Source organism: Microcoleus sp. N9_A2, assembly GCF_036701775.1.
In the GTDB taxonomy this organism is placed as follows: domain Bacteria; phylum Cyanobacteriota; class Cyanobacteriia; order Cyanobacteriales; family Microcoleaceae; genus Microcoleus.
This window is the reverse complement of record NZ_JAUBRH010000017.1, coordinates 1-114,024: the sequence shown is the minus strand read 5'-3', so window position 1 is coordinate 114,024 and position 114,024 is coordinate 1. Positions and strand designations below refer to the sequence as shown.

The following is a 114,024-nucleotide window of genomic DNA, read 5'->3' as shown; positions in this document are numbered from 1 at the left end:
TTTTACGTGAGAGTAAGGGGTGTGAATCCCTTAGTGGAGTAGGCTCCACGTGCCGAACGACCTTTCAGGTCGCGCCCTTCAGAACCGGACGTGAGACTTTCACCTCATCCGGCTCCTTGATAATACCATCCTTGTTATGGATACGATTTAGGACACGCTATCGGTTTTGACACTTTCTTTAGAGTGTATTGACCCATCTGTTGCTGTCTTTGCGTCGTGGCAGTGTTTATGCAGAAGTTGCAGGTTATCGTAGGTATCTCTCCCACCTAATGATGTCGGTTTAATATGGTCAACTTCTACAACATCTGTACTGGTAAAGTACAAACCACAGTGAGAACAAATACCCTTTTGACGCTTGATTAATGATGCAACCCTGTTAGGGGTTCCTGGGTATTCACCTCTACGCTTGCTCCAATAAGTCCAGTTTCCATCAAACGGACTAGCAACACCCTTTACTTTGATATGCCTTAGGATTGGCGTATCTGAGTGCTGTGTTAGTTCTATTCCGTTCTCGGTACTAAAACACCAATTGCGGTCGCCTACTGTTCGCCAGTATTTGTCTTTATTGATGCTCCCTTTTCCCCTCGTTCTTGACCAAGTTCTTAACTTTTGCCATGTCAGCATATCGACCTTATTGAAGGTTTCCTTACTAACTACTGTCGAGTAATAGTTTGACCACCCCCTGACGATTGGGTTCAGCTTGTTAATTAAAGCAGCTTGAGGAGCGGTTTTATGGGTATCTATTACTTCGGCAATCTTGGCTAGATGAGTTTGGATTTTACCTTTGGAGGGTGTAATTAGTGTTTTAAAACCTAAGTTGAAGTGTCCATTTGATGCCGCACGGTAGTTTCCCACCTTATGCTGCTGTATGTGGAACCCTAAGAACTCAAACCCGACATTACCATCAATCTCAATGAGGGTGTGGGTTAGTTTTGTCTTACTTGGTTTTAATTCCAATCCCATGTCACACAACCATTCTGCAATTATCTCCTTACATCTTTTTACGACGTACAAATCCTCATGGATTATTACGAAGTCATCAGCATAACGGATTAAGCTAAGGGCTGTACGGTTAACCCGTTTTTGTCCTTTTAATGTATCCGCATACTGTTTTATTCTTTCTTCCATACCATGTAGGGCAATGTTCGCAAGTAAGGGAGAAATAACCCCTCCTTGTGGTGTACCCTCATTAGTAGGGAATAAATCACCCTGGACACAATATCCTGCTTTGAGCCATACCTTAAGTTGGCGGCTTAGAGTGGGGTATGTGTGTATTTTGGAGAGTAATGCTTTATGGTCTATGCGGTCAAAGCACTTAGCAATATCAGCATCAAGCACATATTTAGACTTGTACCTAATATTGACAAATATTGCCTCAATCGCATCGTGACATGAACGTCCTGGTCGAAAACCGTAGGAGTTTGGCTCGAATCTCGCCTCCCATTCTGGTTCTAACGCTAGTTTAACTAACGCTTGCAATGCGCGGTCGTTTATTGTAGGTATTCCTAATGGTCGAGTTTCGGTTGTTCCGGGTTTGGGGATATTAACTCTACGAGTGGGTTTTGCCTTGCCTTCCAACTTTAACTTACCAACCAGGTTAGTACGGTTTTTTGGGGTCGGCGATTTAACGCCATCCACACCAGCCGTGTTCTTGCCTTGGTTATCTTGTGTCACCCTACGAACCGCAATACATTTTGCAGACCAAGACCTAATCAGGGTCTTTTGAAGTTTGCGAACTGCTTTAACATCACCACGTTCACTCGCTTGGAATATTCGCTTTTGCAACTTAAAAGTCACCCTTTCTAGCTTGCGCCAGTTGATGTCTTTCCACTCCACCGTCTGATTGTTCAGCGTTTTAGATTTATTCATTGCTACTTGTTTTATTCCTTTGGAATTACCGTGTATCTGTCAGCATATCCACACCATTACAGTGAGGCATTGGCTTTTGATACAATCCCTCTCTCTTAAACCATTCGTTAGCTATTTACTGAATATCGACCTATCCAGAGATTTAAGAGAGTTACTTCGTTCCGATTACACATTGTTTGAATCTTTAGCGTGATGCTTTCCACCGGGGTTATGGGCGGTGCTTATAAGTCGGATTACCAACCGCTTATGCCCTATCCTTACCTTTTGGCTTGGTGTTAGTTAGTCTTTACCGTATCTTACAACGGTTTTATCCTTAACTCAGCCATTACACCATTGTGGTTAACGATGGTTCAAACACATCTTTGCTTGCGCTACGCATGGATTCTTGCTCGACAGATACCGAATTTGGCTTTCAGTAGTTCTGCCTTTTAACCCCGCTTTAGCCTATTGTTTGCTATCCAATAAACTAGGGGTTATGCTTTCACCTCTGCACTTGAGGGGTAGGACTTACCGCACGGCGGTTCACCTACAAATGTAACCAGTTGTCACCAGCCTCATCAACTGGGCTAACCGTCCCGCAAGCTTTTCAGCTTGCTTTAGGCTAAACGAATCGCACAGTAATTGACCACCCATCGGAATCAAGTCACCTTTGTAAAGGAAGATATACTCCTGGACGTACGGTTTCCAGAAACCGGGTTTGATGGGCAAACAAACTGCATAATTAGCCTTTAATAATAGTAAAAACCCCGGTTATAAAGGTATTAATGCGTCCAGGGCTAAAGATAAATAATTGTGCCACTAATTTATATTTAAAAAATGTGCCTTGCGGACATTTTTTAACAATTTAGAAAGAGAAGCTTGTTTGCTAAATTCCCACCAATGTTGTACCGTTGTCCTAGTTGCGATCGGTATTTCTAATCATCCAGCATATTCCATCTATATGTGGTACACGGTATTCAGTAGCTCAGATCAAAAAATGCGATATTACTTCTAAGCCGCCTGGTACGATCGAGTGGGAGTAATACCATTGTCGATTATTGATTTTCGATTGGGATAGATGCCGTCTGTAAGTCCTGTGTTAATTACAGGACTTACACAGAAAAATTATAGTCTAAGAGTCAACTGTCAACTGTCAACTGTGTTGAATAGTGTTGCAAAAATGCTTCCAGTTCTGTCCGTCCTTGTTGGGTAATTGAGTTGTAGAAGACTTCTTTTTGTCCATTGGGAGTGTAGAAACGATAGAAGCGTCGATCGAGATCGATTTGTCGCAGGTATACTAAGGGAACGCCAACAGATGCAAGGAGTCGGGCTTTTTTGCGATCGCGCACCTGCACCTCTGGGCGATCGTGCCAATGAGATTGACATTCTATCACCAGTTTGGCTTTGCGACTAGCACAATAACCGCGTTCCATCAAGGCGATATCGACTCTGGAACTCACCCAAAATTTCCAAAGTTCAATGGGAAGACGGGTAAAAGTTTCTCGACGAGAACAGATCATTTCTAGGGGAACTTGGGGACAGTAACGGAAGCAATCGCCTAAAATCATCTCTAGAATATCGATAGCGATCGTTTCTAACTCGTTGATAATTTCCCCGCTTTGGAATTGGGGAAATGAAGACAAAGAATTGTCACAGTCAAAGGCGTATAGCATTAGTTTTATCTCCAATTAGGGTGAGTGGGAATTAAAGGGGTTGTAGACGACTGTCCAAGCGTTTGCACCAAGAGCGGTAGCAGTCCAAGCGCCCTTCTGGTAAGGTTTGCCTTCTTTCCGAGCGCGGTAGAGAGTTGTGGTGGATACCTCCAACAGTTGTGCGGCTCTATGGGTTGTGCAGGATTGCTCTATTACAGTTGGTTGGGATTGGAGTTTTACCCTTCTCTTTTTGTTAAGGGAGTCGATGGGAGTAGGTGGCTCGTCTGGGAAAAGGCTGAGTTGAAAGGCTGTCATAAGCTGAACCTTTGAGTGCTAATGATTCAAGCCTATTGGAGTCAACTGGATTTCTCCAGAGCAAAACGGTTCAGAAAAAAGTGAACTGATCTGAACTGGTCAAGAAACTTGATGCTGACTATGCTAGGGATAGTTTTGATTGAGATTTTGCGCCTGTGCTGTTGTCCCGCCGTGGACTCAAGTCCACGGCTCATAGCGAAAGTCCACTCAAGTGGACTGAAGAGCGCTTTTTTGGGTCAGCATTTAGTCCTCTTTTAGAGGACTTTCGCTATGAGCCAGGGGTTTAAACCCCTGGCGGGCTATGCAACTGATGCAAAATTCCCAATTTCATCCACTCTAGTTGTTAGGAATGAGTCAAACTATGGCATCTCGCAGTGTTCGGATTGATGGCGCAGGTTTGGATAAAGTTCGTCAACAGATGGCTGAATTGGAAAAGCCACTAAATCCAGACAAACGAGGTTGGTCTAAAGAAAACCTTGTAAATCAGGCTTATGTGAGTATCAGTACCGTACAACGCTTTCTGGATGGCAAGCCGTGCGATCGCGGTACTGTCATCTCAATTCTTAAAGCATTAGAATTTGAACCCATAAACTTTATTGCCGAACATGACTCAAGCTTGCAAAATTCCGATCGAGAGCCACAGCCAAAAATTACCATTGATTGGCAGCGAGTTTGCCAATCAATGTTAAATGAACAGCAAGAGGAGCAACGCTTTAGACGAAGAGCGACAGAAATGGGATTTGAAATCAATGTTTTTGTACCGCTAGGTTTAATCAAACGGAAACAGCAGCAGCGTCGCAGTGGCAATGTGCCTATGGAACTGTTACATCAATTAGAACCGGAAGTTGTTACCCGAATTTACGAGCATGATGAATTCATGACTGACGTTATTGGACAAAACCCTACTGGAAAAAATAAACATATTGCTATTGTCGGCGAACCAGGAGCAGGAAAGACAACGCTGTTAGATAAAATCGCCACTCACATTCAGGAAAATAATCAAGATTTGCCGATTTGCATTGCGCTGGCAAGTTTGCAAGGAAAGACACTGAAAGACTATATCCTTCAGGAATGGTTGCCGGAAGCTATGGCTCTGGTTTATCCTGATATTGATGTAGAGAAGTCTCACAAAACATCTCTACAGAAACGGTTGCGTCATGGTGGGGTGTGGCTGTTACTCGATGGTGTTGATGAAATGGCTGTAGGGCCGAATAGTTGTTTGTCCTTAGAGGAAATTAGAAACCAGCTTACTGATTGGTTGGGTAATGTGCGGGTTGTTTTGACCTGTCGAACCAATGTTTGGGATGCCCGTCTCAACAATCCCCTCACAGGTTTTGATACTTACAAAACTCAAGAATTTAAACCAGAGCAAGTAGATGATTTTATTCAGCAGTGGTTTGCTGAAGCAAAAAATATTCAACGGGGACAGGAGTTACAGGAAAAGCTGCAAGAACCGCAAAAAGAACGCATCCGCCAACTCGTAAAAAATCCGCTTCGCTTATCTCTACTGTGTCAAATATTCAGCCAGAATAAGCAAGCCGAATTACCCGAAACTAAAGCAGAACTATATCAACACTTTGTCCGTTATTTCTATGAGTGGAAACCATCCCAATCGGTTATTGATTGGGCAACTCAACCAGGTTTACGAGAAGAATTACATCAAGCCCTCGGTCGTTTGTCTATAGCAGGATTGGATAGCGATGCTAGATTTCGGTTGCCACTGAGTTTAATTCAGCAAGAAATGGGCGATAGGCTGTTTAAATTAGCCTGGGATCTCGGTTGGCTGAATTTGGTAGATCGAGAAGCTGCAACAGATGAATCTGTTTACGCATTCTTTCATCCTACATTCCAGGAATATTTTGCTGCCTTGGCGATCGATGATTGGCATTTTTTCCTAAATCACGTTCCTCATAATCCAGATGAAGGTATTTATCGCATTTTTGAACTGCAGTGGAAAGAAGTAATTATATTATGGTTTGGAAACAACAATAAAAACAGAGATAAGTTTATTGAGTTGTTAACAAGTTTTAATGATAGATGTGGTATTGAGAATTTTTATGGCTACAGAGCTTATTTTTTGGCTGCGTGTGCAATCTCTGAATTTACAATTTATGAACGAGCAGATGAAATTGTGGAGAGACTGTTTCAAATCGGATTTAGTAACATCGGTGAAGAATTGCATTATTGTGTAGAAGATGCCGCTAGAGAAGTATTTAAAAAAACCGATCGCCTGAAAGCAATTAATTTATTAACCAAATTAATTCGTGAAGAAAAAGAACATAAAATTACATTGGAAAACCAATCTTTTCGTCTTCGGGGAAATGCAGAGAATACCCATGAAGCTGCTAAGATATTAACCAAGCTTGACCCTGGAAACAAATTAGCAGAAGACCTTCTGGAAAATGTAATCAGTTTTTATACTGCAATGGATTGTTCCTGGGGTATGGATCGGGAAGATGCTCTTTCGTCTGCTCATTCATTAGTATATGGTTTACCATTTAAAGGTGAGCCTATAAAAGTTGAATTTAAAATCGAGAATGAGAGTATTAAGGTTATTAAGCTTTTAGATAAATTAACAAAAAGCGACTATAATGAATACACCTTTAAAGATATTTTAAAGTCCTCTAAAGATAAGAAGCTTAAATCAAGTAAAGAATTTATTGCAAAATCTCTAGTTAATTTATTGTGTAATAGTGAAGACGATATGGGCTGTTTCGCGGCAACTTTAAAATTTACAAAAATGATTCAGTATGAAATGTTCCCATTGGTAGTTGAAGGACTAAGAAATTGTCTATACAGGAAAACTGACAAAGATGATGTCGATCGATATTTCCATTGCTATGGAGTTATCTGGCACTGCGCCCAAAAAATGAGTTATCCAGAGTTTTATAGTGCATGGCACAGTCAACCATTTACTATAAATGCAAAAGTATCCGACAACATCCTAGTTAGCAAATCCAACACTAATCAAGTCCTAAACTTTGCCGAATTTCCAGAAGTCCTGCCTTCTGCAATTGTCAGCGACCCAATGCTCAATCAAGCAGTACAACTGATTTGTATTGATGGTAGCGAATTTAACCCTCTAGATAATCCTGCCACTGATATCTATATCCAAATGGTAGAGCAAGGTTGTCCAGAACGACAAGAAGGAACACCCACAACTATGCCACTGCTCAAAGCCTATTGGCGACTGAATTTGAGAAACCTAGAAAAACGAGTTGCGTTGGTGTTCTACAATTCTAAAATCGATCGCGAATTCAGCGAACCTTTTCTAACTGCACTGAGTGCTTTTGGAGGCACGATCGCAATTATCACCGATCGACCATGCGACAATGTAAAACGCATTTCTCCTAACCATCCGAATCTCATCGATGCAGTTTTGAAATGGCTGCGTCGATCGATTTTGGAGGCTTGAATTTTGATTTTGGCAGAAGGCGATCGCTTTTTCACCAACTCAGGCGCGATCGCACTCACACCCCCAAATCCAACTCGATCGAAACATTTCTTCATCTTTCTCTGAATTAAGAGAATCGTCTGCTAAAACAGAGTAGGAGAATTTCCGCTACCATCGAGAGTAGATAGGCTAGCACCAGATAAAATAAAGTAAAAATTCCATCCGCCCTACCCGTTGAGATGGCTGCGAGCTCTCGGTTCAAAAGTGGAGATTTTGCTACCTTGGCATTTGCGGGGGAAATGGCTACAGAAATTCAAAATACTTGGAATTTATACAAATAGAAAGACAGAAATCGACGACAGCCGATCGATCTATTGTGGAAAACTTGCCCTTTTCTGTGGAAAACCCCCCTTTTCCTGTGGAAAACTGCTACTAAATTAAGTGCGATCGCTCTAACCCGATTGATAGGATTTAAAAAATTGGAGGAATTGCGGTAAGTAAAAATACTTTCCCGATTCTTCAATTAATCCGTGTATCCGTCTCAAAATCGCTGGTTGTGCCTTCATTTTTCAGAATCGTAGCTAATTTGGTCGGACTCGTAAGCCGGAGGCTCGACGTGAATTAAGATGCGTACAGGGCTGAAACGTTCTTCCAAACGGGCTTCTACTTCTTCTGTAATCCGGTGAGCAGTTTCTACATCAGCCGCATTCACAATCATGTGCATATCAATAAACACTTGACGCCCGATCGCACCGCGAGAGGCGATCGAGTGACAGTTGACAACTCCGGGTACATCCATTGCGATCGCCTGGATAGTTTCCGGTGCGATCGCCATTTCATCCACCAACCAAGGCAGATTTTCCCTTAAAACTTTCCAACCGCTGCTAAACACCAAAACAGCCACAGGAAAAGACAAAAACACGTCTAGGGATTGCAATTGAGGTATATTCCAAACCTGACCTTGCCAAACACCGATCAACCCAGCAATTACCATAATTGTCACCCAAACATCGCTCATCGTGTGCTGAGCGTCAGCCACCAAAATCGCGCTACCCAGACGTTTGCCAACTCTGCGCTCGTAAAAAGTGACAAAAATATTAATCCCCAGTACAATCAGCAAAATCCACAGTTCATTTGGCGATATTTTGACAACTGTGCCACCTTTTAGCAACCTTTCAACAGCGCCGCTGAGAATTTCAAAACAGGCAATTCCCAGAAAAGCAGCAATTCCCAGAGCTCCGAGAGCGTCAAATTTTTGGTGTCCGTAGGGATGATCGCGATCGGGCTGCGGATTGGCATAATGATTAGTTACCAATCCTAAAATATTATTAGCGCTGTCTGTGACGCTGTGCAAAGCATCTGCCAGCAAACTGAGGGAACCAGTCAGCCATCCCACGGCTGCTTTAATTGCCATCACCAGCAAATTTAGCAATAAGGTAATGATTAAGACCTTGCGGATTTCGGAACGGTTATCGGCTACCATAAAATCTCCTCGATCTGCCGTCAAGTTTCTCACTTCTAGCTTAAAGCCGATCAAGTCATAACAGGTTAAAAGTATTGCAGAATCTAGCTTACGACTAGATTTATATTCATTAATTTAGCCACGCTTCTTGAGATTAATTTTAATTAATAGCATTCTCGCAGTCCAATTGAGCGGGAATGTACTTCTTTTGGGTTACTATATCTTTTATCATTAACAATTGTATGTTAAATTTCATTGCCCATGTCTCTTTCTCCGCTGACACTGAATTTAGTCGAAGGTTCTGTCTCCTTTAGCTTTTCCCCGCAAGCCGCGCGGGATTTGCAAAGCGAAATTGCAGCTTTGATGGAAAGCTTGAAAGCTGTAGCCGCCAAAACTGCTGGCGCTAAAGCTTCTCCCCAAAAACCGATGGAATATCGGTATGCAGGAGATGTATTTTTGGAAGTTTTCTGCAATCCGAATATCTGGCCAACTCCTTTTGCTGCAAAAGTGCTGATTACGGTTAGGGACGATCGCCTGCGCGTCACCACCGAAGCCGAACTCAGCCGCCTGCGCGACGATCTCGCACAGTATATCGAACAAGTCAGTTGAGATGCTTCAACCTGAAACCCGCCCGTTTGTCAAGGTTAAATGCCTGATAAATTAGCGGGTTTTATCACAGCGAAAATAGTTTTGGCTTCAGTAGGGTGCGTCAGCTAGGGTTCTTTTATCCGATAATTGAGAGACTTTCTTCTGACGCACCCTAGGACTAATTGGCTTAGTAAGGTACGTCAGCTAGGTTTCTTTTATCGGTAATTGATAGACTTTCTTCTGACGCACCCTAGGACTAATTGGCTTAGTAAGGTGCGTCAGCTAGGATTTTTTTATCGATAATTGAGAAACTCTCTTCTGACGCACCCTACGACTAATTGGCTTCAGTAGGGTGCGTCAGCTAGGGTTCTTTTATCGATAATTGATAGACTCTCTTCTGACGCACCCTAGGACTAATTGGCTAGGTTTCTTTTATCGATAATTGATAGACTCTCTTCTGACGCACCCTAGGACTAATTGGCTTAGTAAGGTGCGTCAGCTAGGGTTCTTTTATCGGTAATTGAAAGACTCTCTTCTGACGCACCCTACGACTAATTTCTAATTGCTAGTTTTAGTTTTTGGTCAGGGGATAGCTATCTGCCGGCGAAGCCGACCATTCCCACATTGAACCTGCATAATTCTTAGCATTAAATCCGAAACTTGTCAAGACACAAGTCAACCATGCAGACCTAACTCCCCCAGTACAATAACTCACAATTTCAGTTGACTGCGAAACTCCTTTCTGCTGCAACATAGCGACAATTTCCTCGCGTTCCAGCAGTTTTCCCTGTTTGTCCATTAACTGTTTGTAATAGAGATGCACCGCACCGGGAATGTGACCGCCCCTGGTTTCTCCGTAAGGCGTTTTACCTGAATATTCTCGCGGTTCCCTCGCATCAACAACTGCTAAATTATCATTACCTAAAATAGCTTTTAAATCATCCCGATTGATTTCCCAATTCGATCGGCGAGATACAATAAAATCTCCTGGCTGCGATGGATGATTTGTGCGCTTTGTGCGATCGATTCCAGCTTTAACAAAAGCTCGATATCCTCCATCGACAAACACAGCTTTTTCGTGTCCCAAAGTTCGCAGCATCCAAACAATCCGCCCGTCTTCGCCCCAGCCTTTCGCGGAATCCGCAATGACAATGACTGGTTGGTCTTGACAAATTCCCAATGCTTGCAATTTTTCTGTTAAAACTGCATCATCTTCGATAATTTTACCTTGGTGCGGAAAGTCGGAACAGGCAAATTGCTGCCAAGTTACGGGAATAGCTGGCGGCAGACGGCAAAACCACTTTAAAATAGGTTCGCGAGCATCAAGCAGAGTCGCTCCTCCTAACAGTAATTGCTTAGCCAAATCTGCGCTGACAATCCAATTATCTGCTAAATTACACATAAATTAAAGATAGTTTATTTAACAACTTTTGCTGTTTTAGCAGCACAGTTTAAAACCCCATTAGTATTAATGGGATTAGCTGGTTTAATCTTGCCGGGAGCTACATTTACACACAAAATTGTTTGCCTCTTGTTGCCTACTAAAAAAACTCCTCCCACAAAACTTTTGAGATTAGCTTGATTCGACACTGCATAATTAAATACAGCTTTGTTCCCGGTATTAATTGAATATTTGTAATGAGCTGTGTCAGCTTTAATGCGACCTAGACCTAGATTGGCAACAGAACTTGTAAAACCCGTATTGTTTGCATAGTAGGCTTGCTGAGCTTTATTCATCGCTGCCACATATTGTTTAGCTGCTGATTCCTGAGCTTTCAAGGTTGGCGACAATTGAGCCTGAGCGACTGTAGCAAAAACAACTGGCAAAGTTATAGCTGCGATCGCAACTTTCCTCTGCCGATTGCGACAGCTACGAATCCGGCTTGTAGCATTGCTGCAAATTTGAGTCGCTCTAGGAAAACAGAACTGCTTTGTCCTGACAGTTGTTTGGCGTTTCCCTAAAAATTCTCCCTCAATCTTTCCCTGAAATTTATCGGCAAACCTACTTGATAAAAGCGGGATTATTTGCAATAACTTTGCGTGAATAGAGCGGGTGAGTAACATACAATTAAACTAATTGTTTTGCTTGAAACTGTTTCAACTCTCCAGGAGCAACCGTGCCGTGTTCTGTAATAATTCCTGAAATTAATTCGGCCGGAGTTACGTCAAAAGCGGGATTGTAAAATTCTACACCCTCTGGACAAATTCGCGTAGTTCCAACTTGATACATTTCCACAGCATCGCGTTCTTCAATGGGGATTTGGCTGCCGTCTGAAAGTTCAAAATCAATTGTTGATAAAGGTGCGGCGACAAAGAAGGGGACGTTGTGAGCTTTGGCAACAATTGCTAAACTGTAAGTACCAATTTTATTGGCTGCGTCGCCGTTAGCAGCGATTCTGTCTGCACCGACAACTACTGCGTGAATCATGCCGAGTTTCATGCAGTGAGCGGCCATATTGTCGGCTATTAATGTGACGGCAATTCCTTCTTGCACGCATTCCCAAGTTGTGAGTTTTGCACCTTGGAGACGGGGGCGAGTTTCGTCTGCAAAAACTCTGCCAAGTCTGCCTTCTCGCCAAGCAGAACGAATTACACCTAATGCTGTTCCGTAGCCTGCTGTAGCTAAGGCACCGGCGTTGCAGTGAGTTAGTAAGTTCAATTTTTCGGGTGTTGCTGGCAGAACTTCTAAGCCTTTGTCGCCGATATCTTTGCAAGTTTGCAAGTCTTCGGCTTGAATGGTTTTAGCCATTTCTAACAAAGTTTTTTGGATTTGTTCGACGGAACCGCTAGTTTTTTCGGCTGTTTTGAGCATTCGGGATATCGCCCAAAACAAATTAACGGCTGTGGGACGAGTCGATCGCAATAATTCACCAACTTGTTCTAGTTTAGCGAGAAATTCGGTGCGATCGCCCGTTTCAATTTCCCTCGCGCCCAAATACATGCCGTAGGCTGCCGCTACGCCGATCGCCGGAGCACCTCGGACTATCATAGTTTTAATCGCCTCAGCCATATCTTGAGAGTGGCTAATTTCGACTACACCATATTCTTGCGGCAGTCGGTTTTGGTCAATTAGCACAACTCGGTCTTCTTTCCAAGTGATGGGGGAAACTGGGGAGTTTTGAGCGGTCATCAATTTCAGTTATGTGAGGGACAAGTTTCTATCATGCCATGAAGGCGACTATTTCTCTATATTATGGGTGACAGGCTGGATTTGCCAAAATCCCTGGCCTGCGGTTTGATATTTGAGATGGAAGAATTGCTGGATACTTACTACTTTTTTCTGGGTTTGGAACTTCCATATAGCTGGCTTCCTGTCACAAAATTGTACTGAGTCAAAAAAATAACATTAAATTTTGTAAATTATATTGACATTTTTAGAAATATTTCCGGAATGGGGAACAAGCTACCTGTACCAGCAGTCTGATTTTTTAAGTTGAAAATGAAAAAGTGCGATCGACCAACTTTCGCTCTCCAAAAACTTCAAAAAAAATCACAAAAATAGATAATTGTCAAGTTTTGCCTGTGCAACTTTTATTGAGTTGAAGGCTGATTTTGTGGTAGCGGTATTTGTGCTTGGAAGTTGGGCGACGATCGCACGGAAACAACAATTTGAAAACCTACTTAGGTGCATGAGAGAAAGGTAATTATGAAAAACCAACAAATAGTATTTGTAGATGCAGCCGTTGAAGATTGGCAGAGTCTGGCTGCGGGTGTGAAACCGGGTATAGAGGTTATTTTAGTCGAACGCACGCGGGACGGCATCGAACAAATTTCCGAAGCATTGCAAAGCCGCAAAGGTATAGAAAGCGTTCACATTATTTCTCACGGGGAATCGGGAAGTTTGCAGCTAGGGCAAACTAAGCTGAATTTCGACAATTTAGAAACATATCGCGACTGTTTGCAGCGGTGGTTTTCGTCATCTGTAAACTCAATTAAAAATCGATTTGAAATTCTGCTCTACGGATGTAACGTAGCAGCGGGTGAAAAAGGAGCAGCTTTTGTACAACAACTGAGCAAGTTAACAAAAGCTAATATTGCTGCTTCGGCCGATGCTACCGGGAGCGCGCAAAAAGGTGGAAACTGGTTGCTTGAATACGCTACTGGAGCGATTAAAGCTGGATTGGCGATCGAGCCAGAGGTAATGGCAAATTACGCGCATACCTTGGCGATATTCACTGTTAGGAATACCAACGATGCAGGGCCGGATTCGCTGCGACAAGCGATTACGGATGCGAATGCCACTGCCGCACCGCCGCCGCACAATATTAACTTTGCCATTCCCGGTGCAGGCGTTCAGACGATCGCACCCCTCTCAATCTTGCCCAATATTAACGTTCCCACAATCATCAACGGCACTACCCAACCGGGGTTCGCCGGCACCCCCCTCATCGAAATCAATGGAGCTGGTGCAGGTGGTGTCAGCGGTTTTCGGGTCTTGGCCGGTGGCGGTGGCAGCACCTTGCGGGGATTGATAATTAACCGCTTCGGCAACACCGGCATCTCCCTCGAAAGCAACGGCAACACCGTAGCGGGAAACTACATCGGTGTCGATGCAGCAGGTACCGCGGCCTCGCCCAACGCCTTATTTGGTGTCGCCGTTCAGAATGGCGGCAGCAATAATATTATCGGGGGGATTGCCGCGGGCGATCGCAACGTCATTTCTGGAAATACTGCCGATGGCGTCATCATCGTCGGCGGTACGGGGGGCAACCAAGTGCTGGGCAACTACGTCGGCACCAACGCCGCAGGCACCGCCGCCTTGCCCAACGCCAGCGGAGTTACCGTCAACGGCGTACCGAACAACACTATTAACGGGAATGTCATTTCCGGCAACAGCAATAGTGGTACGGTCATTCTCAATCCCGGTGCGACGGGCAACATTCTGACAGGCAACTTCATCGGCACTAATTTTGACGGTACCACTGCTGTCCCTAACACTAATGTCGGCGTAGTCATTGGGGGAGGTGCAACCAACAATACCGTTGGCGGAACGACCCCAGCCGCCCGAAACATTATTTCCGGCAACAGTGGCGGTAATGGTGTCGTCCTTATTGGGCCCACCACTGTCGGCAACTCGTTGTTTGGCAACTTCATCGGCGTTGCTGCCAACGGTACGACTCCGCTGCCCAATGTTACCGGGGTATTTATTCCTGATGGCGCAAGCAATAATGCGATCGGCGGTACAGTGGTAGGTCAAGGAAATACGATCGCCAGCAACCTCCTTTCGGCAGTAAACATCCTCGCCGGTACCGGCAACAGCATCCAAAACAACTCCATCTTCGCTAACGGCGGCCTAGGAATCGACCTCGGCAACAACGGCATCACCGCCAACGATGCGGGCGACGCCGACACAGGCGCTAACAACCTGCAAAACACCCCCGTACTAACTACCGCTACCGCCAGCGCAGGCAGCGCCACCGTCGCGGGAACCTTCAACAGCACGCCCAGTACCAATTTCACCCTCCAATTTTTCGCCAACAACCCCCCCGGTACCCAAGGTCAAACCTTGATTGCTTCTGTCCCGATAACGACAGACGCGGCCGGCAACGCCACCTTCAATCAAACCTTCCCAGCAGCAGTCACCGCAGGGCAATTAATCACCGCCACAGCAACAGATGCCGCCGGCAACACCTCCGAATTTTCCGCACAGCCGATTCCCGTTGTCGTACCGCTGAGTACCATCACCGGTATCAAATTTAACGACATTGACAGCAACGGCACTCAAGCCGCCGGAGAACCTGGTGTCCCCGGAGTGACTGTTTTCCTTGACACTAACAACAACACCATTCTCGATGCGGGAGAAACTTCGGCAACGACAGGTGCTGACGGCAGCTTCAATTTCCCCAACTTGCCCGCAGGCACTTACAACGTTCGGGAAGTTGTGCCAGCCGGCAGCCAATCAACTACTCTCAACCCGGTTTCGGTGACGCTGGCGGCGGGTCAAACGACTCCGGTGAGTTTCGGCAATCAATCAATACCTGCGGTACTGGGAAGCATTACTGGTATCAAATTTAACGACAAAGACGGCAACGGCACTCAAGCAGCCGGAGAACTCGGTGTCGCCGGAGTGACTGTTTTCCTTGACACTAACAACAACACCATTCTCGATGCGGGAGAAACTTCGGCAACGACAGGTGCTGACGGCAGCTTCAATTTCCCCAACTTGCTCGCAGGCACTTACAACGTTCGGGAAGTTGTGCCAGCCGGCAGCCAATCAACTACTCTCAACCCGGTTTCGGTGACGCTGGCGGCGGGTCAAACGACTCCGGTGAGTTTCGGCAATCAATCGATACCTGCGCTACTGGGAAGCATTACTGGTATAACATTTAACGACTCCGACGGCAACGGCATTCAAGGTGGGGGAGAAACTGGCTTAGCCGGAGCGATTGTTTTCCTCGACACGAACAATGACGGCATTCTGGGCGCTGGAGAAACTTCGGCAACAACTACCAGTCCTCTGGGCAGCTTCAATTTCCCCAACTTGCCCTCCGGTACTTACAGCGTCCGGGAATTCCTGCCACGTGAGAGCCAGCCGACTACTCCCAATCCAGTTTCGGTGACGCTGGCTGCTGGCCAAACTACTCCTGCTGTGGTGAATTTTGGCAATCTCCTACTCTCAGATCCCCCTCTTCCACCACTTGTTGGCAGCATTACTGGTATCAAATTTAACGACATTGACGGGAACGGCACTCAAGCAGCCGGAGAACTTGGTGTTGCCGGAGTGACTGTTTTCCTCGACACCAACAACGACGGCATTCTCGGTACAGGAGAAACTTCGGTAACTACGGATGCTAACGGCGGCTTTACTTTCCCCAGCTTGTCAGCAGGCACTTACAACGTTCGGGAAGTTGTACCGACTGGAACTCAACAAACTACTCCCAACCCGCCCCCAGTTACTTTGGCAGCAGGACAAACTACTCCTGCTACAGTTAATTTCGGCAACCAAGCGATACCGACTCCGACTCCGACTCCGACTCCGACTCCGACTCCGACTCCAACTCCGACTCCCGCTCCAACTCCGTCTCCAACTCCGATTTTGACTCCGACTCCCGTGCAGCAAGGCAGCATCAGCGGTCTTAAATTCAACGATGCCAACGGTAACGGTACTCAGGATGAGGGGGAAACGGGTCTTTCGGGATGGCAAATTTTCCTCGATGCTAACGCAAACAACTCTTTAGATTCGGGCGAAACTGCTCTTACCACTGAGGCTTCTGGCAATTACAGCTTCACCAACCTCAACTCCAATACTCCTTACAATGTGCGGGAAGTGCAGCAGACTGGCTGGACGCAAACTACTGCTAATCCGGCTACGGTTAATCTGGGTAGCGGTGACAGTCGCAGTGGAATTAACTTCGGCAATTTCCAAAATATTAGCATCTCCGGCAGCAAGTTTAATGACCTCAACAACAATGGGGTTTTGGATGCTCAAGAACCGCTGTTGCCGAACTGGCAAGTCTTCCTTGATGCTAACGGCGACGATTCTTTGAACGGTGGAGAAGTTAACACTGCGACTGATAGTTTAGGTGGCTACAGTTTTACTAATTTAGGCCCGGGAACTTATCGAGTTCGCGAAGTCAATCAACCGGGTTGGACGCGAACTACTGCTAATCCGGCTGATATTATTGCTGTCAGCGGCACGAATGTTAGCGATATTAACTTTGGCAATTTTTTCGCCCAACCACCAACACCGCCTCCGCAAGCAGGACAAGATGCTGACTGCATTTGTGCGGAAATTGTTTTGCCAAATATTGCCAGCGTTCGCGGCCCGAATTCTGTTAGCAATAGCTTCGATGGTACCAACGGTAACGATACTATTCTCGGCAGCAGTAACGGTGAGGAAATTAACGGTTTTGACGGATCTGATTTGTTGGCTGGATTGCGGGGAAATGACAATATTTATGGGGGACTTAACAGCGATTTCCCTGTCGGCCCAAATATAGACAGGGACTTGCTATTTGGCAACGAGGATAATGATTACATCAACGGTGTTGCTGGAGATGATTTAATCTTTGCGGGCGAAAACGACGATGTTGTTTACGGTGGCAAAGATGATGACATCATTTTCGGAGACAAGGGGAGTGATACTTTAATTGGCGATGAGGGCGATGATACTATCTACGGGGGAACTCTTAACCCTTTGGACTCGGATTTGACCGGCAACGATTTGCTGTTTGGTTTGGCGGGCAATGATTTCCTCAGCGGGGAAGAAAATCAAGATACGATCGCAGGTGGTGACGGTAATGATACCGTGCGGGCAGGTAAGGGCGATGACGTAGTTCTGGGCGAATCGGGTAACAACCTGCTGTTTGGCGATGAAGGGAACGATACTATCTGCTGTGGCGACGGGGAAGATACTGTGTACGGAGATATTGGCAGCCCTCTTCCCATTGGTTCTGCTGGCGGACAAGACCAAATCTGCGGCGGTTTGGGTAACGATTTGCTGTTTGGCAATGAAGGTCAGGATACCGTCAATGGCGATGCTGGGAATGATACTCTTTACGGCGGCAAGGATGAGGATAGTTTGCTCGGCGGTGCTGGGGATGATTTCTTGTTTGGAGATGAGGGGAATGATACTCTGATTGGAGGTACTGGGAACGATCGATTTATGTTGGGTATTGACCTCGGCAGCGAGACTATTTTAGACTTTCAATACGGCCTCGATTCGATCGGCTTAATGGGTGGTCTGAATTTCTCGCAACTGAGCGTTGTTGCGGAGAATAGTTCTACTCTGATCCGAGTTACCGGTTCGGGTCAACTCTTAGCGACTCTGAGCAATGTGCCCGCAAGCCTGATTACTGCTACGGATTTTACTCTCCTGTAGCGCGATTAGGTGAGAATATTGTAGGGACGATGGATTAAGAGACTGTTGGCAAATAAAAAAGGGTGAAACCAAACATTTTACAGCAGATTCCACCTTGTTTGTGAAGTACACCCCTGATCCCTGAATCCCCGTAGGGAAAAGGCATTGCCTTTTCCCTACTACTTTATGAACCTGGAATACGCTGTATAATCATGGCAAATAAACTCTGATGAGCCAGAAGTAATATCGTTTTCGGTTGCACAGCGCCGTGTCCTACCTGGGAAGTATCTCAATGAAAGCAACCAAGCTAGAAATTGGAGTTTTGAGGCAGGAGACAGGAGGCTCTCTGCCCCCCTAAGTCACCACAACCTGCTGTACCTCGTTTCAGACCCCAATCAGCCTAAACCCGTCTTCCTCGCGCACAGCCTGCTGCTTGATGAGCAAATTACCCGCTTTCTATTGGGAGAAAAAAGACAAAATAGCTTGCCCCATATACCCTACGGGTTGCCATGCACTACTTTGAGAAATCGCTTTTCTCTCTAAACTTTTGCGGCCGCCATCACCAAAGCATCACTGAGGCTTCGCCTGCAGCCAAGTTAGAGTATAAGCGGATTCTCAGCACATACCGCCGACCTTTATAAAGCCGAACATTGATTTGTGAATTCAAGTCTGTGCCACTGTCGTCGTCACCAGCAACATACTTCAAATCACCACTCTGATCCTCGAACAGAACCATGACTGTATCTGCTTGTCCGAAAGTCCCAATTGTATAGCTTCGGGTAGCAGAGGGGTTGATCGCAAAGTTTTTCTGTTCAGCAGGCGCGAGGGACAGAATCTCCGAATGGAACGGTTTAAGTTCTGTATAATTCGAGTCATCAAGCGGGGGATAAAATAATCGTACCTGCGACACATCGTGCTCAGAAAGTCCGCCAGCCGGCTTTAATCCTTTGTGGTAATCCACAGGTTTCTCAATCAGTCCCGCTGCAAAAGCGTAGTGCATGATTGAGTTGGGGTCCCACTGTGACCCCTCAACTTCTCCTACTTCAAGCTTTTGGAGCACATTATAAAAAGTTGTCTCTCGGTCCCAATTGTTAGGAGGAGCACCAAAATATTTATAAACGGCTTCTTCGTCCCATACCATACCAGCAAACGGGTTTTGGTGTTCGTGAGGGAAACCTAAGGCGTGGCCGATCTCGTGAACAGGGACATCTACCCCACGGGGATCTTGCCGAAGATCCCAGCCAAAGTTCATGGTTCGCTCGCCTTGCTTAGGAATATCGAGCGCATCGCGGCCAATATATGAGAAAGCTCCATCCCCTTGCACAAAGCCGATTCTTATCTCTGCCTCGCTGATGTTCCGAACCTCCTCAAACTTGATACCAATCCCTACCTTTTTCCACACCTCAAACCCTTGGCGGACAATCTCCTTCTGCTCATTCGGGCCTGAATTTGGGCCACTCTCAAAAAAGTAATAACGTAATTTTGTACCGTTAACCCACTTCTTCTGGATTAACTGTATTAGACGAACACGCTCCGGCGACACGCTCGGATCGAAGATGCGTGGAGGAACCTTTGGCATAGCACAAAAATGTTGTGCTTCCTTGCCATATTCTGCGCTACCTGAGCCAGCTTTGAGGCAGAGCTTAGCTTCAAGTTGTTCGATGCGTTTTAGTAATTGCTCAACTTGATCAGAGTCGATTTCCGAAAGTTTAGTCATGACAAATTCCTTCCAAGTGAATACCTAGGGAGTTTAATTCCCAACCTGTGCTGAATCGCGGCAAAAGTCCTTCCAAAGAACCAGCTATTTTGAGAATGTTTATTTTCATTTACCTGAATCAAGTGGGAACGCAGTAGCTTCAGCAAATAGAAACTACAAACCTGTAAACACTGACCTAGATAAATGCGATGTCCTGAGCTTGTGTAGACTGACTTAGATCCTTATGAAACCCTGATTTTTTGTTAGGCTGATAAGTGGCTTCGGATAGACTTCCTACCCTCAATATTGCATGATGAGAGGGCGATCGCACTTTACAGGGAACTCGTGATATCCCATTCTAGTTTCCCGCTTTACACTGTAAAGGATCAATAGTCCGGACAGTTTTTAAACAGGAGTCTGAAACCCTTGATTTTTCGTTCGGATCTCGATGGCGCAATCGCCCTGAAACCCTTATTTTAAGGTTGGCAATCAAACACTATCCAAAGTATTGATATCAATAATTGACAAGAGCCTGGGAGAGCTTACTGCATAGCCTTTATAGGCTATCATATCAAACTTGGCATAGTAGAGGTCGCCGATTCAAATCCCGCCGCTTCGATCGCAAAAACCCGCCGAATTAAGCGGGTTTTGTAGTTTTCCTAAACCTAAATCTTTTCACTCTTGAGCAATGATTAAACAATCACTGCCAACTTTCGACAAAAAATCTGGAAACGCTGATGTGGGGTTTCCATCTTTGTTTACAACTCTGCGGAGTGTATAGCCTTTTTCAGGAGCTCTGCCAAAAAACGAGTTTCTGCGATCCCAAATATCCCCATTCGGAGTGTTCGGATCTCGATCGATCAAAAAATCCATCAGCCACGGTGGTACAGACAATCCAAACACGATTGGTGTGATGTGCCCGTGCTGCAAAGCTGCATCCGAGAAGCGGAACAAGTAGCTGAAGCGAGAAAATTTGACGGCATAAAGTAACATCCGTCCCGCCATTGATGAATGAAATGTCCAGACAACTGGATTATAAATCCGCAGCAATAACGTTCGTTGGTTAGCATTCCATTCTGAATTGTACATCGTCAGACAATAGTCTGGCAAAATATTCCCGTCCATAAAGAAGATACCTTGGAGGGCTTCGGGGAATTCGGGGGGATGCTCTGGTTTCATCCAAGTTGCGATGTCTTTTAGTTTCTTTGTTTCGATTAACATGGTATTATTTAACTTCGAAAATAAGTGTGATTTCGTGTCCTGTTAGATACCCCCTTTATTTCTTAGTCCGCTGGGAGCGGACGAAAGTTTGTGTAGGATCGGTTGAAACCGCTGTCTGTCTTATGCGATCGCACTTTTGGATTAATTATCCCTGCAAATTAGGTTGCGACGATCGCCGAACTTTACCAACTGTACTCACCACATCCACCAGCATATTCATTGCAACGTCTTTAGCGGGGCAAATCCGTCCCGCGCTGCGATCGCCCACCGCATGAAAACCCATATGATAAGGGCACAAATTCTCGCGGTTAGCGTTGAATTCGTACACTGTAGATCCCCAGAAACTCCCGTCAAGCAGCCCTAGACTGAGCGGTATCAGTACCTTGGTGCCGGCAGGGAAAGTGCGTTCTTTGCCCCCTAGCGTGGCGGTAAATGGCTCTGTGGCGACTCGGTGCGTGGCGCTGACGGGAGCCCAGAGGCGCGCACATTCCAGGAGGAAAAGCTTGATCGACTGGCGATCGTCCAAATCGAGAGCGTCCCAAAACTCAGTCGGATTAATTTCGGCCGTATGTGTTCCTTTATACGCGGGAAGAGGGCGGTATCCCATAGCCGTGTAACCTAGGTGCAGGGGGCCTTGCAGTCCCGCTATCCCCATAATCGCTGTCATCAGCTTCGCCAATTCCCGCCGAGTCATCCCGTTGTTTTCCGAGATCTCCTCGAAGTCTGCTAAAGCGGGAGAATTTTCGTAAATCGTCGCCGCGCGCTCGATGAGAGCAGACAAATCCCCATGTCCAAACAGGTTCAGGCTTTGCAGCAGGCTGCCGGCGACGGCGAAGTAGTGCGTGGGGCTTTGGCGGATGTAGTGTAAATCGGTGAGAAGTTCGATCGCAGGCTTGTCATCTGGGTTAATCCCAAAAATTACGTAGTGCAAGTATGGGACTAAAAATCCCATCCAACCGCGCCTGACATCGGTAAAAAATGCTCCCCCCGCACCGTGCGGCATCTCGGTATAATCTGATGCTAGGCGATCGAGTAACCGTCTGCTGATTTCGTCTCCTTGGCGAGTGGTTGTCGCACTGTTGAAGAGATACTTCTGCATACAGCTTCGGAAGGCTGCGTGGTTGCTGCTACCGTCTGGTTCGCGATCGGACAAAGACAGCAAAAACAGGTTCCTACCGCCCACATCTTGGTTGGGGGAGAGATCCGGATCGAGCACAGAAGTACCCAGCCTCCATCCGCGCGCCTGGGGCGATGTGAGTGCTTGTTCGAGTGTTGCAAACTCTCCCATCACTACTTGTCCCGCACAGCAAAAATTAGCCCCGAAAGCCAGCCGTTTTATTTGCAAATAGGTGGGTTCGTTGGCAATTAAACCCTCAATTAGGGCGATCGCGGGCAGCATCGTTTTGCTGAGCCCCTCCTCTGGGTTTTGCAAAGCCCAAGCCTGAAACTCATTCAGGGCGGGGTTCATCAGCGGTGAGAAAATAGTATCTAAATTTAGGTTCATGATAATTCCTCCGAAATCCTCTGGCTATAACACGCTTCGCCTTTAGCAGCAAGAGGGTATTGAGTCCTTATTGAGTAGGATTCAATACCCCCAGAAATGCGAAAATCAGTAAGTATAACTATAGCCATGTTTATTGGTGAACGTCGTGGCAATATAGATTAATTCTACTGAATATGTTTGCGTCCAAGTCTAACCTGGTTCCGGAGATTGACTGTAATTTATCACGATTGCTGGTAAGTATATATACTCTCTAGTTTTTAAGTATTAGCGCCAATTTCTGAGAGTCGCAGATAACCGTGGTTATCTGCGACTACTTGCTATTAGATTGAGGCAAAATCGGCGACACCAATCAGACTCGAAGACACTCCAGTTAGAGAAGCAAAAACTTTTCCGGTTGAGGCCAAACTAATCTGAGTTATGCCATTACTTTCAGTAATTGCCAATTGCGAAAAAGTAACGCCACTGGCGAGTGTTAGCAAATCTTTGCCATCTTCAAAATCGGCAACAGTATCGATGCCCGCATCAATAGATAGTAAGAAGCGATCGCTCCCGATGCCTCCCAGTAAAGTATCATCTCCCATTTCACCGCTGAGGAAGTCGTCGCCATCACCGCCAATTAACAGATCGTTACCTTTCCCGCCACGTACAGTATCATTGCCAGTGCTACCCTCTAGGATATCATCACCTAGATTGCCAAAGATGATATCGCCACCGTCGCTACCGGTGATAGTATCAATTCCCTTGCCACCGTAAAGGGTATCGTCGCCAAAACCGCCATTGATTAAGTCATTGCCTTGATTGCCATTAATCCAGTCATTGCCGTTAAAACCAAATATCAAATCATTCCCTTTTTTGCCGCTGAAAACATCGTCGCTGCTGTCGCCGCCTAGAGTATCGTCGCCATCAGTACCGATTTTTTGATTCGGGGAATTGTTGACTAATTCTATGCCGCTGTCGGGTGAAGGTTGGGCCGGAGTGGAGTCACTGTTTACACTCTGGCGAATTGTTGGGTTATTGACGGTTGCTGATTGAATTTGTGCGTCTAAGGATGTGCCTGTATTTTCGGCGATCACCTCTTGAATTGTTTTGCTGCCGATCGCGACTTGCTGCAAGTCTTTGGCAACTTCACCTTGTTCTACTTGTTGTACCTTGGCAATTTTAGTTGCTGCGTCTGCTAATGGGAGGTTGCTGGAGGCGATCGCCCATACCCGCTGATTCCCTTCTGCGATAATTTTAGCAACTTCCGGTGCAAGATTAGATGCTGTCTGTGCTTGCAGTTGAGTGGCGGCTGACTGAATGACGGTTTGTAACTGGGCGGGATTGGTTAAATCGAGAGCGCCGGATTGAATTTGGTTAGCAATGGTAGAAATTAGGCGATCGGCAATTTCAGTTTTAGCAATATTGGAACCACCGCTAATCAGATTCGTTGTCAAAACAATTGCATTTTGTACCTGAATATGCACTGCATAAACAGCCAAACCGTTAGAGTCATTTTGGGTAATTGCTTGTAGCGGATCGTAGCTAGTCAAGTCAATTGCTGGCGATACTCCAAATGCTGCTTTAACTTTAGTCTCTGCTTCATTAAGATTAATACCTTGTGCAACCAACTTCTCCATCAAAGTGGTTAAAGGAGTAACCACCGTAGCATCTGGTGTTGCAGTTAGTGGCGTTTGCTGCGGTAAATAAGTCGCCGTATTGATGCCGTCAGTAACGACAAGTCTGCCTTCATCCGGTTCGAGTTCGCCGCTGTTATTTTTGTCAAATTCTGGGAGAGAGACATCTAAGTTAAAACTGCCATCGACGTTAGAAATTGTGAAAGGTTCTTTTTCATCTGGGATGCCGTTAAAGTTAGCATCAAAGAAAACTTTTGCTCCAGTCAGGTAACTGTTAACACCGCTACCGCTCTTTCTTGAACTTTCTCCAGTGCCAAATTTTGCTAACTCAAATGTGGCAAAATCTTTTTTCCAAACTGTTTGTTTTCCTTCCCAAAATTCCCAAGGAACTATAGTTTGAAACTCCAGCCCTAAAAAAGCATTAACTTGACCTGATATATCAAAAAGTTCCCAGGGTTTGCTAATGCGGGAGCCAATTTCAGAACCTCGGATTTTACCGTCGCTTGTGCCGTTGTTTTCTCCAATATCTACTAAATCAATGCCTATGCTTCCTTCTATTCCAGCCGTTCCATAAAGGCTGGCAACTACTGCATTTACTCCGACACCTGCTTTAATAGCAGCATTGATTTTAAGTTCATCAACATCCGCACCAGTACCGTCTGGATTTGCGCGGTCGCTCACGTAAAAACCATCTAAAACTTTGTAGGCTGATGACGCATCGAACTCATCGTCTTTCCATTCTTTTAATCCGTAAGTATCGTAGCCAAATGCGAGATGTGCTGACGCATTAAAGTTGGCTTCAAGTAACCCTGATATCGGCCCAAATATAGGAAACTCTTTCCTAAAATTGAAGTCTAATCCCAGTTCAGGCATATCGTAAGTGAAAAGGACAACATCTGGTTTTCCTAAAAGAAGTTGAATGGCTGTTTCTGGCTTGGTTAAAATTGGCAAGTCTATGCCCGGAACGCTCTTGAATTTATTGACAAAATCTTTTTTATTTCCGCCTGTTTTAGAATTAATTTGTTGAGAAATATCGGACACTGAGTTTTTCAGTATCGGTGTTTTGTTTTTGAGGCTAGAATTGGGTTTTGTAACATTAATATCCCCTAAACTGTAGGAACCTAAATCGATGGCAATATTTCCTGAAGAGTTTGACAGGCTATTTGCCAATTGCGAGATTTCGTCGATTTTGATAACTGCATTTAAGAAGTCAGTGGCAACATTACCATTCGAGAATTTAGTTGCCAGTTCCAAGATCGAAACTTGGCCATCTCGATTGTTATCAAAGGAATCAGCCACACCAAGTTCTGACAGTAACTTAGTGTCTGTATTTAGGAAATCGATAATGGGTCTAAAAGGGTCAATAATATCAGAAACAGTGGTGAGTATTGGTTTTGCCAAGTTAGTAATAAAGGTTCCCAAGTCGAGTTTGAGGTTGTTAAATTCGACTTTCGGGTTAGGCAATCCAGCAAAGGGATTGTCGGTGGTTGGGGAAGCTATATTTCCCTGATTATTTGATGGCAAGAATGAAGATAAATTTGAACTCGCGCCTGTGTTTGAGTTTGAGGAACCTAGCGATTGATTTAACCCTGAAAACGTTGAAAAGTTAGCAGTAGATGAAAGTGATGAATTGAAATTTGATAGACTCGATGAATTTGAAGACGACGGCGAATTCTTTAATTGACCGTTTCTATAATTAATCAGCGGCCAATTGACTGCTAAATCAAAGTCAAAAGATGGAAAAGCAGCATCACCGTCGATGCTAGTTTTGCCGTGCAAACCGAGATTGGCATTACTGGTTAAGCTAGATTGAAATAAGTCTTCTAACTGATAACTGCCGTCTAACTCAGGCAAAGTTAAACGATTGCCATCATCAGTCCCGCCCAGATTATCTAAGTCATTCAACTTGACTTCAAAGTTGGCATCGAGTTGAGTTGGATTTTCTGGATCGTCGGTAAATTCAGCTTGTAAAAAAGCGAGGTTAGCTTGAGCTTTGAATTTCTCAGGAAGTGCTAACTTAAAGTTAGCGTTTAATTTGGTATTGTCAGTATCGATGTAGCAGCCAAAATCTTTGTTGTAACCGACACCAATAGATAACTCATAGTCAAAGTTAGGTAATTGCTCAGGTAGATTTAAGAATTTAGAAGCAACTGGTGAAATCGCTGCTTGAGAAGGAACGCTCGAACTAAACCGAGATACATTACCACTATCTATAACAGGTGCTAATGTGTCTGAATCGCTGATAGTGGAATTGATATTTGATGCTTCTATCTCATTGGATAAATTGGCAAAACGAGATAGATTTCCAGTCGGTGCAGCGAAAATTTGACTCCCAGGCTTCGGAGTTTTTTTGACTTTTAAGCCTAGTGCTGGCAGCCCTAAATCTTCAGAAAAGTTAATATTATCTAGCTGATATTTTTTGCCGATTTTAATGACTAAGTTAGTGTCATTGGGATTTGAACTACTCTCGACTTTAACATCGAATGCCGAACCAACAACCTCCTGAATGCTATTTTCTAGCTGACTAGGTGTGAAATCAGTTGCATTTTTAACCGTATTGACTAGACTATTTTTGAAATCGCTAATAAAATTAGGAGAAATACCGCTGAGTCGCCCTAAAATTGGCAATTTGAACACATTGAGTTGTTCGTTAACAATGTTTTCCAGTTTGTCTAATCCTTTTTCCAAACCGCACCATAGGGTTTTGTTATCGGTAATGCCTACAGGTGTTGGCGTTGGGGTAACAGGTGTTGGCGTTGGGGTAACAGGTGTTGGCGTTGGGGTAACAGGTGTTGGCGTTGGGGTAACAGGCGTTGGCGTTGGGGTAACAGGTGTTGGCGTTGGGGTAACAGGTGTTGGCGTTGGCGTTGGGGTAACAGGCGTTGGCGTTGGGGTAACAGGCGTTGGCGTTGGGGTAACAGGCGTTGGCGTTGGGGTAACAGGTGTTGGCGTTGGGGTAACAGGTGTTGGCGTTGGCGCAGTGTCGTTATCGGTAATGGCGACATTGACACCCCCAATTGCGATCGCACTATACTTGCTATCAGCACTCGCAGCGCTATGAGAAATACTGCCCGCATGATTTCCTTCGACAACCGCATCATCTGTAGCCGTGACTGTGACTGACTTCGCCACATTCCAGTTAGTAGAGTCGAAGCTAACAGAGGCGATCGCACTTATTTGACTCTCCGCCTCAAAGCTGAGAGTAACCGGTGCCGTCGGTTGCGAATTTAGCTTGAGTGTATAACTGCCTGTGACACCGCCTTCTGTAGCAGTTGTACTCGCAGGTGAAACACTCACGCCTGCGGTATCGTTGTCAGCAATCGTGGCTGTCACGGGAGAAATTGTCCGATTGTTATACTTGGTATCTGTACTTACAGATGTGTGAGTAATCGTGCCGCTGTGCGTGTCTTCGTTTATGCTATTGTCGATCGCACTAACAGTCACATTTTGAGCAACATTCCAATTAGTCGGTGTAAAAGTGATAGGTGCGATCGTACTAATTTGAGTACCCGCGTCAAAATTAATCGTCACGTTTGCAGTAGGTGCGCTAGTCAAAAGCACGCCATAGGTAGCCGTTGCACCGCCTTCAGCAATATTTGTACTTCCTGCCGATTGCACGATAGAAACACCGGGGCTATCGTTATCAGTAATCGATGCCGTCACATCGGGAATCGCTTTGGCGTTATAATTGGCGTCGGTACTGGTAGCTGTGTGAGCGATCGTGCCGCTGTGGGTTCCTTGTGCTAGATTGTCATCGATCGCAGTCACAGTCACAGTTTTCGCAACATTCCAATTAGTGCTGTCAAAAGTAATCGGTGTGGCGATCGGGCTAATTTGACTGCCAGTATTAAAGCTAATAGTAACTGGTGCCGTCGGTTGGGCAGTGAGTTGGATTTTGTAACTGCCAGTTGCACCGCCTTCTGTAGCAGTGATGTTGGTAGGTGCAACGCTGAAACCCGCAGTATCGTTATCGGTAATGGCGACATTGACACCGCCAATTGTGACGCCATTATACTTAACATCGGTACTGGTAGCAGTATGGGCGATCGCCCCCGCATGATTTCCTTCAACTAAATTGTCGTCAACAGCAGCCACCGCCACAGTTTGAGCGACATTCCAATTAGTTGCAGTAAAATTCAGTGCAGCGATCGGTTGAATTTGACTGCCTGTAGCCACGTTAATCGTCACAGGTGCGATCGGTGGAGTATTTAATGTAACGCTATAACTGCCATTTGCACCGCCTTCTGTCGCAGTCGTAGTAGCAGGAGTAATAGTAACGCCTGCGGTGTCGTTATCAGTGATGTTAGCATTGACAGTATTTCCGGCAGTGCCGTTAACCGTAAAACTTGCAGTCGCCCCATTATAATTAGCATCGGTACTGATAGCAGTATGGGCGATCGGGCCAGTCTGTGGCGAAGTTTCTGCGACGGCATCATCAACTGCACTGACTGTAACCGTTTGCGGTAAAAACCAATTAGTTGGAGTGAAACTAATGCCAGCAATCGGCTTAATTTCTGTGCCGGTGTTGAGTGCGATCGCCACATTTGCAGTAGGCTGATTAGTCAGCACAACAGTATAAGTATCCGTCGTGCCGCTTTCAGCAACATTAGTGCTGCCGACAGACTCAATAATCTTTACCTGCGGCCCCCCAGGAATTAGTTTAGTAATAAAAGCATCAGAGTCACCTCCCCCATTCGCCACTTGCAAAGGATTTGCTGTTGGCAAATTAGTAGAATTAGTACCTCCCGCCACATAAACTGCACCAGAATTATCTACCGCAATACCATTACCGTAGTCGTCGCCGCTGCCGCCAAGATAAGTAGAATCAACTAAAGCAGAACCCGATGAATTGATTTTCGTGACAAAAGCATCTTTGCCACCGCCACTGACACTTTGAATAGCATTTTTAGTCGGAAAATTAGTTGAAGTCGTATCCCCGGTAACATAAACATTACCCGCACTGTCTAGAGTAATGCGATGCCCGTTGTCCTCTCCGCTGCCGCCCAAATAAGTTGAATAAATCGCAGTGTAACCTAGAGAGCCTAACTCGATTATAAAAGCATCATTAGCACTACCTGCATTAGCCGCTTGAATTGCATTTTTAGTTGGGAAATCAGTTGAAGTTGTAATTCCCACAACATAGGCATTTCCAGAACTATCTACAGCGATATCAGCACCTTTATCGTCGCCACTGCCACCTAAATAAGTGGAATAAGCGCGCGCACCATTCGCGTCAAATTTACCGACAAAACCATCATACTGACCGAGAAGTGCATTTTGAAAGCCTAGATCAACCCCCGGCAAGTCCGTCGAATAAGTAAGGCCGGTAATGTAGGCATTACCATTATTATCTATGGCAATAGCTTGAGCATCTTCGCGAGCGCTACCGCCCAAGTAGGTAGAATAAACTAAAGCACTGCCAGTTGGATTAACTTTAGTAATAAACGCATCAATGTCGCCCCCGGATGTAGGCTGTGATGCACCGGGAGTTGTGGGGAAACCGTCGCCTGTCAGCCCGGTAACATAAGCATTGCCGCTACTATCTACCGCAATGCCGTTGCCTAGGGCGCCGCTGCTGCTCGTGCCTAAAAAGGTAGAATAAACTAACGCATTGCCCGCTGCATTGAGTTTTGTTACCGCAGCAGTGTAATTAGGTGCTGTAGGTTGAAAAGAACCTGGTGTAGTCGGGAATCCCGGATCGACTTGTCCGGTTAAATAAGCATTACCTTGACTGTCTACCGCAATCCCCAAACCATATTCATTGCCAGCACCGCCAATATAAGTAGAGTAAACTAAGGCAGTTCCTTCGGGGTTAATTTTGGTAACTAAGAAATCAGCTTGACCCGCTGGTGTAGTTTGAAAAGCACCAGGAGTAGTAATAAAATTGTTATTAGTAGAGCCAATAATGTAAGCCGCACCAGTGCTATCTACCGCGAGGCGGTTGGCACCCTCACTTCCGCTGCCGCCTAAGTAAGTCGAGTAAGCTAAAACCGGGTCGATTACGAGGGGTTGAGTGCGGTCAAAATCTCCTAAAGTAAAGCCAACTTGACCGTTTCCTAATAAATTATAAGCAGCGGGAACATTCACCCGCGTGCCGTTGATGTCCTGATAAACTATCGGTGCATTATCAATTAATTCGCCCAGCGGTGTTTCTAATATCAGTGCTCCGTCGTCACGCAACCGGATATCGCTAACTCCATTATAGTTCATCCGAATTTGACTCGGATCTGCCAAAGGTGCAACCAAAAACTCGCTTTTAAGTTGTCCTTCTGTTCCTTTGAAAACGCGGTCAATTCCTTGATATACGTTTTGATAAACTACGCCGTTAAATGTGGGGACGTTAGTGTGCCATTGACTCGAATCTTCGCCTAAGAGAAAGTTGGCAACTCCCGGCAATTGTTGCAAGCCGGAAATTGTGGGATTGCGGTTGCTGTTTGCTAAGCTGCTGCGGACAGTCGCAGAAGTTGCTGTTGCTGGATTTCCCGGTTCAGTTGGTGTAGAGAAAGCAGTGAAGGAGATTTCGTTGGGACTGAAAAAGATGCTGTGACCTGCGCCTTTTACCTGGAATTTCACAGATGGATCGGTTTGTCCATTATTTGCAATAAAACTTAAGGGAATTTGACCGTAAGATGATTGTTGATTTTGAGCGTTCATAGCTGATATCCCTGCTTCATTTATAAGATATGTTACTAAACTTTAAAAAGTTTCCATTCAGGACTATACTTATTACCCAACTAACCAGCAAGGACTCGCATTCCTGATTACAAACAGATTATTTTTAGACTTGTGCACAGTCTAGAGAAACACACCTCTGCTGTATTGTAAATTCTTGCGGAAAACTGGCGCAAAATATGAATTTCTTGCGAAAATTATCCCATATTTATGAATATTTGTAACTTAGTTAGGACTTACGCACGAGTGGTCAGAAACCGGGTTTTTGACGATAATTCTTGGTTGCATCCCACCGATTCGGTAAAAAACCCGGTTTCTTGGGGCTTGATGCGTCAGGAGTGGTCAGAAACCGGGTTTTTGACGATAATTCTTGGTTGCATCCCACCGATTCGGTAAAAAACCCGGTTTCTTGGGGCTTGATGCGTCCAAGACTATTAGAATTGATCGCGATACTTCTTAGGAGTCAAACCGACGATTTTGCCGAAGGTTTTACTAAAGTGACTTTGGTCGTGAAACCCGACTTGCTGCGAGATATATGCTATAGAAAACTCTGGCTGTTTTAACAACAATTTGGCTTGATCAATCCGGCATTTTGTCACGTACTGATGCGGCGTAATTCCAGTAGATTGTTTGAACAAACGAGTGAAATAATAAGGACTCATCTGGACTAGATTAGCAAGTTCGCCTAAGTGCAAGTCTCGGTTGAGATAGTCATTGATGTAGTCAATAACTATCTGCAATTTGCTAGGATCGAGACCGCCTTCAAAATCTTGTAGCTTGGGTTTTTGTGCACAATAGTGGTGCAACACATGAAGTGAAAGGGCGTTTTTCAGTGCATCGACATAGAGAGTACCGTTTAATCCACCTGATTCGAGTTCGGTTTTGAGGGCCCAGCCAATGCCGAGAATCAACGGATCGCTGATTTTCCAGTGCGGTATAATTTCAATGAGGTTGGAATTGGTTGATTCGGCAACTGTATTGTCGAAGTCGGTAGGTTCAAAGGCGATCGCCATAAATTCCTGTTCTTCAACTGTGTATGACTGAAAATCAGTACCAGCAGCAGCGATGAACATCTCTCCACTTTGGCAGGGTTGGCTACCGTAGCGTTTCCCGTTCAGTGCTACTCCCCCGATAGCTGAAGAGAGTATCATGCCAATGCTGTGCTGTTGGAGAGAGTGTTCGGGAGATTCGTTTGGCGGCTGACGGTGATATTCGACATGAATCCCCTCCCAATTTGCGCCGTGACTAGATAGAATGGCCGGATGCGGTAGAATCGATTTCATCGCCTCTGTCTTGGCAAAATCAAGAATTAATGCTTTCTCTGAGGACATAGCTGGCACCTGCGGCAGTTGCTATTATTCTATATGTCTGAAGTTCCCGCAGTTATACAAAAAATACCCAGGACTTATGCCATATATTCTCGGTCTGTTGTCTAGCCTTCGCAATAAAATTTAATGGAAGTTGGTGAAACCTGCTCCTTGTATGGTGCGTCGCTGCTAGATGTTCGATGTGCACAGAAAGATTTATACCAAACGATGCACCCTAGGCTATCTCCTCCTCAATTTCCAGATCCACCGCTTCTAACTCAGCTTCCAACTGTTAAATACTAGGCAGACTCTCTTGCAACTTCTCCGGCAAAGCCTCCCGCAATTGATAAGTAGAAACTCCGATCGCCTTATTCATATCTCGCAAAGAATATTCGACAATTTTCTGCTTTTTATTCTTACATAAAATCATCCCAATAGTCTGCATATCGTCCCGGTGTTTCAGTAAATCATCCACAGCCGAAACGTAAAAACTCATCTTTCCCGAAAAATCGGGCTTAAACGCTTCCACCTTCAAGTCAATTATCACAAAACAACGCAAACGTAAATGATAAAACAATAAATCAAGATGAAAATCTTCCCCTTCAACCTCTAGATGATAGTGACTCCCCACAAAAGCAAACCCTACCCCCAATTCCAGCAAAAAATCGCGGATACGTTCGATCAAAGCCTTCTCTAAATCTCGCTCTTGGGCTGATTTCCCTAAACTGAGAAACTCAAAATTATAAGGGTCTTTAAATAACTGTTGAGCCAGTTCAGATTGCGGGCTTGGCAGAGTGCGAGAGAAATTAGTATCAGCTTTACCTTGCCGTCGATACCGCCCACTTTCTATCTGATGAACTAACACATTTCGACTCCATCCTTGCTCGATAGTTTGGCGAATGTACCACTCGCGCTCAACGCCATCTTTCACACTATCCAAAATGCGGAGATTATGGCCCCAAGGAATTTGTGCAACAACCTGTTGCACAAATTGCTCATCCGCGTAAGTTTCCGCAAAACTCCTCATATATTTAAGATTGCGAGATGAGAAACCCTTCATCTCTGGAAATGCTTTTTGCAAGTCAGCAGCCAAATTGTCTATAACTTTAGTTCCCCATCCTTGCTGCTGTTGTCGATTTAAAATGTCCTGTCCGATTTGCCAATAAAGCAACACTAATTCTCGGTTAACAGAAATTGCTGCCCGTACTTGAGCATTGCGGATGCGTTCTTTCAGTTCCCGCAGGAAAATATTATAATCTTCTGGAATTGATAAATTATCTACCATAGCCTAAACATCGTATATTTTCCCGAATCATCGGCTCTAATTTCGCACTTTAGTCCAAATCTCAAATTTCAAATTTAAAATCTAAAATAAAATGACGCCCGCTAAAGTTTCCCACCAGTACAAAAGCACTTTACAGGAAACCCGCGGGCGTCAAAATCAAGCAAGCTTAAATCTTAGAAAAGACCCAGCGTGAAAGATTTGTCGATCGGGAAAATAGCACCAATACCCAACCACAGAGTTACCGCAGTTCCCAACAGGAAAACAGTAGTAGCAACAGGGCGACGGAACGGATTTTGGAACTTGTTAACATTCTCGATGAACGGAATCAAAATCAAACCAAGGGGAACACCGGCCATGCAAGCAATACCCAACAATTTGTTAGGCAAAACGCGCAGGAGTTGGAACACAGGCCACAAATACCATTCCGGCAGAATTTCCAGCGGAGTAGCAAAAGGATTAGCAGGTTCGCCAACCAAAGCCGGGTCTAGTACGGCCAAACCGACGCACAGAGAAATCGTTCCCATGATGACTATAGGGAAAACGTAGAGCAAGTCATTGGGCCAAGCTGGTTCGCCGTAATAGTTGTGACCCATGCCCTTAGCGAGCTTAGCGCGGAGGTCTGGATCGCTCAAATCTGGTTTTTTGAGAATAGACATAGTAAGAGTGTTCTCCTTTTAGTTTTAGCCGGGCCTGGGATTCCGCTGTATTCGTTAGTCTGAATCAGCGGTGCGATCGCAGGAAGTATGGGCCGTAAATAAATATCTTGACATCCTCACCGACTATCAGGTGCGGTGATTCCTAAACCTCACAATTTAGGTTTCTGCTTCGAAAGCAACTGCCTCCACCCTCAAGGAGTATTGGTCTTACGTTCGCTCCACAGACTATCCCCGCAAGCCCTGCGGTTCTTATGTGTCGAAAACCCCAAAAGGAATTCTTATGTATTGTTTTGATTCTAGGGATGTTTGCCATTGCCCTATCCTCTTTTCCCGGTCTACCGATTTGTCTGCGCCGCCAGTCAAACTGGACTTCGCCCGCCCGAGCTGTCTGAATCCATCGACGGACAGTGGGTCAGTGACCATCTAGATGCTAATACAAAGCCGTCCTAGAAGGACGGGGTTTCGTGCCCAATTTTTTGATGAGTGATGAATTCTGAATTTTCAACTCACAATTCAGCGGGGGGGGCAAAAAAAGTACCGCCCCCACAACTCAAAACTTACAACGGGCCAGAGATACCTTGCTTGCGAATCATCAAGAAGTGAGCCAGCATGAACACTACAATCAGCCAAGGCAACACAAAAGTGTGCAAGCTGTAGTAGCGAGTCAAAGTGCCTTGACCGACGCTGACACCGCCGCGCAGCAGTTCAACCATCAAAGAGCCGACAAACGGGATGGCTTCGGGGACACCGGAAACGATTTTAACTGCCCAGTAACCGATTTGATCCCAAGGCAGCGAATAGCCGGTCACGCCGAAAGAAACAGTGATGACTGCCAAGATTACTCCTGTCACCCAGGTTAACTCGCGGGGCTTTTTGAAGCCGCCGGTCAGGTAAACCCGGAAGGTGTGCAAAATCATCATCAGTACCATCATGCTGGCAGACCAGCGGTGGATGGAGCGGATCAGCCAGCCGAAGTTGACTTCATTCATCAGGTATTGCACTGAAGAAAAAGCTTCTGCTACCGTGGGACGGTAATAGAAAGTCATGGCGAAGCCGGTGGCAAACTGGATCAGAAAGCAAACTAAAGTAATTCCGCCCAAGCAGTAGAAAATATTGACGTGCGGGGGTACATACTTTGTAGTGATGTCATCGGCGAGCGCCTGAATTTCCAGGCGTTCCTCAAACCACTGGTAGGTTTTTGAGTCGGTGATTTGTTTAGAAAACATGGAGCCAGAATTCCTAAAAGAATATTGCTGTGGTTGAGGTTCAGGGCAGCAGCCACAAGGTTTTTTGTCGCCCCGCGCCGAGCAGCTTGCTTTTACTAGCAAATGCCTGAGGCTATTTTTTAAATTTGGAGCTGACGAAAGGAACTCTATTGTGCGATCGCCTGCAAGCCCTGGGAAACTAAGCGGTGGCTTGTCCCTACTCGCTGGCGTTGCCCGATCGAATTCCAGACTGTGATAAAAAATGTAACATAATTGCTGTGCAAATTTCACGCGAGCGAAGCTTTTGCCGAGTCTCAAATACCATGTTCTGCAAGCTCAACATCCGCCCCAAGCTGGCATACAGCCAAGAGCCGAGCTCAGTACCAAAGTCCGAGCCTGCCACCGGGTCGCTGGGGCGTAAATTTTAATATTTATGATAAAACTTCACTCATTTTGCGATTAAATGTTACATTTAACTAATTTTTTGTTCCCGGCGGACGTTTGACGAATGCCGAATCCCTTGGGGAGAGTTGAATGCCCAACAGCTTAAAAGCTTACAAACTTAAAATACAGGAGATGCAATACTTGCCTATCTTTTACAGAAAAATCATGCACAGACGAGTTTTCCAGATTGCTATTGTACTTTTCCTCCAAGTCGCCCTAGTTCTATGCCCCTGGGCCGGGCCTGCGGCGGCGCTGACTCCTGAACAGCAGCTATTGAGCGAAGCTTGGCGAATTGTCAATCGCTCTTATGTGGACGACAGCTTCAACTCTAAAAACTGGTGGTCGATTCGCGAAAAAGCTGTCAAGCAACCGCTTAACGACAGACAGCAGACTTACACGGCGATTCAGGGGATGCTGGCGAATCTCGACGACCCGTTCACTCGACTGCTGAAACCCGAACAGTACCGCAGCCTGCAGGTCAACACTTCGGGAGAATTGACGGGAGTTGGGCTGCAAATTGCGATCGACCCCCAGACAAATACCCTGACAGTGGTGGCTCCTTTGTCCGGCTCACCGGCAGATAAAGCTGGCATCCAACCCCTGGATCGCATTCTGAAAATTGATGGCACTCCTACCTCAGAATTGAGCCTAGACGAGGCAGCAACTCGAATGCGCGGCCGCATAGGTACTCCTGTTACCTTGACCTTGGGGCGCGAAGGAAGGGACGTTGCTGAGGAAATTGAGCTACTGCGCGATCGCATTGCTCTGAATCCGGTTTACGCCGAATTGCAGTCGGGGTCGGAAAATTTGCCGGTGGGCTACATTCGCCTGAGTCAATTCAGCGCTAACGCCACTGAGGAAGTCGCTCACGCGATCGACCGCTTGGAAAAACAAGGAGCCGCCGCCTACATTCTCGACCTGCGGAACAACCCGGGCGGACTGTTGCAAGCGGGGATTGAAATTGCCCGCCTGTGGCTCGATTCCGGGACGATCGTCTACACGGTGAACAGACAAGGCATTCTCGGCAGTTTTGAAGCCTCTGGACAAGCCCTAACTAACGATGCACTGATTGTTTTGGTTAACAAGGGAACTGCCAGTGCTAGCGAAATTTTGGCGGGTGCGCTGCAAGATAACGGCAGAGCTCAACTGGTAGGAGAAAAGACTTTTGGCAAAGGACTGATTCAGTCGCTGTTTGATTTGTCTGACGGTTCCGGGTTAGCCGTGACTGTTGCTAAGTACGAGACACCGAACCATAAAGATATTAACAAGCTGGGGATTGCGCCCGATCGCGTAGTGCCTTTGGAACCCATCGCGCGCGATCAGATTGGCACTGCAGCAGACTTGCAATATCAAGCTGCACTGCAACTACTTAAAGAAAAAACCGTGCTGGCAAAGTCAGTATAAGGCGGAGTTTGAAGTTTTGAGATTGCAACAGGTGACAATACGCAGGTCTGTCTGTCTCTGCGTTTCGTTCCCCAGGACAGACAAGAATCATCCTAAAAACTCTTTAAGTCAAAAGTGATATCACGTCCGACAGATTCATCTGTCATTGTTCGCTGTGCGAAGCAATGACATAAAAGAATGATGCACATCGGACGTGATATCAAAACCCAAAACAGCCGTTCCCTTAAGGTTGCGGGGCTGATTCCTCGGCGTCGGGAACCTCGGCTTCTTGCAAAATCACCGGACGCTGCTGCGGGTCAGCTTGGTTGCTTTGCTCTTGCATCACAGTTTTAGCCAGACTAGGGTCAAAGTAGCGGTTAAAGTCCGATCGCGACTGATTTACTCGCCCTTGGGTAAGATTGACTTCAGCTTGGATTTCGTGCAATTTTTCTTGCACCGCCCGGTAGTGAGGCCAAAGCTGAAGCAAAGCAGAAGTGGCACAGACTGAAAGTACCATGTTGACTGCCAACTTGACGCCTGTTTCGGCCGCGAGGGTTTGGTGAGGGTAGGAACGCTGGCGGCTGCTGCTGCGACGAGGAGTAACCCGAGGGGAGTTTTTTACAGGACGCAGTGGGGTAACGGTGGGTTGAATCGCTTGCATAATTTTTTTTCAAATACCTGAGACTGACGTTTTAGAGTTCAAAAGAGCAAATTCTGAGCTTAACGCACACTCGCCGCTGTTTGTCAGGGTGCTGACACCCAAAATTGTTGAGACAAAGGTGACGCGTGAAGACGGAATTTCCCCATAAAAATGCCTGCCCTTGCAGTCTCGTCTTGCTGAACACAAACAATCTACTGCACTGCAGCAGCAATTGTCTGTATCTGTAAAGCGAGAGATTTAACTGGTCAGGCAGGCGTTTTGCGGTTCGCAACTGGTGTCTGGAAACTATTTGTACAGTTCAGTTGACAGCCGGAAAGCCAAGATTCCGGGAATCAAAGCAATTACGAGCGCTACGTAGACTTGGGTATCTGTTAAAGACATATTCGCAAAACTCCTTTTCGCGGGCACGAGCTTTCACCAATTTGAGACAAATTGGCACTTTTGGGAATCATTTGTTACAACTTGCAACACAAATGGTGCGTCCGGGGAGGAGTGGCCTAGTGGCGCAGTGGCGCAGTGGCGCAGTTTGTGAGTGTCGGAGGGGGAGAATTTTTCCTTGTTTCCTGGGACTGCTTGCTTCGGACGTTGTTCGGACGATCGCCTCCCACAGAATTACCGCGTTAGGTTAAGATTTAAGTGAAGGTGACACTAATGTTAGACAGAGCGGGTAATTTGCGCTGCGCTCGACCCTTGCCATTTTTAGGTGCACAAAATAGTTAATGCTAGATCAATTTCTCGACGCTTCACCCAATTTTGGAGTTGACGGCTTTTTATTATTGTTGGTTTTGGTGGCTTTGGAAGCTGTACTTTCGGCTGACAACGCGATCGCCCTGGCGTCTATTTCTAAAGGTTTGGAAGATGCCAAGGATCAGCAAAAAGCTCTCAACTTGGGTTTGATAATTGCTTTTGTTCTGCGGATCGCCCTAATTTTAACGGCTACTTGGGTGATCCAATACTGGCAGTTTGAGCTGCTGGGTGCTCTTTACCTGCTGTGGCTTGTTTTCCAACATTTTACTTCAGAGACAGACTCTGAAGGAGAACATCACGGGCCCAGATTTGCGACTGTGTGGCAAGCAATTCCCATGATTGCTTTTACGGATTTAGCGTTTTCATTGGATAGCGTTACTACTGCGATCGCTGTTTCTGATAACACTTTTATCGTCGTAACAGGCGCTACTATTGGAATTATTGCCCTGCGATTCATGGCCGGGTTGTTCATCCGCTGGCTGGATGAATTCGTTCACCTAGAAAGTGCTGGTTACATCACAGTTGGGTTCGTGGGAATGCGGTTGTTGGTGAAAGTAATTGATCCAGATTTAGTTCCTCCGCAATGGCTGCTAATTTCCAGTATCGTCTTGATGTTTGTGTGGGGATTTTCTAAGCGCACTCCAGAGCCAGTCGAGATTGCAAAATCTCTAGAAATGGCTCTGAATCAGCCGGATTCAGAAGTTGCTGTGCGAGAATCGCAAGGACAGAAGTCCGAAAATTAACATACTTTCATTTGAATAAAATTAGCTTAAATCTGTCAAACCAACAAGATTGAAGGCTGGTCAAAATGTGCAAAAGCCTTTCATCCCGATGACTTTAGTCCGGGGCTGAAAGGCTTTTATTTTGTAATATTGTTTCCTTCACTAGCCGATCGAACTTATGGGAGTACAATTGGGCCTATGGGAAGGCAGTTATCAAAATCAGACTCAGCAATGGTTAGACTGGTGGGATAGCGAGGGGAATTTGTTGCTGAGGGGGTTGGTGGCATATTGGCGATCGATGCGGATCTGATTTGAGCCTTGCTGGTGGCTCTATTTTTTGAGGAGAGGGAAAGAGGGCGATCAATGAGAAGGAGTTGCGGGCGATCGCATTCACCTGTCGGGGAAAAATTTAACCTTCCTGTTGAGTGGCTGCAAATAACCTTTTCTACATAGGGCAACGGTTTTAGATTCTTTTTGGGAGATGTCTATTAGGAATTAGCAATTAGCTATGGCTTAGGCTTACCGACAAAGAAAGCTAAGGGAGAATTATCACCACAAGATAACCGAACTTTAGAACCAATGGGAAAAACATTTCCTGTGGTTGTGAGTGCATATAACTTTTCGCCAGACGGAGTTTTTAAACAATAACGATTTTCTCTACCTAAAAATTGGCGATCGCAAATCACAACAGCCGAATCTTCATCTAAGTATAAACTCAAGTCTTCCTGCCGGATCATCAATTCTCCTTCAGTAGAAAGATCGCAAGGAACTTTTACAAATGAATCTCCTTTAACAGCAAAACAACCTACTTCTGTTTCCCAAAAATCCTGCTTCAGCGATGCAGAAACAAAATTAGCTTGCGTCACAAACTCAGCCACAAATCGAGATGCTGGTTCTTGATAAACTTCCTCTGGAGTGCCAAACTGTTCTAATTGACCTTGACGCATCACCGCTACCCAATCTGAAATCGAAAGTGCTTCTTCGCGATCGTGGGTGACAAATACACCAGAGGTTCCCGTTGCTTTGAGAATCTCGCGGACTTCCTGACGCAATCTTAACCGTACTTGTACATCTAAATTACTCAACGGTTCATCTAGTAAAATAATCGCAGGTCTAGGGGCTAAAGCACGGGCCAGGGCCACTCGCTGTTGCTGACCCCCCGATAATTCATGGGGATAACGGTTTTCCAATCCTTCTAATCCCACCAACGCTAAAGCTTCTGCGACACCTTTCTGAATATTATGCTTTGACTCTTTTCCTTGATGCGTTAAGCCAAAAGCTACATTTTTCGCGACCGTCAAATGGGGGAAGAGTGCATAGTCTTGAAACACCATACCAATGTCTCGCTGTTCCGGCGCGACTGACATATTAACACTGGCTACAGTTTTTCCTGCTAGAGCGATCGTCCCTGCTTGTAGCTGTTCAAAACCAGCAATTAACCGCAGCAAAGTTGTTTTCCCACAACCCGATGGCCCCAACAACCCCAGTATATCTCCCTGATGTAAAGTCAGGGTGACAGATGCCACCGCAGGTGATGCTGCTTGGGCATACTGTTTTGTTACACCATCCAAATGCAGAATTATCGGTCGAGCCATTATTGCTATAAATAATCAACAATTTACTATTCTACAATATACCAGCTTAGTGAGATAAATTCTTATAAAGACTTGACAAATGTTTACACCTACTGATAAACTAGCAAGCTAGACTTTTTACTAGCAATGAAAAATTCCCAAAAATCACTACACCAAACAGGAATCAGGACAATCCAATGGCTATCGACCTTACGCGGTTTATCCGCTAGTGGGTGGACGATCGCGATTATCGCTTTAGCATTGCCGATCGCCATACCAGTCATCAGTGTCTTATCCAGTATCTTTTTTGAAGCTAAAGATACATGGCAACATTTAACCGATACAGTTTTAACTCGTTATATCGTCAACTCTTTATTGTTAATGATCGGTGTAGGCTTTGGTGTTGTCGTGATTGGCGTAGGATGTGCGTGGCTAGTAACAATGTGTCGCTTTCGGGCCAGTCGCGTATTTGAATGGGCATTACTGTTACCCTTAGCGGCTCCAGCTTATGTGCTAGCTTATACCTATACAGACTTTTTAGAATTTTCCGGCCCAGTTCAAACTGCTTTGCGTTATATTTTTGGCTGGAGTTATGGAGACTATTGGTTTCCTAACGTGCGATCGCTCCCTGGAGCAATATTAATGCTAATCTTAGTTTTATATCCCTACGTCTACCTATTAACAAGAGTTGCATTTTTGGAGCAATCCACTTGTACCCTAGAAGCTAGTAGAATACTGGGCTGTAGTCCTTGGCGGAGTTTTATTACAGTTGCCTTACCAATGGCAAGACCCGCAATTGTAGCAGGTTTAGCACTGGCTTTGATGGAAACTCTCAACGATTATGGCACTGTTCAGTATTTTGGAGTTGATACCTTCACCACAGGTATTTATCGGACTTGGTTTGGCATGGGAGAACGAATTGCAGCCAATCAATTAGCTGCCCTGCTATTATTATTTGTTCTCGGTTTAATCTTGCTAGAACGCTGGTCTCGCAGTCGGACTAAATATTATCAAGCTAGCAGCCGCTATCGCCAACTACAAACTTATCAACTGAAAGGAATTAGGGAAATCTTAGCGGTAATTGCTTGTTTTATGCCGCTGTTTTTTGGTTTTTTATTGCCAGCGGGTCTTTTAGTAAAGTTGACCTTAGCTAATTGGCAACTCACTTTAGATGAACGCTTTTGGACTTTTGCCCGTCATAGTTTAATTTTGGCAACCCTGACAGCAATTTTAGCCGTAGTTATTGCCTTGATTATGGCTTATGGTTTACGGTTATATCCTAATTTAGGAGTGCAGTTAGGAACTCGCATTGCGGCAATGGGCTATGCTGTACCTGGTTCTGTGATTGCAGTGGGGATTATGGTTCCCATTGGAAAAATTGACAATCTATTTGATAGTTGGATGCGTGAAAACTTTGGAATTTCTACAGGCTTGTTGTTAAGTGGTACGATCGCAGCTTTGGTATTTGCTTATATAGTTCGCTTCCTTGCTGTTTCTTTAAATGCGGTGGAGTCAAGTTTGGGCAAAATTAAGCCCAATTTAGATGATGCGGCGAGAAGTTTGGGTTATAGCCCGATGCAAACTTTAGTTACAGTTCATACACCAATGATGACGGGAGGTCTACTAACTGCCATGATGTTAGTATTCGTTGATGTAATGAAAGAGTTACCTGCTACTATAATTATTAGACCGTTTAACTTTGATACCTTGGCTGTGCGAACTTATCAACTTGCCTCAGATGAGCGCTTGGCTGAAGCTTCTGGCCCAGCATTGGCAATTGTTTTAGTGGGGATGTTACCGGTTATTTTATTAAGTTGGAAAATTGCACGATCGCGCAATTCTTCAACAGAGTTAACAGTTAACAGTTAACAGTTAACAGTCAACAGTTAACAGTCAACAGTTAACAGTCAACAGTTAACAGTCAACAGTTAACAGTCAACAGTTAACAGTTAACATTATTCCTTTGAAAATCAAGATGATTAATAAAAAATTAGCAATGTTTACCCGCACTACTGGCACAATCTCTTTCTTACTACTTAGTGTTTTTGTCACGTTTGGATGCCAAAAACAGGCGACAAGCCCCCTCGAAACATTGCAAAAAACTAAGCAATGTCCAGAATGCGATCTGAGTGGCGCTAAGTTAAGCAACCTGGATTTAACAAGCGCTAATCTCAATGGTGCTAAGTTGGAAGGTGCAGCGCTAGAAAATGTCAAACTTAATGAAGCCTTACTCGATAGCGTCAATCTCAAAGGTGCAAATTTAAAAGGTGCTTCTCTGGAAAAAGCAGGTTTATCTGCCGCCGATCTCACAAATGCTGATTTGAGTAATGCAAATCTTAAGGGGGCTTTTTTGCGAGGGGCAAAACTGAATAATGCCAATCTTAGTAATGCCGATTTAAGTGAAACTGACTTAAATAGTGCTGATTTGACAGGGGCAAACCTGACAGGGGCAAACCTGAAAGGCGCTATAATGCCGGATGGTAAAATTAAAAATTAAAGTTGGTTGGATTCGGCGGTTGAAACCGCCGAATCACAAAGAGTAGCTTCTTGTTCAAAAAGCCTCTATTTCCATCCGGCGCGATCGGCAATCTTTAAAGCTTCTGGGTTATTTTTCCCAAACACATCAGGGTTGAGAGGGTCAGATTTGAATGTACCAAAACTGGCAACCACTGGATCGATCGCCACATTTGAAATCACAGGGTATTCGTAATTACCCCTAGCAAAAATTTGTTGCGCTTCGCGACTGGCTAAGTGTTCCAAGAATTTGATCGCGCCTGCTTTGTTACGCGAGGTTTTGACTACACCGGCACCACAAATATTGACGTGAGTACCTCGATCGCGCTGGTTCGGGAAAAATACACCTACTTTCGCCGCGATCGCCTGTTCTGCGGGATCTTTCGATTTCATTAAGCGAGCTACATAATAGGTATTAACCAGGGCAATATCGCCTACCCCAGCAGCAACCGCCTTGATTTGCGCGGTATCATTTCCCTCTGGAGGACGTGCAAAATTAGCCACCAATCCTCGCGCCCAAGCTTCTGTTTTTTGAGCTCCATGAACCGCTAACATAGCCCCAACCAGAGACTGATTATAGATATTAGTGGACGATCGCACTAAAATTTTGCCTTTCCACCGAGGTTCTGTCAGCGCCTCATAGGTTGACAACTGGGCAGGGTTCACCTTGCTTTTGTTATAAACAATCACCCGTGCCCGGCGCGATAGACCAAACCAGAAACCTTGAGGATCTCGCAAACTTGCTGGAATTGCCGATGTCAGCACTGTTGAAGAAACAGGTTGCAGAATACCTGCTTGTTTTGCCCGCCACAAACGCCCACCATCCACCGTGATGAAAACATCAGCGGGGCTATTTGCACCTTCACTTTTGATCCGTTCAATTAGTTGGTCAGCATCCGCTTCAACGAGGTTAACCTTGATCCCAGTTTTTTTGGTGAAGCTTTGGTACAACTCATTATCAGTGTCGTAGTGACGTGCTGAATAAAGGTTGAGAGTGCCGGTTTGGGCTGCGACAGGGGCTTTTTTGGTTAGTTCCCCCACTGCCACGACAGCCATTGCTGTACCGCTGGCAAGAAAAATACGCCGAGAAATGCTCATTGTTCTATAATGATAGATTTTTTCATCTGGTAATTGACACGATGGTGCATCCACAGCCATCTATCGTCATTGCTTTACTATATTAATGCAAGTAATTCTTATTTGATGATCAAGATCGTAACTATTTTAGGGCTGACGCACTCGTGGTCAGAAATCCGGTCTCGATTTCGCTCAACCGGCATTTTTTTTACCGCCATGTATCAACTGCCGGAATTCTCGACCAGGCTCAACAGCCACCAAGACGTAGGCTAGCTGTGCACACCCTACAGTTAGTAAGTTGCACACTGCTAGCCCTACTAGACCTCTTGCATAAGTCCTTTTAATCAAATTTTCGGACGTTGCTCCGAGCAACGTCCCACAAGAAAAAAAAATTGTGGGATGGGATTCTAGCCCATCCTAATTATTTTTGCAAGAGCCCTACTGATTATTTGTGTCGAATTAGCTCGTAAATTTCCACATAGTCTTTAGCTGGATATTTCCACGAATTGTCACAATTCATGCCTTGAAGCATGAGTTTTTCAAATTCATCATGATAGTCATACCACAATCCGATCGCGCGATCGATCGCCGACTCTAAAGCGTAGTAGTCGCTTGCGTAAAACACGTAACCGTTGCGCTCTTCGGGGGTGTGGCTGGTGCCGTAATCGCGATCGAACACAGTATTCACCAAACCGCCAACTCCCCGCACCACAGGCACAGTACCGTACCTCAACCCGATCATCTGAGTCAGCCCGCAGGGTTCGTAATTACTGGGAACCACAATCATATCCGCACCCGCGTAAATTAAGTGCGAGAGTTCCTCATTAAAACCTAGTTCCAAATGGCAGTCTGGATTATCATTTAAAAACTGTTTTTCGTGCTGAAAATGAGCGTTAATTCCCGCTTCCGTCGCCGAACCCAAAAGCACGAATTGCGCGCCCTTACTCAGAGAGTAATAAATTGCGTGGTGGAGGAGATGAACGCCTTTTTGGTCGTCCAAACGACCGATAAAGGTAATAATAGGCTTGTCAGCATCGCGCAGGAAAAGCCGATCGCGCAAAGCTTTTTTAGTTTTGGCTTTTCCTGCCAAATTCTCCTCAGTATAGTGGTGCGGAATATAGCGATCGCTCTCGGGATTCCACACATCGTAATCAATGCCGTTGAGCACCCCGCGAAACTTCTCTTGATATAAATGCAAAGTGTGGCCCAAACCGTAGCCGAACTCGCCGACGTGAGCTTCCCAAGCGTGGTGTGGCGAAACCGTCGTCACAAAGTTCGAGTACACAATGCCGCCTTTCATAAAGTTGAGGGCAAAAGGGTTAAAATTATCTCGCAGGCGATCGTACTCAAAATAATAATCATCTCGATTCAAACCCGTTGCTTGCAAAATATCGCTACCGCCCATGCCTTGATGTTTGAAATTGTGAATGGTATAGCAGACTCGCTGATTTTCCATCCAATTGTATTTGTAAATTTCAAACAGCATGACTGGAATCAAACCAGTTTGCCAATCGTGACAGTGAATCACATCGGGACGCTTGTTGCTTCTGAGCAAAAATTCCAAAGCAGCTTTGCTGAAAAATGCAAACCGCATATTGTCATCATTGCAACCGTAATAACAGCCGCGGTTAAAAAAGTTATCTTGCGATCGAGGTTCAATGAAAAAACACAACACCCCGTGCACCCAGCCGCAGTAGACATCGCATAAGATTTCGCCGCCGTACCAGGGCACAGCCAGATCCCGGTAGGCCTCGTGAAGCCCCCAAATGTGGTCGTACCTCATGCAGTCGTACTTGGGTAGAATAATCTCGACGCAGTGACCGGAATTCTGTAACTCCCGACTCAAGCCGTAAACTACGTCACCCAAACCCCCTGCTTTGATGACGGGGGCGCACTCCGAGGCAATTTGTACAATGTACATTTTTTTTTCTCGCTCCTGGATGAATCAAAAAATATTTTCTTAACTTGACAAAGTATATGATTTCTACGCAGATAAGCAAGTCCGCCATTGGGAATACAGGGAAAATAGGCGCAGCTAGCAGAAGTTGAGAGCGATTCGGGCCGGACTGTTGCTTAAAATACAGTTACGGACACGGCACTGCCGTGTCCGTGATGTGCCAAAGTGTAATCAATGACCTGTTTGTGCAGATTTTACAAACATCAAACTAATTTGTCAAATCCATTCTTTTTCATCGAGGTAATCTTCTGTCGCTATAGCAATCCTAAATCATTTGTGAATTTCTTACTCCCTCCCCTTGATAAGGGGAGGGTTGGGGTGGGGTAAAAAGTTTACGACTCCTGCAAGGATTGCTATATGAAACAACTCAACCCAAACCCATCCCATCATTTTCACATACTAACAATTTACCTTTCCCCTGATAAAACCAAACATAACCCTCCCCACCGCCTTTACCAAAATGACCTAATTTTCGATAATCTTCTTCAATCCCCTTGGTAAATCCTTTAACCAAATCGCAATCAGCTATCAACGTTTCACCTTGCTTGAGTTCGACAATCTTAGCCGGTGAACTTGTAGCTGCTAAAACAGTAGCTTTTTGCTCGCGCAAAGCTGTAACAGCAATTCTCCACCTACCGTCATTAGAAGCAGCCACTTGCCGGAATTTTAGTTTTTTTGCACCGATAACTACATTGTCCGAACAAAACTGAAATATACCATCATCAAACTCCCACTGCTCCGCATCCAAAAGCTCGATCGGCGTATAATGCAGGAAATGCCCTTTTTGTCTCGGTTCCAGTTTCACCGTACCAGTCCCTTGATATACGGGAGCGTTGTAGTCCATTTCCGTTGTCAAAGATACCCACATATCTTTTAAACGGTTATCCGTTTTATAAACACCGGAAGTCAATTTCCCCATACACCAATGCAGCGCACCTTTTTGAATTATCACTCCCGAATTGTTCAAATTAATTTCCGCTTGCTGAACGAGGGGAATATTCTTAGTGGGATGGTAAAACTTATTGGTTTCTGGATTGATGTTATTTTGGACATACCACAAATCCGTTGGTTCCAAAACCTTGATTTCGTATTTCATAATTTACCTCGCTTATTTACTTAAAATGTGTTAAAGATTTGACACATGATTTGGGGCTGTCGCGTTCCCGGATTTATCGGGTGAAATTTATGTTTGGCAGACATCCTCTGCTACTGTTAAAGTATCTAGCTATGTTAGCAATAGCAGACAGCGCTCCTCCACAATTGTTGAGAAAAATTTATGCCTGCGATCGCACAATCTCCCAATTTACCCATTTTACAAGAAATCAACTCAGGATTGCCCAACATTTGCGGTTCCGAAGCAGAAATCAGTGCCGCAGTCAACAGCAATGAACCAGTCTTTTTACCTAGGACAAATCTGCGCCTCGAAAACATTCAAGCCGGATTCGCCTGCGCCCTCCATATGCACCAACCCACAATTCCTGCAGGTGCAAACGGCGAACTTATCTGCAATTTGCAGAATATGTTTGAAAATCCTAATCAAGGAGACAACCACAATGCCGGAGTGTTTGCGTGGTGCTATTCCCGCATGGGAGAATTTATTCCCCAACTGATTGCCGAAGGCTGCAACCCGCGAATTATGCTCGACTATTCGGGCAACTTATTGTGGGGATTACGCCAAATGGGACGCGACGATATCTTTGATAATCTCAAGCGGATTACCTGCGATCCTCAATATCAACCTCATGTAGAATGGCTGGGGACAATGTGGAGTCACGCCGTCATTCCCTCAACTCCAATTCCCGACATCAAACTCCAAATTCAAGCGTGGCAACATCATTTTGCGGCAATTTTTGGCTTGGACGCCCTGAAGCGGGTTAAAGGTTTTTCACCCCCAGAAATGCACTTCCCCAATCACCCAGATACACTTTACGAATACATCAAAGCTTTGAAAGAATGCGGCTATCGCTGGCTGATGGTGCAGGAACATTCTGTGGAAAATATCGACGGTTCCGGATTGTCGCAAGACCAAAAATATATTCCCAACCGTTTAGTTGCCCGCAATTGTCACGGCGAAACAATCAGCATCACGACTTTGATTAAAACTCAAGGTTCCGATACAAAGTTGGTCGGTCAAATGCAGCCTTATTACGAAGCAAAAGGACGCAATAAGCAGGAAATTGGGAATATCACAATTCCTTCTTTAGTCACTCAGATTGCCGACGGCGAAAATGGCGGCGTGATGATGAATGAATTCCCCAGCGCCTTTGTCAAAGCTTGGCACGAAAACCGCGAACAAGGCGGCGGAAAATCCGGTGTTGTCGGTTTAAACGGCACTGAATATTTGGAGATAATTGAAGCGGCGGGTGTTAATCCTGAGGATTATCCTGTTTGTCAGGGGATTAACCAGCACAAAATCTGGCAGCTAGTCGATCCTGATAGTGCGACACCGGAAAAAGTGGAAAGCGCGATCGCCCAACTCAAGCAAACAGACCATAATTTTCACATGGATGGCGCTTCTTGGACTAACGATTTGAGTTGGGTTAAAGGTTACGAAAATGTCTTGGAACCGATGAATCTACTCAGCGCTGCATTTCACAAAAAATACGACCCGCTGGTGCAGGAAGATGCGACCGTTACCAAGCAGTTTGAATACCAGCAAGCTTTGCTTTACAATTTGTTGGTGCAAACAAGCTGTTTCCGCTATTGGGGACAGGGAACTTGGACTGATTACGCGCGGGAACTTTACAATCGCGGCGCTGCTTTAATGAAGTAGCAGAATTTATTGTAGGGTGCCCCGAAAACCAACTGTTTGAGCTTCCTCAAATATCAGCGTTGACGCACCCTACATCTAGAAAACTTTATTGATAAAGAGAGGACTAGAGTCCTCACTACAAACACGAATTTATCAATTACTGTCTACATTTCCTGCATCAACCGCAAATAGTTTTGCCGCATCTGCGTCATATTTTCCATCATTCTATTAGCCATATCTTTCTCAACATCGCTCATTTGCTGCCAAAATAAGGCCGATCGCCTGGCCATGATTGCTTCTTCCCACAGCATCTCCAACAGTTGCGCCGCCATCGGATTTTCAGCATCTATAATCCCGCACAATTGCTCGAAAGCTCGGTTAGCTTCGGCGTGACTCCCAACATCCTGAACGAGTGTCAGGCATTTCTTGAGTTGTACGATCGGATTTTCAGAAGAGTAAGCCATAATTTCACTAAGATAAGCGACAAAATTTACACTGATACCTTTGACATTACTAGAGTTGTGACATAGCCGTAGAGTTCCCTACATACCAGCGCCAAGGCAAATCAATTCCTTGAGAAATCCCGATCCGCGTAGTTTGCACAAAATTTATTGTACCCTCCTCCACAGCTTGCTGAAAGTGCTCGCTCCGGTGTTCCAAGCGCAGCGGTTGGCCTGCACCCAAGGGAAAACCGCTTAAAGTTCGATCGATATCCAGTACCTTACACAGTTTCCCAGGCCCGGCGGCGAGGCGCGATCGCTTCTTATCGGGAATCCCAGCGAATTCTTTGGGAACAGCATCTAGCTGCAAAGCTCGAATCAGCACAGCACTAGCAACTCCCTCTGCATCCGTCACCACGTTAAAACAGTGATACATCCCGTAGATTAGGTAAACGTAGCTCATACCCGCAGGCCCGAACATCACCTCATTGCGAGAAGTGCGCTGTCGGTAAGCGTGACAAGCGGGATCTCCCGGGCCGTAAGCTTCGGTTTCGACAATCATTCCCCGAATTGTCTCGCCGTCAGGAAACTGCCGCACCAGAGTACAGCCCAGCAAATCTGGCGCTACGCTGGTAGATGGCCGCGCCAGCCAAAAAGATTCTACAATCTGAGTATTTGCACTCACTCAACAACAGCAGGTAAATTATGGACGTTAAGTTAGTTTTAGCAGTCTTGACAGCAGTTTTCACGGTTTGCTGTCTCTTCTTCGGCACAAAAAACGGATTCTACGATACTGATAAATATCACGGCAACGGTTCTGCTCACTAATTTTAGGCGGCACTTAGTTGCTTTAAAAAACCGCCGGCTGACTGACAGGTGGCGGTTTTTTTTATGAACAACAGAGGCCACAGAGGACACAGAGAAAGAGAAAAGAGAGAGCAGAAAGAATGAAAAGAAGTTGACAAATGATGACACAGCAGATTGCTTTATGGGCTGCTATTAAGGATGAATTGTGCCAGATGGCATTTTAGCTTCTTGCAAGCTAGCATTCGAGAAGTCAGCGCATCCCATGAGGTTGAAACGCATTGTCGCTCCTCGATCCGTTGCTTTCATATTGAAACCAACTACTGCATTTTCTGGGTTATTCTGTTCTGGAACAGCGGTGACATTAAAATCCATGTTTGCTCCTCGATCGTTCGCATCAAGGTTGAAAGTGATGCCGGCACAGCCCAAATCAGCTCCCGTCAGGTTGGCTCTATTTAAGTTCGCATTTTTTAAGTTAGCATTGGCCAATTTTGCTCCTGATAAGTTAGCACCTTCTAGGTTGGCTCCCTGCAAGTTGACTCCTTGCAAGTCTAATCCTTTTAGGTTGGCATTGCTGAAATTGCACTCGGGACACTGTTTGGTTTGCAGCAATTCCTTGACTTGGTTTTGTTGATTTGAAAAAGTTAGATATTTAGTCGCAGTAAATACAACTGCGATCGACAATCCAGCAGTAAATAAATTCTTTAATTTCATAAATATCCGAAAAGCTTCGGGGGCTTTCTATCGCGGTTAATAGATTTCTACAATAGTGCGATCGACCTCTCCAGAATTCTCACGAAAAAATTGCAGGCATCTCCGACAAGCAGTCGGGCGCAATTAAACACCGCCAGACTTATAAATCCGGCCTCGTTTCCCTCGCCAGTGCTGCTTTGAGCTTCGGACTCGTCCCGTCCGTCTGCTTAACTTTGCTTTGAGGAGTCCACAAACGGAATTTATTCTTACCCGAAGGCGCGCATTGGCATATACCTGCGGACTGAAATAAAAGAAACTTTATTTATATCCCTGGAATGAGTAAATCATCGAGAGATTACAGCATGATTAAATAGAAACGCCATACAGTACCTGCGCTGTTGATAAATTCTCAGCAAATACTTTTTTGTCAAAATTGCTTTGAGAAATTAATTTACTCTAAAAACTGTTGGCAGCAGCTCAGGATTCCTCAACCTCGCCAGAACACACTCTACCTATAATCCCGACAATTCGGAGCGGCAATGAACACAATCAAATCCGAACCCAAAAGATCGCGCTTCATGGCTCTGCTGCTGACAACGCTGCTGACCTTTCCGTTTTTGAGTGCTTGCGGTTCTAGCCAGGAAAGTTCCGCTCCCCCGCCTCCAGTTGACGACACTCGCGCTGGAGGAGTGCAAACTAATCGCGGCCCGAGTCCTTCGCCACAAGCGAAAAAAGGACTGAGCAATGTTCAAAAAGTAGGGATTACTTTAGCAGGAGCAGCAGCCCTTTACTACATCTACAATCAGCACAAAAATAAACAAGAAAAGGGGCCGCAGGGAAAACATTACCTTTCCAAAAACGGTCGCGTTTACTACCGCGATGCCCAGAATCGCGCTCACTGGGTAACGCCCCCGCCTGAAGGAATTAAAGTTCCGGAGTCCGAGGCAGCGCGTTACCGCGAATTCCAGGGGTACAACAACCAAAATACTGGTCGTGACCTTACTAGCTTGCCGGAAGCGACAGCTCCTGTTCCAGCACAGTAGCCTAACCATTTGAGATTTTAGATTACCGGTTGGAGATTTTCAATTAAATCTGGTATTCCAAATCTAAAACAGCAGTTTTTCACCACCTAAAAAAGAGGAACTTTATCATGGTAGATGGATTTTTGCGGAAGTTAAAAGATGCGATCGTCGGGCCAGACAGCGAGCAAGTCGATCCTGATGGCAATTACGAAGATCCCTCAAATCCCGGACAGTACGGCAATGTGAGTCCGGCCAGCGAAGACCCCTACGGCGACCCGGCTGAGTACGGAGAGTACGGCAACGTGAGTCCGGCCAGCGAAGACCCCTACGGCGACCCGGCCGACGACGCCGGTACCGACTACGGACAGTTCGGCAACGTGAGTCCGGCCAGCGAAGACCCCTACGGCGACCCGGCTGACTACGTAGCGGATGCTGGAATGTTCGGCAATGTGAGTCCGGCGAGCGAAGACCCCTACGGCGACCCGGCGGATGAGGAAGGGTTTAGTTAAGTCAGTTGGCTAGAAAAATTACCTGGTAAGCAACAGCACCCCTGCGGGGGTGTTTTTTTGTTGCGAAATACCAAGAGTGATCCAAAGATGAGCGGAAAAGGGAACTCTTGAGGGGATAGAGAATCTGAAACCCTTAACGGACAGGAGAATTTTTAAACGGAGAGGGTGGGATTTGAACCCACGGAACCTTACGGTTCACCTGATTTCAAGTCAGGCGCATTCGACCACTCTGCCACCTCTCCAGGCGCATAAATTTTATCATACCAGCAATTGTCTCTAACTACAAATAGCCGCAGATTCAGCGCGCCGATAAAGAATTTGTTCTAAAGCCACGGCGAAATCTTCCCCCACCCAAACTAGAGACGCTTCCGACACTGTGCCATTTTCCAGCAGGACGATCGAGAAATTCCGCAGTTTCGATCGCTCTTTCTCCACAATTCGCGGTACGCTGGCGGCATTCAAATAAACTGTACCCTCCCCACTCAAGAAACACGACTTCCGCAACTCGTGCTTGGTGTGCCGCAGTTTGTGGTGCATATGACCAAAAGTTACCAGAGGTACGTGCTTCCCAGAACCGCGAGTTCGATCGATCGCCTCAGCAAAATCTGGGTCTCCCCAATCCCCTCCCAGCGGCTTCCAATCTCGCCCGCAGGGGTCTTCAGGAGCCTCTCCCAGCCCAGTCGGGCCCGTGTGACCCAAAAAAATCACATTTTCGCAATCTGCATCCGCCGCAGCTCCTGCAATGCGTTTGGCCGACTCCTCAAAACTTTCTACCCCAAACCATTCCGAGTAAAAATCGTTGTACTTCCACTCCGACCCCCCCCAAGTAAACGGGCGGCTTCCCACCACAGTTACGCCCAATTCGGGAAAATCTCGCTTGCTGTAACCGACGTGGGCTTCTCCCATTAAATCTAACTGCTGTTTTACCCAATTTTCTTGAGTGCGATCGTAGGGACACTGACTCCGGCCCCACTCCGTCGCTGTGTACCAAGCGTCGTGGTTTCCAAACACCGCAGCTTTCGGAATGTCCAATTGGGCGATCGCCCGCACCACATCCACCGACTCGTTCCCAAAATCCCCCACAAACAATACCAAATCAACGCCTAGGCGCTTCAAAGCCTCGCCGTCTTCAGGTTCCCACCGATCGTGAACGTCCCCCACCACCGCAATTTTGATCGCCTTAGTCTCATTCATTTGATTTGCTACGTTTGATCGAGCCCTTACCGCTAAAAAATCTCTACTACACTCACCAATTTTGGCAAATCCAGCCTTGACTAATTATACAGCGCAGCCTCCTCAGAGGATTGTAGATTTTAAATTCTAGATTCTAGATTTTCTCAACATCTGCAAATTTTACTCCCCATCGCCAAAACTCTCTCGCCATTTGACATTAAATTTGACATTAAAAGCGATCGCCCTAAATTCAAGCCCGTCAATCATCCACAGCAACGCCATCACAGTCAAACAAGTCGCGACAGCGCCCCTAGACTGCATCATTCCTCCAAATCTGGTTCCGCCTCCACTTCCTCATCTTCAATTACAAATTCGCTGATGTAATCCCGCACGACACGCTCGAAGAACAGGGGAGCAGGTAAACTAGACCAGTCGCTGTAATGGCCGAAACCATAGCGCAGAGATTCTACAAGCGCAGCAAGGCGATCTGGATCGTCATTTTCTTGTCGCAAAGTCACAACAATTTCAAGGGGATTAGGAGTTGGCAAGTGTCCGATATAAGGCGGACGGGTTCCGATTTTGTGAACCTCTAATCCGGCTTCGTTTAAAACTTTTTCTAGCGAACCCTCCTCTTTTTTGACTTTTAAAATTGCGCTGATTTGGGTTTCGCCGTAGCAACTTTGACCGCGCGATTCATGATGGAGTGTTTTACGTCCTACAGAAAGGTAAGCAACACAACCCGTTTGATTAATTTCGCTGTTTTGATTTCTTGAATTCAGCCGAAATAACTTCATGGCACTGGAAGCAGAAGGAATTTCACAGGTTGAAGTTAATTCTTCTTTTGTTCGCCGATCTTCCAGAAAAGTTTCTGCAAAATATCGGACTTTTTTATCGATAATTCCAGGGGCGAGGTCTTGGCGAATCCGAATTATCCGCGCGCCTTTCCAGGCATCTTGCATCCGCTCGTACTGCTGACCGAGGTTAATTTGATTTGCATTCATTTTAGAATCGGCAAGCCAAGGCCAAAGTTGCACGCAGTTGGAAGAATCGATCGTAACTAATGGTTGATTTCCCTCCTCTACAGAAGTGGAAATAATCTGTTCGACAAATTTCATGAAACGAATTTCACGCCCACTTTTATCATTAGCCAGTTTTACGGGGGAGATTTGGGAAATGAAGGCGATCGCCTCAGAAAACTTGCTCCAAGGACTGATTTGTAAACTATTGCCTTTTTCATAAGCACAGCACAGTTCGCACTCACCTGTCTCCACGTTGAGACGCATAGCAACTGGTAAAAATGTCTTCTCAATAGAACCGCGAACGCGACCTTTCTGTTTGCGGACGATCGTAATCCCAATAATTTCTTTTGGTCTGGCTTCTTGAGGAATGTCTTTTAACCATTTGTCTACCTTTGCTTTGACATCATCAATGCGGCCAGAATGAGCCCAAAGTAAGTCTTTTAGAGCCGCTTGTACTCTATGGGAAAAATTATCGAGATTGAGAATATTTTTCTCCTTAGTTTTCTCAATCGGTAGCAGAAACTGCACGCAAGAACCGGCGATGGTAGCCAGTGCTTGACGGGATGAGGGTTTATTCACGCGATCGTCATGTTTGTTGTCTGGATACCATTCCCGCGCCATTACCAGGCAAAAAGTTCGCTGCTTGCGTAAAGCCTCTTGTTTGACGATCGAGTCCCAGGCTTCTATGCGGTGGCGCGATCGCTCTTTCGCTTTCAAATTTGCACCGGGCAATGACTCTCTCGGCCCGTGAGTGTTTGCTGGTAAACGATTAGCAATAACTTCGATCGCACCACCCCATAGAACGCGAATTATTGCTTGCAGCAGGTTCAATTCGGTTTGCAAATGTTCTTCATAAAAGATAACGAGCAACAGTTTTTCGTCAGGGTATAGCCGACGCATAGCTTCCTGGTTTGCCTGAATCATCGCCTTGAGTTCTTTTAATTGACAAACCACTTGAAGGGCTTTTCTGCCTTTTGAAATGTTTTCTAAATTGGTATCAAGGTGTTTGGTTAGCAAGCTGTTTAACTCATTGTCATCAAAGCTTTCTAGATATTTGGGAGTCAAATCAGAACAGTCGTCTTTTTCTAGAACTTCTAAAGCAGCACCTAACAGAGTAGGCAAGTTAATCATGCGCGAGGGTGTATCGTCTTTTTTGTGACTTGTGCCTTTGATTTTTACTTCCGAGTAATTATCGAAAGGTTTGAAGCCGATAGGCTTGAGAATTTCAGTAATTTTTTCAAAAGCTTCTAATTTATCAATCTCCAGTACGCCTGCATCAATTCCGTGTTTCCCTTCTTGCAGTCCGTTGCGGTAAGTTAACATTACTTGACAGCTATCCGTTGAAGCTTGACCCAAAGCAATTTGGGAACCATCAATATTTTGACCGTTAGGCGTTTTCATGGGGAGTTTTAGCTTGCCGCGCAATGCTTCAAAGTCTTTATCGATCGCCCAAACCCAATTTTTCTTTTTGTCCTGTTGATTTTTCTCCGGTTTCTCGGACTGCGAAAAGACCGTGTAGCTAAAAGTGCGATCGCTGTAGTCATCAGAAAAGACAAAACCGCTAATATTTCCTGAGTTATAATTTGCAGGTTTTAACTTATTGAACCAGCGGCGTTTGGAGACATCAATCTTCAACAAAGGCTGGTGCAAAGAAGGATAGGTTACGACTTCTAAGCATATCACCAGACTGAATTTTCCCGCGTGTTTTGGTAGAGTGATGGGATTGGTAATCAACTCTGCTTTTCCAGTTGTCAGCCTGCCGCTACTCGAAATAACTCGCTTCATTGTTCCTAGCCCCTGAAAAATCTCTTTTCCGGCGATCGCACGAGCAGCATAATCAACTAACGCGCGATAATCATCATTTTTTCCCTGAGTTGTTCCTGTTAATGCTGACCATTTCCACGGTAAAACTTGAGACTCTAACACAGTAATTTTCAGCAACTGTTTTCGATCGTACAAATCTTCCAAACGGTCGATAACTTCCGATAGCCCATCTTCTTTTTCAGCAAAAGGTTTGAGAAAATTTATCATCCACTCGTTGATAATTGGGCGTAACGCTTTCAGGATATCTTCTGTACTTTCGGAATTTAAGTAAGCAAATGGTTCAGGCTCATTTACATTTTTAGGATTCAACGAATAGTTACTCAAACCTACATTAGACTGAATCCGTGCTGCGCTGTCAAGTCCTACTTCTAACAAGCCTCGCAACGACTTGTAAGGGAGATTTTTTATGGTCTTATCAGCATTAACAATAGCTTTTTGGATGGTCGAAAGCTCATGTAAAGCAGATTTTGTCCAAGCTAGCGCCAAGCCTTTGACCGTTACTGGCTCGATATTGTCCGGCACGGTAAAAGCTAGGGGAATTTTTTTGATACTCTTATTTGCAAGAGGAATGTAAAGAGTGTCTGAAAACACAGTTGCTTCAGTTTCTTCGTCATCATCGGATTCAAATTCGTCAAAAATTTCGTCGTTCATGGTTGCATCTCCAGTAATATTAGTTTCCTTTAATTCACCGTCATCATCGAATGCAATTTCATCAAAAATTTCGTCATTCATCCTTACATCTCCAAGAAAGCTGAAAAATCATCAAAATCGTCTTCTTCTTCTGTCAAACCTCCTGAATCGCGTAAACTTTCCGGGTAAACTACGCCCTCAATGCGTCGCATGGGGTCGAGAAATGCCCCGTAAAGTTCTTGATATATTTCTCGAATCACTGAATCGGGATGCTTGACGCATTCTTCTAAAATAATTCGCATCTGAACTAGCATACTGTCCCGCCCGGAGTCAGGTTCATTTTTAGTAGATTTAATTGCCCAAGCTGCATCGACAAAGTAAACTTGTACCGAACACCCATTTCGCATCCCGCGCCCGATTGTTTGCAAAATCCCAACCATCTGATTTGCCGTAAAAGGTTTGAATAAATCTTCACCCAAGCGGCTAGCCATTAGAGGTTCGCGCAACAGGTGATTCGCCGTTTTCCACAGTTGTCTTCTCGACTGTTTCCAAGCATTAGAAATTGCTGACAAATCTTCTGTTTCACTAAAAACTCGACTGTCAAATTCTTGGGTAGCTTTTCCGGCGAGGCTGTACAAAAGTTGCGTATCGTCAGTGGTGGGATGGGGACGGGTGAGAAAATAAATTGTACCAATTGCTGCATCGAGTTTCCTATCTCCTTTGGTGAAAACAATATTCACGCCTCTACCGATCGCCAACAAGGGAAAAATGATAATATCGCAAGTTTCATCATCTCCTAAAGCCTCGCACTGAGCCGTTGTGACGAAATCTGTTGGTTGCTCTCCATTTTTGAGAAAATTAACAACTGCTTTGATTCTTTTGCCGATTTCTGGATGGTAATCGTTGATAAAGTTCTTAATAGTGCGAGCTTGTTCGTAGCTGTTAACAATTAAGGCAGCTTTGCGGTAAATACCATGTTTTTTATCAAAGTTGAGGATGGATTTGTAAATTTCTGATTTCTGATTTCCTCCCCGTACCAGCGCGTCTACCATTTTTTCTAAATTGCGATGGCGTTGTTCGCCTGCACCGCTATATCGGAGAGGTTCATCGCGAAATTCGCGATCGGGCAGCCATTTGAAGCGGTATTTGCTCTTTTTGGGATCGTGTTCTGTTTGGCGCGGTTGCAGCAGATAATCCGGCCCAGAATTAATGTGATAAGCAGGACTTGCTTCGAGAAATGAGGTAGCTGAAGTCATTAAAACCGCCGGCCCTGTCAGTTCGCCATCTGCCTCAAATAACTTGTGAAAGCGGTGCATTAACATCCGAGGTGCGCCCACAAAAATGATATAAGACAGTTTTACATTGCGGGCTTGAGTTCGAGTAGTTTGTGCCGATTCAAAACTGTATTTTACGCCAGAAAAAGACCCCAAAATATTCTCAGGGATTAGTTGTCGCAGTTCGGGGGTTGCCGTTGATTCGACAATCGGTTCCCGAATCAGTCCTTCTGCTACCATTGTTCTCGTTTCAGGCACGATCCGCTGATAGCCTAAAATCACAAAAGTGACACAAACAAGTAAGGTAATTGTATCCTGAGCTTCGGCTGATGCAGTGGCATCCTTAAAACACAAAGGTAAAAACAATTCGGCAATTTCTTTGACAATCTTGTCGCGCCGTTCGATCAGATTTTCTGCTAAATAACGCCGAAAATAAAGAATCTGAGTTTCCCACTGCAGTTTGAGAGTGTCGCTGTTGATTCCCAGCCTTTGAGCGCACATATCTAAGTTCAGCCGATCGTGCGGTTCAATGCCAGTGCGATCGTAAAAAGCATGGTAAGCTGCCGTTTCCCAGAATTGAGTTAAAGCTCGACTTTTGCTAAATCCCTGTTTGACTTCCTCTTCGTCAAGGCGATCGCGTTTAGAAAATTTCTCAAAGCCATCCAACAAATCGCTGACAATTCTCAAAACAGTTAACAACTGATTTTCATAGCGTTTGCCGACTGGCGATGAAGGCATATTTTGAACCGCAGTAATTAACGATGTGTTGAGGTCGCCAAATTCCGATAAATCGCGGCTGTAAAGTTCAACATTGCGATCGAACAATCGATAATTTTCGCCACCTGCAAAAGGATTGTGAATTTGCTGTTGAATGGCTAAATGGATAGATTCTTTCGCCCCAGAAAGTTTTAAGGTTGCTGCACCGTAAGCGTCCAAATTTGATTGCACCATATCTGCTTCGTCAAAAACTACCACATCAAATGTCCGGGCAATCAATTCAAAATAACGAATTCGTTCGCGAATCGCCTGGGGTGGAACTTCAGTATCCATTGAAAGAACGTGACCGACCCAAATATTAGCATCTAACAAATCGCGGGGTGCTTTGTTGCGGCCGCACATCGTCCAAACCGGACAGAGATACTTTTTCATTTTGCCATTTTTACCGCCACTTTGTAATATTTCGTTGCACGGTGCGTAACCAAATCCCCACATCGAAGTATCGGCACTTGAAAACGCAGGTAAGACGCAATTTAAGCCAAAAGTTTCTGCCTGTTCCAAACTATAGCCAAAGCCGCCATTTCCTCCTGATGCTGCGATCGCCTCAGCAATATTGTTAGCGTGTCGGCGGCGGGTGCCATCGCTTTGACCGACTAGCATTCCCACTTTAATTTCATGAAATGCTAGTGCTGCCATGTACTGTCTGGCAACTTCAATAGAGGGAAACACAAACATCGCTTTATAACCGCGTTTTCCCAACCACACAGCTATCAATACTAGCAAAGTTGTTTTGCCCGATCCTGGCAGTCCAATTAAGTGCTTGATGCCTGCTAATTCGATGAATGTTTCTTCTCGCAAACCTTTACCAATTTCTGGCACCTTAAGCGCAAAATGTTCAAACCGTTTTACCCAGCTACCCTGTCTTTTTTCAGGGTGATTTGCTTCGCGTTCATCCATCTCAACTGCTAATTCGTAAAGTTCCGCAAGGGGAATGCGGATTTTTGCTTTCGGCAAGTGTTCGAGGGAATGGTTGCGGCGCGGTGCAAGCGGGATAGCGATCGGGCCAATTGGCACTCTCGCGGCTGTTGTTTCTTTACCTAAAGCCACGGCCATTGGCTGGCGAGGATCGGCAAAGCTGGTGCTGTAAAATTGGTGTGCTAAAGGCTGACTGAGAATTTGACGGGCTTTGGTAATTAAAGGGTCTTCTAGGGGGTCTGTGCGTTCAAAACAAAGTGTTTCTAAGTTAATTTTATAGGTTCCTTGAGTTTTGTCGCGGTAGTGGCGATCGTTATAAATAGCAACTGCGTGTTTAACTGACTGTTCTGTCACGTAAGCCAGGGACATCAGGCGCATATTAAAAATGGCTTGGCGGGCTTTTGCCAGCGCGGGTGCATTGACGATACTCGCCATTCCCGATATTGTTAAAGGAGCATATTCTAGGGAATTAGTATCTAAAAATTCTGCCATTAAAACGCACAACCAGCAAATGCGATCGATCCCTGTCCATAAATCAGCTTTAATTCTCATATTTGATTGCCTTTAACAACTCAATGACTTGTGAAACAGACAGAATTTCGAGAGTAGCAGTATCGCCTTTTTTATCGATCGCTGACCGGAAAGTAGAGAGGTAATCCGGTCGCTCCTCAATTAATCTCTCGCTGACGGCAATGATGCGGCGGCGGTAGTGAATCAGCCCTCCGATGCTGCGGTTGAGGCGCAAGGCAAGGGAGACCGGACTGGTATACGACTTAGCATCAATGCCAATATTGCGACGGTTAATTCCGATATCGCACAAGTCGGATTCTGGGTAAAGTTCGGCATCAAGTCCGTTTTTTATGGCTGAATCAAAAATTGCTAATTCGTCAATTCCCGGCCCTGTCCAATAGGTTAAAATCTGCGGTTTGGCAATCAGCAATCGGTCTCTATCTTGGTCTAATTTCTCTGAAACTTTTGCTGTTGAGGAATCGTGACCGAGGCATTGGCGAATCGGACATCGCCCGTCGGAAAAAAGTTTTAGATCGGGATAGGGGCGCATTAGCGTACCGCAATACGCGCAGCGATGAGCCTGTCCGTTAATTAACCAGATATCCGGCACGCTATCAAAAAAGGTGTCAACAATCATTCCCTGTAAAGGGGTTAAATCGTTGTCACGCAAGTAGTCTAAGAGTTGGTGTTCTCCGATGAGCGATCGGCTGCCAAATAGCGATCGCAAAGCCGTATAAGCTTTGTGCTTTTGGCGACTTCCCAATCGTTCAGTTGCCTCGATCAACCGTTCGTACAGGCGGTGTTCGATCGCATTATCTTCGCCAAAAGTACCTCTGGAGTTAGCAATTTCCGCACAATCTGGGGTCGGTACTCGCAAGTCTGGATCGATGAGAATTGCTTGACGAAAGCGAAAATCTGGTTGACTAAAAATATTTAAGTCCCACCGATCGAGAGGATATCTAGCACGTTCCAAAACGGTATGCACGCAAGCCGCGCGATCGCTTTTTCCGGCTTCGATGTACAGCCGGCCCAATTTGCACATTGCCCGATAAAGTTCTGATGGCATACTGTCCTCTTGGCGGACAATTTCTCGATTGAGAGTTCTGATGTATTGCCGCAGAATTCCCTGCGCTAGCAAGACAACAGCATCTTCTGCCAGATCCAGGTTGCTGGCGTGTCCTGTGGGTAATGGCAATGTCGCTGTTTGCATTAGTGGCAACCATGTTGGGTCTTGGCGATCGGACTCGGCAATAATTTGTTGCTCCAAGAGTAGATCGGGGAATGAGGGTAAAACTTGGGCGATCGCCGCCAGCGTCCAACCTTTCTGGAGCAAAAGTGCTGTTGCCAGTCCTTCTAAAATTTGTCGAAACCGAAATTCTTGCCCTTTCGGCTGCGAAAGCAGTTGCTTGGCTCTCCACGATCGCACCGTTCGCACCGCTGGGGGTTCCACAGATAGCCCGAGCTGCTCAATCCGTCGTTTTAGTTCTTTTGTCAGAAACTCAGCAGTTCCCTGCCACTGGCGATCGTCCTCAAAGTACATAGATGTATCAAACCCACTTACTTACATCATCTTCTGTTTACATTAAACGATGTAAATTACTGCTGTCAATAGAGGCCACTCAAAATACTCGTCGCTCAAGGTAGTTGTTGCCCTGTGAATGTCTTGCGGGACAGAGCTTTCAGTCTAATTTACCGATCGGGTAAAAATTTAGCTAAGTCAACTTGTGGATGGAAAAATCTCGCTGCCGCTGCCAGTCAGTCGGTTAACCTACGGCCAATTTTCTAGCTTTGGCCCAACCAGCCGCTTGCAACCGTTTTTGGTGAATTCAACTATAATTCAAAATACACTTGAGTCCAGCCGCCACCATTCACCCAAGATTCTAACTGTGTTTACCACCGCACCTGCTCCCAACTTTACCCAAACCCGACTGCCCGACGACTTGTTTGCCGCAATCAACGCCCTCAAACAAGAGTTAAACGCCGTCATTCTCGCCCACTACTACCAAGACTCCGACATCCAAGACATCGCAGACTTCATTGGCGACTCCCTAGAACTTGCCCGCAAAGCCGCCAACACCAGCGCCGATGTCATAGTTTTTGCCGGAGTTCATTTCATGGCAGAAACCGCCAAAATCCTCAATCCAGACAAATTAGTATTATTGCCAGACTTAAATGCAGGTTGTTCCCTCGCCGACAGTTGCCCGCCCGAAGCCTTTGCAGCATTCAAAGCCGATCGACCCGGACATTTAGTTATTTCCTACATTAACTGTACCGCCCAAATTAAGGCAATGAGCGACATAATTTGCACTAGCTCCAACGCCGTCAAAATTGTCAACCAAATTCCCGAAAATCAGCCAATAATTTTTGGGCCAGACCGCAATCTCGGCCGCTACGTCATGGAACAAACCGGTAGAAACATGGAAATCTGGCAAGGAGCCTGCATCGTCCACGAAAACTTCTCAGAAAAAAAGATAGTTCAACTCAAAATCGAAAATCCCGAAGCCGAAATCATCGCCCACCCAGAATGCGAACCTCCCGTACTTAGCCACGCGAATTATATCGGTTCCACCGCCGCTTTGCTCAAATATACTCAATCGAGTTCCAGCCAAGCATTTATTGTCGCGACTGAACCGGGAATAATTCACCAAATGCAAAAGCAAACACCACACAAACAATTTATCCCCGCTCCTGGCAACAATAATACTTGTGCTTGCAACGAATGCCCGCACATGAGATTAAATACCTTGGAAAAATTGTACCTATCCCTCAAAAATCAAACTCCCGAAATTACCATGTCCCAAGAACTGCAACGGGCCGCCTTGAAACCAATCCAGCGAATGCTAGAAATGAGCTAACCGTAAATCACCAATTTTCGGTTAACCTATTGTAGGGTAAATTGGGTGCGACAATTAACTTAAGTTACCAAAAAACAAATATTAAACCGCGCCCAACCCACCAATATTAGACTTGGATTGCACTCAATCGCAGACAATCTATAAATTATCTGCGTTTATCTGTGTTTATCTGCTTAAAATCTGCGGTTTACCCGCTCGATCGTGTGATTTGTTGTGCAAAAACTCCCATCTAAAATCAAAAATCAAAAATGGTATGATTCCAGAAAAACTGATAATTTTCACCCGCTACCCCGAACCCGGAAAAACTAAAACTAGACTGATTCCGGTGCTGGGAAAAACAGGTGCTGCCAATCTTCACCGCTTGATGGCCCAAAAGGCGATCGCCCACGCGCTCACTCTCCAAAACTCCCGCCGATTATCAGTAGAAATTCATTACACAGGCGGCAGCCCACAACAGATGCAAGACTGGTTGGGAACCGATGTTATTTATCAAAATCAAACAGACGGCGATTTAGGTGCCAGAATGACTGCAGCGTTTCAAAACTCCTTTAATTCGGGGGTTGACAAAGCTGTAATTATCGGAACAGATTGTCCCGCTATGAAACCAGAAATCATGGCAAAAGCTTTTGACGAACTGAGCCAGCACGATTTAGTTTTGGGGCCGGCAAAAGACGGAGGTTATTATCTAATCGGGCTGCGGCGATCGGTACCGGAATTGTTTGGCGGCATTAACTGGGGAACTAATGAGGTATTTGCTGCTACGCGGGCGATCGCCAAAAACCTCGCTCTGAAAATTGCCGAGCTTCCCACCCTTGCAGATATCGATCTACCGGAGGATTTGCTCGGTTTAGATATGAATATGTTGAAATAACTAAACTGTATTGAGGCGATGTAAGTCATTAGTAATTGTCATATTTAATTAATTAAAAACACTTGATTGTGAAACCATAAGGTCATAATATAGTAAGTGTATTTGTCTGACCGAATGCAGCGGTTAGACAGCGCTTGCGACAATAGTCGCAAGCGCGACAAAAAGCCAAAGTTTAGCATCGATCGCAATTCGTCGCCCTGAGTAGAAACCGAGTTTGTGGCTATATTTATTGCAACTCAACCCAAAACTCGTAGAAACCCGGTTTCTGGGCCCCATGCGTAAAACCTCAAACTGTCGGAATCTGTGGAATAACAGATAAGCTTTGTACAACCCGCCCTCTATGTCACGGGCTGCTTAATTCTGTATGCCATCAGAAAATCCGAATCTCAAAATTTCCATTATTATTCCAGCCTTAAACGAAGCACCTACGATCGCCCCAGTCATCTCCACCGCCCGAAATGCTAAAAATGTTGAAATCATTGTCGCCGACGGCGGCAGCAGCGATGGTACCGCAGATATAGCCCAATCTTTGGGCGTGCGAGTTATCTCTACCGCCCCAGGCCGCGCTACTCAAATGAATGCAGGTGCCGCCTCCGCTACTGGAGATATCCTGCTGTTCCTCCACGCCGACACTCTTTTACCCCCAGGCTATGACTCTGACGCGCGCATGGCATTAGCTAAACCGTTCATAGTAGGGGGGGCATTTCCACTCAAAATTGATGGGTGCAGGCTCTGTCTGCGGCTGGTAGAAACAGGGATAAACTGTCGATCGAACTTTTTCCAAATGCCCTACGGCGATCAAGCCATTTTTCTGTATTCAGCTACCTTTGACAAAATCGGCGGTTTTCCCGACTTACCCCTGATGGAAGACTTTGAATTCGTGCGCCGGTTGAAAAAACAAGGCCCCATTACCCTATTACCCCAGCCAGTGCTGACCTCCGACCGCCGCTGGCAGCAACTTGGGGTACTCAAAACCACTGCCATCAATCAAATAGTAATTATCGCTTATTTCTTGGGAGTGTCGCCCGATCGACTCGCTTTCTGGTATAGAGGACAAAAGAAAAATTCTTCCGAAAACTAAAGAATAGTGAACTTTTCTAAAGCTCGGTGCCATTTATGCAAATAGGAAGCCCGTCCCTGCGTAAAATATGACTTGAACGCCTCAAAATTTACGCACAGCGAGGAAAAAGAGAATATGGCCGATCCCAGAGATGCAGAACTTATTAAACCCTTTAACGGCGACCCCTTCACGGGTCATCTAGCAACTCCCATCAGTGCTTCTGATTTCACCAAAGCATTTATCGGGAACTTGCCAATCTACCGCAAAGGACTCTCGCCCCTAGTTCGAGGTCTAGAAATCGGTTTGGCACACGGCTATTTCCTCGTCGGCCCCGAAATCGTCTTCGGACCCCTGCGGGATTATCCAGAAGCCGCTAATCTCGGCGGACTAATTACAGCCCTCGTGATAGTTCTACTCGGCACACTAGGTATGTCTGCTTACGGTTTGGTGTCTTTCCAGCAAGACAACATCAGCTACCCCAGTGCTAATCCCATGACTCCCGATTCCCTCAGAAATGCTGAAGGATGGAGCCAGTTAACCGCTGGTTTCTTCATTGGCGGCATGAGCGGCGTCTTTGCTGCCTACTTCTTGCTCGAAAACTTTAAGGGCGTTGATGCCATTTTCCGGGGTTTAGTCAACAATTAGACTCCACTCGTCGATATCCCTGTTGGAACACGCTAACTTTAGTTTGGAGAATTTGACATGACAGGTACCTACGCTGCCTCTTTCTTGCCTTGGATTTTGATTCCGCTCGTTACATGGCTGATGCCAGTTGTGGTAATGGGTTTGTTGTTTATTCACATCGAAAGCGACGCCTAAGCTTTACCCACAAAGTAAGACCTAAGTTGGAAAGCCGAAGTAAGACGATTGACGAACAATTGCTCTGACATTTCTAGATAAATCTAGGGAAAATCAGCAAAAATTGTTTTGAGATTGCTGGCTATCAGAAAACTTAGTTTCTTTACCCCCATCCCCAGAATTTATCTGTGGAGCAATCTTTCAGTTTTCTTCCTTCAAAACTCATAATTGCAAAAAAATCCTCTGCCTGCAGGTAGAGGATTTTTTTGCAAAGAAGACAAATCATCGGCTCAGAGCACACAAATTGCCAAATTCTAAGCCACAATTGTTATGGAAACCTACTAATGAGGAGACAGCGATGCAATTTTTCCCCGCACGCCGCATCTTAGCTCCATTCCTGATCTCGGTACTGCTGTTAGTGACCGCCTGCGGTCAAACCCAAGCCCCCTCCCGCTGGGACAAAGCCCAGGAGGAAAGCACCCAAAAACCTGCTAAAGCCAAGCAGACAACTGCTGACAAATCAAGTGCTAGTAATCAAAACCTGCCCAAGAAGGCAGTTGCAGGCGGTAAGTTAAATAAATACTTCCCGGCTTCGGGCGGTGGATTCGATCGCGTCTTCGCTCAAGAAAAATCCGGTTTTGCTGAAGCTAAGCTGAACAAAGGCGGTCAAAATGTCGCGATGCTCTCGATTAACGACATTGCCGGCAACCCCTCGGCAGGTGCAAAATTTAAGCAAAGTACCAAGCAAATCGGTGGCTATCCCGCCGTTAATCAGGGTGCTAATATCACCGCTGTTTTAGTGGCAAATCGCTATCAGGTGAAAGTTCAATCCCGCAGTCCCTCTTTTACCGCTAGCGATCGCGAAGCTTGGCTGTCAAAATTCAACCTCGGTGGCCTCGCCCGCGTCAAGTAGTAATGTCTCTGGTCACACTCCGCGCCCGACTCCAGTCTGGCGCTATCAAAACTAAGTTTGCCAAAAAAAGAGTGTGAAGTTTTTGCCATCTGCCAAAAGTAATACCTTTGATTTTCGTTCCAGCATAAGGAGTTTTTTGTGAGCAAAACAGTCTTTGAATTAGTCGATACACTGCCTAAAGACAACATGACTGTCAAAGCCTTGCGAGCGCTTGACTTTGTTGTTCCCGGCGAGTGGAACAATTTAGTTGGCTTTGAAAATACCATTCGCACCGTTACTGGCGAAACTGACGAAGAACTGATTCAGCAAATTGGCGATCGCGCCATCTACCTCTTCAACGATAAGTCTCAGGGCTATCAACGCGCTCTCTGGCTTTACCAAACTATTGACAGCGCCGACAAGGCTTTGGGCAGTGCTGCCCTCGCTAATAAGGTTGCGGAAAATGTCTCGTTTTTGTCGTTCCTCGGCAATATCACTCCCAAGCCTGAAAAAGCTCAGACGATCGATCTGTCTTTGAAGTTAGTCACTGAGTTGCTCGCTTTTTGCCAAATTAACGGCCTTCCCGGCGACAGCATTGGCGATTTTGCCGCTTCCTTGGGCGACTACGGCGGCGAATCCCTGATGCGGATGGCTGCTTTGGTTTGTTTTGATGGTTTGATTCCTTTGGGGCCAGACTTTATCATGGCAACTCAGTCTTGGATTCAAAAGCTCTCCCCCAGCGATTTGCAAGAGAATCAGGCATTTAAGTCGATCGGCGGCATGATTCCAGGGGGCTCTCCCGCAGGCCAACTCGGCTTTATCGGCGAAAGCTTTAACTCGGTTTCTGGCTGGATGAGCTCTTTTGTAAGCGATCGAGGTTTGACTCCCCAAAACGTACTTGGCCACTTGCAGAGTTTTGTGGAAATTTCTGCCGATAAGGTGGACTATGTGGGCGCATTCCTCGACATGACTACCAATTACTACGAACACACCGGCGTTCAAACTCTCGCCCGCCGTTTGATTGAACGAGCTGTCGCTGAAATTTAGAATCAGCACAGGAGTTGTAATTTGTCAAGAGGCAAACCCGGAAACGAGTGTTTCGATCTCAAAGTTTTTTGACTGACAATTCTTTAAGCTTGGTTTTCGATAAAATATCTGTGCGATCGACTAGATCGATCGCCCGGAGCTCAACTCAAAACTCCTACCGATCAATTTTACAAGGAAGCCTTAATGCCAGAAGAACCGCAAAACCCTACCGCTGGCGAATCAGAAACTCCCAGTGCTGCTCGCAAGAACGCCCCCAGTTCCGACGCACCCGATACAACCGACTTACCCAGCACTGACAAGCCCCCAGCTAAAGCTAAAAAGCCCGCAGCCAAAGCCGCTGACGGCGACAATCCCCCAGCCAAAGCCGCTGACGGCGACAAGCCCCCAGCTAAAGCTAAAAAGGAAAAAGCACCTGCTGTTGAAGACAAGCCCTTTGCAGAATTTATTCAACAAGATTATTTGCCCGCCTTGCAAACTGCTTTGACCAAGCAGGGCGTTGAGGATTTAGAGGTGCGTTTTGCCAAGCAAAAACTCCCCATTGCTGGCATGAGTTCCGCTGGAGATTGCTGGCAGGTAATTGGTAAATTCCAAGAAGGTCAGCGCCAATTTAACCTGTATTTTCCTCAAGAAAATATTCAAAGTCAAAGAGCCTTTTCCTGTGCTGAAAATAATACCAATACCAGCACTTTAGAGCCTTTTTTGATAGACGAGCGCAAGATTACTCTCGACCTCATGGTGTTTGGCGTAGTCCAGCGGCTTAACGCTCAAAAATGGCTGAATCTTAATTAGTCATTAGTGCAGTGCGATCGCAAATAGGAGTCCTTCGTCATTAGAGTCCGCGTTTGGTGTGTCGCTTGCAGATTATATGGGGAGCAAATCAACAATCTGGTAGCAACACATCAAGCGCGGAAGTATTGGGAGCGATCGGAAAAATAGTATACGAAAAAAGAGAGGGCGGGTTTTGCCCTTTTTTTAGTCATTTGTATCATATATCCTCTTCTAAACCCGCCCCTACAGAATGCTAATGACTAATGACTACTGACTAATGACTAATGACTGCTGACTAATGACTGCTGACTAATAGATTCAGTCAAAAAATTGCGAGCTTGCATAATCCCATAAAGGTTAACATCTGTTTCTAACAAACAAGCATGACCGCTGTTAGCCAGCAGCACCATCTCCGCATTAGGAATTACCTTGACTAAAAGCTTCCCTTCTGCTAGAGAAGGTAGCAGCCGATCGGCACCGCTAGCAATTACTAATGTCTCCTGTTTGATGCCGCGCAACTGATTTTCATCAACATCAAACGATCGCACTAACGCCAATCTCCACACAGACGTGTGTTGCGGTACCGCTTGCATCGCTTCTAGCAAAGCGCGCCGGTCGTCGCGCCCAATCTTTCCTAATGATGCTAATATCGGCAACAAACCGATTACCGACAGCGGATAAAGGTTCGCCGGCAGCCACTGAGTGAGATGGGAACCCCACTGCACCCAAGGCTGTTGTCGGAATGAAGAAGCAGGATTGACTAAAATTAGTCGATCGCACAATTGAGGAGCTTCTAAAACAGTTTTCATAGCTAAACAGCCCCCAAATGACTCGCCGCACAGATAAACCGGCCGCTGCTGCTTTCCAGCTTGCTTTTCTGCTTCAATTAAGGCAATTGTTTCGCTAACCAGTACCTCCCAACTAGCCATGTCGTCAGCCGGTACAGTTAAGCAGCGAATGTCGAAATGATTTGCTAATTTAGAAATTTGCGGCCGCAGCAGCAAACCGCTGCCATCCATACCGGGCAGAAATACAAATAAAGGCCGATCTGGTTTCGGCGGTTTGGGGGTTAGAAAACGAACCTTGTTGTTAGCATTTGCCATGATTCAAGTCAATAGATTTTAGATTTTAGATTTTAGATTAAAGAATTGGAAATCGGACACCAGCCAACTGTCAACAGTCAACAGTCAACAGTCAACGATTAAAGAATTGGAAATCGGACACCAGCCAACAGTCAACTGTCAACAAACTTACAAACTTACAAACAACCTCGTTGGAGTAATTCTGCAATTTCTCCCTGACAGTGGTCTGTGAGTTCAGCCACAACTGCTTTGGCTTTTTTGCCTTGATATTGCTGCTGTCTCTCGACAGTAATCCAGTAAGGGCGGCCGATTAAAACATTAACTCGCTGATAAATTATCACAGGATGCCACCCACCGCGATCGAACAACGGTTCCGAAGGATCAAACAAACTCAACAACTTGAGCGGTACACCCGATCGTACTGAGTGTTCCTCAAAAGAACTAATCGCCACCGGCAAAACCGCCAAATCCCGCACCGGCGCCCGCAAAGCCAAATGAGCAAATCCCCGCTGAAACTTCCCCACAGTATTAGGCTTAGTAAAATTCACCATCGGTTCTGCACCCTCTGGAAACACCCCCACCATCTCCCCGCTTTGCAGCAGCGCTGTCGCTTGAGAGAAAAAATGCTGCTGTCGGTGCTCCGGTGCTTCCAAGGGGAAAGCGCCGAAAGTCGTGACAACTTCCCTCATCAGCGGAACTTGACCCATGTAATGATGACAAGCAAAGCGGATCGATCGACCCAAAGCCGCTGTCAGCAGCACAGGATCTAAGAAACTGCGGTGATTGCTCACCACCAGCACCGGGTTCTCTTGGGGAATCCGGTCTTCGCGGTACATAAACATCTGCGTTCCCAAAGCAGCCAGGAAACAGCGCGAAATCAGCAATTTGCTTTCTGAAGACATGGGCGAAAAGACAGGTGCGACGCTATAAAGGTTGATTCCATTCCCACGCAGCTTAACATTACTTTACCAAGTCAGGGCTCCCTCAAAAAGTAGACTTTCCGCTTGTGCCTTGGTTTCCTAATCCTGGACGCACGGGCGGTCATCACCTTGGTTTTTCGCACGTTTACTTCTAGTCAGCCCGCCAAAACAGTAAAAAACCCGGTTTCTAGGCCTGGGAGTGCGATCGCCAAGTGTTTCGGCCGAAATCCCCCCTCAGAAGCAAAAATTTATCAAGTGTTGTGGCAACTTATTAAAGAATGTTTACAACAACCCCAAAACCAAGTTGCGGCAGCTAAACTTAGAAATTTACAGTGGGCATTGACACACTGTCAAAGTATTTTTGGACAAGTCGTAATAGCAATCTCCCGAGGCATCAAATGAGTAACATCCAAAACTATCGCCTTAAATGTACCCTCACCTTTGGCGACATTTACGGTCAAATCATTGTTTGGCTGATAGTCATCTTCCTGAGTCTAGCGTCAGCACTCGCCCTGTGGAGCAGCGCCCGTCAAATCTACGCCTTGGCTACAGTCGGCTTGATTTTAGTGCTGTCTCTGCCCTTTTTGCTGTTTGCTTTCGTTACAACTCTGCTAAATAACATTCAAGTGCTTTCCGTAGACCCCGCCACCGAAGATCAACCTTCTGCAACGGGAAATCAATCCAATCAGCAGCCTGTAGAAACTCTCGGCTAATTTAATTTGAAATTGTAACTTTTGATCTTCCATTCCAATCAAAAGTTAAAAAACTTCTTGATCTTTTGATTGGAAGTTTTTTTTTGCGTCACGATAAGTTGAGGAGAACACTCAAAATTACTCAAACAATGCTGGAACACGACGTAATCATTGTAGGCGGCGGTTTAGCAGGTTGCCGCGCCGCTGTAGAAATTGCCCGGACTGACCCCAGTCTCAAGGTAGCAGTTGTTGCCAAAACTCACCCGATTCGATCGCACTCCGTCGCAGCCCAAGGCGGCATGGCATCCAGCCTGCAAAATGTCGATCCCGAAGATAGTTGGAAAGCCCACGCCTTTGACACAGTAAAAGGTTCCGACTATTTAGCCGACCAAGACGCGGTAGAAATCCTCACCCGCGAAGCACCAGGTGTAGTCATCGATTTAGAACACATGGGAGTCCTCTTTTCCCGCCTAGAAGACGGCAGAATTGCCCAGCGCGCTTTCGGCGGACATTCCCACCGCCGCACCTGCTACGCCGCCGACAAAACCGGTCACGCTATCCTCCACGAATTGGTCAACAATCTGCGCCGCTGCGGAGTTCACATCTATCAAGAGTGGTATGTCACGCGCCTGATTTTGGAAGCAGGCCAAGCCAAGGGCGTGGTTATGTTCAACCTGATAGACGGCGAAATTGCCGTCGTGCGCGCGAAGGCGGTGATGTTTGCTACGGGGGGTTACGGTCGGGTTTACAACACCACCTCGAACGATTACGCCTCCACTGGTGACGGTTTGGCGATGGCGGCGATGGCTGGATTGCCGCTGGAAGATATGGAATTTGTGCAGTTTCACCCGACGGGTTTGTATCCGGTGGGAGTGTTGATTTCCGAGGCCGTGCGGGGCGAAGGTGCTTATCTGATTAATTCCGAGGGCGATCGATTTATGGCCAATTATGCCCCGTCGCGGATGGAATTAGCGCCCAGGGACATTACATCGCGATCGATTTCCCTAGAAATTCGCGCAGGCCGAGGAATTAATCTCGATGGAAGTGCAGGCGGCCCCTTTATTTACCTCGATTTGCGGCACATGGGACGCGAAAAAATCATGAGCAAAATACCTTTTGCTTGGGAAGAAGCCCACCGCTTATTAGGAATTGATTCTGTCAACCAACCGATGCCCGTCCGCCCGACAGCTCACTATTCAATGGGCGGAATTCCAACTAATATCGACGGGCAAGTTCGCAGCAGTGCTGACAGTTTGGTAGACGGTTTCTTTGCAGCCGGCGAAGCAGCTTGCGTGTCAGTTCACGGCGCCAACCGTTTGGGCAGCAATTCGCTTTTAGAATGCGTCGTTTACGGCAAACTTACTGGCGCAACCATAGCACAATTCGTACAAAATCGCAAGTTGCCTGCCGTAGATGAACAGCGTTATATTACGGAAGCAAAAGAGCAAATTCAGGCACTTTTAGAACGTCCAGGAAAATACCGCATCAATCAAATCCGGCAGCAGTATCAAGATACTATGACTGAGTATTGCGGAGTATTTCGCAGCGCCGAATTGATGCAGGAAGGTTTACAAAAATTGGAGGATTTAGAGCGACAATATGAGGAGGTTTACTTAGACGATAAAGGCAAGTTGTGGAACACGGAAATTGTGGAAGCTTTGGAATTGCGGAGTTTAATCGTTGTCGGGAAAATGATTTTAACTTCTGCTTTGAACCGGCAGGAAAGTCGGGGAGCTCATTCGCGGGAAGATTTTACTCAGCGCGATGATGAGAAGTTTTTGAAGCATACGCTGGCCTATTATTCACCTGCGGGGATTGATTTGGCTTATATGCCGGTGGCGATTACGATGTTTGAGCCGCAGGAGAGAAAGTATTGATTTGTAGGGTGGGCAGTACGTACCTTACTAATAGGCAAGTACAGGTTCGCAAAACAGAAATATGCTCAACCATATTTTGCTAGGTGTCAAAGTCGAACGTTTTTCCGACAAGACTTACGCACTCGGACAAAAGAAACCGGGTTTTTTACCGAATCTCCGGGCTGCAATGAAGTATTTTTGTAAAAAAACTGGTTTCTGGGCTCCATGCGTAAGTCATATCTGAAATAAAAATTGCAACCAATAGCAGAGGCAAGCAAGTGAATAGAGAAAATGCTGACATCAGAAAAAACACCGTAAGGGAAGTTTGTGAAAAAGAATTAGTAGAGCTTTTGGAGGTAAACGACAACTTTGGAAAATTCATGCCCCAGCATAGAATCGGTTATGTAAGGCTGACATGGAACTGGAAAAATATGACTCTTCTGCCTCCAGAGATAGTCAGACCACCTCAGAATTCACCCAAAAATATTCTTGATACTTTTGAACGTCATCTCTGGTATTCCAGACATAGTATCAGTGATATTTATCTGCTTAAGGTTCCTGTTGAAAGTCGAGATGCTTTTTTATTTGCGTTTCAGGGGCACTGTCACGATAGCTGGGATAACAGTTGTCAGTTATTTGAGGTATTGGATGAACAAGGGGAGTCTCTCGGATCTGGTGACGTTTGCGATCGCAGGGGAGATGTAATTCCTAAAACGTACATTAATTGGACGGATCGACAGCTAGACGGTCGCGACTACTACACGCAAGCACCTCCTTGGGACGGAGATCCGCCGCCAGAAGATTATTCCTATCAACACGATGGACAACCTATCTGGTGGTCAGAAGACTGAACACAATCTACTGAGTTTGCTGTTTATTCAACTCTGGAAGATGACTGGAATTTTCGCAGTGTTATACTGCTTTTATCGGGTATGATTCCAAACAAGTAAAAAATGCTAGTAGAAGATAAATCTTCCTAAAACCCTAAAAAATATCGTGATTCTAAGTAGCTAGAAACAACACATGAGTAAAACGACACAGACATCTCAATTCCAACAAGCTCTTGAAGCTGTAGAAGTTTTATCATTAGAAGATCAAGCCATGCTTCTAGATATTCTTCAGAATCGTCTGCGACAACAGCGACGAAATGAATTACTGAAGGAAGTAGCAGAAGTTCGTCAAGAGTATGCTGAGGGCAATGCTAAATTTGGGTCGGTAGCCGATTTTATGGCGGAGTTGGATGATTGATGAAAATTGGTTGGACTCCCAAATCTATTCGTACTTTCAAAAAGTTAGTTCGTAAAAATCCTCAGCTTCGCCTTTTAATTGAAGCTACGCTTGAACTTTTGTCTGAAGACTGCTTTAATGCCAGCTTGCGAACTCACAAACTGACAGGAGATTTATCGGGTATCTGGTCGTGTTCAATAGATTATGATTATCGGATTTTATTTGAGTTTGCGATCGATCCAGAAAATGAAGAGGAAGCGATTTTATTGCTCAAAATGGGTTCTCATGATGAAGTCTATTAAGCCCGATCGCCCTTTTCCCCAATTCTCTCTCACTATCTCACTCTCCAGCATTCTCCGTCACTTCCTCCACCGATAAACCCAACGCCTCCGCCACCTGTGGGGCACTCAAACCCATTCCCAACAACCGGGGAATTGCATCCCTTCTTGCTTGAAATTCAGATTGTCGCGCCTGTTCTGCTTGCTGTCTGGCTTGTTCTGCACTCTCGGCTCTTTCCCGCTGTTGTTCCCCCCGCAATCTCTCCAATTCGGCTCTTTCATCGCCAATCAACAGCAAATTACCTTCCTCGTCCCACCAGCGCAGCCACAGCATCGTTTGATTTTGATAATTGCCTTGCCAAAGTCCCAATTCTACGCCTAAAGGTGCAATAGGAAAATGACCCCGATCGTTAAGTTCTAACAGTTGATAATACCCGTCAATCAACCGATAAACTTCTAATTGCCCGCTGTTAATTTCATAGATGCCGTAATAGGGAATTCGCATCACCCGCTCGTAGGCCCAAAACTTGCCAGGTTTTGTTATTACCCCTTCATCAGTGCGCGATAAAGGAGTACGGTTGCGCTCTTCATCCCCGTTCCCGCTCGCAAATTCCAAAGCAATTAACGGTGCTATGTGTTCCCGCCACAGCACGTAGGAACGACGAATTTGACCGTCAATATTAGGAGGTACATTCGGAACATAAAACCAATCAGGAGCTTCTGCACCTTTTTCCGGCGGCTCGGTTTCTCGCCAGTAAATGCCGCAGTCTTGACCGATCGCATATTGTCCGTCTGGATGCCGCTGCTGCAAAATTTGCCCGATCGAATCTGTTAAAATTAAACTTTGCGGATGCTCCTGAAAATTTTTCACAAAAGTACCGTCGGAGTCTGGTAATTGAGTGTGGTCTGGAAAAGCAGGAGGTAGAACAACGCGGTCAACGCTTTGGGTCATAATTCCCTCCGAGGTCTTACCTAATTGGTAATTAGTAATTGGTAATCGGTAACTGGACGAGCCGCCCGAGGGCTTAGAAACCCGGTTTCTTCATGTATCTGTCGTCGTTCAACCAAGATTTATCGTAGAAACCGGGTTTCTTTTCCTAAGTCCTGCGTAATGAAGAAGAAAGCGAATAGTTTTGATTTTAAACGATTAAGTTTTTAACTTCAAACTCTTTCACTGACAACTCAAAACTCTTTCACTTAAAACTTTCCTTAAGGTTTCGGTAGCGCACCTTCTGGACTTGGTGAAGTCGCCGGTTCGGGAGTCGTCGTAGCCGCAGGAGAAGGCGAAGGAGTGTCACTAGCTAACTGATTTATTTGGTCTTTATAGTTAGGAGGAGCTAACTCAGTAGCTCGATCGAACAGCGTTTTTGACTCATCTGTTTTGCCCTGTTCCTTCAGCACGATCGCCTTTCCTAAAGTCGGGCGAAAATCTTTGGGATTAGCCTTAGCAGATTCGTCGTAAATGGCGATCGCCTCATCAAACCGCTTCTGCACAGCATAAACCTGTCCCAAAATCAACTGCACCGAAGTTACATCCACACTTTCCGGTTTCGCCAGATTGGCAGCCGGAGCCGCCTTCAGCGTATCTTGCAACAGTCCGATCGCAGCTTCGGGCCGCTGCTGCACCAGCAGCAAATTCACCAACCCCTGCAAAGCCTGAATTTCCCCTGGCTTAGACGCTAAAATTGACCTGTAAGCTTGAGCTGCCCCTTCGCGATCGCCCGTGCGTTCCTTAGCCTGAGCCAGCAAAATCCCGTATTCAGTAGTCTCAGGATTCAGCGAAGCCAACTTTTCCAAAGGAGCGATCGCATCCTTAATGTCGCCCACTCCTTGCCCGATCAACTCCAGCCGCACCTGCAACAATCCCCGCAAAGCCGTTACGTTGTCAGGTTCCCGCTGCAAAACCAATTCGTACCCCCTCGCCTGAGCTTGCAGCAACTCTGATTGCTTCTCCCCAGACTGCGCCGTCTGAGTAGGTGTTGGAGTTGACTGACTTTGCGCTTGGCTGGCCTGGAGAATACTGTTTAAAATTGGCACAAGAGAAAATCCCAAAAAAGCGATGAGCGACAGCACCACCACCACAGTAATCAACCCACGACGCTTGTTTGCTTTTTCCATAATTCAACTATCCCAGCTTAAAATGTACTATTTTCTAAGAATTAAGGCATTGCCCGGGAGCATCTGCCATTTAGCTCGATCGGTGCAACCGTAAAGGTTTTTAAGTTCAAAGTCCGAACGGACAAAGCAGCCTTTTACTTGCAGCTAATATGGTAACAGACCCACAACTCCATGCTAGCTAAACAATTTTGGACACTCAGACCCGCAGCCCCAAGGACTGCGGTGTCTGTCCAATTTAGTCTGGTCAAGCTAAAAATTACCGAAAATATGGCGGATCAGGCCGTTAGGTAATTGGATTAAGTAAAATAGGCAAGCTGAATATCCTAAATGCTATTAGCCAGCAACTCCAGCTCAGCGCGATCGGCGATCGATCGGTCAGCAACTGCCAAAGTCCTTGCTCGCAAGGATTTTAGCAGCCAGCGAACCGATCGGCACTCCTAGCGTTGAAAGTTGGCGTTGACGGGTCACAACCAGACCTCCGGGCGCAAGCCCGCCTGTCAGGTGCTAGTAGTTTTTAAAGCAGTTTCTTCAGTTTATTCCTAATTTCCCTTAAGGGATGTGTCTCCGCTGCAAGGAGTTTTTATGAACCCCTCTCCCAACCCGTCTTCCAAATCGTCCAAATCTACTTCAACTCGCAAGGCTCAGCCCAGCGAACAGGCTGTCAATCCGCCTAAAGATACAGATTCCATTCCTGAGACACCAGACGAAAGTCCGGTACCTTCGGCGTTGGCTGCAGATGTTGACCAAAATCAACCGCCAACGCCAACAGACGCCCCAGCGTCCAAGGATAGGCTGCAACGACCACGCTACAGTTCTGCCCTCGACAAGGACAAAACAAAGCCACAAGACCAGCCCAGCAATGCTCCTGCACCCCCGGCGCCTACAGCGTCTTCGACACCTGTCAGCGATACTCCAGCCCTAGCAGTCGCACCGCCGGCAAACGCCGACCCTGCCGCTAACGAAAGTCAGGCCGCTGAGGACATACCCTCCGTCATGCGCCAACATCCCATCCCCCCCCCCAGCGAACCCAGACAGTACCGAGCTGTTGGTTTGGTGCGGGGCCGCTACACGCCATCAGAAGAGCAATTCACCCGGGGTATGCTGATAGCTGCCGACGGAACTGCCATCGACGCAGTTTTGCTGGGTAGAGTCATGAGTTTAGTCAAAAATCACCTGGAGCTGGAACAAGAACACTTGTGGGTGGTCTATCCCCGCACGAGGCAAGAAGACGGCAACTTGCACGCCCAGATTATGGGAGTTTGGGAGCCGGAAACGCTCAAGAAACCTCCCGAACCGTCCTCTGATGAGGAAAATCAGGAAGCAGCGGAGATTGAGACTAGCGATGAAGCATCGACCGCATCTTTGCCGCCCTCGGAACCTGATGTTGAAGATGGCTATTTTTCGATTAGAGGTGAGGTGATTTATCAATCCCAAGACCAAGAAAAGTATGTCATCGTCAAAATCAAGCAAGCTCCCCGCAAGAATGACGACAAGATGAAGTTTTTTAAGCTGAAACTCAAGGGAGATTTAGCAACAAAAGCGATCGGGTTTTTTTGGGATTTCCACGTCAAATTGAAAGCTGACAGTCTGATGATTGAGCAGGCTAATAATATTGGTGCCCTGCCGATTAAAAAGCGGAAATTCCCCCCAGGCAGCAAGCCGCCCGGTGGCTTCAAAGGAGGAGGGAAGCGTCCGTTTACTCCTAGGCCCAGCGGTGACGCTGCTCCTGTAGGGCGTCCTACCATCAAGTCCGCAGTAGCAGCACCACCGCCTGTCCCGAAGGAACCTCTTCCTAAGCCGGTTAAGAAGCCTAAGCCGATCGAGGAATAAAAAATAGTTAAAGTAAAAATGCAAGATTAAAGGTTAAAAAAACTTTTAATCTTGCATTTTTACTTGAGCGGCTTATTGTACTTCTGTACATGAGCGAGTAGGCTCTGCGCTAGCACCTCGCAAATTTTGACAGGAACAGCGTTTCCGATTAAATGACCCAGTTTGCTGAAACAGACACGCTCGCCAGGAGCTAGAAAGCGGTAGTTTTCGGGAAAAGTCTGAAGGATAGCGGCCTCTCTTAGAGAGATTGCACGATGGTGCATCTCAATGAAGGCAAATACATCAAATTGAAAGTTGACCGTTGAGATAGGCACAGCGAAGAGCAAGGATAGAGGAAACGTTCTCAATATTCCACCAGGCTCCCGATATTTTTACCCTTAATCCAATGCGTTTAATTGTTGATTCAACTGTTCCCGAACCTATCGAACTTATGGATTCTTCTTTGTAGTATTGGTAATTGACTATTCGGCACCGATGGGTCTCTAAATAATTGCACAACGTTTTAAATGCTTGATCTTTAAAGTTTTTAAATAAATTTATAACTTCATCAACTTTGCCTTGCCACAACATAGTTTCTGATGATTTGAATCGTTTTATTGAACCCCCTACCTTGTAGAGATTTTCTTTCAGATGATACCAATCTAAGATTTCTTGTCTTTGTTCATTGTCTCCAATTTCTTTAAATATGTTCCAAACTCCGGCCTGGCCATCTCCTAGGCAATACATAGGGTGTAGTAAGTTTTGGCTATTAGTCCAATCAATTAAATCTTGATTATTTTGAAAAAATGCTCCAGAATAAACATTACCAAAAAAAAATGGTTTAAAGCCTCTCCCTTCTAGGGAGAAATTAAAAGAAGACTATTCATTACTCCAACCCTCTTCCTTCCAAGTAGAGGTCGCTATCAACTGTCAACTGTCAACCGTCAACTGTCAACTGAAAGCACTTCCGGATGTTATGAGGTACAGTAGCAGCAATTAGTAAACCAGTTTTTGAGATGTTTCGGATTAATTAAATCAAGAGCCACAGCAATTATGGTGTCAACCATTTTAGTGGTGGTTAGCGAACACTGTCGCAATAAAGATTTAAGTTGCGACCACCATAATTCAATGGGATTAAAATCAGGAGAGTATGGGGACCAACATAAAATAGAAGCACCCACAGATTCAATCATTGATGTAATTGAATCTACTTTATGTGCGGGTAAATTATCCATCACTACTACTTCTCCCGACCACAATTGTGGCACTAAACATTTTTCGATAAATACCTCAAATGCTTTGCCATCCATTGAGTTATCCATTGTCATGAGTGCCACTACTCGAAGAGATACTAATTGCACCAATTACTATGACTTTTTTCCCTCGGTAAAAAGGTTTAACCGCATAGGCTCTAGTTCCTCCTTGGGAACGTGCATGAGTTCTGGTTAAACTTAGCAATACTCCAGTCTCATCTAAAAATACTAGATTTTTTGGGTCGATATCCTTGACTTTTTCCCAATACTCTAACCTTAACTTCATGACTCTTTCTGTGCCTGCTTGGCTAGGACTGACTGTTTTTTTTTCGATTTAATCCCAACTTCTGTAAAGCGCTACAGATGGCTGTTCTGCCTACCCAATTTCCTGTATTTTGGGCGAATAACTCACGCAATTCTACCAAAGTTGCATCGGGATGTGCTGCCACTATTTGTCTTAATTCTTTTGACGCATTATTCAAATGACTGAATCTGGGTTTCCCCCTGGGTTTAGGCTGTAAATTACCCTCTATTTTTTGTTGCTTGACAAGTTTTTGAACTAAGCTTTTACTGCAGGCAAATATTTATGCTGTTTTTCTGATTGACAGCTTCTTCTCTTGATGGGCTGCTACTATTTTTTTTCGCAAATCTACTGAATATGCTTTCATTGGTGGATTTTTTTAATCTATTCTTATTGTACCTCATAACACCCGGAAGTGCTATATGTAGATCAAACACTACTTGCTGGGTGCGGAGCTACTGAAGAAACCAGAGCGGTTGGGAACTCAAGTGCGATCGACATCAATTGAAGATCGATCGCGACTCTGACTCTCTCCCACTAAGGAAATAAACTGCTCGTCATTCCGCAAGCAGTCAAAGTCGGGGTTCCATCGAGCTTCCCGACAACAACGGCGCGGAGCGATCTGGATTGCTTGTTGAAGCGCAGCAATAGCTCGCTCGGTGTCACCTTGTCGGGCATAGCAACAGGCTTTTCCGTAGTAACCTTCCTCATTTTCTGGATCTTCGCGAATCACTCCATCAAACAAGTTCATAGCTTGTGAGTATTCGCCTGCACGGGAAAGAACGATTCCTTTATTAACGAGTAATATAGATTGATTTCCTCCTAACTGAATTGCGCGATCGCAACTATCTATCGCGGAGCTATAATCCCCGGTTAGGCTTAAAATTAAACCTTTTTCATTATAAAGTTCATAGTTTTTACAATTTATTTTAATAGCTTCTTCACAACTAATAAATGCGTCGTTATAGCGTTTCAACAATCTCAATGAGATACTGTTAATCGAGTGATAATTAGAATTTTTTGGATCTATTTCAATAGCTTTGTTGATACTAGCTAGGGCTTCTTTATAGCGTCCTAACTTATGCAATATGTTGTTACTGAAAGCGTAATAATTAGGATTTTCTGAATCGATTTCAATAGCTTTGTTGATACTAACCAGAGCTTCTTCATAGCGTGCTAAATTATCTAATATATTACTTTTTACAACATGATAATTAGATTTTTGTGATTCAATTTCAATAGATCTGTTAATACTAATTAATGCTTGATCGGGTAATTTTTTTGAAGCAAAGGCGACAGCAAAATCACATAAGATTTCACCTATCAAATGAGTATTATCAAAAATTTTAAGTGTCTCAATTTCTGCATAAGCTTTCAAAATACTTAAAGCTCCCCTGTCGTCGCCATAACTCCGCAGACTCTGACTTATCAGAGCCACAGACTTTGCTAAACCTGTTAAACGATCAATTTCACGGAAGCAAACATTTAGTCCCGACTCAATTTGGGACTTAACTTGACTCGAAACTTCTTCTCCCTGGATCTTAATGCTAATGCTATAGTTTTTTTCAGGCATACCGATGACGCACCACCCAAATACGATAGTTTTCTTTATGCTATCTAGAAACTTCTTAATATCTCCCGGCAATAGTTTATTTTGTTTGAGTTCTGCTTCTGAGGCAATTGCAAAAAATGCACTTGTTGCAATTAATGGTTTCTTATAATAAGCTCCTTCAAAAAAACAAGTTAACAGTTGATATTTCCCTTTAGTTCTATTGGCAAATAGTCTGTGATAAATGACTTCTATCATCAGCTTCTTCCATTCCGAATTTTCATATTTTTCGAGGGAAGAGCGATCGGGGGATACTTCTTGATCGGCGAGCTGCTCAAAATAATCGGCTATCCAATTGTGGATTCGACAAAATTCTTGTTTGTCTTCTTGATGCTGTGTTTCCCGAATCACGTTTCTGGCAACATCATCAATCCGATATCGGTGGTCGGAAATTGTAAAATCACGCTCTGTTAGCCACTTAAACCAATCGATTTTATTATCGATTCTATTACCAGTTTCGTGATTGTTTAGAATGTCCGATATTTCAAAGTTTTGTAGCAAATTACGAATTAACGGTCGATCGAACCAACGACAGTGAGCTGCCAATTTAACCACTCGTTCTTCAGTTTCATTCAACCCATCTAGAAGTAAGTTCACCATGCCAGATTGTCCGCCAGACAAGGTGATTTTTCCATCATCTTCCTTTTGCTTTTTCACTAAATTTAAGTAGTAAGGATATCCTTGAGTTGCACTCCAAATCTGCCTCACCTGATCTTTATTGGTCACTCCAATATTTTCAAGATATTGTTGAGTTTCTTGTTTGGTAAATTTAGCGAGAGAATATTCTTGGATTAGCGGAACTCCTCTATCTTTAAACTTCCCCTGATAACGTCCATGACTCAGCTTGTAGCGTCCTGCCATCACAATTCGGACTGGAAAACCTTGCAATGGCGTATCTTTGAGTAATTCACTACCCAAAAATTCATTAAAATCTTTCTGTGCTTTTTCATAGGTATCCAGCCATAATACGATCGGCATCTCTTGCGACAACTGAATCAAGGTTTCTGCAAAAGCCTGGGTGAGCTTTGGCTGTGGATCGAGCATGATATCTCGCAAGCTCACCTGTTCCTGTGTTGATCCTTGCGTAGCTGGATGTTGCCTCAAAAGTTTCTCGAAGCGCTCTCTTGTTGAAAGCGGATGAAACGTGGATTCATCCTCGGTGACGATCGAACTTCGCGCCACTCCCATATATTCCCGAACCAAACTACTCTGCTCAGCGCTCACTTTTTGAGTTTCTTCCGCCGGCTCATTTTCCAGGCGTTGCAGCGTTTCTTCGTACTGTTGATACCGAACTGTGAAGAGATCTGCCTCTGGGTGATGAATTAACAATTGCTGGTGTAAGTGTTTCATCAGTTCGATGGGTTTACTCAATCGGCTGTTGTTAAAATCAGCCTCCAGAAATTTCACGTTTCCGTGGTGCCGACTTTTTAACTCATGTAGTAAGGTAGATTTGCCAATTCCCCCAATTCCATACGCATAAAACATCAACGGTTCGGAGTTGGGTTGCTCAATCGCCTTATCAAAATCATCCAGAAACCGTTTGGTCGAATGGCGAGAAACGAAAAAACCTGGGCGGCGAGGTTTTGAGGCTTGTTCCCGACCTAAATTTGCGGAACTGGACTGTGCTAAAGCAGTTGAGCTCGGCGATCGCGCTTTCGGGTTTTTGATGAAAGTTTGGGGATTTGCGCTATCGATATTGCTCAACGTCGCTTTTTGAGCGGAATTCTTGGACTGGAAATATTCGTTAATCTTATCCCTCAGTTTAGAAAGCTCTAAAAATTCGTCATCATCCTCCCAATCATAATTATTCAGCACGCTTACTAAAGCATCGACAAAATCCCCATCACCCGCTTCTGTCTCTGAATTTGTCGAACAGAAAACGTAAAATCCCGATGGCTTGCGGGTACTCGATCCAGAAGTCAAGCTCTGAATAATCCCACTCGCACCTGAGCCTGCATAACAAACGTCCAGAATCAGTAAGACATTTTCAGGATAGTTATTCTTTCCCTCAAATAGGCATTTAACGAGTTGTTGAGTTTCAATCGCTTTGGCACTTAAGTGCTCGGGTCGAGAATTGAATGTGTAGAGATAGTGGGAACCTCGATTGCCATCGTCGGCTGCGTGTCCGGCATAATACAGGATAACGATATCGTCCTGACTTCTTTCCGAACTGCAAAACCATTTGGACAGCGCATTTTTGATGTCTTCAGCCTCTGCGTCGATCGAAATCTGATCGGATAAAACTCTGGTGTACCCCTGCTGTGGTCGTGTAAACAAATCCACGACTCGATCGACATCACTCTCGACTCTAGCTAAGTCTGCTAGTCCCATTTTAGGACACGATGAAGAGCCGATCGCAATCAAAAACCGTTTAGATTTATCCATTGTCAGCCGAAATTATTTTGAACAGCACGTTAAACTATCAAGCCTGTGGCAACAGCAGCACCCGTTTCCTTTGCTGTTAAATACCTTTCCACCGAATGAGACTGCCATCCATTATAAACAAGCCGATCGACAATTTTGCGATCGTCTCCATCTCCAAAGTATGGGGCTAAGGATTTCTGAAGTGCCACAATATCACCGCTATCAGCAATGTTAAACCATTGCTTGATATTCGGCCACGCACCTTTACGATTCTCCGGGGGAGGTGTCAGTTTATCGAAAATCAAATTAGGGATTCCCAAAGGAGAACCCAGCGTTACCAGCGTCTGTACATTCCATTCTGGATGAGCGCACAAAGCTTCATAGGCAACGACGGAACCCAAGGAATGGGCGATCACTACTTTTGTCTCTGTTGGCGAAACTTTGGCTTCTACCCGTTCCAACACTGCTTTTTTTGTATCCGAATCGTGGAGAAATAAACCAACTTGCTTCAAGGCAAAAATTAATGTTTTTTCCGGGCCCAAATTTCGGAAGAAGCGTGACTTAGACAACTGCCTTAATGCACGCTGCACAATCTCGGGAGTTCGTCCCCGACCTTGAAACTCCGGTTCTTGAATGCTGGGATCTTCGCCTAATGGGTCGCCAGCGCTACGATTCGCGATCGATAACTCTGCCGCTGCACGCCACCACTCAACGAGTAAGGCTTCTTCCCATTCCGTTTCAACATCCCGCGCTGTCAACTTGGGGACTCCCGCAGAACGCATTCCCGATGGGCGAAATAAGTCGCCATAAAAAACCATCCCAAATTCCGATCGTGTCAAGCGGGGCTGTTCGATCAATTCTAGGCTTCCTTGTAGTGCAGGCAACCAAGCATTTTCAAGCTGTGGACTGCCTAAAAAGTCTTGGGCGATTCCATGAATACCAACTACTTTCATTTAAATTCTTCCCCATTACATTCCGTGATTTTAAGAGTTTTGACCTAATCTCACATCCTGTTTTGTACTTGTGGCGCTCAAATCCTAACACATGAAATCGCCTCTGGGAAACGATTTCAGGATTTATGAATTCATCCAATCGCTTGTTATTATTGCGTAACTACTCAGGCTTAAAAAAAATTGTATATATAAGCGGTTGAAACCGCCGAATCATAAAAATGGTAGTTAACTTGGATTTGGTATTACACATCAATATTAGACCTCTTGCCTCAGTCTTTTCAATCAATTTTTTAGACGGGCGGGACGCCCATCCCACAATTTTTTTTGTGTGGGATGGGCGTCTCGCCCGTCCTAGGTATTTTTGCAAGATGTCTACTAAAGAAACCGAGTTTTTCACCAGTATTAAATGCAAATATACAGGGATTGTGCAAAAATCTGGTTTCGGCACAATCCCTGTATCTCAAAGAAACCGGGTTTTTCCCAGTATTAAATGGCTGAATGCAATATTTAGCCAAAAACCAGGTTTCTGTACAATTTCCGAATATTCAAGCTTTAGTTTTTCCCAAAACCTTTGCCGCGATTGGGTGCAGGCATACAGAGACAGTTTTCGATTTGCGATCGCAAAGTCTCGGTATCCAAACCCTGACCAATGAGAACAAGCTGGTTTTTGCGATCGCCTTTCCACTCGTCATCATCCATCGAAAATCGCTTCCCGCTCAAGTGAAAAATATGCCGTTTGGGACTTTCTTCAAACCACATAATCCCTTTCGCACGAAACACATTTGTTGGCAGTTGTTTGTCTAAGAAATATTGAAATTTTCTCAGAGAAAATGGCTTGTCGCTTTGGAAAGAAATTGAGGTAAATCCGTCATTTTCTAAATGGTCGGAGTGGTCGTGACCGTGATGGTTGTGATGGTCGGAGTGGTCGTGACCGTGATGGTTGTGATGGTCGTGATGTTCGTGGTCGTGATGTTCGTGGTGGTCGTGATGTTCGTGGTCGTGATGTTCGTGACTGCTAGGAGTTTCCTCAGATTGGAAATATTTGTCCGACTCAAACAATCCTATACTGAGGATGAGCGGTAGGGGAACTTGCGATTTTACTGTTCGCAAAATTCGAGCACCTTCTTTGACATCGCGAATCTTAACTTCCAACAAATCTAAATCTGCTTCTTCAACCAAATCTGTTTTGTTGAGGATAATTATATCACCGTAAGCTATTTGACTGTAAGCTGCTTGAGAGTTGAACAAATCTAAGCTGTAGTTCGCTGCGTCTACTACTGTCACTATCGAATCGAGACGAGTCAGGTCGCGCAGTTCTGTGCCTAAAAAAGTCATTGCTACTGGCAGCGGGTCGGCGAGTCCGGTTGTTTCGACGACTAGATAATCGAGATTTTCTTGACGTTCCAGAACTTTGTAAACTGCATTAACCAAATCTTCGTTAATTGTGCAGCAGATGCAGCCGTTGTTCAGCTCAACCATGTTGTCGTCGGTGGTGACAATCAGTTCGTTGTCGATGCCGATTTCGCCAAATTCATTGACTAAAACTGCTGTTTTCAAACCTTGCTGGTTGGTCAGGATATGGTTGAGCAGGGTTGTTTTGCCACTGCCGAGAAATCCTGTAATGATTGTAACGGGCAATCCGTGTTTGGGAGCGTCCATCGCCAGTTCTGTCTCGGACTGAGTTGTAGATTGCATAGCTTGACTGTCAAATAAGGTCTGAAGCTTAAACTTGTTGTTCTTATTGTATCTTATATGAATTCCGAACAGCGCGTTACAAGCGCTAATTATCGGAAGTTGCCAACAATTCGATCGCACCCTGTTTAATTTTGCGAGCGAATTGTTGGTAAAAGTACCTCTAGGAGTTGGTCTGCAACGTGTTTCCAGGTAAACCCAGGGGGAACGCATCTTATTGAACACTGTTCATCGGTGGTGAGTATATTTTAAGATAAATTCACCATTGTTAGAAGCTATAGACACACTTTGTAATGACTTTTAAGAGAAAAGAGGAACTGATTAATGATGATTTTTACTTGCTGCCATTTTTGAGACAATAAAAAGCTTACAACCACTGTTTGAAAGTTGTATAATAGTTAGTAATGAGTTGTTTACAAGAATTTAGTTAACTGAAAAAGCGAGAATTTTAGTCAAATAGTCATCATCCCACCCGGCTCGAAGTCGCTGATTTTTGGCTCCAGTTTTTGAAGTTTTTTCTTGATTCAAAAAATTGAGGGAGATGTGTCTAAGAATGGCAAAATTTGGCGGAGCATTGTCTTTTCTGATCCGACATCTTCACGAAAACCTACATCTAATACCCAATGCAAAGAATTTTTGACCCCCCAATGACTGCGGACGGATTCACCAAATTTTTGAGCATTGTTTGGTAAACTACTAATGTAATAGCGAGTTTCAATGGTTGTTTTTTCCTTCACTATTCGCACGGATTCTATCATCCCTATACTCTGAAGATTCTTCCATTTATTCTCGGGGCAAACTAACTCTTTTATATTACTTAACATTAAGTGATGTCGGATTTCTAAGCGACCATGATTACTCTCTTTCTTGGTCGAATAAGCTGTATGTGTAAAGCCATAATATTTGTTTCTCATTGCTTGTTTAAACAACTCTTCTACTCTTGCATACAGAGATGGCTGGTTATTTTTTAACGTGATCACGTAGTCTCCTCCCTGTTCGACAATTGACTTCACAATTGACCTCTGACAGCCCATCGCATCAATCGTGACAATGCTTTCGTTCAATTCTAACACTTTTAGTAAAGCCGGAATTGTTGTGATTTAAGTGGATTTTTTATCGACTTTAACTTGTCCTAAAACTAATCTTTGACTGGTGGCCCAAGCACTGACCATATGAATCGCTTTTTTGGCTCCTCCCCGATCGTAATAATGGCGAAGACTTTTCCCATCAATTGCGATTATCTCTCCTGGATTAAAGCAACTAATAGATTGAATCCAATTCAAAAAACATTTCTGAAATTGCTCCGGTTTGAGACGAGAAAATACTCGCGCAATTGTGTCATGTGATAGTATGCCATTCGGTAATTCTAAAATCTTCTTTAACCATTCGTATTTAGAGCGGCCGTAACTCTCGATATCCACCCATGTGTCAGCACCACAAATCACGGCACAAATTGAGATAGTAATAATATCAATTAATTGATGGCGTTTCGTCCGCTCAACCCTCGGATCTTCTCAGTCGGCAAAATGGTCGGCAATGGTGATTTTAGGCTTGAGTTTCATAAAAAATAACTCTGCTTAAATGTTTTGTAGGCACTCAATAATTATTCTCCAATATACCATATTATACTAATCTAAATTTTAGATGCGTTCGCCCTGCCTTGAGGAATCAAATCAAGGACGCAGTTTTGCTCAGATCAAAGCTAACCCCAACCAGATTACTGTCAAGACGCAATTGTCGGAATCTCAGGCAGTGATCCGAATTCAGGATAATGGGATTGGCATTACGGATGCGGTGAAGCCAAAAATCTTTGAGCATCTGTTTACCACCAAAGGTGTGGGGCAAGGAACAGGCCTAGGATTGGCGATCGCCCGTCAAATCGTAGTCCAGAAACACTCTGGAACTCTAGAAGTCAACTCAACTTTAGGTCAAGGTACAGAATTTGTGATTTCAATTCCGGTGAAGGATCTCGCTGTAAAAGACATTCAGGCCACGATCTGCGTTGACGCAGCATAACAAATCGTTGCAGCCGCAGCAGAAACATGATTAATCGCCTCTTCAAACCCTCCAAACTATTGATATAGTAGTAAGCTGTTTAAAAAACGATCAACCATGACAGCCACAAATCTCGTCAATAAATTTGAGTACAAACCCCTATACAAACCCAATCAGTTAATTTGCGGCACGGGGCAAACAGCCATTGTCAGCGGCTGGACAGTAAAAAGTGCGATAGGCAAAAAATTACAACCCAACGAATTTGCTGTCATCGGACAACTGTACTCTCCTACTCGCGGTATAAATTTCTTAATTAGAAACTTGCTGTGCAATCCCCACGTCCGCTTTTTAGTAATTCTCAACGCTACCAAAGAAGACCGGAATTCCGGTGCAGCAGCGTGCTTGCTCGACTTTTTTCGCAACGGCTTTGAAGCAGGCAAAAGCGATACTGGTAGAGATTGCTGGCTAATTAAATCTTCAATATTTGGCTACATTGATATTGAAATAGCAGCAGAAGCCTTAGAACTATTGCGTCATTCCATCGAATGGAAAGAAGCTACAAACATAGCAGAAACAGTGACTATTGTCAAGTCTTTTGCCCAAAAAGAATCTGTTGAACCTTGGGGAGAAACCGTAACTTTTCCGTTAGTCGAAATCGTCCCGACTGTACTCCCCGGCCAGAAATACGGACACAGAATTGAAGGCAAAACTATTGCCGAAACTTGGGTAAAAATCATCCACCGAATTAAGACCACCGGCACCTTACGGCCGACTGGTTACGACGGACAGTGGCAAGAATTAATCGACTTAATGGCAGTGATTACAGATGAACCTGCGGAGTTCTATTTTCCCGAACCGAATTACTTACCAATAGACCGTGATTTCCTCGAACAGTACAAACCGCAAATGCTGGAAGATGCCCCCTATAACGAAGGCATTAAATATACCTACGCACAGCGGATGAGGTCGTGGTTTGGACGAGATCAAATTGAAGAAGTGATTGCCAAACTAATTAAGGAAATTGACGCGGCAAGTGCTGTAATTAGTTTGTGGGATGCTGGGGGAAATATCAACAGAAGACCTGACGGTTCCTCCGACCACCAACACAGCGGCAGTCCTTGTTTAAATCACATTTGGGTGCGAGTTGTAGACGGTGAAATATCGCTAACTGCAACTCTCCGCAGTAACGATATGTTTGCAGCTTGGCCGGCAAATGCAATGGGTTTGCGGGCTTTGCAGCAGCATATTCGCGATGAAATTGCGAGGAGTTCCGATTATAATCTGACGATGGGCCCGTTGGTAACGCTGAGTCAATCGGCTCACTTGTATGACGATACCTTTGAAAATGCCGATCGACTAATTCAAACCCAATATGCTAAAATCTGCCAAGATCGAGACTTTTTCGATGCAGCGGGCAATTTTTTAGTTGAAGTAGCCGACAATCAAATCGTTGTCACGCAAACCACTCCGGGCAGCGGCGAAGTTGTCACCTGTTATTCTGGAAAAAACCCTCTCAAGTTAGTGCGAGAAATTTGTGCGGCTTCCCCGGCCATCCAAGCCGAGCATATTGGTTATTTGGGAATAGAATTACAAAAGGCGGCCGAGTGTCTGAAAACCAGCAACCAATACATTCAGGATAGAAGATGAATTTAGAAGAAGAAAGACCGACTTGGGACGAATACTTCTTAATGTTAGCAAAATTGGCCGCTACTCGATCGACTTGTCTGGCTTTTCCTGTAGGCGCGGTGATAACTAAAAACAGGCAAGTTTTAGCAACGGGTTACAACGGTTCGCCGTCAGGTTCGGCACACTGTACTACTCAAGGCTTCTGCTATCCTGGTTTGAGTAGTTGCGACGCCAGCAAAACTTTGCCATCAAGGGCGGTTCACGCGGAAGCAAATGCGATCGCCAAAGCTGCTAAACACGGTATATCTACTGCTGGGGCTAGTATTTACGTCACTTTAGAACCCTGCATCTATTGTTTGAAATTAGTCATTGCCGCTGGAATTAGAGAGGTGTTTTACGAAACGACTTTTAACAGTGGAGAAAAAGCTGCTTTGAGAGATACTTTTATCAGTGAAGGTATTGTTGAGTTAAAACAAATTCAGCTATCTGAAGATACAGCAAAAAAGGCTGCTTTGTTTTTATTGCATCCTACATCTCTGTCCAAAAAATTAGTATAGGAGCAATCCTCCCCGTGGTTGTGGCAGCCACAGGAAATAACTGTGCTGTGTTCCTATAAATGATATTTATTGGCTGGCAATTTGTAGGGATACGGCACTGCCGTATCATCAATCACGCGTGATACAAATGATATTTATTTTACGCTTTGTAAAGACACAGCACTGGCGTGTCCTTACAAAAAATAGAGATGGCAATTAACTAACCAAAAAACGGTCTTCAGTTGACAGTTGACAGTTGACAGTTGACAGTTGACAGTTGACCGCAAGATAGCGACCTCTACCTGGAAGGAAGAGGATTGGATTCATTCAGTTGACAGTTGACAGTTGACAGATGAGTGCGACCTCTACCTAGAAGGAAGAGGATTGGAGTAATGAATAGTTTTCTTTTAATTTCTCGCCTTTAAGGGAGAGGCTTTAAACCAATTCTTTCTGGTAATGAATAGTCTTCTTTTAATTTCTCCCGCTTATGGGAGAGGCTTTAAACCAATTTTTTTGGTAAGAATTGTGAATGCCCTGTAGTTCAATCAATCAATCAAACTCATTCACCGCTTGCAAATAGTCGATCGCGGCATCTATCCTCGAAGAATACCTAAAAGCAAACTGATCAAACCAATATCCCTCATCGGAATTCTTATCCAACTTTTTCAGCCAAACCTGAGCTTGCCTAACTTTCTGTCTGTGCGTTTGTACCTCCAACTGCGGCCCCGCGACTTTTTCGGCTGGCTGCGGTTCCTGTAAAGCCACTTCCTGAGCTTTATTTTGTGCTTCGTACTCAGCCTTAAGCGGTTCCTGTAAAGCCACTTCCTGAGCTTTATTTTGTGCTTCGTACTCAGCCTTAATTTGAGCTAAATCCTTGTCCAAAGGACTGGCAGACAAATTTATATCTGATGTTTTAAATGTTGGATTTGACGGCGTTTGTGCTTGCACCGACGCCTGACTTTTCAACTCAGCATTTTTTTGAGATGCTTGATACTCTGCCTTAAGTTCACCTAACAGGCGATCGATCGATTCCATAACTTAAACCCCCTAAAAAATCCTGCTGGGCTAACAGGCCCCCATATAATCACGGAAACTTCGCCCGCCTCCTCAATCAGTTATTGCATTCAGCAATACCTCTGTCAGAGTCATTCCTTCAATATCATCCATCGTGACAGTATCAACGATATCGAATTTAGCCCCGGCGCTTTGCAGTTCGTCATCCAATATTTTGAGAAACTTAGTAGCTTCCGGCGCATTCCCTACTTGAATGAAAGAAATCGCCAACTCTTCATCTCGATCGAGCTTCCGAGAAGCCTCTATAATCGTTTTCATCACTTCTTTGCGATCGTCCGGTTCCCCATCCGTCACCACTAATATTGTTTCCCCATTTTGCTTGGTCTTACCGGATGCTTTGCGCTGAAAATAACTGTTCAGAGCGTCTTCTAGAACAGCCGCTAAATTCGTAGTCCCGGAAGGTTCGTTTTCTTGGAATATTTGCACGACTTTAGCGGCTGTTACGTTGTCATAGCGCTTGAAGCGACCGGAAAACACATAAGCTGTTATGCCATCAGGATCAAGTTCTTCGCATTTATTCGCCAGCGCGATCGTCGATTCTTGCATGAGCGCCCACCGACTTTTACCGCCCATCTGGTCTTTTGTGTACATACTGCCGCTTTTGTCAATTATGATGGTATAATCGCGATTCTGAAGCATAAGATTTTTCCTGTTAATTAAGTTTTTCCCAAAAAGATCAAAACCAGCGAGCAGAAGCTGTTGAGCTTTAGTTGCTCGCTGCGTTTTTTTAGTTAATTTGCGATCGCAAATACCGGAATTTAAGCTGCAACTAAAGCATCTTTAAGTGGCTTCCAGCTAAAAGCTCGATCGCCCCCCATCTCCACTGCTATTTTAACTCGCGGTTCTAACGTCGGCAAAACAGTCAAATACTCAATCTCCTGACTCGACAAAATCTGCCCTTCAATAATCCACAGCACCAGTCCTTTTGATGCGGGTGGCAAATTGTCTAATTGAGTTTTCAACATCGGCGGCACGTAGTACGTATAACCCACAGCCCCTTCGTTACCAGTAGTTTTCTTGCCCAAATGCGGCGGTCGTACCCCGTGAACCCCCGTTAAATACATCGCCAAATCGCCCAAACCCCGTGCCGTAATTGTATATGCACCGTAGCCTGCAGCCCTCAGCCGCCGCAGGTAGCGCCCCTCAAATCCTCCCTCTAAAGGAACATACAGGGCAAGCGACCCCGACTTTTCCAAATCCCGAATCATATCCGAACCCGTCGTAATTAGTCCCATAAATTTGTGTTGCGTGCTGCGTTAAGTTTGGTCGATCGCTGCTTGCGAGCTGGAAATATTATAAATCCTAAAGTTGAGGCGAAAAATTCTCATCGCGGCCTTGACAAACGACAAACACTTCATGTACTATTTTGAATTGTCGCCGTACAAGGATACTGAGTAGCTTGCCGCTCAAGTCCTGGCGCAAAAAAGCAAGACCGAGACAAGACTCGGAGATCGATCGGGTAAAAATCCGCGAATCTCAACCCTTGCAAGACTTCCACAAGCTCGCTCCCAAATTTAAAACTCAAATTTTAAACACCGAGGAAAGCTGTTGGTTGATAACAGTTAATTGCAGGAACACTGAAATAAATGTTTCTGCACAAGAGCAAGCGGATTGACGTAAACTTCGCAATCCGAAACCTCTTGCGTAAATAAAAGGAAAAAAATCCGTGTCTGTAGGCATTCTTGGCACTAAACTAGGCATGACTCAAGTGTTTGACGCCGAAGGGAGAGCAATCCCCGTCACCGTCATACAAGCAGGGCCTTGTACAGTAACTCAAATCAAAACAAAACAAACTGACGGCTACGGCGCCGTTCAACTTGGATACAACGAAGTAAAACCAAAGGCTCTCAACAAGCCAGAACTAGGACACCTTGCCAAGTCGGGGGCGAATCCACTGCGCCACTTGCAGGAATACCGCTTGGAAGACACCAGTTCATTTGAATTAGGTCAACAACTAAAAGCAGATACTTTTACACCGGGACAAATAGTAGATGTCATCGGTACAAGCATCGGTAAAGGTTTTGCAGGTTTTCAAAAGCGCCACAACTTTAAACGAGGCCCGATGTCTCACGGTTCCAAGAACCACCGCGAGCCTGGATCGATCGGGCCTGGAACTACTCCCGGTCGCGTTTATCCCGGTAAAAAAATGGCGGGACGTATGGGCAACGTTCAAGTCACCGTCCGCAAACTAACAATTGTCCGGGTGGATACAGAGCAAAATTTGCTGCTAATTAAGGGAGCAGTTCCCGGCAAAGCTGGCGCCTTAGTCAATGTTGTGCCTGAGAAAAAAGTAGGACGTTAGTCAGTAGTCAGTAGTCAGTAGTCAGCAGTCAGTAGATAGTGGTTGGCCGTTAGTAGCAAGCAATAACTAAGAACTAAAAGCTGAAAACTAAGAGCTGAAAACTAAGACCTGAGAACAGACAACAGACGACAGACAACAGACAACAGACAACTAACAACAGACAACTAACAACAGACAAAGGACAAAAGATATGGTTAACTGTGTAGTGCGAAATTGGCAAGGCGAAGAAGTTGGGGAAACAACTTTAGAACTGCGCGTAGCCAAAGAAGAAAATGCGTCTCACATCGTTCACAGAGCATTGACGCGACAACTGAATAACGCCCGTCAAGGAAATGCTTGCACCAAAACTCGATCGGAAGTCAGAGGCGGTGGCCGCAAACCCTGGCGTCAAAAAGGCACTGGCCGAGCCAGAGCAGGTTCGATTCGTTCTCCGCTGTGGCGGGGCGGCGGTGTCATCTTCGGGCCAAAACCGAGAGACTTTGAAGTCAAAATGAACAAAAAGGAACGCCGTCTCGCTTTGCGGACAGCATTCCAAAGTCGCACCGAAGACATCATTGTGGTTGAAGAATTTGCAGAGCAATTTCCGAGACCGAAAAGCAAAGAATTGCTGAGTGCGATCGCCCGCTGGGGCATCGAACCCGATACAAAAGTTCTGTTAATCTTGCCAGAACCGCAACCAAACGTCTACTTATCAGGACGCAACATCGAATTAGTAAACGTCATCTTGGCAACTTCCCTGAATGTTTACGACGTTCTGGCGGCTGACAAAATTATCGTCACATCTACAGCCATAGCTAAAATTCAGGAGATTTACGGTGAGTAAAATCGACCCCCGCGACTACGCAGATTTGATCCAGCGTCCGATTCTCACCGAGAAAGCTACCCGAATGATGGAATTAAATCAATTCACATTCGACGTAGCCCCCAAAGCGACCAAGCCTCAAATCAAAGCTGCAATCGAAGAACTCTTTAAGGTTAAAGTCACCGCAGTTAACACCCAAAACCCGCCGCGCAAAAAGCGTCGAGTTGGTAAATTCGTCGGTTTTAAACCTTGTTACAAGCGAGCAACCGTTACTCTCCTAGACGGAGACTCCATCCGCAAACTCCTATTCCCAGAAGTTTAGCCAATCTTGGATTTTAGATTTTAGATTTTAGATTTTAGATTCCGGTTAGCTGGTGTAAATTCCCAATCCAGGAAACTGCCAACTTAACTGATAATCCCAAATCTAAAATCCAAAACTGCAAAGTCCAAAATCCCCAGTCTAAAATCTAAAATCTAAAAGCGATTATGGGCATCCGTTCTTACCGACCTTATACCTCCAGCACCCGGGAACAGACCGTCTCGGACTTTGCTGAAATTACCAGATCAGAACCAGAAAAGTCTCTAACCAGCAACAAGCACACCAAACAAGGCCGTAACAACCGAGGCGTCATTACCTGTCGCCACCGGGGAGGCGGTCACAAACGGCTTTATAGAGACATCGACTTCCGCCGCGACAAACATAGCATTCCCGCTACCGTCAAGGCGATCGAATATGACCCCAATCGCAACGCCCGCATCGCCCTCCTGTTCTACAAAGACGGCGAAAAACGGTACATCCTGCACCCGCTAAACTTAAACGTCGGTACAGTAATTGTCTCAGGCCCCGACGCGCCGATCGAAATCGGCAACGCCCTGCCCCTGAAGAACATTCCCCTCGGTACCAGCATCCACAACGTCGAGCTAGTACCCGGAAAAGGCGGACAAATCGTTCGCTCCGCAGGCTCCAGCGCTCAGCTAATGGCAAAAGAAGGTAGCTACGTTACCCTCAAACTGCCATCCGGCGAACAGCGCAAAGTCCGCGCCGACTGCTATGCCACTATCGGTCAAGTCGGCAACACAGACGCCAGAAACATCAGCCTCGGCAAAGCAGGTCGCACCCGCTGGAAAGGTCGCAGACCCACCGTTCGCGGTAGTGTCATGAACCCGGTAGACCACCCGCACGGCGGTGGCGAAGGCAGAGCGCCCATCGGGCGTCCGGGGCCTATGACTCCTTGGGGCAAACCAGCATTGGGTGCAAAAACTCGACGCAAAAACAAGCGCAGCGACTCTTTAATCGTCCGGCGCCGCCGCAAATCTTCCAAACGTGGCAAGGGCGGTAGACAAAGTTAAGGAAGAAGGAAGAAGGAAGAAGGAAGAAGGAAGAAGGAAGAAAGAAGAACCAAAAAAGTTTTCCGCACTCTTGTATTCCTTCGATTTTCTTCCCAATTCAATTCCAACTACTAATTACTAATTACCAAAACCATGTCTCGATCGCTTAAAAAAGGCCCCTTTGTCGCAGATCATCTGATGACAAAAATCGAAAAACTCAACGCCGCCGGCCAAAAACAAGTAATTAAAACTTGGTCGCGATCTTCCACAATCCTGCCCCAAATGGTAGGTCACACGATCGCCGTTCACAACGGCAGACAGCACGTACCAGTCTACCTCACCGACCAAATGGTAGGTCACAAACTCGGAGAATTTTCCCCCACTCGCACCTTTAGAGGTCACGCGAAAAGTGGTGATAAAAAGGCAAAAAGATAGCCGAATTAGGTGACGGGTAATAGGTAATCGGACAAACTTTTTCCCAATTACCAATTACCTTTTTCCCAATTACCAATTACCAATTACCCAAATCGAAATGGTTATAGATACCACATCCGAAATTAAGGCGATCGCCCGTTACATCCGGACATCCCCCTTCAAAGTGCGCCGAGTCCTCGACCAAATTCGCGGCAAAAGCTACCAAGAAGCGCTGATTTTACTCGAATTCATGCCCTACCGCGCCTGCGAACCAATTGTCAAAGTTTTGCGATCGGCAGTAGCCAACGCCGAACACAACGCAGGATTGGATAAATCCAAGCTAGTAGTGTCTCAAGCTTACGCAGACCAAGGCCCAGTCCTCAAACGCTTTAGACCCCGCGCTCAAGGTCGCGCCTACCAAATCCGCAAGCCAACTTGCCACATTACGGTAATAGTTGCTCCGATCGCAGAAGACTAAACCAGGGAAAACGTAATAGGTAATAAACAGCTTAAAGTAGAAAAAATAGGTAATCACCAATTACTTTTCTTCAAGGCGCGGAAATCACGGAGTGGCAGACAGTTGTTTTTTACTTCTTCCTTCTTCCTTCTTCCTTCTTCCTTCTTCCTTCCCTGTTACCAATTACCAATTACCAATTAACTCATCAACTATTATGGGCCAAAAAATACATCCAATTGGTTTTCGCCTCGGCATTACCCAAGAGCACCGCTCTCGCTGGTTTGCTGATCCCAAAAACTATCCAGAACTCTTGCAAGAAGACTATAAAATTCGCAAATACGTTCGTAAAACCCTCAGCAATGCAGGCATTTCCTCGGTCAGAATTGAACGGAAAGCCGATCAAATCGACCTAGAAGTGTTCACAGCCAGACCAGGCGTTGTCGTAGGCCGCGGCGGAGCAGGCATCGAAACCTTGCGCGTCGGTTTGCAGCAGCAACTCGGTAGCAACCGCCAAATCCGCATCAACGTAGTCGAAGTCCAGCGAGTAGATGCCGATGCCACACTGATCGCGGAATACATCGCTCAGCAACTAGAACGGCGCGTATCCTTCCGCCGAGTAGTCCGCCAAGCAATCACCCGCGCCCAAAAAGTCGGCATCCAAGGCATCAAAATTCAAGTCAGCGGACGCCTCAACGGTGCAGAAATTGCCCGTACCGAATGGACACGGGAAGGAAGAGTCCCCTTGCACACGCTGCGGGCAGACATCGACTACTCCTACTGCACTGCTCAAACCATCTACGGTATTCTGGGCATTAAAGTTTGGGTTTTCAAAGGCGAAATCATTCCCGGACAGGAACAAGAGGCTGCACCAAATGCAGCAGTGCCCCGCACCAAACAAAAGCGCCGCCGCCAGAACTTTGAAGATCGATCGAACGAAGGCTAGCTAATTGTTAACTGTTAGTTGTCACTTGTTAAGTGTGAGTTGTTCCAAACCAATTAGCAATTAGCAATCACCAATTACCAATTACCAATTACTAATTACCCAACTCCCTTTCGCCATGTTAAGCCCTAAAAGAACGAAATTCCGCAAACAACAACGCGGGCGAATGAGCGGTATTGCCACCCGCGGCAATACAGTTAGCTTTGGCGACTTCGCGCTCCAAGCCATCGAACCAGCCTGGATCACCTCCCGCCAAATAGAAGCCGGACGGCGCGCCATGACCCGCTATATCCGCCGGGGCGGCAAAATCTGGATTCGCATTTTTCCCGACAAACCAGTCACCGAGCGCGCAGCAGAAACCCGGATGGGTTCTGGTAAAGGCTCACCAGAGTTTTGGGTTGCCGTGGTCAAACCGGGCCGGGTAATGTTTGAAATTGGCGGCGTAAGTGAAGAAACTGCCCGCGAAGCCATGCGTTTGGCATCTTTCAAATTACCAATTAAAACCAAGTTCATCACTCGCGAAGAAGGCCAGTCATAGCGAAGAGCGAAGGTAGAATTAGGTCTGTATTAATCAGCATTTTAAACGGCTACAGCAATTTAAAATCTGGCTTTCATAACTTTTCTTTCCTTCGACCTTCAGCCAAGCGAGACAATTCTGTCTTCTGTCATACCGCTCGCTAACGAGAAAGCACACAATTATGTCTTTGACCAAGATTAAAGAAGCTAGAGAATTAAGCGATGCTGCTGTAGCAGAGCAAATTTTAGCCGTCAAGCGCCAACTAATGGAATTGCGGCTCCAGCAAGCTACCGGCCGCATGGAAAAGCCTCACCTGTTCAAGCACGCCAAACACCGGCTAGCTCAATTGATGACAGTTGAACGCGAGCGCCAAATCGTTGCTGAGAAAGAAGCTGCAGAAAAATTAGCCGCATCTAAACAGGTAGCACAGCCTGCTGCAACCGCAGCAGTCAGCCAAGAGTCAGAAGCCGCAGAGCCGACGATCGCACAGTAGCTAAAAAAAGTCAATTGCACAACAAAAATAGGTAGCTATGGCAATTAAAGAACGAGTTGGCGTAGTAGTCAGCGACAAGATGGATAAAACCGTCGTGGTAGCAATCGAAAACCGCTCCTCCCACACCAAATACGGCAAAATCGTAGTCCGCACCAAGCGGTACAAAGCTCACGACGAAGAAAATCAGTGCAAATCGGGCGATCGTGTCCGCATCACTGAAACTCGCCCCTTGAGCAAAACCAAACGCTGGACGGTTGCTGAGATTTTCGGGACAAAAAACGGCTAACAGTTAATTGCGATATCGCGATCGCCCCATCGACAATTAACCATCAACTAGCAGTCAACAGTCAACAGTCAACAGTTAACACTCAACAGTTAACACTCAACAACCACCATGATTCAACCCCAGACATACCTCAATGTCGCCGACAATAGCGGAGCCCGCAAACTGATGTGCATCCGCGTATTGGGAGGCGGCAACCGTCGCTACGGCGGAGTCGGCGATGTCATCATTGCCGTCGTCAAAGACGCCATCCCCAATATGGCCGTCAAAAAATCAGATGTCGTCCGGGCCGTCATTGTCAGAACCCGCAAAGGCCTGCGCCGCGACAGCGGCATGAGCATTCGTTTTGACGATAACGCCGCCGTTATTATCAACGTAGACGGCAACCCCAAAGGCACTCGCGTCTTCGGTCCCGTCGCCCGCGAATTGCGCGACAAAAACTTTACTAAAATCGTTTCCTTAGCCCCGGAGGTACTTTAAAATGTACGGAAAAAAGGGTAAACCAACTAGCGAACCGCAGCGCTACAGAATGCACGTCAAAGCAGGCGACACCGTGCAAATAATTACTGGCAAAGAGAAAGGAAAAGTCGGAGAAATCTTAAAGACATATCCTAAAGTCAGCAAAGTAGTTGTTAAAGGTGTAAACATCAGAACCAAGCACGTCAAGCCCCAGCAAGAGGGAGAGTCCGGGAAAATACTCACGTTTGAGGCTCCAATTCACAGCTCAAATGTCATGCACTATTCCGAAAAAGAAAAAATAGCTAGCCGCGTTTGCTATACATTTAGCGAAGACGGCCGCAAACTCCGACAGCTCAAAAAAACCGGAGAAATCCTCGATAATTAGTCATTGGTCATCACTCATTAGTCATTAACTGACAACTGACCACTGACAACTATCAACTGTCAACTGACAACTGACAAAGAACAATTCCCTGACCAAGCCCAGGGACAGTTAACGAAACACAAAAACTATGCCGGACAAACTCAAGGTTCTTTATCAAGGAAAAATCGTTCCCACACTGATGGATCAGTTTAAATATACTAATATCCATCAGGTTCCCAAACTCGTCAAAGTCACAGTGAACCGCGGTTTGGGAGAAGCATCTCAAAACGCTAAGGCACTGGATTCGTCGATCAACGAAATTGGCCTCATCACCGGGCAAAAACCAGTGGTGACGCGGGCGAAAAAAGCGATCGCAGGCTTCAAAATCCGCAAAGGAGTACCCGTCGGCGTTATGGTGACGCTGCGCGGCGATCGGATGTACGATTTTCTCGATCGGCTGATCAACCTCGCACTCCCCCGAATCCGCGACTTCCGCGGCATCAGCCCCAAAAGCTTCGACGGGCGCGGCAACTACAGCTTGGGTCTGAGAGAACAGCTAATTTTTCCAGAAATAGAATATGACCGCATCGATCAAATTCGAGGCATGGACATTTCAATTATCACCACAGCAAACACCGACGAAGAAGGACGCGCCTTGCTTAAAGAAATGGGAATGCCGTTCCGGGACAACTAAGCACTAGAGTAAGAAGCAAAAGATGGCAGCTAACGATACCATAGCAGATATGTTGACGCGCATTCGCAATTCTTGCATGGCGCGCCACCAAACAACACAAATTCCAGCTACAAAAATGACCCGTAGCATCGCCCAAGTCCTCAAAAGTGAAGGCTTTATCAGCGAATTTGAAGAAGCAGAACCAGAAGGGATTAAGCGACATTTAGTGCTTTCTCTAAAGTACAAAGGTAAAACTCGCAAGCCCATCATCACGGCACTTAAGCGAGTCAGCAAACCAGGACTGCGCGTTTACTCGAACCGTAAAGAATTGCCCAGAGTATTAGGCGGAATTGGCATTGCCATTATTTCCACCTCCAGTGGCATTATGACGGATAGAGAAGCTCGACGCCAAGGTTTGGGTGGTGAAGTGCTTTGTTATGTTTGGTAGTCATTAGTCATTAGTCATTAGTCACTGGTCGTTGGCAAGAGACTCAAAAATCAATAACTAAGGACTAATAACTAAGCACTAATAATCAAGGACTAATAACTAAAAACAAAGGACCAAAAAACTATGTCGCGAATTGGCAAGCGTCCGATTAGCATCCCCACGAAAGTCACCGTCACCCTAGACGGCCAAAAAGTAGCCGTCAAAGGGCCCAAAGGTGAACTTTCCCGAGTGATTCCAGCCGAAATCCTCATGGGACTCGAAGGCGAGACTTTACTCGTCACCCGCCGAGACGAATCTCGCGTCGCCAGACAACTCCACGGCTTGTGCCGCACCCTAGTCGCCAACATGGTCGAAGGTGTATCTCAAGGTTTTCAGCGACGCCTGGAAATTATCGGCACAGGTTATCGGGCACAGGTTCAAGGACGGAACCTGATTTTAAACGTCGGTTACAGCAAGCCCGTTGAAATGCCCCCTCCAGAAGGCATCACAATGGCAGTGGAAGGCAACACCAACGTCATCGTCTCTGGCATTGACAAAGAACTCGTAGGCAACACAGCAGCTCGCATCCGTGCGGTGCGTCCGCCCGAAGTCTACAAGGGAAAAGGCATTCGCTACAGTGGCGAAGTTGTCCGTCGCAAAGCTGGTAAAACAGGCAAAACAGGTAAGAAGTAACAGTCAGTAACCCAGGTCTAAAGACACTGGGCTTGTAGGGGCAATTCCTGCAAGCCATACTGACCAGCCTAAGACTTCCCTTGGTCTACGTTTTTGGAGTCACGACACCGGGAGAATACGTAGCTAGTTCCCTGCTCTGTCATTTGCAACTAAACAGTCTTAAGGTCACTGAGATAGTGTTGCAAGTCTAAAAAGCTCTTAAAACATTGGCGAAGCTAACATCACCCCGCAAGGGAGGCTCCGAGGAGCAAATCCGAAGTGTCATTTCTCTCTCAGGTCTAAAGACTCTGAGTTTCCCATTTACCGAGTATTTATATGAAGCTTACTCGCAAAGAATCAGTTCACCGCAGACACCGCCGCGTGCGGCGCAAGGTGTTCGGCACCGCCGAACGTCCCAGACTAGCGGTATTTCGATCAGACCAGCACATCTACGCCCAAGTAATCGACGACACGACACAGCACACTTTGGCTGCCGCGTCAACCCTCGACCCGGATTTGAAATCCGTTCTCACTTCTGGAAGCAACTGCTCCGCCAGCGTGCAAGTCGGTCAGTTGATTGCCAAACGCTGCTCCAGCGCTGGCATAGCTAAAGTCGTATTCGATCGCGGAGGCAACCTCTATCACGGTCGCGTCAAAGCCCTCGCAGATGCAGCTCGCGAAGCCGGGTTAGACTTTTAGGAAGAAGGAAGAAGGAAGAAGGAAGAAGGAAGAAGGAAGAAAGAAGCAATAAAAATCTTAATTCCTAATCATTAATTCCTCATTTCCGACTACCAGTTACTAATCCTCAATTCCCACAAGACAAAACTATGGCAGAACAAAAAGAACAGCGCAACAAGAAAAAAAGCAGCAGCAACAACAAAGGGCGCGAAAAAGAATCCGAATGGCAAGAACGGGTTGTTCAGATTCGTCGCGTTACCAAAGTAGTTAAAGGCGGTAAAAAACTCAGCTTCCGCGCCATAGTCATTATCGGCAACGAACGCGGTCAAGTTGGAGTGGGAGTCGGCAAAGCTAGCGACGTAATCGGTGCCGTTAAAAAAGGCGTCGCTGACGGCAAAAAGCACCTAATTGAAGTCCCCCTCACCAAATCTAACTCCATCCCTCACCCCATCAACGGTGACGGTGGCGGAGCTAAAGTCATGATGCGGCCGGCCGCTCCGGGAACCGGGGTAATTGCAGGGGGAGCAGTGCGAACTGTTCTCGAACTAGCAGGAGTCCGCAACATCTTAGCCAAACAGCTAGGTTCTGGAAATCCCTTAAACAACGCCCGAGCCGCAGTCAATGCCCTCTCCACCCTCCGCACCTTGTCCGAAGTTGCTCAAGAGCGCGGAATTCCAGTAGAAAATCTCTACGGTTAGGGCACGCGAGAATGGGAAACTGTAAGTTTTGAGTGTTAAGTGCTTGCGGTGAAAATAAAAAAATCCGCAACTTAAAACTCACGCACTCAAAACTACTGCGTACCCGCTCTCTAAATACCAATTACCAATTACCAATTACTAAAACTATGAGATTGCAAGACGCCCGACCCAAAGCAGGCTCCCAAAAGCGCCCCCGACGCTTGGGCAGAGGTATTTCTGCCGGTCAAGGCGCGAGCTCCGGCAAAGGGATGCGCGGTCAAAAAGCTAGAGCCGGTAGCGGCACTAGACCCGGTTTTGAAGGTGGTCAAAATCCTCTCTACCGCCGTCTCCCCAAGTTGAAAAGCTTCCCTCTAGTGAACCGGAAAGAGTACACTACCATTAATGTAAGTAAATTAGCATCGCTGCCAGCAAACACCGAAGTTACTCTCACCTCTTTGATCCAAGCAAAAATTGTCACCACAGACGACGGGCCGCTGAAAATCTTAGGAGATGGTGAACTGAATGTACCTTTGCAAGTGCGCGCCTCGGCTTTTACAGCAGGTGCTCGCGCCAAAATTGAAGCTGCAGGCGGAAGTTGCGAATTAATTGCGTGAAGATTTGAGGTTTGAGAGTTTGTCCAAATCTCAAATCCTCAAGCTTGCTATCAGAAAATGATTTAGTCGAAAATCCCAAATCTAAAATCCAAAATCGTAACTATGGACGTTAGTAGAGAGAAAGCGCCAACTGCACAAGAGACGTTCATGCAGATGGCTCAAGCTGCTGGTTTGCGAGGCCGCATCCTCGTAACCATTGGCTTACTGATTTTAGTACGCCTGGGTGTCCACTTACCAGTCCCCGGCATCGATCGAGTCGCCTTTGCCCAAAACGTCCAAAATAGCCCTTTAATTGGCTTTCTGGATTTGTTCTCAGGAGGCGGCCTGTCAGCTTTGGGGATTTTCGCGCTGGGGATTTTGCCCTACATTAATGCTTCAATTATTGTGCAACTTCTAACTGCGGCTCTGCCAAGTTTAGAAGACTTGCAGAAAAATGAAGGGGAAGCAGGACGGCGCAAGATTTCTCAAATTACTCGCTACGTTTCTTTGGGCTGGGCAATTCTGCAAAGCGTTGGCATTGCGATTTGGGTCAGCCCTTTTGCTCAAGCTCCCTCGCCTTTATTCATAGCACAAACTGCTTTGGCCCTGACGGCCGGGTCGATGTTTGTGATGTGGATATCGGAAGTGGTGACGGAGCGAGGTATCGGCAACGGAGCGTCGCTGCTGATCTTTATCAACATTGTGTCGGTTTTGCCGCGCTCTTTGGGACAAACTTTTGAATTGGCTCAAAGTGGCGATACGCAAGTTGTCGGCCGCGTAATCGTTCTGCTGCTGGTCTTTTTGGTGACGATTGTCGGGATTGTTTTTGTTCAGGAAGGTACTCGTCGCATTCCGATTATTTCGGCCCGCCGCCAAGTCGGAAAAAAGGTTTATCGGGAGAGTCGCAGCTATCTGCCCCTGCGCTTGAATCAAGGCGGAGTGATGCCGATTATTTTTGCATCTTCGGTGTTGATTGTGCCTTCTTTCCTCGCTCAGTCTCTGAATAACCCATTTTTGGTTCAAGTTGCTAATGTTTTGAGGCCGGACGGGCCTGCGCCTTGGGCTTACGCGCTGTTTTATCTGACTTTGATTCTGTTCTTCAGCTATTTCTACGCTTCGTTGATTGTCAACCCTGTAGATATGTCTCAGAACTTGAAGAAGATGGGCGCTAGTATTCCTGGCATTCGTCCGGGTCAGAAAACCAGCGATTATGTGGAGAAGGTTTTGAACCGTTTGACTTTCTTGGGCGCGATATTTCTCGGTCTGGTGGCTATTGTACCAACGGCTGTAGAAAGTGCGATCGGCGTGCAAACTTTTAGAGGTTTTGGTGCAACTTCCCTGCTAATTCTAGTGGGCGTCGCGATCGAAACTGCTAAGCAAGTTCAAACTTACGTCATCTCCCAACGATATGAAGGAATGGTGAAGTAATCGCAATGCAACTGATTTTTATGGGGCCTCCAGGGGCTGGTAAGGGAACTCAGGCTCAGATATTAGCCGCTCTCTGGAAAATACCGCACATTTCTACGGGTGACATCCTGCGCGCCTGCGTGGTGGCGAAAACAGCCTTGGGCCTACAGGCGAAAGCCTACATGGATGCTGGTGAGTTGGTTCCCGACCAGTTATTGATGGATATCGTACAAGAACGCATGAATGAACCAGATGCTAATGCAGGCTGGATTCTCGACGGCTTTCCCCGCACTGTGACACAGGCAATGTTTTTTGACAGACTAATCTGTGATGTTGGTACTGGGGGAAGTACGTCTGGTAAGGATTGCGCTCTGAGAGCTGTCAATTTGGACGTACCTGACAATGTTTTGGTGGCTCGCCTGCTGTCGCGGGGCCGCCAGGATGACAATGAGGAAACTATCCGCCGCCGATTGCAAGTTTATCGCGAGCAAACTGAACCTTTGATAGAGTTTTACAGAAACCGCGAACAGTTAGTTGCGGTTGATGGCGATCGCGACATGGCATTAGTCACCGCAGAACTGCAACAATCTCTCTCGAACGACTCTTGAACCCTCTCAATACAGCTTGTTACTCACAAGCTTTTGCTAAGATATGTTAACTAGGAGCTTTTTGTGCTATCAGGTTTTGTGAGGGTTGCTAGAGACAGGATTGAACTCGATACTAATTGTCACAACTTTACTCAAGTAAAGCTAAAACAAGCGGTTGGTTGAGTATTAAAGTCGATCGAGTCGCCCGAATTCTTGCCCCCGTTCCCGTTTGACTCCTACCAGTAAATAGGTTTTGATGCCAACGCCGGGACACTCCTAGTTAATCAAATGTAGAGTTGAGGTAAATACCAAATTGTCTAAGCAAGATTTAATTGAAATGGAAGGGACAGTGACGGAATCCCTGCCCAATGCGATGTTTCGCGTTGACCTAGATAATGGGTTTAACGTTCTGGCTCACATTTCCGGCAAGATCCGCCGCAACTACATCAAAATTCTGCCTGGCGATCGCGTCAAAGTTGAATTGACTCCCTACGACTTGACCAAAGGCAGGATTACTTATCGCCTTCGGAAAAAATAGGCTTAGATAAAACTTTCTAAAAACTAATTCTAAGTTTAATTAGAGAGAATTTGGTAAAAAGCGTCAAATTTATGCTATAATGCTACGTTTGTAGTGTTGCCGAGAAGGGCGTCAACAACCCACCGGTGTACCGGGTTAAGTCATTGTTACACCGTAAAAGTATCGCTCGCCAACACTCTGGCGCAGGCGAACTTTACCCAGCAATGGGAGTGGGTGCAAGCGGGCTCCTTCATGAAACAACCCGCACTTTATACAATTTAATCGAGGAGAGGCCTACACCTTGCCCAGCCTCTCCTCCCACCGCTCTACGGGCAGTCCCAGCGTGCCTGCTCTCCGGTAGAGCGGGGTTCTCCAGGCAGGAAGAAAGATGAAAGTTCGAGCATCTGTCAAAAAAATTTGTGAGAAATGTCGCGTCATCCGCCGTCGCGGTCGAGTGATGGTGATATGCACTAACCCGAAACACAAACAGCGCCAAGGTTAGAAAAAAAGAAGATTGGGCACTGCACGCAGGTGCATCCTAATTGAACATTGTAGCCAAACAGGAAAACTAGGGAGACAAAAAGTGTGGCACGGATTGCCGGGGTAGACCTTCCACGCGATAAGCGCGTCGAAATAGGTCTGACATACATTTACGGAATAGGCTTGTCGCGGGCCCAAAAAATTATCGCTGCAACAGGCGTCAATCCTGACACTCGCGTCAAGGATTTAACAGAGGCCGACGTGACAACTCTGCGGGCTCATGTAGAAACCACATACCAAATCGAAGGAGACCTCCGGCGCTGGGAGTCAATGAACATCAAGCGCCTGATGGACATCGGAACTTATCGCGGTCGGCGTCACCGTTTGGGTCTGCCGGTGCGGGGGCAGCGAACCCGTACCAACGCCAGAACCCGTCGTGGCGTCCGCCGAACAGTTGCGGGCAAGAAAAAGGCACCTTCCAAGAAGTAACATCTTTTTGGGAAAAATACGCTGGGGGCTGCTGGCTCCTAGCGCTTCGGGACATTAGTTGAGAGAAACGTTAAAGAGACTAATATGGCGCGACAACAAACAGGCAAGAAATCTGGTGCAAAAAAGCAGAAACGGAATGTACCCAATGGGGTAGGCTACATCCAGTCTACCTTTAACAACACGATTGTAACTATTACCGACCTCAACGGCGAAGTAATATCCTGGGCATCGGCAGGTTCCAGCGGTTTTAAAGGAGCTAAGAAGGGAACTCCCTTTGCAGCTCAAACAGCAGCAGAAAGTGCTGCCCGCAGAGCCAACGACCAAGGAATGCGCCAAATAGAAGTAATGGTGAGCGGGCCTGGAGCAGGTAGAGAAACTGCAATCCGGGCGCTGCAAGGGGCGGGACTGGAAATCACCCTGATTAGAGATGTTACCCCAATTCCTCACAACGGCTGTCGCCCTCCCAAGCGGCGTAGAGTCTAAAACGATTTGAGATTTTAGATTTTAGATTTTGGATAATGGCTAACTGCTTAAAGTGAAAAAATAATGCTTCTAACTGTTGCCCCGTCCATCCAAAATCCGAAATCCGTTCAGGGGTATGCTCTGCAATCTAAAATCCAAAATCAAAAATCCAAAGTGGAAAAGGGAGGTCACTCTGTGGCGCAGTTTCAAATTGAATGTATAGAGTCTAACACTGACAAAGACCGCAGTCAGTACGGAAAGTTTGTCCTGGAACCGCTCGATCGCGGTCAGGGAACAACTGTTGGGAATGCGCTGAGGCGAGTTCTGCTGTCAAACTTGGAAGGAACTGCAGTAACTTCAGTCCGAATCGCGGGCGTCAATCACGAGTTTGCCACGATCGAAGGGGTACGTGAGGATGTTCTAGAAATTCTCCTGAACATGAAAGAGGTCGTCCTCAAAACTCATTCTCAGCAGCCGCAAATCGGTAGGTTGCGGATTGAGGGGCCTGTGACGGTTACAGCCGATCGATTCGATTTGCCCTCTGAGGTGGAATTGATCGATAAATCGCAGTATATTGCGACTCTCTCTCCGGGTTCAGTTCTGGAAATGGAATTCAGAATTGAAAAAGGCATCGGATACCGAGCAGTAGACCGCAGTCGGGATGATGGATCGGCTTTGGATTTTCTCCAAATTGACGCCATCTTTATGCCGATTCGCAGAGTCAACTACAGCGTTGAAGATGCTCGGGTAGGCGGTACGGTCGAAAAAGACCGGCTGATTATGGAAATCTGGACTGATGGCAGCGTGACTCCTCAAGAAGCTTTGAGTCAATCTGCCCACATCCTGGTAGATTTATTTGCACCTCTCAAAGACATCACCCAAGATTCTCTCAAACCAGAGTATCCCGGTGAGGCAGATCCTACTAGCCAAATTCCGATCGAAGAGTTGCAGTTGTCCGTCCGGGCTTACAACTGTCTCAAGCGGGCTCAGATCAACTCAGTCGCAGACTTATTGGATTATACCCAAGAAGACTTGCTCGAGATCAAGAACTTCGGGCAGAAGTCTGCCGAAGAAGTGATTGAAGCTTTACAAAAACGCTTGGGCATTACCTTGCCACAGGAAAAATCAGCTAAAAGTTAATCAACGGGTAACGGGTAAAAAAGTTCTGAATTTTAAGTATGTGAGTTTTTAAGTTAAAGAAATCACCGCTCAAAACTCGCGGACTATCCCGGCACCCAATTACCAATTACCAATTACCAACTGCTATGCGTCACCGCTGTCGCGTTCCCCAACTCAGCAAACCGGCTGACCAGCGCCGCGCCCTACTGCGCTCGCTGACCACCGAATTAATCCGCTACGGTAAAATCACTACCACTCTAGCCCGCGCCAAAGCGCTGCGCTCAGAGGCGGACAGGATGATTACCCTGGCCAAAGATGGCTCCTTGTCCGCTCGCCGACAAGCTATGGGCTATATCTACGACAAGCAGTTAGTACACGCCTTGTTTGAGGCGGCACAAGAACGTTACGGCTCGCGCAACGGGGGGTACACCCGTGTAGTGCGAACTGTCCCCCGTCAAGGAGACAATTCCGAAATGGCGATCGTTGAACTGGTTTAATGAAATTTTGGGTTGGAGATTTTTGATTTATGACTGACAATCCAAAATCCCCAATCGAAGATGCCCGATCGATACAGCGCGTTGCTTTAGTGATCCAATACATCGGCACTAACTTTCACGGCTGGCAGCGACAGCCGAACCAGCGTACAGTACAAGAAGAAATTGAAACAGCAATATCGACTGTCCTGCAACGTCCGGTAACGCTGCACGCTGCCGGGAGAACTGACGCAGGAGTTCACGCCGCTGCTCAAGTAGCCCATTTTGACGCCTGCGGCCCAATTCCGGCTCACCGCTGGGCAAGCGTTCTCAACTCTCGACTGGCAAAAGATATTTTAATTCGAGCTTCGGCAAAGGTGGAACCTACCTGGCACGCTCGGTTCTCAGCCAGTTGGCGGCGCTATCGCTACACCCTTTATACAGACCCGATTCCTAATTTGTTTGTGCGTCCTTATGCTTGGCACTGCTACCACGCGCCTGTGGACGAATCTTTGATTCAGGCAGCTTTGACACCGCTAATCGGGCGGCATCACTTGGCGGCTTTTCACCGCGCGGGGTCTGCCCGCCCCCATTCTTGGGTGGACGTACAAGCAGCAGAGTGTCATCGTTCTGGGCCTCTGATCTATATCGAGGTTCAAGCGAGCGGGTTTCTGTACGGGATGATGCGGCTGCTGGTGGGGTTGCTGGTGCAGGTGGGTCGCGGGGAAAGGGCGATCGACAATTTCACAGATATCTGGGTCAACGAACGCCGAGAAATGGTAAAATATGCCGCTCCCGCTCAAGGTTTGTGCCTGCTGCGGGTTGGCTATTCAGAATTTCCCTTTCCCCCAGACGTCTGGTACGACACTCAGCCAAAATTAGTCATTAGTCATTAGTCATTAGTCATTAGTCATTAGGTAAATACTAATAAAAAACTAAGGACAATTAACAATTAAAAACTGACAAGTGACAACTGACAACTAACAACAGTTAACAGTTAATAGACAACTAACAACAAACAATGAACAAAACTTACGTCCCTACTCAAGACTCCCTAGAGCACAAGTGGTACGTGGTCGATGCCGCCGACCAGCGGCTGGGCCGTCTGGCAACTGAAGTTGCCATGTACCTCCGGGGGAAACACAAACCGACTTACACTCCTTCTATGGATACCGGCGACTTCGTAATAGTCATCAATGCTGACAAAATCGCTGTTACTGGCAAAAAACGCACCCAGAAAATCTACCGCCGCCATTCTGGAAGACCGGGCGGCATGAAAACAGAAACTTTTGCCAAATTGCAAGCACGTTTGCCCGAAAGAATTGTCGAAGAAGCTATACGGGGAATGCTGCCTCACACTTCTCTGGGCAGACAACTGTTTACTAAACTGAAGGTGTACGCTGGCCCCAACCACCCGCACCAAGCTCAAAAACCAGAAGAATTAATTGTTCACACGATTCCGGGAGGAAATGAGTAATGCAAGCAACAGATACATCGGGTCGCGCTGTGTACTGGGGTACCGGCCGCCGCAAGCGTTCAGTAGCGCGGGTACGCTTGGTTCCCGGCACTGGCATACTGACTGTCAATGGTAAAGAGGGGGATTTGTACCTGCAATTCAACCCTACTTATTTGGCTCTCGCTAAGGCCCCTCTGGAAACTTTGGGTCTGGAAAATGAGTACGACATTTTGGTAAAAGTCGAAGGCGGTGGCTTGACAGGTCAGGCTGACTCGATTCGCTTGGGTGTCGCTAGAGCACTTTGTCAATTAGACCCGGATAACCGCAAGCCTCTGAAGACTGAGGGCTATTTGACTCGCGACCCGCGGGCAAAAGAACGCAAAAAGTACGGTTTGCGGAAAGCTCGGAAGGCTCCTCAATACTCGAAGCGGTAATCGAGCAAAGAAGGAAGAAGGAAGAAGGAAGTTCGGCAACGAGCAATGTACGGGATGTAACGGATGTAAGTCCGTCGGAAGAAGGAAGAAGGAAGAAGGAAGAAGGAAGAAGGAAAAGGCAAGAATCATTCAGATTTTATCTGCCTTTTTTTCAAGTTTATTTCCGATTCCTGATTCCCGGTTCCAACAGGTCTAAGACAAAATTGGTGCTGTTGTTGGTGGTGTACAAGTCCTGCGACAGCTAAAATGGTTGTAAAGTCAAAAATTAGAGAGTAAAAAAAATGGCGAAAGATGGCATTCACCCTGAGTGGTATCCCGAATCTCAGGTTTTTTGCAACGGGGAACACGTGATGACGGTTGGTTCGACTAGACCAAAGCTTCAAGTTGATGTTTGGTCGGGGAATCATCCTTTTTATACTGGCACTCAGAAGATTATTGATACTGAAGGTCGTGTGGAACGCTTTATGCGGAAATATGGCATGACGGAGGTAGAAATGCCGAAGGCAGATGCTTCGTCTGGGCCGCTGAAAATGGAAGACCCGAAAGCAGATGCTGCTAAGGCTGCTGCTAAAGCCAAAAAGAAGAAGTAGCCGGATTGTCATTTGTCCGCAGTTTGTTGAAAGTAGTTCTTTCTACTGGCAACTTACGGCCCTCGGATTTTAGATTTTAGATTGAAGACTTGCTATGCAGGCAGTTTAGTTCGATCAAGATTCTATCCCAACTGTTCTTCAAATCTAAAATCTAAAATCTAAAATCTAAAATCTAAAATCGATTGATAAAGGACAACTGACAATGGCTGAATCTTATTTGCTGGATAAATTGAAGTCGGTAGAGCAAACTTTTAATGAGTTGACTCGCCGCATGGCTGACCCGGATGTCGCTAGGGACAATCAAGAGTTTCAACGGGTGGCAAAAGCTCGATCGTCCTTGGAGGAAGTGGTCGATACTTTTGCTCTGTGGAAAACGACTCAGGAAGATTTGGTGGGCGCGCGACAGGTGCTCAAGGAAGCTGCGGGCGATCACGAAATGCAGCTTATGGCTGGGCTGGAAGTTGAGGAACTTGAGTCGAAGCTGGAGAATTTGGAAAGTCGTTTGAAGGTGTTGCTGCTTCCCCGCGATCCGAACGATGACAAGAATATTATGCTGGAAATTCGCGCGGGTACTGGCGGAGATGAGGCTAGTATTTGGGCGGGAGATTTGCTGCGGCTGTATTCGCGCTACGCTCAAACTGAAGGCTGGCAGGTCAAGTTGGTGAGCGAGTCACTGGCGGACATGGGTGGTTTTAAAGAGGTGATTCTGGAAATCACGGGCGATAGCGTTTATAGCAAGCTGAAGTTTGAGGCTGGGGTGCACCGGGTGCAGCGGGTGCCGATGACTGAGGCTAGCGGCCGGATTCATACTTCGACGGCGACGGTGGCGGTGATGCCGGAAGTTGATGATGTGGAGATTCACATCGATCCGAAGGATATTCAGATGAGTACGGCTAGATCGGGCGGTGCTGGTGGCCAAAACGTGAACAAGGTGGAAACTGCTGCGGATTTGTTTCACAAGCCGACGGGAATTCGGATTTTCTGTACTGAGGAGCGCAGTCAGTTGCAGAATAAGGAGCGGGCGATGCAGATTTTGCGCGCGAAGCTCTATGACATTAAGTTGCGGGAGCAGCAGGATGAGGTGAAGGAGCGGCGTTTGGGGCAGGTTGGTACTGGTTCGCGATCGGAAAAAATTCGCACGTACAACTATAAGGATAATCGGGCTACCGACCACCGTTTGGGGGAGAATTTTTCGCTCAATAGTGTTTTGGAAGGGGATATTGAGGAGATTATTCAGACTTGCATTTCTCAGGATCAGCAGGATCGTTTGGCTGAGTTGGCGGCTTCTACTAATTGATGGAGCGATGGAAGGCACATCTTGGGGTGTGCCTTTGTTCTGTGATGGCTCGGCGGATGTGGTGGAGTAGGGTGTCCAAAATTTGGTTGGCGATGCCTACGGCTGGCTATGACTACGCGATCGGATAGTTGAAATGCTCGAGGTCGTATTGTACAACTTCTTCTAGTGGTTGTAAGGTTTGCTGGTTTCGGCGGGTTTTTATGGCTGCGATCGCCTCTTGTTGCCAACGGGTAAATAATCTGGTAGTGCCCTGAAGGAAAGGATCAAGATGATCAAACAAAACCGTATTCAAAAAAAAGTAGGCATCTAAAGTTGTAA

The 114,024-nt window shown here is 46.0% G+C and carries 103 protein-coding genes, 1 tRNA gene and 3 pseudogenes; 61 read left to right on the top strand and 46 right to left on the bottom strand.

Translation table 11 applies throughout. From position 1 onward, the window contains the following. Positions 1–147: 147 nt before the first annotated feature. From ltrA to QUA44_RS13430, 3 genes are all read right to left on the bottom strand, one after another. Positions 148–1,869 carry a group II intron reverse transcriptase/maturase gene (gene ltrA, locus QUA44_RS13440; RefSeq protein WP_333251757.1) on the bottom strand — a complete coding sequence of 574 codons (1,722 nt, stop codon included), beginning with the start codon at positions 1,867–1,869 and terminating at the stop codon, positions 148–150. 1,118 nt (positions 1,870–2,987) lie between these two features. Continuing rightward, a complete protein-coding gene (locus QUA44_RS13435) occupies positions 2,988–3,521 on the bottom strand; it encodes a DUF2726 domain-containing protein (RefSeq protein ID WP_333251756.1) in 534 nt (177 codons plus the stop codon). A 15-nt stretch (positions 3,522–3,536) separates the two neighbouring features. Then, the gene (locus QUA44_RS13430) at positions 3,537–3,815 is read right to left on the bottom strand and encodes a hypothetical protein (RefSeq protein WP_333251755.1); all 279 of its coding nucleotides are present in this window, start codon (positions 3,813–3,815) and stop codon (positions 3,537–3,539) included. 397 nt (positions 3,816–4,212) lie between these two features. Here QUA44_RS13430 and QUA44_RS13425 point away from each other — a divergent pair, with 397 nt between their 5' ends. Continuing rightward, positions 4,213–7,230, top strand: coding sequence for an NACHT C-terminal alpha/beta 1 domain-containing protein (locus QUA44_RS13425; protein WP_333251754.1), 3,018 nt, complete (start codon positions 4,213–4,215; stop codon positions 7,228–7,230). Beyond that, on the top strand, positions 7,200–7,340 hold the full coding sequence (locus tag QUA44_RS13420) for a hypothetical protein (protein ID WP_333309719.1): 141 nt from the start codon (positions 7,200–7,202) through the stop codon (positions 7,338–7,340). Before QUA44_RS13425 ends, QUA44_RS13420 begins: the two co-directional genes overlap by 31 nt. 431 nt (positions 7,341–7,771) lie before the next feature. On the opposite strand, the gene QUA44_RS13415 is transcribed toward QUA44_RS13420, so the two are convergent. Continuing rightward, a complete protein-coding gene (locus QUA44_RS13415) occupies positions 7,772–8,692 on the bottom strand; it encodes a cation diffusion facilitator family transporter (protein ID WP_333251753.1) in 921 nt (306 codons plus the stop codon). A 240-nt stretch (positions 8,693–8,932) separates the two neighbouring features. Here QUA44_RS13415 and QUA44_RS13410 point away from each other — a divergent pair, with 240 nt between their 5' ends. Then, a complete protein-coding gene (locus tag QUA44_RS13410; RefSeq protein WP_333251752.1) occupies positions 8,933–9,280 on the top strand; it encodes a hypothetical protein in 348 nt (115 codons plus the stop codon). Positions 9,281–9,830: 550 nt separating this feature from the next. Here QUA44_RS13410 and QUA44_RS13405 read toward each other — a convergent pair. From QUA44_RS13405 to mtnA, 3 genes are read right to left on the bottom strand one after another with little or no spacing between them, the layout of a single operon-like run. Then, a complete protein-coding gene (locus QUA44_RS13405; RefSeq protein ID WP_333251751.1) occupies positions 9,831–10,661 on the bottom strand; it encodes a rhodanese-like domain-containing protein in 831 nt (276 codons plus the stop codon). A 14-nt stretch (positions 10,662–10,675) separates the two neighbouring features. After that, positions 10,676–11,323 carry a type IV pilin-like G/H family protein gene (locus QUA44_RS13400; RefSeq protein ID WP_333251750.1) on the bottom strand — a complete coding sequence of 216 codons (648 nt, stop codon included), beginning with the start codon at positions 11,321–11,323 and terminating at the stop codon, positions 10,676–10,678. 4 nt (positions 11,324–11,327) lie between these two features. After that, on the bottom strand, positions 11,328–12,389 hold the full coding sequence (gene mtnA, locus QUA44_RS13395; RefSeq protein WP_333251749.1) for an S-methyl-5-thioribose-1-phosphate isomerase: 1,062 nt from the start codon (positions 12,387–12,389) through the stop codon (positions 11,328–11,330). A 516-nt stretch (positions 12,390–12,905) separates the two neighbouring features. Between mtnA and QUA44_RS13390 the strand changes: the two genes are divergently transcribed. After that, positions 12,906–18,080 carry an SdrD B-like domain-containing protein gene (locus QUA44_RS13390; RefSeq protein ID WP_333251747.1) on the top strand — a complete coding sequence of 1,725 codons (5,175 nt, stop codon included), beginning with the start codon at positions 12,906–12,908 and terminating at the stop codon, positions 18,078–18,080. A 538-nt stretch (positions 18,081–18,618) separates the two neighbouring features. Here the strand turns inward: QUA44_RS13390 and QUA44_RS13385 are convergent. From QUA44_RS13385 to petB, 8 genes are all read right to left on the bottom strand, one after another. After that, positions 18,619–19,776, bottom strand: a complete 1,158-nt coding sequence (locus QUA44_RS13385) for a matrixin family metalloprotease (protein ID WP_333251746.1) — start codon at positions 19,774–19,776, stop codon at positions 18,619–18,621. 654 nt (positions 19,777–20,430) lie between these two features. Then, positions 20,431–20,976: a hypothetical protein gene (locus tag QUA44_RS13380; protein ID WP_333251745.1), complete on the bottom strand. Its 546-nt coding sequence runs from the start codon at positions 20,974–20,976 to the stop codon at positions 20,431–20,433. 145 nt (positions 20,977–21,121) lie between these two features. After that, the gene (locus QUA44_RS13375; protein WP_333251744.1) at positions 21,122–22,480 is read right to left on the bottom strand and encodes a cytochrome 450; all 1,359 of its coding nucleotides are present in this window, start codon (positions 22,478–22,480) and stop codon (positions 21,122–21,124) included. 320 nt (positions 22,481–22,800) lie between these two features. Continuing rightward, positions 22,801–30,747: a DUF7948 domain-containing protein gene (locus QUA44_RS13370; protein WP_333309716.1), complete on the bottom strand. Its 7,947-nt coding sequence runs from the start codon at positions 30,745–30,747 to the stop codon at positions 22,801–22,803. A gap of 452 nt (positions 30,748–31,199) precedes the next feature. After that, entirely contained in the window at positions 31,200–32,096 is an 897-nt protein-coding gene (locus QUA44_RS13365; RefSeq protein WP_333251742.1) for an AraC family transcriptional regulator, read from the bottom strand. A gap of 268 nt (positions 32,097–32,364) precedes the next feature. Beyond that, on the bottom strand, positions 32,365–33,357 hold the full coding sequence (locus tag QUA44_RS13360) for a PDDEXK nuclease domain-containing protein (RefSeq protein ID WP_333251741.1): 993 nt from the start codon (positions 33,355–33,357) through the stop codon (positions 32,365–32,367). A 173-nt stretch (positions 33,358–33,530) separates the two neighbouring features. After that, the gene (gene petD, locus QUA44_RS13355) at positions 33,531–34,013 is read right to left on the bottom strand and encodes a cytochrome b6-f complex subunit IV (protein WP_333251740.1); all 483 of its coding nucleotides are present in this window, start codon (positions 34,011–34,013) and stop codon (positions 33,531–33,533) included. A gap of 557 nt (positions 34,014–34,570) precedes the next feature. Then, complete coding sequence (gene petB / locus QUA44_RS13350; protein WP_172190423.1) at positions 34,571–35,239, bottom strand: cytochrome b6; 669 nt, start codon at positions 35,237–35,239, stop codon at positions 34,571–34,573. A gap of 588 nt (positions 35,240–35,827) precedes the next feature. On the opposite strand from petB, the gene ctpA reads away from it, so the two are divergent. Beyond that, positions 35,828–37,066, top strand: a complete 1,239-nt coding sequence (gene ctpA, locus QUA44_RS13345) for a carboxyl-terminal processing protease CtpA (protein WP_333251739.1) — start codon at positions 35,828–35,830, stop codon at positions 37,064–37,066. Between the two features lie 223 nt (positions 37,067–37,289). On the opposite strand, the gene QUA44_RS13340 is transcribed toward ctpA, so the two are convergent. After that, entirely contained in the window at positions 37,290–37,706 is a 417-nt protein-coding gene (locus QUA44_RS13340; protein ID WP_333251738.1) for a slr1601 family putative cell division protein, read from the bottom strand. A 285-nt stretch (positions 37,707–37,991) separates the two neighbouring features. Then, complete coding sequence (psaM, locus tag QUA44_RS13335; protein WP_015174804.1) at positions 37,992–38,087, bottom strand: photosystem I reaction center subunit XII; 96 nt, start codon at positions 38,085–38,087, stop codon at positions 37,992–37,994. 338 nt (positions 38,088–38,425) lie between these two features. On the opposite strand from psaM, the gene QUA44_RS13330 reads away from it, so the two are divergent. Further along, positions 38,426–39,196 (top strand): TerC family protein, encoded by a 771-nt coding sequence (locus QUA44_RS13330; protein WP_333251737.1) that lies wholly within the window; start codon positions 38,426–38,428, stop codon positions 39,194–39,196. A 145-nt stretch (positions 39,197–39,341) separates the two neighbouring features. Then, positions 39,342–39,452 (top strand): annotated as a pseudogene (locus QUA44_RS13325) (Uma2 family endonuclease); the annotation flags it as partial. A gap of 229 nt (positions 39,453–39,681) precedes the next feature. Here the strand turns inward: QUA44_RS13325 and QUA44_RS13320 are convergent. Next, positions 39,682–40,770 carry an ABC transporter ATP-binding protein gene (locus QUA44_RS13320; RefSeq protein ID WP_333251736.1) on the bottom strand — a complete coding sequence of 363 codons (1,089 nt, stop codon included), beginning with the start codon at positions 40,768–40,770 and terminating at the stop codon, positions 39,682–39,684. Between the two features lie 126 nt (positions 40,771–40,896). On the opposite strand from QUA44_RS13320, the gene QUA44_RS13315 reads away from it, so the two are divergent. Continuing rightward, positions 40,897–42,618: an iron ABC transporter permease gene (locus tag QUA44_RS13315; RefSeq protein WP_333251735.1), complete on the top strand. Its 1,722-nt coding sequence runs from the start codon at positions 40,897–40,899 to the stop codon at positions 42,616–42,618. 106 nt (positions 42,619–42,724) lie between these two features. After that, positions 42,725–43,246, top strand: coding sequence for a pentapeptide repeat-containing protein (locus tag QUA44_RS13310; protein WP_333251734.1), 522 nt, complete (start codon positions 42,725–42,727; stop codon positions 43,244–43,246). Between the two features lie 65 nt (positions 43,247–43,311). Here the strand turns inward: QUA44_RS13310 and QUA44_RS13305 are convergent, their stop codons facing one another. The 3 genes from QUA44_RS13305 to QUA44_RS13295 form a co-directional block, all read right to left on the bottom strand. After that, positions 43,312–44,361, bottom strand: coding sequence for a Fe(3+) ABC transporter substrate-binding protein (locus QUA44_RS13305; protein WP_333251733.1), 1,050 nt, complete (start codon positions 44,359–44,361; stop codon positions 43,312–43,314). 424 nt (positions 44,362–44,785) lie between these two features. Beyond that, positions 44,786–46,261 carry a glycogen synthase GlgA gene (glgA, locus tag QUA44_RS13300; RefSeq protein WP_333251732.1) on the bottom strand — a complete coding sequence of 492 codons (1,476 nt, stop codon included), beginning with the start codon at positions 46,259–46,261 and terminating at the stop codon, positions 44,786–44,788. Between the two features lie 403 nt (positions 46,262–46,664). Further along, the gene (locus QUA44_RS13295) at positions 46,665–47,393 is read right to left on the bottom strand and encodes an AIM24 family protein (RefSeq protein WP_333251731.1); all 729 of its coding nucleotides are present in this window, start codon (positions 47,391–47,393) and stop codon (positions 46,665–46,667) included. A 180-nt stretch (positions 47,394–47,573) separates the two neighbouring features. Here QUA44_RS13295 and QUA44_RS13290 point away from each other — a divergent pair, with 180 nt between their 5' ends. Further along, positions 47,574–49,070, top strand: a complete 1,497-nt coding sequence (locus QUA44_RS13290; protein WP_333251730.1) for a glycosyl hydrolase family 57 — start codon at positions 47,574–47,576, stop codon at positions 49,068–49,070. A gap of 143 nt (positions 49,071–49,213) precedes the next feature. Here QUA44_RS13290 and QUA44_RS13285 read toward each other — a convergent pair whose 3' ends face one another. After that, positions 49,214–49,513 carry a hypothetical protein gene (locus tag QUA44_RS13285; protein ID WP_333251729.1) on the bottom strand — a complete coding sequence of 100 codons (300 nt, stop codon included), beginning with the start codon at positions 49,511–49,513 and terminating at the stop codon, positions 49,214–49,216. A 49-nt stretch (positions 49,514–49,562) separates the two neighbouring features. Then, positions 49,563–50,174, bottom strand: coding sequence for a DNA-3-methyladenine glycosylase (locus QUA44_RS13280; RefSeq protein WP_333251728.1), 612 nt, complete (start codon positions 50,172–50,174; stop codon positions 49,563–49,565). Between the two features lie 20 nt (positions 50,175–50,194). Here QUA44_RS13280 and QUA44_RS13275 point away from each other — a divergent pair, with 20 nt between their 5' ends. Then, positions 50,195–50,317: a hypothetical protein gene (locus QUA44_RS13275; protein WP_006633228.1), complete on the top strand. Its 123-nt coding sequence runs from the start codon at positions 50,195–50,197 to the stop codon at positions 50,315–50,317. A gap of 171 nt (positions 50,318–50,488) precedes the next feature. Here the strand turns inward: QUA44_RS13275 and QUA44_RS13270 are convergent, their stop codons facing one another. After that, the gene (locus QUA44_RS13270; protein WP_333251727.1) at positions 50,489–51,007 is read right to left on the bottom strand and encodes a pentapeptide repeat-containing protein; all 519 of its coding nucleotides are present in this window, start codon (positions 51,005–51,007) and stop codon (positions 50,489–50,491) included. A gap of 518 nt (positions 51,008–51,525) precedes the next feature. Between QUA44_RS13270 and QUA44_RS13265 the strand changes: the two genes are divergently transcribed. Together QUA44_RS13265 and QUA44_RS13260 are read left to right on the top strand one after the other, a co-directional pair. Next, positions 51,526–52,029 (top strand): hypothetical protein, encoded by a 504-nt coding sequence (locus tag QUA44_RS13265; RefSeq protein ID WP_333251726.1) that lies wholly within the window; start codon positions 51,526–51,528, stop codon positions 52,027–52,029. Positions 52,030–52,136: 107 nt separating this feature from the next. Then, positions 52,137–52,517 (top strand): translation initiation factor, encoded by a 381-nt coding sequence (locus QUA44_RS13260; RefSeq protein ID WP_333251725.1) that lies wholly within the window; start codon positions 52,137–52,139, stop codon positions 52,515–52,517. Between the two features lie 157 nt (positions 52,518–52,674). Here the strand turns inward: QUA44_RS13260 and QUA44_RS13255 are convergent. The 6 genes from QUA44_RS13255 to QUA44_RS13230 form a co-directional block, all read right to left on the bottom strand. Continuing rightward, a tRNA-Ser gene (locus QUA44_RS13255) sits at positions 52,675–52,759 on the bottom strand. A 34-nt stretch (positions 52,760–52,793) separates the two neighbouring features. Next, positions 52,794–53,711 (bottom strand): TIGR04168 family protein, encoded by a 918-nt coding sequence (locus tag QUA44_RS13250; RefSeq protein ID WP_333251724.1) that lies wholly within the window; start codon positions 53,709–53,711, stop codon positions 52,794–52,796. Between the two features lie 159 nt (positions 53,712–53,870). Then, positions 53,871–54,014 (bottom strand): hypothetical protein, encoded by a 144-nt coding sequence (locus QUA44_RS13245; RefSeq protein WP_333251723.1) that lies wholly within the window; start codon positions 54,012–54,014, stop codon positions 53,871–53,873. Next, entirely contained in the window at positions 54,011–57,265 is a 3,255-nt protein-coding gene (locus QUA44_RS13240) for an RNaseH domain-containing protein (RefSeq protein ID WP_333251722.1), read from the bottom strand. Before QUA44_RS13240 ends, QUA44_RS13245 begins: the two co-directional genes overlap by 4 nt. 2 nt (positions 57,266–57,267) lie before the next feature. Next, the gene (locus QUA44_RS13235; RefSeq protein WP_333251721.1) at positions 57,268–60,681 is read right to left on the bottom strand and encodes a pPIWI_RE_Z domain-containing protein; all 3,414 of its coding nucleotides are present in this window, start codon (positions 60,679–60,681) and stop codon (positions 57,268–57,270) included. Beyond that, entirely contained in the window at positions 60,671–62,179 is a 1,509-nt protein-coding gene (locus tag QUA44_RS13230; protein WP_333251720.1) for a restriction endonuclease-related protein, read from the bottom strand. Before QUA44_RS13230 ends, QUA44_RS13235 begins: the two co-directional genes overlap by 11 nt. A 346-nt stretch (positions 62,180–62,525) precedes the next feature. On the opposite strand from QUA44_RS13230, the gene nadA reads away from it, so the two are divergent. From nadA to QUA44_RS13190, 8 genes are all read left to right on the top strand, one after another. After that, positions 62,526–63,494: a quinolinate synthase NadA gene (nadA, locus tag QUA44_RS13225; protein WP_333251760.1), complete on the top strand. Its 969-nt coding sequence runs from the start codon at positions 62,526–62,528 to the stop codon at positions 63,492–63,494. Between the two features lie 253 nt (positions 63,495–63,747). Beyond that, entirely contained in the window at positions 63,748–64,365 is a 618-nt protein-coding gene (locus tag QUA44_RS13220) for a TIGR04282 family arsenosugar biosynthesis glycosyltransferase (RefSeq protein ID WP_333251719.1), read from the top strand. Between the two features lie 364 nt (positions 64,366–64,729). Further along, positions 64,730–65,446 carry a TIGR04283 family arsenosugar biosynthesis glycosyltransferase gene (locus QUA44_RS13215; RefSeq protein WP_333251718.1) on the top strand — a complete coding sequence of 239 codons (717 nt, stop codon included), beginning with the start codon at positions 64,730–64,732 and terminating at the stop codon, positions 65,444–65,446. Positions 65,447–65,560: 114 nt separating this feature from the next. Next, the gene (locus QUA44_RS13210) at positions 65,561–66,070 is read left to right on the top strand and encodes a photosystem I reaction center protein subunit XI (protein WP_333251717.1); all 510 of its coding nucleotides are present in this window, start codon (positions 65,561–65,563) and stop codon (positions 66,068–66,070) included. 57 nt (positions 66,071–66,127) lie between these two features. Further along, a complete protein-coding gene (locus tag QUA44_RS13205; RefSeq protein ID WP_333251716.1) occupies positions 66,128–66,244 on the top strand; it encodes a photosystem I reaction center subunit VIII in 117 nt (38 codons plus the stop codon). A gap of 337 nt (positions 66,245–66,581) precedes the next feature. After that, complete coding sequence (locus QUA44_RS13200; RefSeq protein WP_333251715.1) at positions 66,582–67,136, top strand: hypothetical protein; 555 nt, start codon at positions 66,582–66,584, stop codon at positions 67,134–67,136. 138 nt (positions 67,137–67,274) lie between these two features. Next, the gene (locus QUA44_RS13195) at positions 67,275–68,162 is read left to right on the top strand and encodes a hypothetical protein (RefSeq protein WP_333251714.1); all 888 of its coding nucleotides are present in this window, start codon (positions 67,275–67,277) and stop codon (positions 68,160–68,162) included. 183 nt (positions 68,163–68,345) lie between these two features. Beyond that, on the top strand, positions 68,346–68,951 hold the full coding sequence (locus QUA44_RS13190) for a DUF2996 domain-containing protein (RefSeq protein WP_333251713.1): 606 nt from the start codon (positions 68,346–68,348) through the stop codon (positions 68,949–68,951). Positions 68,952–69,211: 260 nt separating this feature from the next. Here the strand turns inward: QUA44_RS13190 and QUA44_RS13185 are convergent, their stop codons facing one another. Further along, positions 69,212–70,033: an alpha/beta hydrolase gene (locus tag QUA44_RS13185; protein ID WP_333251712.1), complete on the bottom strand. Its 822-nt coding sequence runs from the start codon at positions 70,031–70,033 to the stop codon at positions 69,212–69,214. Between the two features lie 155 nt (positions 70,034–70,188). Then, positions 70,189–70,914 carry a lysophospholipid acyltransferase family protein gene (locus QUA44_RS13180; RefSeq protein WP_333251711.1) on the bottom strand — a complete coding sequence of 242 codons (726 nt, stop codon included), beginning with the start codon at positions 70,912–70,914 and terminating at the stop codon, positions 70,189–70,191. 416 nt (positions 70,915–71,330) lie between these two features. On the opposite strand from QUA44_RS13180, the gene QUA44_RS13175 reads away from it, so the two are divergent. The 5 genes from QUA44_RS13175 (at position 71,331) to QUA44_RS13155 (ending at position 75,009) form a co-directional block, all read left to right on the top strand. After that, positions 71,331–71,645 (top strand): hypothetical protein, encoded by a 315-nt coding sequence (locus tag QUA44_RS13175; protein ID WP_333251710.1) that lies wholly within the window; start codon positions 71,331–71,333, stop codon positions 71,643–71,645. Between the two features lie 128 nt (positions 71,646–71,773). Next, positions 71,774–73,501, top strand: coding sequence for a succinate dehydrogenase/fumarate reductase flavoprotein subunit (locus QUA44_RS13170; protein WP_333251709.1), 1,728 nt, complete (start codon positions 71,774–71,776; stop codon positions 73,499–73,501). Positions 73,502–73,758: 257 nt separating this feature from the next. Beyond that, the gene (locus tag QUA44_RS13165; protein ID WP_333251708.1) at positions 73,759–74,331 is read left to right on the top strand and encodes a hypothetical protein; all 573 of its coding nucleotides are present in this window, start codon (positions 73,759–73,761) and stop codon (positions 74,329–74,331) included. A gap of 172 nt (positions 74,332–74,503) precedes the next feature. Further along, on the top strand, positions 74,504–74,728 hold the full coding sequence (locus QUA44_RS13160; protein ID WP_333251707.1) for a hypothetical protein: 225 nt from the start codon (positions 74,504–74,506) through the stop codon (positions 74,726–74,728). Further along, positions 74,728–75,009, top strand: a complete 282-nt coding sequence (locus QUA44_RS13155; protein ID WP_333251706.1) for a type II toxin-antitoxin system mRNA interferase toxin, RelE/StbE family — start codon at positions 74,728–74,730, stop codon at positions 75,007–75,009. The genes QUA44_RS13160 and QUA44_RS13155 overlap by 1 nt, the downstream gene beginning before the upstream one ends. Before the next feature lie 37 nt (positions 75,010–75,046). Here QUA44_RS13155 and QUA44_RS13150 read toward each other — a convergent pair whose 3' ends face one another. Further along, positions 75,047–75,937 (bottom strand): Uma2 family endonuclease, encoded by an 891-nt coding sequence (locus QUA44_RS13150; RefSeq protein ID WP_333251705.1) that lies wholly within the window; start codon positions 75,935–75,937, stop codon positions 75,047–75,049. Between the two features lie 257 nt (positions 75,938–76,194). Next, on the bottom strand, positions 76,195–77,103 hold the full coding sequence (locus tag QUA44_RS13145; protein WP_333251704.1) for a tetratricopeptide repeat protein: 909 nt from the start codon (positions 77,101–77,103) through the stop codon (positions 76,195–76,197). Positions 77,104–77,685: 582 nt separating this feature from the next. Between QUA44_RS13145 and QUA44_RS13140 the strand changes: the two genes are divergently transcribed. Beyond that, positions 77,686–78,933 carry a hypothetical protein gene (locus QUA44_RS13140; protein ID WP_333251703.1) on the top strand — a complete coding sequence of 416 codons (1,248 nt, stop codon included), beginning with the start codon at positions 77,686–77,688 and terminating at the stop codon, positions 78,931–78,933. A 59-nt stretch (positions 78,934–78,992) separates the two neighbouring features. On the opposite strand, the gene QUA44_RS13135 is transcribed toward QUA44_RS13140, so the two are convergent. From QUA44_RS13135 to QUA44_RS13100, 8 genes and pseudogenes are all read right to left on the bottom strand, one after another. Then, entirely contained in the window at positions 78,993–79,196 is a 204-nt protein-coding gene (locus QUA44_RS13135) for a DNA cytosine methyltransferase (RefSeq protein ID WP_333251759.1), read from the bottom strand. Positions 79,197–79,215: 19 nt separating this feature from the next. Continuing rightward, a pseudogene (locus QUA44_RS13130) lies at positions 79,216–79,740 on the bottom strand (ISKra4 family transposase); the annotation flags it as partial. Positions 79,741–79,886: 146 nt separating this feature from the next. Next, entirely contained in the window at positions 79,887–80,234 is a 348-nt protein-coding gene (locus tag QUA44_RS13125) for a transposase (protein ID WP_333309713.1), read from the bottom strand. After that, on the bottom strand, positions 80,227–80,451 hold the full coding sequence (locus QUA44_RS13120; protein WP_333251702.1) for a hypothetical protein: 225 nt from the start codon (positions 80,449–80,451) through the stop codon (positions 80,227–80,229). The genes QUA44_RS13125 and QUA44_RS13120 overlap by 8 nt, the downstream gene beginning before the upstream one ends. A gap of 499 nt (positions 80,452–80,950) precedes the next feature. Continuing rightward, positions 80,951–84,460 carry a tetratricopeptide repeat protein gene (locus tag QUA44_RS13115; RefSeq protein WP_333251701.1) on the bottom strand — a complete coding sequence of 1,170 codons (3,510 nt, stop codon included), beginning with the start codon at positions 84,458–84,460 and terminating at the stop codon, positions 80,951–80,953. Positions 84,461–84,489: 29 nt separating this feature from the next. After that, positions 84,490–85,392: a hypothetical protein gene (locus QUA44_RS13110; protein ID WP_333251700.1), complete on the bottom strand. Its 903-nt coding sequence runs from the start codon at positions 85,390–85,392 to the stop codon at positions 84,490–84,492. Between the two features lie 552 nt (positions 85,393–85,944). Then, a complete protein-coding gene (locus QUA44_RS13105) occupies positions 85,945–87,087 on the bottom strand; it encodes a GTP-binding protein (protein ID WP_333251699.1) in 1,143 nt (380 codons plus the stop codon). Positions 87,088–87,507: 420 nt separating this feature from the next. Continuing rightward, a pseudogene (locus tag QUA44_RS13100) lies at positions 87,508–88,646 on the bottom strand (ISAs1 family transposase). An 82-nt stretch (positions 88,647–88,728) separates the two neighbouring features. Here QUA44_RS13100 and QUA44_RS13095 point away from each other — a divergent pair. From QUA44_RS13095 to QUA44_RS13085, 3 genes are all read left to right on the top strand, one after another. Further along, complete coding sequence (locus QUA44_RS13095; protein ID WP_333251698.1) at positions 88,729–89,100, top strand: HAMP domain-containing sensor histidine kinase; 372 nt, start codon at positions 88,729–88,731, stop codon at positions 89,098–89,100. Between the two features lie 96 nt (positions 89,101–89,196). Next, positions 89,197–90,726: a thymidylate synthase gene (locus QUA44_RS13090; RefSeq protein WP_333251697.1), complete on the top strand. Its 1,530-nt coding sequence runs from the start codon at positions 89,197–89,199 to the stop codon at positions 90,724–90,726. Next, positions 90,723–91,262 carry a dCMP deaminase family protein gene (locus QUA44_RS13085; protein ID WP_333251696.1) on the top strand — a complete coding sequence of 180 codons (540 nt, stop codon included), beginning with the start codon at positions 90,723–90,725 and terminating at the stop codon, positions 91,260–91,262. Before QUA44_RS13090 ends, QUA44_RS13085 begins: the two co-directional genes overlap by 4 nt. Before the next feature lie 528 nt (positions 91,263–91,790). On the opposite strand, the gene QUA44_RS13080 is transcribed toward QUA44_RS13085, so the two are convergent. From QUA44_RS13080 to QUA44_RS13070, 3 genes are all read right to left on the bottom strand, one after another. Continuing rightward, a complete protein-coding gene (locus tag QUA44_RS13080; protein WP_333251695.1) occupies positions 91,791–92,276 on the bottom strand; it encodes a salt stress protein, Slr1339 family in 486 nt (161 codons plus the stop codon). A 72-nt stretch (positions 92,277–92,348) separates the two neighbouring features. Next, positions 92,349–92,954: a VWA domain-containing protein gene (locus QUA44_RS13075; RefSeq protein WP_333251694.1), complete on the bottom strand. Its 606-nt coding sequence runs from the start codon at positions 92,952–92,954 to the stop codon at positions 92,349–92,351. A gap of 119 nt (positions 92,955–93,073) precedes the next feature. Further along, positions 93,074–93,550, bottom strand: a complete 477-nt coding sequence (locus QUA44_RS13070; RefSeq protein ID WP_333251693.1) for an NAD(P)H-quinone oxidoreductase subunit N — start codon at positions 93,548–93,550, stop codon at positions 93,074–93,076. Between the two features lie 431 nt (positions 93,551–93,981). Between QUA44_RS13070 and rplC the strand changes: the two genes are divergently transcribed. From rplC to prfA, 31 genes are all read left to right on the top strand, one after another. Next, positions 93,982–94,617 carry a 50S ribosomal protein L3 gene (rplC, locus tag QUA44_RS13065; protein WP_333251692.1) on the top strand — a complete coding sequence of 212 codons (636 nt, stop codon included), beginning with the start codon at positions 93,982–93,984 and terminating at the stop codon, positions 94,615–94,617. 190 nt (positions 94,618–94,807) lie between these two features. After that, the gene (rplD, locus tag QUA44_RS13060) at positions 94,808–95,440 is read left to right on the top strand and encodes a 50S ribosomal protein L4 (protein ID WP_190657994.1); all 633 of its coding nucleotides are present in this window, start codon (positions 94,808–94,810) and stop codon (positions 95,438–95,440) included. Then, complete coding sequence (locus QUA44_RS13055) at positions 95,433–95,741, top strand: 50S ribosomal protein L23 (protein ID WP_265233172.1); 309 nt, start codon at positions 95,433–95,435, stop codon at positions 95,739–95,741. The genes rplD and QUA44_RS13055 overlap by 8 nt, the downstream gene beginning before the upstream one ends. Before the next feature lie 164 nt (positions 95,742–95,905). Further along, positions 95,906–96,769, top strand: a complete 864-nt coding sequence (rplB, locus tag QUA44_RS13050; RefSeq protein ID WP_333251691.1) for a 50S ribosomal protein L2 — start codon at positions 95,906–95,908, stop codon at positions 96,767–96,769. 132 nt (positions 96,770–96,901) lie between these two features. Further along, positions 96,902–97,183: a 30S ribosomal protein S19 gene (gene rpsS, locus QUA44_RS13045; protein WP_041623488.1), complete on the top strand. Its 282-nt coding sequence runs from the start codon at positions 96,902–96,904 to the stop codon at positions 97,181–97,183. A gap of 97 nt (positions 97,184–97,280) precedes the next feature. After that, entirely contained in the window at positions 97,281–97,640 is a 360-nt protein-coding gene (gene rplV / locus QUA44_RS13040; protein WP_333251690.1) for a 50S ribosomal protein L22, read from the top strand. Positions 97,641–97,833: 193 nt separating this feature from the next. Then, the gene (rpsC, locus tag QUA44_RS13035) at positions 97,834–98,562 is read left to right on the top strand and encodes a 30S ribosomal protein S3 (protein WP_242719701.1); all 729 of its coding nucleotides are present in this window, start codon (positions 97,834–97,836) and stop codon (positions 98,560–98,562) included. A 115-nt stretch (positions 98,563–98,677) separates the two neighbouring features. Beyond that, the gene (gene rplP / locus QUA44_RS13030) at positions 98,678–99,097 is read left to right on the top strand and encodes a 50S ribosomal protein L16 (RefSeq protein ID WP_333226594.1); all 420 of its coding nucleotides are present in this window, start codon (positions 98,678–98,680) and stop codon (positions 99,095–99,097) included. A gap of 160 nt (positions 99,098–99,257) precedes the next feature. Beyond that, positions 99,258–99,569 (top strand): 50S ribosomal protein L29, encoded by a 312-nt coding sequence (gene rpmC / locus QUA44_RS13025; RefSeq protein ID WP_333251689.1) that lies wholly within the window; start codon positions 99,258–99,260, stop codon positions 99,567–99,569. Between the two features lie 37 nt (positions 99,570–99,606). Further along, positions 99,607–99,855 carry a 30S ribosomal protein S17 gene (gene rpsQ, locus QUA44_RS13020; RefSeq protein ID WP_006634992.1) on the top strand — a complete coding sequence of 83 codons (249 nt, stop codon included), beginning with the start codon at positions 99,607–99,609 and terminating at the stop codon, positions 99,853–99,855. 108 nt (positions 99,856–99,963) lie between these two features. Beyond that, positions 99,964–100,332, top strand: coding sequence for a 50S ribosomal protein L14 (gene rplN / locus QUA44_RS13015; RefSeq protein WP_006634991.1), 369 nt, complete (start codon positions 99,964–99,966; stop codon positions 100,330–100,332). A gap of 1 nt (position 100,333) precedes the next feature. Then, positions 100,334–100,696, top strand: coding sequence for a 50S ribosomal protein L24 (rplX, locus tag QUA44_RS13010; RefSeq protein ID WP_333045759.1), 363 nt, complete (start codon positions 100,334–100,336; stop codon positions 100,694–100,696). Positions 100,697–100,823: 127 nt separating this feature from the next. Continuing rightward, positions 100,824–101,369 (top strand): 50S ribosomal protein L5, encoded by a 546-nt coding sequence (gene rplE, locus QUA44_RS13005; RefSeq protein ID WP_333251688.1) that lies wholly within the window; start codon positions 100,824–100,826, stop codon positions 101,367–101,369. Positions 101,370–101,391: 22 nt separating this feature from the next. Then, positions 101,392–101,796, top strand: a complete 405-nt coding sequence (gene rpsH / locus QUA44_RS13000) for a 30S ribosomal protein S8 (protein ID WP_332978141.1) — start codon at positions 101,392–101,394, stop codon at positions 101,794–101,796. 123 nt (positions 101,797–101,919) lie between these two features. After that, a complete protein-coding gene (rplF, locus tag QUA44_RS12995) occupies positions 101,920–102,468 on the top strand; it encodes a 50S ribosomal protein L6 (RefSeq protein WP_333251687.1) in 549 nt (182 codons plus the stop codon). Positions 102,469–102,783: 315 nt separating this feature from the next. Beyond that, complete coding sequence (rplR, locus tag QUA44_RS12990; RefSeq protein WP_333251686.1) at positions 102,784–103,146, top strand: 50S ribosomal protein L18; 363 nt, start codon at positions 102,784–102,786, stop codon at positions 103,144–103,146. A gap of 128 nt (positions 103,147–103,274) precedes the next feature. Then, a complete protein-coding gene (gene rpsE / locus QUA44_RS12985; RefSeq protein WP_190745441.1) occupies positions 103,275–103,823 on the top strand; it encodes a 30S ribosomal protein S5 in 549 nt (182 codons plus the stop codon). Positions 103,824–103,969: 146 nt separating this feature from the next. After that, positions 103,970–104,416, top strand: coding sequence for a 50S ribosomal protein L15 (gene rplO, locus QUA44_RS12980; RefSeq protein WP_333251685.1), 447 nt, complete (start codon positions 103,970–103,972; stop codon positions 104,414–104,416). A 102-nt stretch (positions 104,417–104,518) separates the two neighbouring features. After that, positions 104,519–105,823, top strand: a complete 1,305-nt coding sequence (secY, locus tag QUA44_RS12975; protein ID WP_333251684.1) for a preprotein translocase subunit SecY — start codon at positions 104,519–104,521, stop codon at positions 105,821–105,823. 5 nt (positions 105,824–105,828) lie between these two features. Beyond that, positions 105,829–106,410 carry an adenylate kinase gene (locus tag QUA44_RS12970; RefSeq protein WP_333251683.1) on the top strand — a complete coding sequence of 194 codons (582 nt, stop codon included), beginning with the start codon at positions 105,829–105,831 and terminating at the stop codon, positions 106,408–106,410. 292 nt (positions 106,411–106,702) lie between these two features. Then, positions 106,703–106,927 carry a translation initiation factor IF-1 gene (gene infA, locus QUA44_RS12965; RefSeq protein WP_006276978.1) on the top strand — a complete coding sequence of 75 codons (225 nt, stop codon included), beginning with the start codon at positions 106,703–106,705 and terminating at the stop codon, positions 106,925–106,927. Between the two features lie 367 nt (positions 106,928–107,294). Continuing rightward, on the top strand, positions 107,295–107,408 hold the full coding sequence (rpmJ, locus tag QUA44_RS12960) for a 50S ribosomal protein L36 (RefSeq protein WP_015178722.1): 114 nt from the start codon (positions 107,295–107,297) through the stop codon (positions 107,406–107,408). An 83-nt stretch (positions 107,409–107,491) separates the two neighbouring features. Beyond that, entirely contained in the window at positions 107,492–107,875 is a 384-nt protein-coding gene (rpsM, locus tag QUA44_RS12955; RefSeq protein ID WP_333251682.1) for a 30S ribosomal protein S13, read from the top strand. Positions 107,876–107,959: 84 nt separating this feature from the next. Continuing rightward, positions 107,960–108,358 (top strand): 30S ribosomal protein S11, encoded by a 399-nt coding sequence (gene rpsK, locus QUA44_RS12950; RefSeq protein ID WP_006634980.1) that lies wholly within the window; start codon positions 107,960–107,962, stop codon positions 108,356–108,358. Between the two features lie 174 nt (positions 108,359–108,532). Beyond that, positions 108,533–109,477, top strand: a complete 945-nt coding sequence (locus tag QUA44_RS12945) for a DNA-directed RNA polymerase subunit alpha (RefSeq protein WP_332978179.1) — start codon at positions 108,533–108,535, stop codon at positions 109,475–109,477. Positions 109,478–109,602: 125 nt separating this feature from the next. Continuing rightward, positions 109,603–109,953, top strand: a complete 351-nt coding sequence (rplQ, locus tag QUA44_RS12940; RefSeq protein ID WP_333251681.1) for a 50S ribosomal protein L17 — start codon at positions 109,603–109,605, stop codon at positions 109,951–109,953. 29 nt (positions 109,954–109,982) lie between these two features. Then, positions 109,983–110,825 carry a tRNA pseudouridine(38-40) synthase TruA gene (truA, locus tag QUA44_RS12935; RefSeq protein ID WP_333251680.1) on the top strand — a complete coding sequence of 281 codons (843 nt, stop codon included), beginning with the start codon at positions 109,983–109,985 and terminating at the stop codon, positions 110,823–110,825. Between the two features lie 125 nt (positions 110,826–110,950). Continuing rightward, a complete protein-coding gene (gene rplM, locus QUA44_RS12930; protein ID WP_015178725.1) occupies positions 110,951–111,406 on the top strand; it encodes a 50S ribosomal protein L13 in 456 nt (151 codons plus the stop codon). After that, positions 111,406–111,819: a 30S ribosomal protein S9 gene (rpsI, locus tag QUA44_RS12925; RefSeq protein WP_006634975.1), complete on the top strand. Its 414-nt coding sequence runs from the start codon at positions 111,406–111,408 to the stop codon at positions 111,817–111,819. Before rplM ends, rpsI begins: the two co-directional genes overlap by 1 nt. A 281-nt stretch (positions 111,820–112,100) precedes the next feature. After that, on the top strand, positions 112,101–112,409 hold the full coding sequence (rpmE, locus tag QUA44_RS12920) for a 50S ribosomal protein L31 (RefSeq protein ID WP_333251679.1): 309 nt from the start codon (positions 112,101–112,103) through the stop codon (positions 112,407–112,409). A gap of 202 nt (positions 112,410–112,611) precedes the next feature. Further along, entirely contained in the window at positions 112,612–113,706 is a 1,095-nt protein-coding gene (gene prfA, locus QUA44_RS12915) for a peptide chain release factor 1 (protein WP_333251678.1), read from the top strand. Between the two features lie 112 nt (positions 113,707–113,818). Here the strand turns inward: prfA and QUA44_RS12910 are convergent. Then, positions 113,819–114,024: hypothetical protein (locus QUA44_RS12910; RefSeq protein ID WP_333251677.1), on the bottom strand; the 206-nt coding region annotated here is incomplete at its 5' end.

Coding starts and splice junctions, on each gene's coding strand:
- ltrA (WP_333251757.1), bottom strand. CDS start 1,869: ATGAATAAATCTAAAACGCTGAACAATCAGACGGTGGAGTGGAAAGAC.
- QUA44_RS13435 (WP_333251756.1), bottom strand. CDS start 3,521: ATGCTATACGCCTTTGACTGTGACAATTCTTTGTCTTCATTTCCCCAA.
- QUA44_RS13430 (WP_333251755.1), bottom strand. CDS start 3,815: ATGACAGCCTTTCAACTCAGCCTTTTCCCAGACGAGCCACCTACTCCC.
- QUA44_RS13420 (WP_333309719.1), top strand. CDS start 7,200: ATGGCTGCGTCGATCGATTTTGGAGGCTTGAATTTTGATTTTGGCAGA.
- QUA44_RS13415 (WP_333251753.1), bottom strand. CDS start 8,692: ATGGTAGCCGATAACCGTTCCGAAATCCGCAAGGTCTTAATCATTACC.
- QUA44_RS13410 (WP_333251752.1), top strand. CDS start 8,933: ATGTCTCTTTCTCCGCTGACACTGAATTTAGTCGAAGGTTCTGTCTCC.
- QUA44_RS13405 (WP_333251751.1), bottom strand. CDS start 10,661: ATGTGTAATTTAGCAGATAATTGGATTGTCAGCGCAGATTTGGCTAAG.
- QUA44_RS13400 (WP_333251750.1), bottom strand. CDS start 11,323: ATGTTACTCACCCGCTCTATTCACGCAAAGTTATTGCAAATAATCCCG.
- mtnA (WP_333251749.1), bottom strand. CDS start 12,389: ATGACCGCTCAAAACTCCCCAGTTTCCCCCATCACTTGGAAAGAAGAC.
- QUA44_RS13390 (WP_333251747.1), top strand. CDS start 12,906: ATGAAAAACCAACAAATAGTATTTGTAGATGCAGCCGTTGAAGATTGG.
- QUA44_RS13385 (WP_333251746.1), bottom strand. CDS start 19,776: ATGACTAAACTTTCGGAAATCGACTCTGATCAAGTTGAGCAATTACTA.
- QUA44_RS13380 (WP_333251745.1), bottom strand. CDS start 20,976: ATGTTAATCGAAACAAAGAAACTAAAAGACATCGCAACTTGGATGAAA.
- QUA44_RS13375 (WP_333251744.1), bottom strand. CDS start 22,480: ATGAACCTAAATTTAGATACTATTTTCTCACCGCTGATGAACCCCGCC.
- QUA44_RS13370 (WP_333309716.1), bottom strand. CDS start 30,747: ATGAACGCTCAAAATCAACAATCATCTTACGGTCAAATTCCCTTAAGT.
- QUA44_RS13365 (WP_333251742.1), bottom strand. CDS start 32,096: ATGTCCTCAGAGAAAGCATTAATTCTTGATTTTGCCAAGACAGAGGCG.
- QUA44_RS13360 (WP_333251741.1), bottom strand. CDS start 33,357: ATGGTAGATAATTTATCAATTCCAGAAGATTATAATATTTTCCTGCGG.
- petD (WP_333251740.1), bottom strand. CDS start 34,013: ATGTCTATTCTCAAAAAACCAGATTTGAGCGATCCAGACCTCCGCGCT.
- petB (WP_172190423.1), bottom strand. CDS start 35,239: ATGTTTTCTAAACAAATCACCGACTCAAAAACCTACCAGTGGTTTGAG.
- ctpA (WP_333251739.1), top strand. CDS start 35,828: ATGCACAGACGAGTTTTCCAGATTGCTATTGTACTTTTCCTCCAAGTC.
- QUA44_RS13340 (WP_333251738.1), bottom strand. CDS start 37,706: ATGCAAGCGATTCAACCCACCGTTACCCCACTGCGTCCTGTAAAAAAC.
- psaM (WP_015174804.1), bottom strand. CDS start 38,087: ATGTCTTTAACAGATACCCAAGTCTACGTAGCGCTCGTAATTGCTTTG.
- QUA44_RS13330 (WP_333251737.1), top strand. CDS start 38,426: ATGCTAGATCAATTTCTCGACGCTTCACCCAATTTTGGAGTTGACGGC.
- QUA44_RS13320 (WP_333251736.1), bottom strand. CDS start 40,770: ATGGCTCGACCGATAATTCTGCATTTGGATGGTGTAACAAAACAGTAT.
- QUA44_RS13315 (WP_333251735.1), top strand. CDS start 40,897: ATGAAAAATTCCCAAAAATCACTACACCAAACAGGAATCAGGACAATC.
- QUA44_RS13310 (WP_333251734.1), top strand. CDS start 42,725: ATGATTAATAAAAAATTAGCAATGTTTACCCGCACTACTGGCACAATC.
- QUA44_RS13305 (WP_333251733.1), bottom strand. CDS start 44,361: ATGAGCATTTCTCGGCGTATTTTTCTTGCCAGCGGTACAGCAATGGCT.
- glgA (WP_333251732.1), bottom strand. CDS start 46,261: ATGTACATTGTACAAATTGCCTCGGAGTGCGCCCCCGTCATCAAAGCA.
- QUA44_RS13295 (WP_333251731.1), bottom strand. CDS start 47,393: ATGAAATACGAAATCAAGGTTTTGGAACCAACGGATTTGTGGTATGTC.
- QUA44_RS13290 (WP_333251730.1), top strand. CDS start 47,574: ATGCCTGCGATCGCACAATCTCCCAATTTACCCATTTTACAAGAAATC.
- QUA44_RS13285 (WP_333251729.1), bottom strand. CDS start 49,513: ATGGCTTACTCTTCTGAAAATCCGATCGTACAACTCAAGAAATGCCTG.
- QUA44_RS13275 (WP_006633228.1), top strand. CDS start 50,195: ATGGACGTTAAGTTAGTTTTAGCAGTCTTGACAGCAGTTTTCACGGTT.
- QUA44_RS13270 (WP_333251727.1), bottom strand. CDS start 51,007: ATGAAATTAAAGAATTTATTTACTGCTGGATTGTCGATCGCAGTTGTA.
- QUA44_RS13265 (WP_333251726.1), top strand. CDS start 51,526: ATGAACACAATCAAATCCGAACCCAAAAGATCGCGCTTCATGGCTCTG.
- QUA44_RS13260 (WP_333251725.1), top strand. CDS start 52,137: ATGGTAGATGGATTTTTGCGGAAGTTAAAAGATGCGATCGTCGGGCCA.
- QUA44_RS13250 (WP_333251724.1), bottom strand. CDS start 53,711: ATGAATGAGACTAAGGCGATCAAAATTGCGGTGGTGGGGGACGTTCAC.
- QUA44_RS13245 (WP_333251723.1), bottom strand. CDS start 54,014: ATGATGCAGTCTAGGGGCGCTGTCGCGACTTGTTTGACTGTGATGGCG.
- QUA44_RS13240 (WP_333251722.1), bottom strand. CDS start 57,265: ATGAATGACGAAATTTTTGATGAAATTGCATTCGATGATGACGGTGAA.
- QUA44_RS13235 (WP_333251721.1), bottom strand. CDS start 60,681: ATGAGAATTAAAGCTGATTTATGGACAGGGATCGATCGCATTTGCTGG.
- QUA44_RS13230 (WP_333251720.1), bottom strand. CDS start 62,179: ATGTACTTTGAGGACGATCGCCAGTGGCAGGGAACTGCTGAGTTTCTG.
- QUA44_RS13220 (WP_333251719.1), top strand. CDS start 63,748: ATGATTCCAGAAAAACTGATAATTTTCACCCGCTACCCCGAACCCGGA.
- QUA44_RS13215 (WP_333251718.1), top strand. CDS start 64,730: ATGCCATCAGAAAATCCGAATCTCAAAATTTCCATTATTATTCCAGCC.
- QUA44_RS13210 (WP_333251717.1), top strand. CDS start 65,561: ATGGCCGATCCCAGAGATGCAGAACTTATTAAACCCTTTAACGGCGAC.
- QUA44_RS13205 (WP_333251716.1), top strand. CDS start 66,128: ATGACAGGTACCTACGCTGCCTCTTTCTTGCCTTGGATTTTGATTCCG.
- QUA44_RS13200 (WP_333251715.1), top strand. CDS start 66,582: ATGCAATTTTTCCCCGCACGCCGCATCTTAGCTCCATTCCTGATCTCG.
- QUA44_RS13190 (WP_333251713.1), top strand. CDS start 68,346: ATGCCAGAAGAACCGCAAAACCCTACCGCTGGCGAATCAGAAACTCCC.
- QUA44_RS13185 (WP_333251712.1), bottom strand. CDS start 70,033: ATGGCAAATGCTAACAACAAGGTTCGTTTTCTAACCCCCAAACCGCCG.
- QUA44_RS13180 (WP_333251711.1), bottom strand. CDS start 70,914: ATGTCTTCAGAAAGCAAATTGCTGATTTCGCGCTGTTTCCTGGCTGCT.
- QUA44_RS13175 (WP_333251710.1), top strand. CDS start 71,331: ATGAGTAACATCCAAAACTATCGCCTTAAATGTACCCTCACCTTTGGC.
- QUA44_RS13170 (WP_333251709.1), top strand. CDS start 71,774: ATGCTGGAACACGACGTAATCATTGTAGGCGGCGGTTTAGCAGGTTGC.
- QUA44_RS13160 (WP_333251707.1), top strand. CDS start 74,504: ATGAGTAAAACGACACAGACATCTCAATTCCAACAAGCTCTTGAAGCT.
- QUA44_RS13155 (WP_333251706.1), top strand. CDS start 74,728: ATGAAAATTGGTTGGACTCCCAAATCTATTCGTACTTTCAAAAAGTTA.
- QUA44_RS13150 (WP_333251705.1), bottom strand. CDS start 75,937: ATGACCCAAAGCGTTGACCGCGTTGTTCTACCTCCTGCTTTTCCAGAC.
- QUA44_RS13145 (WP_333251704.1), bottom strand. CDS start 77,103: ATGGAAAAAGCAAACAAGCGTCGTGGGTTGATTACTGTGGTGGTGGTG.
- QUA44_RS13140 (WP_333251703.1), top strand. CDS start 77,686: ATGAACCCCTCTCCCAACCCGTCTTCCAAATCGTCCAAATCTACTTCA.
- QUA44_RS13135 (WP_333251759.1), bottom strand. CDS start 79,196: ATGCACCATCGTGCAATCTCTCTAAGAGAGGCCGCTATCCTTCAGACT.
- QUA44_RS13125 (WP_333309713.1), bottom strand. CDS start 80,234: ATGGATAACTCAATGGATGGCAAAGCATTTGAGGTATTTATCGAAAAA.
- QUA44_RS13120 (WP_333251702.1), bottom strand. CDS start 80,451: ATGAAGTTAAGGTTAGAGTATTGGGAAAAAGTCAAGGATATCGACCCA.
- QUA44_RS13115 (WP_333251701.1), bottom strand. CDS start 84,460: ATGGATAAATCTAAACGGTTTTTGATTGCGATCGGCTCTTCATCGTGT.
- QUA44_RS13110 (WP_333251700.1), bottom strand. CDS start 85,392: ATGAAAGTAGTTGGTATTCATGGAATCGCCCAAGACTTTTTAGGCAGT.
- QUA44_RS13105 (WP_333251699.1), bottom strand. CDS start 87,087: ATGCAATCTACAACTCAGTCCGAGACAGAACTGGCGATGGACGCTCCC.
- QUA44_RS13095 (WP_333251698.1), top strand. CDS start 88,729: ATGCGTTCGCCCTGCCTTGAGGAATCAAATCAAGGACGCAGTTTTGCT.
- QUA44_RS13090 (WP_333251697.1), top strand. CDS start 89,197: ATGACAGCCACAAATCTCGTCAATAAATTTGAGTACAAACCCCTATAC.
- QUA44_RS13085 (WP_333251696.1), top strand. CDS start 90,723: ATGAATTTAGAAGAAGAAAGACCGACTTGGGACGAATACTTCTTAATG.
- QUA44_RS13080 (WP_333251695.1), bottom strand. CDS start 92,276: ATGGAATCGATCGATCGCCTGTTAGGTGAACTTAAGGCAGAGTATCAA.
- QUA44_RS13075 (WP_333251694.1), bottom strand. CDS start 92,954: ATGCTTCAGAATCGCGATTATACCATCATAATTGACAAAAGCGGCAGT.
- QUA44_RS13070 (WP_333251693.1), bottom strand. CDS start 93,550: ATGGGACTAATTACGACGGGTTCGGATATGATTCGGGATTTGGAAAAG.
- rplD (WP_190657994.1), top strand. CDS start 94,808: ATGGTTAACTGTGTAGTGCGAAATTGGCAAGGCGAAGAAGTTGGGGAA.
- rplB (WP_333251691.1), top strand. CDS start 95,906: ATGGGCATCCGTTCTTACCGACCTTATACCTCCAGCACCCGGGAACAG.
- rpsS (WP_041623488.1), top strand. CDS start 96,902: ATGTCTCGATCGCTTAAAAAAGGCCCCTTTGTCGCAGATCATCTGATG.
- rplV (WP_333251690.1), top strand. CDS start 97,281: ATGGTTATAGATACCACATCCGAAATTAAGGCGATCGCCCGTTACATC.
- rpsC (WP_242719701.1), top strand. CDS start 97,834: ATGGGCCAAAAAATACATCCAATTGGTTTTCGCCTCGGCATTACCCAA.
- rplP (WP_333226594.1), top strand. CDS start 98,678: ATGTTAAGCCCTAAAAGAACGAAATTCCGCAAACAACAACGCGGGCGA.
- rpmC (WP_333251689.1), top strand. CDS start 99,258: ATGTCTTTGACCAAGATTAAAGAAGCTAGAGAATTAAGCGATGCTGCT.
- rpsQ (WP_006634992.1), top strand. CDS start 99,607: ATGGCAATTAAAGAACGAGTTGGCGTAGTAGTCAGCGACAAGATGGAT.
- rplN (WP_006634991.1), top strand. CDS start 99,964: ATGATTCAACCCCAGACATACCTCAATGTCGCCGACAATAGCGGAGCC.
- rplX (WP_333045759.1), top strand. CDS start 100,334: ATGTACGGAAAAAAGGGTAAACCAACTAGCGAACCGCAGCGCTACAGA.
- rplE (WP_333251688.1), top strand. CDS start 100,824: ATGCCGGACAAACTCAAGGTTCTTTATCAAGGAAAAATCGTTCCCACA.
- rpsH (WP_332978141.1), top strand. CDS start 101,392: ATGGCAGCTAACGATACCATAGCAGATATGTTGACGCGCATTCGCAAT.
- rplF (WP_333251687.1), top strand. CDS start 101,920: ATGTCGCGAATTGGCAAGCGTCCGATTAGCATCCCCACGAAAGTCACC.
- rplR (WP_333251686.1), top strand. CDS start 102,784: ATGAAGCTTACTCGCAAAGAATCAGTTCACCGCAGACACCGCCGCGTG.
- rpsE (WP_190745441.1), top strand. CDS start 103,275: ATGGCAGAACAAAAAGAACAGCGCAACAAGAAAAAAAGCAGCAGCAAC.
- rplO (WP_333251685.1), top strand. CDS start 103,970: ATGAGATTGCAAGACGCCCGACCCAAAGCAGGCTCCCAAAAGCGCCCC.
- secY (WP_333251684.1), top strand. CDS start 104,519: ATGGACGTTAGTAGAGAGAAAGCGCCAACTGCACAAGAGACGTTCATG.
- QUA44_RS12970 (WP_333251683.1), top strand. CDS start 105,829: ATGCAACTGATTTTTATGGGGCCTCCAGGGGCTGGTAAGGGAACTCAG.
- rpmJ (WP_015178722.1), top strand. CDS start 107,295: ATGAAAGTTCGAGCATCTGTCAAAAAAATTTGTGAGAAATGTCGCGTC.
- rpsK (WP_006634980.1), top strand. CDS start 107,960: ATGGCGCGACAACAAACAGGCAAGAAATCTGGTGCAAAAAAGCAGAAA.
- rplQ (WP_333251681.1), top strand. CDS start 109,603: ATGCGTCACCGCTGTCGCGTTCCCCAACTCAGCAAACCGGCTGACCAG.
- truA (WP_333251680.1), top strand. CDS start 109,983: ATGACTGACAATCCAAAATCCCCAATCGAAGATGCCCGATCGATACAG.
- rplM (WP_015178725.1), top strand. CDS start 110,951: ATGAACAAAACTTACGTCCCTACTCAAGACTCCCTAGAGCACAAGTGG.
- rpsI (WP_006634975.1), top strand. CDS start 111,406: ATGCAAGCAACAGATACATCGGGTCGCGCTGTGTACTGGGGTACCGGC.
- rpmE (WP_333251679.1), top strand. CDS start 112,101: ATGGCGAAAGATGGCATTCACCCTGAGTGGTATCCCGAATCTCAGGTT.
- prfA (WP_333251678.1), top strand. CDS start 112,612: ATGGCTGAATCTTATTTGCTGGATAAATTGAAGTCGGTAGAGCAAACT.